Here is a 113,570-nt window from a genome sequence, read left to right on the forward strand (position 1 = left end):
CACCGGCAAGTCCGCCAGCTATGTCGTGAGCTGGGCCGAAAGGAAAATGGGGCGGAAGCTGAGCCCGGCGATGGTTGAAGTGAGCCAACAGACAACGACAACGACGGAAGTCCGGCAGACATCGCCCGAGTTCGAAAAATACAAGCAGGCGATCACGGCTATGGTGAGTTCCGTTCAGAATGCGCTGTGAGCCAGCATCCCGCTCTATCTATTTGTTTTAGCCGCATTTCTGCTACGCGTGGCGGTAATAGCGCGCTCTTGCCTTCTCCCCTTGTGGGAGAAGGTGGATTGGCGCGCAGCGCCAAGACGGTTGAGGGGTGTTGGCCGGAGTGCTGTCGGTGCCAAGCTGGAACACCCCTCATCCGGCCGCTTCGCGGCCACCTTCTCCCACAAGGGGAGAAGGGGGAGCCAAATCGCTTACGTCGGCGACCGGAGTTTGCAACCGTAGCGGTAATAGCGCGCTCTTGCCTTCTCCCCCTGTGGAAGAAGGTGGATTGGCGCGCAGCGCCAAGACGGTCGAGGGGTGTTGGCCGGAGTGCTGTCGAAAGTGATTCCATTTGACTGCAAAATGGTCCAGCGCACCCGCTCCAGCTACTCGGTCCTTATCCGCATTTCCACCCGGCGGTTTACCGGATCGAATGGATTGGGGTTGCGCGGGCTCGCTTCGCCCAGGCCTGTCGCTTTGATGCGGGCAGGATCGATGCCGTTGGAGGTGAGGAAGGTTGTTACCGATCTGGCCCTGCGTTCCGACAGCCCCTCGTTGTAGCGCTCCGAGCCGGTTGCATCTGTGTGACCCTCGACAACGAAGTTCAAAGTGCTCAGTCGGCGGTCCTTCAGTGCCTTGGCGAACTCGTCCAGTTCAGCGCGGGCAGTCGCATCGAGTTCCGCAGAATCAAGGCCGAAATTGATCAGCATGTCGAGGCTGGTTTTTTCGGCAGGCGCTGCCTTGTTCTTGCTGTTGCACTCTTCTTCGGTGCCGACGCAAATTCCACGCGGCGGGCCGAGCTCGCTCGCCGCGTCAAAAAACTTCACGATGTCTTCTGATTTCTGAAGTGGATCAGCAAAAGCGTGGGTCGAATAAAACGCGACCGTAAACACGAAGGCTAAACTGCCCAACCGCATAACGGTTACTCCTGTCTTGAGCATCGATTTCATCGACTGCGGACAATACCAAATTGCGAAGCGGTTGTCTGTCAATAAACGTCAAGCATACGAGTGATGGAGGGCAGTCGCATCTTGCCAGGGACTGGAGACTTGACCCGCCCGGTCCAGGGCTTCAGTGTCGATTGTTCCCTGGGGAAAGCGTGGCGCCATGGCCAATGAGCTTCGATTCAAAACGGCACGGGACCTTTTCATGGCCTGCCCCGCTGTTTCCAGGGACATGGTGGCACTTCCGACCGAACAGCCTTCAATCGAATTTTGCCGCGCCCTGCTGGCCGGGCGGGTGCCAGAGGAGGCGATTACGTTCTGTGCCTATCTGCTTCCCGAACGGGCTGCGGTGTGGTGGGCACATGAATGCCTGAGCCACCTCACCGTTCTGCTCGACAGCAGGGATCAGGAATTGCTCGCGGTTGTTCGTGACTGGGTCAGCGAACCGGAGAGCCCTCACCATCGCCCGGAAGTGGACAAGGCTGCGGCAATGCCGCCAACAACGCCGGCCGCCTGGATTGCCCTGGCTGCAGGACGGCATGGCAACGGTTCAGCCATGGAGGCGCCAGCGCTATCGGCCTTGCCGCCAGCCGCGCGCGCGGTGAGTGCGGGGGTTCTGGCCGGACTGGCACGCGTTGCACTGGAGGATCGCTTTTCAGTTCTTTCCGCGTTTGTCGAAATGGGCATCCAGTTGGCGGAGACAGAGGCGCTGCGCCAGTCAGCGGATGCGAGTTAGACCGTCGCCCGGATCCGCGAGCGGGATACGTTCAAATTGAGCTGAGCATCCAGATCTATCTGTTTGATTTAGCCGCATTTCTGCGACGCCAAGTGACTCCACTTGGCCGTAAATGCTCTAATTGGCTTACTTGCAGCAGCCATTCAACGCTATCCTCCTCCCCAGCCGCCTCCTCCTCCGCTGCTCCCGCCACTCCCGCCACTCCCCCCACTCCGGCCAGTTCCGCCACCACCTCCCGAAGTCGGAATGATTACGGGAGCAGCCGGCTCGTCCGCGACCGGTTTAAACGCTTTCCTGGCGGCTACCGGTTTGGGAGCCGGGTTGACGACCTTCCGCGGCGCCGGGGCTCTGCGAACGACCTTCGGCGCCGGTGCTGGCGTCGCCACCAGCGGCGTCGGTTGAAGGGGTGGCCAGGATGTGCAGCCCGTGACCCCCGCCAAGGCGATGGACAGAGTTATCCCGATTGTTGCCTGCTTCCGATTTCTGCCCACCATTGCCTCCTTGTTGATCAGAACAAATCCCGACGCGGATTGGCTTGTTCCCAGACCGCCCTCGCCACTTTGACCAGTTGCTTGTCGACAGAACCGCTCAACGGAATCTTCGACTTGAGTTCCCCACGCAGCTGCTTCAACGCCGCCGCTTTCGGCTTGGCCCCGAATTTCGCCAACGTCGCGCGGGCGTCAGGCAATTCATTGCGAAAATCGAGCGCTACTGTGAATGCCAGGAAACGCACGGCGACGGCCTGGTCGGCCTGGTCGCCCTTTTGCATCTCGAGAGCCGCGCGATCATAGGCGCCGGACTGGTCACCGCGCGAGGTTGCCAGTTCAAACAGGCGTTGGGCTTCATCAAGGTTCTGCTCGACGCCAACGCCATCACGGTACATGCGCGCAAGACTGGCCGGCGCATAGGGCTGGCCGAGGTCGATGGCCTTCTGAAAAAGCTCCAGCGCAGCCTTCGGATCCTTCTCGACGCCTCGACCGCTGAGGTAATTGCGACCGAGCAAGTTCATCGAATACATGTCCTGGCGCTGGACGCCGGCCTTCAGGAAGGCAACGGCACGGGCCTGGTCGGCGGGCACGCCGTTGCGGCCTTCGGTGAAGATCGCGCCGAGATCGTTCATGGCATAGGTGTGCCCCATCGATGCCGCCTTGAGCAGCAGATCCAGCCCCTTGGCGGTGTCGCGCTCGACGCCGTTTCCATGGAACAGGGCACGACCCCATGCCGTCATGCCGTAGGGGTCACCCTTGTCGGATGCCACCGCGTAGAAGGTGTTGGCCTGCTTGCGGTCGACAGCCTGGCCCGTTCCCGTCGCATGGAGGTAGCCGAGCTCGAACACCGCGCGCACGTGCCCCCTGTCGGCGGCCTGCTGGATCGCTTTCCTGGCCTGGTCCACCTTGCCGGCTGCAAGCAGCGCGCGCCCCAGTTCATAACGGAAGCGGGCGACATCGGGATACGCCTTCACCGCAGCCTCGCACAGCTTCACCGCGTCGGCGCCGATTTCATTTGGCAGCAGGCCGGGGACCACGCCCTGAAGGTCGAGAGGTTCGCCGGCAGCCAGGTCGCATGGATCGACGCTCGGCGACAGTTTCATCTTGGCGGGTTTGGCTGCGCCGCTGTCCGCCCGAATTTCGAAGGCGATCTCGACCGGTGCACTGGCTCCGATCTGGGGTTCATAGCGCAGCCCCTCGACTTCGCCGACCGTCAAGCTCGATTCGGGCGACAGGGTCCGATCCGGCAGGGAGAGCGTCCCCGTTGCCGGATAGTTTGTGACTTTCAGGCTGACCGCCGCATCGTCTGTCGGGACGTCGAGGTTCAGGGCAACGGCGCCGACGCCGACCGGAACGTCGACGTCCCGGTTCTCGATCGCCTCGGCCGCACCGGTGACATGAATGCCGCGCTGCAGCACCTGCTGCTTCTGCTCGGCTTCGAGCGAGGCCATCACCTGTTCGCCCTCGGCTCCTTCGCCGCTCTTGACCCGGAACACCAGCATGCCCTTGGCTTCGCCGCCCCAACTGTCGCGTGCGGCGTAGGCCAGCATATCCATCTCTTCCGGCTCGCCAGTTCCCTTGGGGACATCCAACTGCAAACGCGGCAAATCCTTGCCCTGGATCAGTTCTCCCGCCTCGACGACCTTGCCGTCCAGCATCAGGCGTCCCAAGGCGGGTAGTCTTTCGATGCTGACGGTTATTGTCCCGCCGTCGACCTGGACCGGTTCCGGGAGGTCCAGATCGATGGGGCCGGCCCCGGACAGCACGACCTTCTCCAATACCGGCGGCAGCGATGGGCGGCTGGTGCGACGCATCAGGACGACTTCGTCAATCAGCGAAGAGTTCTCCCAGGGAACCTGCAGGCCCTTGGTCGCCTCAACCACATCCCGGCGGACGGCCGACATGACCGTGCGGATCTCCTGGTTCGGGGCGAGCGCGCGACGAGAAAACGCCAATGAAAAAGGGCTGAGGTCGCCGGCGCCGTCATAGGCGACCGCGCCGGGTTCGGTGGCGAAAGCAATCAGTGTGTTCAACGAGCTTCTTACTTGCGCAAGTCCGGTGCCGCTGGCGGTAAGAAGCTGGTCTCTGAGCCAATAGTCCTTGCGAGGGAATGGATTGTTGCGGCAGGCATCGAGGATGATCACCTGGATCTTCGATTTCGAACGCATCTGCTGCAGCACATCGTTCAGCTTGATTGCCTGGACCTCGACGTCCGCCGCATCTTTCAACGAGGCATCGACAGGGATCAGGAAATTTTCGCCGCCGATCTGAAAGCCGTGGCCGGAATAGTAGACGACAGCCACATCCGCGCCGTCCACGGCGGCAAGATAGTTGCGGAACTGATCTTCAAATTGCAGCTTTGTAAGATTGCTGGCGACGAAAACATCAAACCCAGCCGCTCGAAACGTGTTGGACACGTCCACCACATCTTTGGCCGGGTTCTTGAGGGCCGAGATTTCCTGGTAATCGGAGTTGCCGATTACAAAGGCGACCCTTCGTTCGACTGCAGAAGCGTCGAAAGTCGTGACGCTTGCGAGCATCAAGGCCGCAACGAAGCCGCAACGTCGGAGCATGGCAAATCCCTTAACCGTCGTTACCTGGCGACCACAAGAACACAGCTTGCAGTGCCAAGGTCCGTTAGAGAGCATGCTATCTGCCGAGACAGAAAAGAGAGAAAAGCCGTCGCGACAGCGGTATATTCCTCACTTGATCGATCCCTAAATTACATCAGAGCCCGAGTGTCCGCAATGAGCGTCAAACGGATTCTCAACCTGGCTATTTGCTCGTGGTCGATACGGTCCCCTCGGGCCACGCGGCTGGCATACCCTTGGCTTCGCACACGCATCACGCGTCAGGGCGCCTGAGGTTTTCCACTGCTAATGTCGGCCTGCCCCTGATTTTTACTAGCCACCATTTCCGCGACTCAATTAGCGTCTGCTTATGGAGCATCGGCACGCCATTCGACGGATCAAGGAAGGGCTTTGGGAGGTCTATGACATAGACGACAATAGGGTTGTCTTCGCAGACGGGGTGGCTCTGACAAATTTGCAGGATGAGGAGGCACTCGACGCCCTGGAGTTGCTAAAAAGTGGATTCCTGGTTCCGAGCAGCGCTCCCGCGAGATGGGGCACTGAAGGCGGATAGCCGGCACGCAAAAGCGCCGCCGCTTGGCGGGCTCCTGGATGCGTTCGCTCATCGAGATCTGCCACCTATTTCGGGCACGTCGCAGCCGCGATGCAGAAGCTGTGGATCAAGTCGCGAGGCTCAGCGCGCCGCAGCGTGGCAAAACGAAAAATTCTCCTTCGTTTGGTTGATGCCGGAACAGTGCTCCGTCCGTAAGTTCGTGCTATATATTAGCAGGAGCTGTTATGAGGTTTTTGCCCGTTCAGGAACCGACCAACACATGGGCCGTGTTCGATACGACCGTGGATGTGCCTGCGTACTTCGCTGGTATTTGCCTTATCGGCTTGCCGCGGGAGCGGGCAGAGTGGCTTGCAGCAAGGGCCAATCAAGATGCGTTGGCAAGAAGCAGCAGGATCGGCCGGCTTTCGTCTCTGGAGACTGAGCACGCCGTGCTTCCCATGCGCAAATGCCAGAAATCGCTTACATCAGCAGCAGGGATTTCAACGACGGAGGAAGAGGCCGCTGCGTTGGCAGCCAGGCATCAGCAGCCACAGTAAGTCCGACATCACCAGCAAACCGACACAGCGATTGGTTGCCGGCGTCGGGCGAGGCCATCCAGCTTGTCGCCAATGCGCTCCCCCGGTTTGTAGCTCTGCCAGGGATCGCGGTTATTGCTGATCCGGCATCTCGGTATTCTCTTGGGGGTTCTTCTCGACGCCCGCGGCAGGCGAGGTGTCGGCCGGGGCGTTCCCGCCCTGGTTTTGCTCCTGGGCTCTTTTGAGTGGCGAGGTGCGCCAGCCCATATCGGCATACAAAAAGCCAATGAGAAAGCCGACGATAATGATCGCTGCTATCACAAGCGAAAGTATAGCGTTACGTCGCTCCATGTCCGGCTCCTTCCTGCGAGCCGAACAGCCAGTATCGAAAATGGTTCCCATCTACCATGGATGCGCGGGATCAATGCCTTGCCGCATAAATTGCACACCGAAGGAGACTCCTGAAGCCGCAGGTCGTGGAACTTCGCACCGTGCCGGCGGTTGAAACGTAGGCGCTGTGAGCAACGAACGAACCCATCCGTTGTTTCCGTCGCAGCAGGAAGGAGACACCATGGCCAACAAGAATACCACATCGAAGCCGGCAATCCGGCAGGCAAATGCCGCCGGCTTGCGACGTCCAAGGCGGGACGCTGACGATCCGGATACCGGAGCGAGGCCGCCGACGCCGAAAACCGCGGGAACATCGAAGCCCTCGACCGCTCCGCTGGACAATCCGGTGGCGAACCGCAACGCCGGCCGGCCGCGCCAGCAAGGCACCACGCCGCGGCCGACCGAAAGGCCGCTGGACTGAAGGGCGATGCCAGCGGCTGCTGAAACGAGCTAGGACGTCGGGACCAATTCAGCCAAGGCTTTGAGAATGGCAGCCTGATCTGCCGGCTTGCGAACAAACTTGAAATTGGCGAACGCGGATGGAACATCGCGCGGCCCAAATCCGGTCAGGCAGGCAAACGGAATGTGGCGGGTTTGTAATTCCTCTGCGATCGCCAGGCTCGTTTCGCCATGCAGTTGAACATCCAGCAGCGCCACGTCGACAGGCTTTTCGCCGATAAGGCGAAGCGCCGCCGCCACCGAAGGGGCGGGGCCGATCACCTGATGTCCCGAAGCGCGCAGACAAGCAGCGATGTCCTCGGCGATGAGCCATTCGTCCTCGACCACCAGGACGCGCAGCGGGTCGCTCACGGCGCCTCCTTGCGCATCATCGGGAATGTGATCTGGACCTCAAGACCGTCACGATTGAAGGTGGTCTCGACGTTTCCGCCAAGCCGGTAGCCGATCTCGCCCTGCAACAGCGAAAGCCCGAAGCCGTTGATTTCGGGCTTTCTGACCGGCGGCCCACCTCTCTCGCGCCAGGCAAGCCTGAAAATGTCGCCATCTGCCGACCACGTCAGCGCCACCCTGCCCTCGGGCTTCGACAGCGCGCCATATTTTGCGGCGTTGGTCGCCAGTTCATGAATGGCCATGCTAAGGGAAAGGCCCTGTTGCGGGCTAAGCTTCACTTCAGCGCCGTCAAGCTCGAACCGGTCAATGCTGAAAGGTTCGAGCTCCTGATGCAGCAGTTCGTTGATCGAAGCTTCTTTCCAGCGTTCCTTCGACAGCAGACCGTAAGCCCGCGACATGGCGTGCAGGCGACCGATCAGCGCTTCGGCGAACTCTTCCTTCGATTCCGAACTTTCACGGGTGCGGTTGGCGATGCTGGCGACCACCGCCAGCATGTTCTTGACGCGGTGGTTGAGCTCCGAAATGAGCACCCGGTTTTGCTCTTCCGTCTCGGCCAGGGTGGTGACGTCGACCAGTGTGACCACGACGCCCTGGATCCTGTTATCCTTGTCGCGATACGGATTGATGCGAACCATATAAAACCGGCCCTGGTTGTCGCGCGCCAGATGATGGTTCAGGGTCTCTCCGGTTTCGAAGACGGCATCGATATGCGGTTTCAGCTCGGGATAGTCGAGCTGGCTCGAAAGCTCGGTCAGCGGCCGGCCGACGTCGGAGGGACGCAGGCTGAAGAAAGACGAGGCCGCCGGCGTAAAGGTCCGCACCACCAGATTGCGGTCGAGGAAGATGGTTGCGATCTGCGTGCTCTCGAACAGATTGCGCAAATCGCTGTTGGCGCGGTCGAGCTCTTCTATCTTGCTGGTCAGCTCCGAATTTATCGTGTTGAGCTCCTCGTTGAGCGACTGCATCTCCTCCTTCGAGGCCTCAAGCTCCTCATTGGTCGACTGCGCCTCCTCGTTGACGGAGACGAGTTCCTCGTTCGACGATTTCAGCTCTTCCAGCGCCGTTTCGTACTCCTCGATCGTCGACTGCAGTCGCTCGCGGGTTTCGCGCAGCTCCCGCTCGAGATCAGCAGCGCCTTCGCTGCTACGGTTTTCGGGCCCAACATCGGACCGCGCCTGCACCGGCCCCGTCGGTTCGAACAGGAGGAGATAAAGCCGTTCGCCCTTGCCGCGTTCCGCCAGGGGCTCGACAGTGAGTTTGATCGACTGGGCCTGTTCGTCGTCCTCGTCGATGACGACATTTTCCCGCACGATGGTGCGGCGCGTCGAGGCGGCGTCCCGCAACGCCGCGCGCAGGTCGAGCCTTAGCCCGGAGCGGGCCAAAGTTAGCACCTGCCGGCTCGGAATGCCTTGCGGCGCTTCGAGATATCTGCCGGTCCGCGCCGAATAGTACACGACGTCACCATCACCATTCACCACAACATGCGGCGGTGCAAAACGCTCCAGCACCTGTGCCTCGACCGCCTGCCGAAGCGGATAGCTGGCGGTTCGCTTGTTCGGCCCCGTTCCTTCAGGCAGGAAGGCGCCTGAACGGCCATCGCCGATCAGCATCGGCAGCCTAATGTGTGGCGGGGCATGCTCGCGCGCCTGAAAAATGCGCTGCTTCTTGTCGACGGTGGCGAACAGGTCGTCGTGCTGGCCGACGCTTTCGGACGTGCCGAGGAAAAGATAACCGCCCGGCTTCAACGCGTAGTGGAAGATCGGAATGACCCGGTTCTGGATGTCCGAGCCGAAATAGATCAGCAGGTTGCGGCATGAAACCATGTCCATGCGTGAAAAAGGCGGGTCGCGGACGATGCTGTGAGGGGAAAAGACGCACAGCTCCCGGACCTCGTTCGCAAGCACGTAGCTCTCGCCGGCGCTGCTGAAAAAACGCTGCCTGCGCTCGGGCGAGACGCCCTGCAGCAATGCCGCCGGGTAACGCGCCGCGCGCGCCACCGCAAGCGCGGGCTCATCGATGTCGGTCGCAAATATCTGGACGCGTGGCACAACCGAAAGCGTCTCCATGTGTTCGCGCAACAGCATGCCGATGGAGAACACCTCCTCGCCGGTGGCGCAGCCAGGCACCCAGATCCTGACGGCGTCGCTGGCGGTCTTGCCCTCGAACAGCTGCGGTACGACCTTGTCCTCGAGCAGCTTGAACGCGTCGGGATCACGGAAAAAATCGGTGACGTTGATCAAAAGGTCACGAAAAAGGTTCGCCACCTCGCGAGGGTCCTTCTTCAGCCATTCAACATACTCTTCAATGGAATCAAGCTGTCCGATCTGCATGCGCCGCTTGATGCGCCGCAAGAATGTCTTGGTCTTGTAGCCTGAGAAATCGTGGCCGGATTGGCCCTGCAGAATGCCGTAGATCTCGTCGCGGAGCCGACCCAGTTCTGCCGTCTCGTGCTCGCCGCCTCCGGCAACCCCGTTCAGCATGTCGAAGCTGCGGGCGAACCCCTCGAGCTTCGCGCCGATCTCCTCCGCCGGCGCCGCAATGTCGATCAGCCCGCTGGAGATCGCACTTTTCGGCATGTCCGGATTGCGCGGACCGTAGCCGTCGGGAGCCTGGGCGACCGTCAGTCCGCCACGCTCCTTGATCGCCTTGGCGCCAAGCGTGCCGTCGGAATCGCCGCCCGACAAAATGACCGCAACCGCATATTCGCCCTGATCCTCGGCCAACGCGCTAAAGAATATATCGATCGGCTTGCGCTCGCGGCTGAGCACGTTGGATGGCCGCAGGTGCAGCACTCCCCGCTCGATCGTGAGAACGACGTTTTGCGGCATCACATAGACGTGGTCGGACAGCACAGTGGTGCCGTCCTCGACGACAACAACCGGCAGTTGCGTGTAACGTCCGACGACCTCATGAAGCAGGCTTTCGCGCTCGGGGCTGAGATGGGTGACGATGACGAACGCCATGCCGGGCTGGCCGGTGATGCCTTTGAACAGGCCTTCCATTGCTGGAATGCCGCCGGCTGAGGCGCCGACGCCCACAATGGGAAATCTCTTCATCTGGGATGTCACCGCAAGCCCTCGGTTGAACAGTCTGGACGACAAGGCCGCCAAATCGACCCAAAACCCACGACCGGGCTGAACGCAACATTCAGCATATAACGTGCAAGAGGGCCGGAACAAGTCCGTGCAGACGGCGTTAAAGTCGGGATTGTTGTGGAACTCCAATGACAAAGCGCACACCTGACCTGAAGCCGACAAGACGAGCGTCGTTGCGCTTCGAGGATTTGCTGAGTTTGCCGGGAAACGAATCCATTCCGCCCCGCATGCTGGTTTTGGCGAAACGATTGCAGGCAGCCTTGCAGGAGCATTCAGAACAAGCCCGTGCGGACAATTGGAAATCCCGCTCGAAGAAAGGACGATGAGGTGCGCGATCTCAGAGGGGTGCGCATACTGATCGTTGAAGACGATTGGGTATTGGCCGGCGATCTTGCACGATATTTCGGCAATATGGGCGCGGTCGTCCTCGGCCCTGCGGCGACGGTCGAACACGCCTCCATGCATACCGAGATGGCTGAGGCGGCGATCCTCGACGTCAATCTCAACGGCCGGCGGGTGTTTCCGATCGCAGACGAACTGATGCGCCGCGGCGTTCCCTTCGTCTTTTTCAGCGGTGACGAGGACACCGTCATTCCCGAACGTCTCCGCCACGCCAGCAATCTTCGAAAGTCGTCGGACAGCTACGCCGTCTTCGACGCCTTGTTCCCTCCGGAAAAATCCGCCCTTGCCGGTCGCCCTGCCGTGAACCTGTCGGACAATGTGTTTTCACTTCTGCCGAAGCTCAGGCTCGCGGCGCGGCTGCTTCTGGGCGACGTCGGTGCTTCCGATCGGCTGGTCGAACGAACACTGGAGCGCGCCATCGGCGAGATCGACAGGCGGCGGCCCGGTGTATCGACCGAAGACTGGCTGAACGGCATCATGCGAAACATTGCCGGATCGGGCGGAACCAGCCTGCTGCACTGAGATTGGTTTTCTAACGGTCTGAAAAGTAGGCGAAAACAGCGATCTATAGTTAAGTCCTCTATCAGAACGCGAGGCGCGCCTAAGAGCTACCCGACAGCGCTGAGTTAGCAGCTTCCTCAGCCGTTCTTGCGGTCGATGAATTTGTTGAACCGGCTGTTTTTTCCAGAGCCGGTTTCGTCCTGGTAAAGGAAAGTCAGATCGTTCTCGTCGAAAATCCGGAAGAACTCATCCCATTCGATGGGTTCGAGCTTCTCCTCGGGCTCGCCAAAATCGATCCGCAAGATGCCGCCCTCGCCCCTGGTTCGTACAACTGCCGGTCGGCCACCACGATCTTCGGCCCATTGGCGGATCTCGTCATGATTGGTGGTTGTCTTCGATTCAGACATTGGAACCTCCTTTGATCCAGACCTTGCAGGCGTGTGGCCTCCTGGCTTGCGCCCACGGGCCGCCCACGGACCGGATGAGCGCCCCTAACACCAAAGAAGCTGCAATGTTCCAGCGCATCGCCCAAGGCTCGTTCGCCATGCGTTCACCTCAGGTTGCAGCCTCGCCAAAACCATCTTTGTTGAAGCAGAGGGAACAAACCTTTTGCCAAACAGTTCGGGGCGCCAAGGCCAACTACGTAAGGAGTTGTCGTGAAACGCATACTGGTTACAGGAGGGTGCGGTTTCATCGGCCGCCACGTCGTCCAGGAACTCGTTGAACATGGTTATGCCGTCTGCATTCTCGATGCGCTGCTGGAACAGGTGCACGGCAGCGAGGCGATCAGCCTGCCGGCAGGAGCCGAACTGATCAAAGGTGACGTTCGCGATCGCGCCGCCGTCGCCGAGGCGCTGCAGGGCGTCGACGCCACCGTTCATCTCGCCGCCGAGGTCGGCGTCGGCCAGTCCATGTACGAGATCGCCCGCTATGTCGGCGCCAACGACCTCGGCACCGCCACCCTGCTCGAGGCACTGATCAAACATCCGGTCGAGCGGATCGTCGTCGCTTCGTCGATGAGCGTCTACGGCGAGGGTCTCTATGCCACGCCAGGCGGCCGGCGCGTCGACAATGCACGGCGGCAGGCCGGCGACGTCAAGAGCGGCCAATGGAATCCGCTGTCGGCGGCGGATGAAAGCCTGTCGCCCCTGCCGACTGACGAGGAAAAGCCGGTCGACCTCGCCTCGATCTATGCGCTGACGAAATATGCCCAGGAGCGCGCCGTGCTGATCTTCGGCGATGCCTATGGCGTCGATGCGGTGGCGCTGCGCCTGTTCAACGTCTTCGGCGCCGGACAGGCGCTGTCAAACCCTTACACCGGCGTCCTGGCGAATTTCGCTTCCCGCCTCGCCAACGGACAGCGGCCGATGATTTTCGAAGATGGCGAGCAGAAACGCGACTTCGTGCATGTGCGCGACGTCGCCCGCGCGTTCCGCCTGGCGCTGGAACAACGCCAGGCGCGCGGCCACGTCATCAACATCGGCAGCGGACGGGCCTATGCGATCAGCGAGGTCGCCCGGCTGCTCGCCGACGCCATGGGTGTGCCGGACCATCGGCCTGAAATTCTCGGCAAGGCGCGCGCCGGCGATATCCGCAATTGCTTCGCCGACATCTCGAAGGCGCGCGAACTGCTCGGTTTCGAGCCGCAGCACCGGCTGGAGGATTCACTCGACGAGTTCGTCGCATGGGTGCGCAACACGGTCGCCATCGACCGCGGCGCCGACATGAAACGGGAACTCGAAGAGCGGGGACTGGTATCATGAGGCCGGACGGTTTTCGTGAAGCGCCGGTTGCCATCGTCGGCGGCAGCGGCTTCATCGGCTCGAACCTCGCCGACAGCCTGTTGTCGGATGGGGTGCCGGTGCTGGTCATCGACAATCTCAGCCGCCCGGGCGTCGACCAGAACCTGGCTTGGCTGGCGCAGAAGCACGGCAATCAACTTGCCGTGGAAACCGCTGATGTCCGGGACGAAGACGTGCTGGCGCCGCTTTTGGCGCATGCCAGGGCGATATTCCATCTCGCTGCGCAGACCGCCGTCACCACGAGCCTCGTCCAGCCAAGCGAAGATTTCGACATCAATCTTCGCGGAACCTTCAACGTTTTGGAAGCGGCTCGCCGCAGCGGCAGACCCATTCCCGTGATCTTCGCCAGCACCAACAAGGTCTATGGCGGCCTGCCCGACGTCACAGTGCGCGAAGAGGACGATCGGTGCGTGCCCTGCGATGCCGGCATCCGCGCCAACGGCATAGACGAGACCTGCGGTCTGGAATTCTGCACCCCCTATGGCTGCTCCAAAGGCGCGGCCGACCAATATGTGCTCGATTATGCCAAGTCGTACGATCTGCCGACCGCGGTCCTACGCATGAGCTGCATCTACGGGCCGCGCCAGTTCGGCACGGAGGACCAGGGCTGGGTCGCCCATTTTCTGCTCAGCGCGCTTTCCGGCCGGCCGATCACGATCTACGGCAACGGCAAACAGGTGCGCGATATCCTTCATGTCAGCGACGCCGTTGCGGCCTATCGCGGGGTACTTGCCCGGATCGACGACATCAAGGGCCAGGCATTCAATCTCGGTGGCGGACCGGGCAACGCCGTCAGCCTGCGCATGCTGATCGAGGAGATCGGCGAGCTGACCGGGCGGAACCTCGCGATCCGCTACGACCGGGAACGCACCGGCGACCAACCTTTCTTTGTCGCCGATACCCGCAAGTTAGAAGCGACGCTCGACTGGAAAGCGCATGTCTGCTGGCGCGACGGCGTCCGCGATCTCGCCGACTGGCTCCGGCGTCATCGCCTCGAGCCTGAACCAGCGAGGTACGTGGCATGAAAGTCGCCCTGGTCAATCCGTTCTGGACCTATCAGGACAGCATCTATTTCGGCTGCCGCCAGCCACATCTGCCGCTGGAACTGGGCTATTCGAAAGCCTTGCTGGAGGCAGACGGCCATCAGGCGCTGATGCTGGACGGGCAAATCCAGAAGCTGGACAACGCAGCACTTGCCGATCGCGTCGCCGCTTTTGCACCAGCCATGACCGTCGTCAGCACGGCGCCGACCTATTTGTTCTGGCGCTGCGCGCCGCCCGAGCTGCGTGTGCCGGCCGACTTCCTCAACCGCCTCGCCGGGCGCGGCGGCCGTACAGTGGCTGTCGGGCCGCACGGCTCGGCGACGCCGGCGCCGACGCTGCGCAAGCTGGGCGTCGATGTCGTCGTGCGTGGCGAATGCGAAGAGGTCGTCGCCGAACTCGCCCGCAGTGACGATTGGAGCGCCGTGCCCCACACCGCTCATCTCGACCAGGGAAAACTTGTCGGCAATGGCGGCGTTCACGCCAGTTCGTTTGTCGATCATCCGCCGCTCAGTTGGCCGTCCGATTGGGTTGCCGCGCATTCGCACCATCACCACCGGTTCGACGACGATCAGCTGGGTTTAGGAGCGGAGGTCGAGGCGTCTCGCGGCTGCCCCTACAATTGCAGCTTCTGCGCCAAGATCGATTTCCGCGACGCCTACCGCCGCAGGAACCACGATGCGATCATCGCTGAAATCGATCTGCTGATCGGGCAAGGCGTCGGCTACATCTATTTTATCGACGAGATCTTCCTGCCACAGAAGGCGCTGCTGGAGGCACTGGTCGATCGCGACGTCAAGTTTGGCGTGCAGACCCGCATCGATCTTTGGAAGCCGGAGCTCCTCGAACTGCTGGGTGCCGCCGGCTGCGTTTCGATCGAAGCCGGCCTCGAAAGCCTGACGGTGGAAGGCCGGGCCATGCTGGCAAAGCGTTGCCGGCTGGGCACCGAGGAACTGGCCGCCTTGCTGGTCAATGCACGACGTCACGTCCCGTTCGTCCAAGCCAATCTGATCGGCGTCGTCGAGGACGATCCGGCTCTGGTCGATCATTGGCGCAAGCACCTCATTGACCGCGGCGTGTGGGCCAACGAGCCGGTGCCGCTCTATCCCTACCCCAGTTCGCCCAGCTATCGCGAGCTTTGGGGCGAGCCCGACGATCTCGCCTGGGAGCGCGCCCACGAGCATTACCTGGCCTCGTTCCGGACGTTCAGCGACATCCAGGAGAAGCGCCCGCGAGCGCTGGCCGAGTTGGAGGCGACATGTTGCAGTCACTGATCCGCCGCCCGCGGCGAATCCTGATGACCGTCGATGCCGTCGGCGGCGTCTGGCGCTACGCGCTCGATCTGGCGCGGGAGTTGGCTCATGGCGGCGACAGCATCGTGCTCGCCGGGCTAGGCCCGGAACCGTCCGAAGAGCAGGCGAAGGAGGCACAGGCTTTCGCTGATTTGGCGTGGCTCAAGACACCGCCGGACTGGATGACCCGCAATGAGAACGATCTGGAAATGTTGCCGCAGGAACTGCGCGCGCTTGTTGGCGATCACGCGATCGACCTCGTCCATCTCAATGCGCCGACACAGGCCGTTGGACTTGATCTGCCCTGCCCGGTCGTGACGGTCTCGCACTCATGCGTCGTGACTTGGCTCCACGCCGTCAGGGGACAGGCTGTGGACGGCGAATGGGCCTGGCAGAAGGACCGCAACAGACGCGGTTTCGATTGGGCCAATGCGGTAATCGCGCCCAGCCGCAGCCATGCCGACATGCTCGAGGCCTGCTACGGGCCGATCGCCCGCCTGAGCGTTGTCAGCAACGGCACACGGCCGGGTCCAAAGGCAGAGAGACGCGAACCAGTGGTTCTCGCCGCCGCGCGCTGGTGGGACGAAGGGAAGAATGCAGCTACGCTGGACCAGGCAGCATCGCTGACGAAATGGCCGGTCTTTGCTGCCGGGCCGATCGAGGGCGGCGATGGCCAACGCGCCAATTTCAGCAATGTCGTTCCTCTGGGTTCTGTCTGCCACGATGAGGTGCGTCGCTTGATGGCGCGGGCCGGCATCTTCGTATCGCCGTCCGTCTATGAACCCTTTGGCCTTGCCGCACTGGAGGCAGCGACGTCCGCGACACCTTTGGTGCTTGCCGACATCCCGACCTATCGCGAATTGTGGAATGGCGCGGCTATGTTCTACGACGTCCATGATCCACGCGATCTCGCCAGATGTGTCGAATGTCTCTCTGACGACGCCCAGTACAGGCGCCGGCTCGGCGACGCCGCCGCACGCCGAGCGCGCAAGTTTTCACCGGCAAGACAAGCGGCGGCCATGCACGACATCTACGATCGGGCCGCCCTGGCCGTTGCGGAACGCTGACAATGCGGTTCCTGTTCTATACCCATTCGGTCGTTTCCGATTGGAACCACGGCAACGCACATTTCCTGCGTGGCATCATGCGGGAGCTCGTTGCACGCGGGCACCAGGCGATCGCGCTGGAGCCGGCAGACGGCTGGAGCCGTTCGAACCTGCTGGCAGAGAAAGGGTCCTTCGCGGTCGAGCGCTTCAGAAAGGATTTTCCGGAGCTGATGTCGGTGACCTACGACGCCTCCTTCGACCATGAAGGCTGGATTGCCGGCGCCGATGTGGTCATTGTCCACGAATGGACTGATCCGGAGGTTGTCGAGCGCATCGGCAGGACCAGGGCGAATGGAGGGGGCTTTACGCTTCTGTTCCATGACACCCACCACCGCGCCGTCTCGGCGACCCAGGCGATCTCGGCCCTGCGGCTGGAGCATTATGACGGCGTGCTCGCCTTCGGCGAGGCGTTGCGGGAAAGCTACCTTCGCGCCGGCTGGGGCAAACGTGCCTTCACCTGGCACGAGGCGGCGGATGAGCGCCTGTTCAAGCCGCACCCGGAGATCGACCCGACTGCCGATCTGATCTGGATCGGCAACTGGGGTGATGACGAGCGCAGTGCCGAAATCAAGGAATTCCTGATCGATCCGGTGGAAGAACTTGGCCTGGCTGGCAGTGTTCATGGCGTGCGCTATCCACGCGAAGCGCTCGCCGACCTTGCCGCCGCCGGCCTCGGTTACGAAGGCTGGATTGCCAATGCCGAGGTGCCCAAGGCGTTCGCGGCACACCGCGTTACCGTCCACATTCCGCGGCGCCCCTATCGGGAGAACCTGCCCGGCATCCCGACGATCCGCATGTTCGAGGGGCTCGCCTGTGGCATCCCGCTCGTGTCGGCGCCCTGGGCCGATGTCGAACAACTCTTCAGGCCAGGCATCGACTTTCTTTTCGCGCGCGACGGATCGCAGATGTGCCGTCATCTTCGCGACGTGCTGGACGATGCTGATCTAGCCGCCTCTCTGGTGAGATCCGGCCTCGAAACCATCCGGACGCGACACACTTGCCGGCACCGGGCGGACGAGCTGTTCGACGTGCTCGCCGAATGCGGCAACCGCCAAGCCATCGATCGCATCGTCATAGAGGAGACAGTCGCATGAAGATTGCATTTTATGGATCGAGCCTCCTGTCGTCCTACTGGAACGGCGCGGCGACTTATTATCGCGGATTGCTCAAGGCGCTTTCTCAGCTCGGCTACGAGATCACTTTCTATGAGCCGGACGTCTACGACCGGCAGAAGAACCGCGATATCGAGGCACCGGACTGGTGCAACGTCGTCATCTACGAGGCGACCCCGCATGCGCTGATGCAGGTGGCAGCAAGCGCAGGCGAAGCTGATATCGTGGTCAAGGCCAGCGGAGTAGGCTTCGAAGACGAGGCGCTGCTGCGCGCCGTACTCGACCACGCCCGGACGGATGCGCTGACAGTGTTCTGGGATGTCGACGCACCGGCCACTCTGGGCCAATTGCGCGACGAGCCGGATCATCCCCTGCACCGCGCGTTGCGGGAGATCGACCTTGTCCTCACCTATGGCGGCGGCGATCCGGTCGTCTGGGCCTATCGTGCGCTGGGGGCTGCCGAATGCGTGCCGATCTACAATGCGCTCGATCCCGAAACGCACCATCCGGTCGCGAAGGACAAGCGTTTCGCCTGCGACCTTGCCTTTCTCGGCAACCGCTTGCCGGACCGTGAAGCACGCGTCGAAGCTTTCTTCCTCGATCCGGCCAGCCGTTCGGGCGATCAGCGTTTCCTGCTCGGCGGATCGGGTTGGGGTGACAAGCAGCTACCAGCAAATGTCGCATGGCTCGGCCACGTCGGGACGCGGGACCACAATGCGTTCAATGTCACCCCCAAGGCGGTGCTGAACATCAGCCGCGACAGCATGGCCGCCAACGGCTTTTCGCCTGCCACGCGCGTCTTCGAGGCTGCGGGTGCCGGCGCATGCCTCATCACCGACGCCTGGCTCGGCGTCGAACTGTTTCTGGCCCCCGGGGAGGAGATCCTGGTGGCGCGCGATGGCAACGATGTCACCGAAATCATGCGCACCCTCACCCCCCAGCGGGCAAGGGCGATCGGCGAATCTGCGCTTCGGCGTGTTCTCGCCGAGCATACCTATGCGTTAAGGGCCGCTGTGGCCGACGCTGTCTTCAGGCGTCATTTCGAGCGCCCCACTGTGGAGGCAGCGGAATGACCAAGCGGCTCGACATCGTCTTTCTTGGCCTGTCTTTGTCCTCTTCATGGGGAAACGGCCATGCCACGACCTTTAGGGGGTTGCTGAAGGGCCTGCGCGAGCTCGGCCATCGCGTCACCTTCCTGGAGCGCGACGTGCCATGGTATGCGAACCATCGCGATCTGCGTGACCCAGATTTCTGCACGTTGGGCTACTACGAAACGACGAACGATCTTCGTCGGACCTATGCCGGCTGCCTGCAGCAAGCCGATGTCGTGGTGGTCGGGTCGTTCGTTCCGGAGGGGCGAGCCGTCACCGAGATCGTCGCGTCCCTGTGCACGGGCCAGTTCTGCTTCTACGACATCGACACGCCGGTCACGCTGGCAAAGCTCGACGCGGATGATTGCGACTACCTATGCCGACGGCAAATCCCGTATTTCGACGTCTATTTCTCGTTCACCGGCGGGCCAACGCTCGCCCGTTTGGCGGCGGACTTCGGTGCACGGCGCGCCGAGCCGCTCTACTGCTCCGTCGACCCGGAGCGGCATCGCCGAACGGCCGATCCAATCTGCTGGGACCTTGGCTATCTCGGCACTTACAGCTCGGACCGGCAGGCGACGCTGGATGCTCTCCTGCTCGAACCGGCAAGACGCATGCCGGGCCGTCGCTTCGTCGTGGCCGGCTCGCAATTCCCGTCCGAGACCGTCTGGCCAAGCAACGTCGATCGCATCGAGCACTTGCCGCCGGCGGATCATGCCTCGTTCTACAGCCGCCAGCGCTATACGTTGAACGTCACGCGCAGCTCCATGATAGCGGCTGGGTGGTCTCCCAGCGTACGCCTCTTCGAGGCGGCTGCCTGTGGCACCGCGATCATCAGCGATCGCTGGACCGGTCTGGATAGCTTCTTTCCGACGGCCACGATCAACACGGCCGGCCAAGCCGAAGACGTGATCGATATCCTGTCCAGCCAATCCGACCGCGTCAGGCTGGCTATGGCCAAGCGAGCGCGTGCAACGATCCTGGCGGCACATACAAGCGCCGCGAGAGCCCGCGAATTCGTTTCGCTGCTGGCGCGGCCAAGATCGGCACGTCCAGCTCTCGATCTGAACATCGAAAGTGCAGCATGACTGGCAGACAGGAGAAAATAGAGATGCGGCGATCAAGAAGGACGCAACGGACCAGAACGGCGCTTGTCGCCGGCGGCGCGGGTTTCCTCGGTTCGCATCTTTGCGAAACACTGCTTCAGGCCGGGTGCCGTGTGATCTGTGTCGACAATTTTCTTACCGGTCGGATGGAAAACATCGTCTCGATGATGGACCGTCCTCGGTTCCGGCTGATCGAGCAGGATATTTGTCGGCCATTGGACCTTGCTGAGCCGGTCGACCGCATTTTCAACCTGGCGTGCGCCGCATCGCCGCCGCGCTACCAGGCTGATCCGATCCACACCACGCGGACCTGCGTGATCGGAACCCTCAATCTGCTTGAGCTTGCCGCCCGAAACAATGCTCGCTTCCTGCAGGCATCGACAAGCGAAGTGTATGGCGATCCGGAACAGCACCCGCAAAGGGAAGACTATTTCGGTCACGTGAACTGCACCGGTCCTCGTGCCTGCTATGACGAGGGTAAGCGAACCGCCGAAACCTTGTGCTTCGACTATTTGAGAACCGAAATGGCCGATATCCGGGTCGCGCGCATCTTCAACACCTATGGTCCGAGGATGGATCCTGCCGACGGCCGGATCGTCTCGAATCTTGTGATGCAGGCGCTCGAGAAGAGACCGCTGACGATTTTCGGCGACGGGCTGCAGACCAGGTCGTTCTGCTACGTCTCCGATCTGGTCGACGGTCTGGTCCGCCTTATGGATGTCGATCCCAATCCGCGCCAGCCGGTCAATTTGGGCAATCCCGGGGAATTCACCGTCCTTCAACTGGCCGGATTGGTGAGGGATTTGACCCATAGCAACTCGGTCTTCAAATTCCTGCCACTGCCGCAAGACGACCCTCGCCGGCGGCAACCGGACATTTCCCGTGCAAAAACCCTTCTCGACTGGTCGCCAAAGGTGCCGCTCAAGCAAGGCCTGATGCAGACGATCAGCTATTTTACGGAACTCGAGGCCAGCCGTAACCAGGATCGAATTTCCCCAATTGCGACAAGCGTGAGATCCGCTTCAGGCCGACTGCAAAACCTGCCGGCCTGACGTCGGGGAGAGTGTGCCCGCGGGCATGGTCATGGTGAGGCCGGACCGTCCCGACAGGCGCTTCACTTTTTCTCATTGTGGGAACATCCGGTCGATCTCGCCGTTGGGCGAATATCGGCAGGGAGAACGGACGCGTGCATCGAAAACGATCCGCCAGGGACATCGAGCAAATGGCCGAAAGGGAAGCGGCTGCCTTTCTGAGACGTGCCTCGATCACCTACCTCGAATGCTGTGTAAGCCTGATGATGACGCATCTTGAGCGAGAGGAAGTGGCCACCATCCTGGAAAAAGAAGCGGATATGCTGCGAACGCTCGACTGAGGCTTGCCGTGCTGAGGTCGATCGGCCCAGGCCACGCAAAGCACCGGGCGCAGCTTTGCTCCGAATAGAGGTTGGTGATTTTTCCAGGTCGCAAGGAACATTCCTGGCAGCTGACAGTTCGGCGCGAGGAACTTACCTTCAACAGCGATGGCGGCAGTTTCGTGGGATCGAAAAAGGTACGGATTGGAATAGCCGGCGTCGGCAATTGCGCGTCTTCCCTTGTCCAGGGCCTCTCATATTATCGGGACGCCAGCGGCAATGAGCCGATACCGGGCCTGATGCATGCTGATCTCGGCGGCTATCATGTCGGTGACATCGAGGTGGTTTGTGCTTTCGACGTCGCCAAGGGCAAAGTTGGGCGCGATGTGGCGGAAGCGATATACAATGCGCCCAACAATACCTTCCGCTTTGCCGATGTTGCAGCAACCGGCGTTCGCGTCGAGCGCGGACCGACACTTGACGGTATCGGCAAATATCTGCGCGATGAGATCGAGGAGTCAGAAGAGCCGGTCGCGAATGTCAGCGCGCTGCTTCGGGAAAGCGGCGCAGACGTACTGGTCTCATATCTGCCGGTCGGCTCGGAAGAAGCTACGCGTTTTTATGCCGAGTGCGCGCTCGAGGCTGGTTGCGCTTTCGTCAACTGCATACCGGTCTTTATCGCATCGCGGCCGGAATGGCGCCGGCGCTTTGAACAGCGCGGTCTGCCGCTGGTCGGCGACGATATCAAAAGCCAGGTCGGCGCGACGATCGTGCATCGGTTGCTCGCCAATCTGTTCCGCGAGCGCGGCGTCCGCATCGACCGCACCTATCAGCTGAATTTCGGCGGCAACACCGATTTCCTCAACATGCTGGAGCGCGAGCGGCTGGAATCGAAGAAAATTTCCAAGACACAATCCGTAGCCAGCCAGTTCGACGTTCCCCTGGAGGCCGGCAACATCCATGTCGGCCCCAGCGACCATGTGCCCTGGCTTACCGATCGAAAATGGGCCTACATCCGCGTCGAAGGCACGACGTTCGGCGGCGTGCCGCTGAATGCAGAGCTGAAACTGGAAGTATGGGATTCGCCCAACTCGGCCGGAGTCGTTATCGACGCTGTCCGTTGCGCCAAACTGGCGCTTGACCGCGGCATCGCGGGGGCGCTGACCGGCCCTTGCAGCTATTTCATGAAGTCGCCGCCCGAGCAGTTCACCGATGCCGAGGCACGCCTGCGCACGCTGTCTTTCATCGCCGGGAGGGACGAGCCGATGCTTGATGCCGCGGAATGACGACGACGTTCTTCTTGATCCGCCATGCGGCGCACGACAATGTCGGCGACTATCTTGCCGGACGCATGGCTGGAGTTTGTCTTGGCGAAACCGGCAGGGCACAAGCCTCGCGCCTGGCCAGCCACATGGTGGCGCGGCCGCTGGCGGCCATCTGTTGCAGCCCGCGCGAACGAACACTGGAAACCGCAAAACCGATCGCAATCGCCTGCAATCGCGAGAAGATTACAATCCGCGAGGAACTCGATGAGATCGACTTCGGCGCGTGGTCGGGCAAGACCTTCGAAGAGTTGAGCCAGGACGCCGACTGGCTGACGTGGAACAGTCAACGCCAGCAGGCGAGGACGCCCGGCGGCGAGACAATGCTGGACGTCCAGCAACGTGTCGTCTCGCTGATGCAGCAGCTTCGCAAACGGTACCAGAACCAGTCCGTGGCACTGGTCAGCCATGCCGACGTGATCAAAGCCGCCGTCTGCAAGGTGCTCGGCTTGCCGCTGGGAGACTGTTTTCGCTTCGATATCGACCCCGCTTCGATCACCACGGTCGTGTCCGGTGACTGGGGCTCCAAGCTGATCCGACTGAACGAAGCCGCCTGACGAGGACTGCCGGATGCGTATGGTCATTTTCGGTCTCACCGTCACCTCCTCGTGGGGAAACGGACACGCGACGCTGTGGCGCGGGCTGATCCGTGCGCTCGGTCGCCTGGGCTGGTCGGTCAGCTTTTTCGAACGCAATACCCCGTACTATGCCGGCGCACGCGATCTTGACCATCTCGATGGCGGCAATGTCGTTCTCTATCCGGAGTGGGAGGACATTCGCCATGTCGCGGAACAGGCTATCGGGGAATCCGACGTCGTCATCGTCACGTCCTATTGCCCCGACGCCGTGGAGGCATCGCGCCTGGCGCAGCAGGCCTGTCGCGGGCTGAAGGTTTTCTACGATCTCGACACCCCCGTCACGCTCGCCCGGATAGAACAAGGTCTACGACCGGCCTATTACGGGCCCGAGGGCCTTCACGATTTCGACCTCGCCCTCAGTTATACGGGGGGAACCGCAATCGATGCGCTGAAAACGCTGCTGGGCGCCCGCCGAGTCTTGCCTCTCTACGGCCATGTCGATCCCGACCGACACCGGCCGGCCCAGCCCCGGGCTGAATTCGCCGGGGATTTGTCCTATCTCGGAACGTATGCGGCCGATCGCCAGGCCGGCGTCGAAAAGCTGCTGGTCCGCACGGCAGCGCGCCTGCCGGACCGCCGTTTCGTCATCGGCGGCGCCCAATATCCGCATGAATTTCCGTGGGGCGAAAACATCTTCTTTGTCAGGCACCTTCCGCCTGCGGATCATCCGGCCTTCTTCTGCTCATCGCGCCTGACGCTGAACGTGACGCGCGAGGCGATGGCCAAGAGGGGCTGGTGTCCTTCGGGCAGGCTGTTCGAGGCGGCAGCCTGCGGCGCGGCGATCGTGAGCGACACCTGGCCCGGGCTGAGCAGTTTTTTCCAGCCCGGCAGCGAGATCATCCTGGCGGACAGCACCGACGACGTGGTCGCGACAGTCGGCTTGCCTGACAGCGAAGTCGACGCCATCCGGCGCCGGGCGCGCGAGCGGGTGTTGGACGAACACACCTCTGCGCAGCGCGCCAGGGAACTGGACCGCCTCCTGTCCGATTCATTGCCGGGCTTGGGACAGGGCTTGGCGGCGGGCGAGCCGTTGAAGGAAGCAATCTGATGTTGGGCATCGTGCCCGCCGCCGGCCGCGGCAGCCGCATTCAACCGCTCGGCTTCTCGAAGGAGCTCCTGCCGGTCGGCAGCCGCATCGACGGCCAGACCGAGCGTCCTTGCGCGGTGAGCGAGTATCTGGTGCGTCGCATGGTGCGCAACGGTGTCGACAAGATCTGCTTCGTCATCGGATCGGGAAAATCGGACATTCTCGAATACTACGCCGCCGGCTACGGCGACGCCGCCGCATTGTTTGTCGTGCAGCCCAACCCCGTCGGTCTTTGCGACGCGATCTTCCGCGCCGCGCCGCTGGTCGCGCCGGACGAGACGGTTCTGGTCGGCCTGCCCGACACGATCTGGTTTCCCGAAGATGGCTTTTGCCGCCTGCCGGACGACCGGCTGTCGTTTTTGCTCTTCCCGGTGGATCACCCGGAACTCTTCGATGCCGTCGTTCTCGACGGGGATGACCGGGTGAAGGAGATCCAGGTCAAGCAACAAGGCGCTGCATCGAACTGGATCTGGGGGGCGTTCAAGATGCCGGGCCGCATACTTCACCAGCTTGCCGCGCTTTGGCGCGAGCGGGATCAAAGCGACGAATATGTCGGCACCCTTATCAACGCCTATCTGGCGGCCGGCGGTGAGGCTTGCGGTGTCAAGGCAGGCACCGCCTATGTCGACGTCGGCACGTTCAACGGCTACCGCACCGCACTTCGGCTGCTCGAGAACAACGATACTACGTTGGAGGACACGAAAAACCTCATGTTCGTGCTGCCGGGGCAAGCGCAGATACCAAGCCATCCAGGCGAAGGAGGCTAGCCATGCTGCATTCGAACGCCGAAATCCGCCGCCGCATCGATGCCCTTGGCCCGTGGTTCCACAACATGGAACTGGCGGGCGTCGAAACCGCCCCCGACCATTTCCTCGGCAATTATCCGCTGATCAAATGGCGCAAGTTCGCCGACGCCATTCCTGCCGATCTGTCCGGCAAGGCCGTGCTCGACATAGGCTGCAACGCCGGCTTCTACTCGATCGAAATGAAGCGACGCGGCGCCGGCCGCGTCCTCGGCATCGACTTCGATGAAGCCTATCTGGCGCAGGCGCGCTTCGCCGCCGAAATCGCTGACTGCGACATCGAATTCCAGCAGCTTTCGGTCTACGACGTTGGCGCCCTGCGGGAGAAATTCGACATCGTCCTGTTCATGGGCGTGCTTTATCACCTGCGCCACCCGCTGCTCGCTCTCGATCTGATCCGGGAGCACGTTGCCGGCGACCTGATGATCTTCCAGTCCATGCAGCGCGGCAGCATCGAACTGCCTGCACTCGATGAGAATTATCCTTTCTGGACCCACGATCTGTTCGACCGGCCGGAGTTTCCGAAGCTGCATTTCGTCGAGCATCGCTATGCCGACGACCCGACCAACTGGTGGATTCCCAATCGCGCCTGCACAGAGGCGATGCTGCGCAGCGCCGGCTTCGAGATCGTGCTGCACCCGGAGCAAGAGGTTTATTTCTGCCGCGCCGCCGGTGAGCCGGCCTGCGGCGGCGCCGTCTACCCGTCGAAAGGACCACTTCATGATTGAAGCCGCGATGATCTGGAACGAGCCGAACAACAAATCCCATTGGGATCCCGAACTCGACCCCGACTGGAGCCGCTTCGCCAACATGGCAATACTGGCTGCCGATGCGATCGCATCGGCAAACCCGGCCGTGACCAGGATACTGGGCGGCATTTCGCCGATCGATGCCGATTTCATGGCGCTCATGAAGCAATACGGGGTGCTCGATCATGTCGATGCCGTCGGTGTGCATGGTTTCCCACTCGACTGGAATCTCTGGCAGATTCAGGAATGGCCGCAGAAGATCGGCGAGATTTCGACCGTTACCGATCTTCCCGTATGGGTCAGCGAAGTTGGCGTGTCGAGCTTCGGGGCGGAGGAGGTGCAGCTCTGGGGTTTGCGTCGGAGCGCCGAACTGCTGCTCGGCAATGCCTCGCGCGTGCAATGGTACAGCCTCTACGATCTTCCGCGCGAATGGGGGGCAACGACGCGTCATCGCGAGGCCGAAGGCTCCTCCTACTATCGCCACTTCTACATGGGCCTGCTCCGCGAAGATGGCACGCCCAAACCCGCGCTCGAAGAATTCCTGCGTTACCTACCCGGGATGGGGCTGGTGCAATGGTTCCACTTTGAAGATCCCCGGCTGGACGACGCCGTCGCCTGGATGAAACGGCTGGGCGTCACCAATCTGCGCACCGGGGTTTCCTGGGCCGACAGTTTCAGGCCGAATGCGCTGGATTGGTACGACCGGCAGATGGAAGCACTTGCCGATTTCGACGTGACCATCACCTTCTGCTTCACGCCGGAGCACCGCGGAGTGATGCCGCATCACACCAGTCCGCCGCTGGTGCCGGAGGAATTTGCGGAGTTTTGCGCGACGATGACCCGCCGCTATGCTCCCGCCATGGCTGCCTCGCCGGTCAGAGCGGTGCGGGCTTCGGCAGCATGAGTGTGTCATGCAACACGCAGCTGACAGGTCCGGACCGCTTGCCGAATTCGCGGCCTTGTTGCTAGGTGCTGCTCCGCACCGCTCAGACGGTGCTGAGATCATGATCGTTGTCGCGCATCCGGACGACGAAACCATCGGCATCGGCGGGCATCTTGCCGGCTTGCGCGGATCTCGCATCGTTCATGTCACCGATGGCGCGCCGAGAGACCTTGAAGACGCGCGAGCATACGGCTTCGAGACGTGGCAGGACTATGCCGAGGCCCGCCATCGGGAGTTGGAGGCGGTGCTGGCGGCAGCGGGATTGCCGTCGACGGCCCTGATCAGCCTCGGTTATCCCGACAAGCAGGCCGCCGGAAATCTTGGCTCGCTCGCACGGGGACTGACCGGCCTTTTGGCCGAGCGCGATGTCAGCTTCGTCTGCACGCATCCTTATGAAGGTGGTCACCCCGATCATGACGCGACCGCCTTTGCCGTCCATGCGGCCTGCCATTTGCTGCGCCGCGACGGACGCCAGGCACCGGCCATCGTCGAAATGGCGTTCTATTCGGCCGGGCCTGAGGGTGCGGTCCTTCAGGATTTCAACAGTCATTCCGGCAGCGAGCGCATCGAATTGCACCTTACGGAAGCGGCTTTCGAACGGAAGCAGTGCATGCTGGCCTGCCACCGGACACAGCAACGGACGCTGGCGCCGTTCACGGCGCGCATCGAACGTTTCCGGGTGGCGCCTGCCTATGATTTCCTGGCGCTGCCGAACAGCGGCAGGCTTTATTACGAGGCGCTGCCGCTCGGCTTCGAGCCGGCGGTTTGGCTTCACGCCGCGGCCGCTGCGCATGAGGAGCTTGGGCTCGACCGGCCATGACCCTCACCGTCCTGAACGTCGCCTACCCTCTCGCGCCAGTCGGCCCGGATGCGGTTGGCGGTGCCGAGCAGGTGCTGTCGATGCTCGACCAGGCACTCGTGCGCGCGGGACACGCTTCCATCGTGATCGGTTGCCAGGGCTCGAAAGCGGCTGGCGTGCTCATCGAGACGCCTGCTGAACCAGGTGTGCTCGACGATGCGGCGAAGAAACGGGCACAGCGCTCTCACCGCACCGCGATAGAAGTCGCACGCGCCCGTTGGCCGATCGACGTGGTTCATCTGCACGGCATCGATTTTGATGCCTATCTGCCTGATGATGGCCCGACCCTGGTAAGCCTGCACCTGCCGCTCGACTGGTATCCCGCCGATGCCTTGCGCACGGTCCGCGACGATCTATGGCTTCACGCCGTCTCGATGGCCCAACAGAGGACCGCGCCGCCGGGTGCCAGGCTGCTGGCGCCCATTCCAAACGGCGTGGATATCGATGCGCTGAGCGGTCGGCAGTTCAAGCGCAACTTCGCGCTGGTGCTCAGCCGCATTTGCCCGGAAAAGGGCATCCACCTGGCACTGGACGCGGCCAAACAGGCTGGCGTGCGGCTGATCATCGGCGGCAAGGTCTACCCTTACGAAACGCACACGCTGTACTTTCGTGACGAAGTCCAGCCGCGCCTCGACCAGCGCCGCCGCTTCCTCGGTCCGCTCGGCTTCGTCGCGAAGCGGCACTTTCTCAACGCCGCCCGCTGCCTGGTCATTCCCAGCCTTGCCGCGGAAACCAGCTCGCTTGTCGCGATGGAGGCTCTCGCCTGCGGCACGCCGGTCGTCGCCTTTCCAAACGGTGCGCTGCCGGATGTGGTCGAACACGGCAAGACGGGCTTTCTGGTCAACGACATCCATGAGATGGCGGAGGCCATCGTCGCAGCCTCCGGCCTGAATGCCGAGACATGCCGGGCCGAGGCGCGGCGGCGCTTTTCGCTCGACCAAATGATTTCGTCTTACATGGACGCCTACCAGGCGCTGGCAGGGCTTGGTGCCGGCCGCAGGCGCCTGGCGGCGGTGCAGTGAGCGGCTTTCATGCTCCGCTCCGAGATCATCGACGATCCGGCCGCTTTTGAGGCGCTGGCGCCGCGCTGGCGGGAGCTGTGGGCGCACAGCCGGACAGCGACGCCGTTCCAAAGCCCCGCCTGGCTGGTGCCGTGGTGGCGCGCATTCGCGCCCGGAGAGTTGGCGACGATCGCCGTCTGGCGAGGCGACGATCTGGTGGGATTGGCACCGCTTTACCTGGAACACGCAACTTGCGGGTCGAGACTGCTTCCGGTTGGGATTTCGTTGAGCGACTACCTGGATGTCCTGTGTTGCCCCGGCATCGAAGCGGCTGTCGCCGCCGTCATCGCCGACCGGGTTCTGGCGATCAATTGGTCGCAATGGATCTTACCGGACCTGCCGGCCGGTGCTGCCGGTCTCACTATCGCGCACCCTGCGCTGGAGGCGGATCAACCCGTCGACCACGCCGCTTGTCCCGTGCTGCCGATCGCTGGCGACGATGCGCTCGCGGTCTGCATTCCGTCGCGGCGAAGACGCCAGTTGCGCCGCGCGCACAATGCCGCACGCCGGCGCGGCTGCGTCTCCATCATACCGGCGCAGGCCGATCGCAAAGCGTTTTTCGATCACCTGATCCGCCTTCACGGCGCGCGTTGGGCCGGGCGCGGCGACGGCGTCCTGGCCGATCCGGCTGCAGAAGAATTCCATCGGCAGGCGCTTCCCATGCTTGCCGCACAGGGTCTTGTCCGATGCTGGCTTGTTGCCATCGACGATGCGGTCGTCGGCGCCTATTACGGATTTCATCATCGCCACCGCGCCTACGCCTACCTTGGCGGTTTTGATCCGGCCTATGCCGAGGAAAGTCCCGGCGCAATCCTGATCGGTCACGCGATTGCCGAAGCGGCTCGTGAAGGGGCGCGGGAGTTCGATTTTCTGCGCGGCCAGGAGAGCTACAAGTATGGCTGGGGGGCCGTCGACCAATGGACAATGCGAAAGGTCTGGACGCGGAGCATGGCTCGATGAGCGCCACCGGACGAAAGCCATCGCCCCAGGCGGCATCGACCGCAAAAATGCTGATCGAGGAGTGCCTGGCCGACGGCGCCTGCGTCGACGCCATCATTGCCAGACTGGCGCTGCGCTTCGAGACCGGGGTCGATGCCGCAGAATTGGCCGATGTGGCGCTGGAGATGCGTTCAGCCGACCTGCGAAAACGCGACAGACTGGAGCGGATCGCCGATCTGCTTCGTCACAGGCCTGACATCTTCACCACGCTGCGCCAAACAGGTGCCGCCGTCCGCCACGAACGCGATGAATGGGAAACTGACGCCGCGGTCGTCAGGCGGCTGGCCGCCGGCTTTGATGCCGCGGCGACGATTTCCCAGGCGGCGAGCGTTCAACTGTCTTCGCTGGGAGACGAGGAGAAACTCACCGCCGCCACCGACGAGATCGTCGCATGGTTGCAGCGGCAAGGCTTCACCGGCCCCGACCAGGACATACTGGACATTGGTTGTGGCATCGGCCGCTTCGAAAGCGCGCTCTCGGATGCCGCGCACCGGATCGTCGGCATCGACATATCCCTGGAGATGATTTCGGTCGCTCGTCGGCGATGTGCCGGGCTGCGCAATGTGGATCTGCGGCCGACCTTTGGTCTCGATCTCGCCGATTTTACCAACGCAAGCTTCGATTGCGTGCTGGCTGTCGACAGCTTCCCCTACCTGGTGCTGGCTGGCCTGGCGGAGCGGTATTTCGAGGAAATTGCGCGTGTTCTGAAACCGTCAGGCGTGGCAGCACTTCTGAATTACTCCTATCGCGGATCGACGGCGCTGGATCGTGCCGATGTTCACCGCCTCGCCGAAGCCCATGGCATGCAGGTCGTGGCTGACGGCGCGAAGCCGTTCCGGCTGTGGGACGGCAATGCCTTTCTTCTTGTGGCATCCGAGGGAACATTACGGCGCAATGATTGTTCGGGCGTCAAAGAGACGAGGGCGTCAAAGAGACAGGCGCACCAAACAGACAGGCGCACCAAACAGACAGGGCACCTGTGAGTGCCGACAATCCGAAGGAGGACTAGAACGCATCCGGCGGCAAGATAGACATCACCTCTGCCGTCAAGATAAAGGCTCCGGCGGCCGGCGCGATGACCGATTTGGCCAAGGACAAGGTCAAGGAAACGCGGCTTTGCTTTGTCCAGCAGAGCCTGGGAAGCAGCACACCGAGCAACGCCGGCTCGATGGCAATCGGATCAACTCCGATCAGTATCACGCCGCAGATCGTCTCTCCCAAGACTGACTGCTGCAACCGCAAACGCCAATCATGACCAGTGGCCAGTCGAGGTCACGAGAGTCGAAATGTCGAGCGCACCCGGCAACAGCGCCGGGAGGACCCGAGGGGAAAGCATAGGCTTCCCCGACGAGACCAGCAGCTTCGATACACAATGCTGTGCAAGGGACGGGCTGTGCAAGGGACGGCGCTGACTGTGAGGACGCGCGAATCCTTGCAAACTCTGATTGCCGTCACCACACTGGTGAAGGGACTGATTCGTTAAGAGAACACTATGTCTCGCTCGAGCGACGATAGCATCAGCCCGAAACTCCGGCTGGCAATAGACCGGAAGATTGCATCTCTGCTGACTGCTATCGAGCAGGAAAAGGTCCCCGACCAGCTGACCGACCTTGCGGTTCAATTGCAGAATGCGCTTGTCGAGAAGCGTCGATGCAAAGCAAAGAAACAGGACTAGCTATCGGCGCCTGTCGACTGCGAAGTTTCCCTGTGCTGCTGACAGGTGATTGCGTCGTTCCACCAATGTCTGCAAGGAACTTTCGCCGAGGTATTCCAGCACGCTGGCACGCGCTCGGTTAAGGCGGCTTTTTACCGTTCCAACCGCGCAACCGCATATTTCGGCAGTTTCTTCATAGCTGACGCCAAGGACCCCGATCAGCATCAGGACCTCGCGCTGATGCTCCGGCAACCTCTGGACCGCGTTGGAGACTTCCTTGCTCTGAACGGACCACTCCTGCGTCGCTTCCGTAATCGGGATTGCGGAGGCGCAGTCAAGCAGGCCCGGCTTTTCCCTGTCGGCGGCCTTGATGCGCGTATAATAGCTATTGCGCATGATGGTGAAGAGCCATGACTTCATACGCGTTCCGGGCTCGAACTTGTCGATGTTGGCGAGCCCTTTGGTCAATGTCTCCTGGACCAGGTCGTCGGCATCGTCGGGAACCCGGCAGAAGGTGCGGGCGAAGGCGCGCAAGGCAGGTATCAGGTCAACGATGGAAACGTCATCCGTTTCCTGGTTGGCCAAGGGGTAGCCCCTGGAGGACAATGGTCCAGCTCCCAGCAAGAAAGAGTTGATGAACGCAGACCCTAGCTAAATGCATGAAGGTTTGGATCGTTCCGGACATCGAAATAAGGTGCTGGAAAATCTCGGATTGGGCGGGCGGCCGTCTATGACCGGTCGTTGTTCTTGGCCGCCTCTTCCCGCTGCTTTTTCAGGACTTCGTCAGTCCCGACCAGCTTTTTCGCCCCGCCGGATATCGCTGTGGACACCACCGCCGGCGGGTCGCTCGCGGGAAAAGAATCCTCAAGCCCGGCCTGCAACTGGTCTTCCAGGGTCTTCGGCTCTTCCGACCGACCAGGCGTCCTTCGGGCTTCTGCTCCCTCCAGCGGCTGTTTCATGTCAGGCGAACTACTGACCTCGCGAACGCAGGCGTAAAGCTGTTCGATGGCAAATTCCTTCATTGTCTCGAAATCGGCCCTCTCATCGCGCATTGCCTCGATCTTATCGACCATGGTCTTCTCGAACCGGTCAAGGCTATCGCGTCCGCAAGCCTGGCAAAGACGCAACAATGCTTCGTGGAGCACTTTCGGACCAAAATAAGCAGACGCCTCGAGCTTGAGCCGCTGCAGATGCTCTGGAGTCACCGCCTGAAGTTTTGACATATGCAGCCCCTTTCGCCTGCCGAGCATATCAACGGCGTTGGTCGGCAGATGTTCCAATCACCCGCGACCGGGCTCGCTAAACGGGTCGCTCGGCCACTCAACGCCATGCCGAACGCCAACGCCAACGATAGCGGGCTCTCTCACCTGACATCTGCGCAATGTCTTTGAACCCATTGGTCTTCTTGAAGATTCCGGTTCAAGCTAATTCAAGCCTGGCAATGGCCAGTCGGCCACGCCGGTTCAAGAATCCCGGACGGCAAGGCACTACCTGCATCTTGCGAGCGGAGCCTGGCGATCTTCGCCTGGGCTCCGCAAGCCGGTCACCACCAGGAATCAGGCGGCGGCTTGGAGGGCACGTTGGTTGACACCACCCTCGCCTAACCCGGTCAGCGCTTCGTCTGTCGCGACCTCTTCCTTGAGCGTTGCCTTGAGAAGGGCGGCGACATCGGCCTTTCCCATCTGTTCCGCCCAGGCGACAAGAGTGCCGTACCGGGCGATCTCGTAATGTTCGACGGCTTGCGCCGCTGCGACCAGTCCGGCATCGAGCGCAGGAGCACCGTCATAGTCTTCGAGGATCTCGGAGCCTTCTTCAATCATGCCGTCGATCGCCGGGCAGGTCTTGCCGCGTGCCGCCTTGCCAAATTTCTCGAACACCTCCTCGAGCCGGTCGACGTGAACTTCCGTCTCCATGCGATGTTTTTCGAAGGCAGCAGCCACTTTTTCCGACTCCGCGCTTTTGGCCATTTTCGGCAGCGCCCTCAGTATTTTCTTTTCGGCGTAGTAAAGATCTTTCAGCCCGTCGAGGAACAGGTCCTCAAGGCCCTTGGTTGTCGCTTTCGCAGCTTTTTTCGCAGTTGCCATGGTCGTCTCCCGCTGAGGTTTGGAGCTAGCCTCCCTAACTGGGAAGGCGACCGATAACCCCGCCGGCCGGCAACAAGTTCCCTGATGATTCGAGCCGCTGGAAATTTTTCGCCTCAGGCCGCGCAGGTGCTGCAAGGCTTACGCTGGCGAGACGGCGGTGCGAGCAAATGGCTTCGCCAGCAATCGGCTCAATCGATCCGCTTGATACGGCCCTTGTCGAGACGGAACACTCCATCCTGGCCGCCCTGCCTCTCAAAATCGGTAAGCAGATCGTCCCAAGTCCCGAGGAATTCGCCACAGTCGTCGCAAAAGATCCGGTCGTCAGGACCGGCGTCGGCCGGAATCCTCAGCCTTATCGTCAAGCAATAAGGGCATTCCAACTGGTGGTTAAGATACTGTGTGGTCATCGACGACAGCAAGAATGCACTGGAAACGTGGCCCCTGCAACCTGCTCGCGCCGGGGCAGGACGCTTGCATTGATTATATGCCGTCTTTGGTCGGAGGCCAGCCAGACTGGGCAGTCGGCGGAATGTTGTCGGAAGTCACCTCACCCCGCTTGAGTTTTCGAATGGCCTCATTGGCTTCGAGTTCATCGAGGCCGGAAAGCGGCATGCCGTCAACCACGACGGCTTCCTCGCTCTCGTCGTCATAGACTTCCCACAGGCCGTCCGAATTCTGTCGTTTGTTGTAGATGGTTGGCATGGCCGCTCCCCTCGATACCGCTATTGAACGCGTGCTACCCACTCCAGAGCCTGGGTCTTTTCGTCCGCCGGGAACACCCGCGCCTCGATCTGCGGGAACAGTGCGCCCGTCATTTCGGTAGCTGCCTTGATCCACTGTTTTTCGGACACCACTGCGGCACGCTGGAAGCGGTGGAGTTCGCCAAGTTTGCTCAAGCCGTACTGCAGATCGCGGCGCAACGCGTCGCCCGTCATGTCCTCCAGATCGGTAAGGTCGGCCAGGATGCCGATCTCTTCATGTTCGCTCAGTTTCTCTTCGATGGTCGGGATGATCTTGTCGTAGTCCTCCGCGGTCACGGTACCGGCAAACGCGAAATGCGGCGACATTCTCAGGAGCAGAAATAACCTCGATCACTTTTTCATCCTTCGGATTGGTTTTCGGGATCATGCCGAACAACTCAAGCCGCCGACGGATGTTCCCTGGTCCTTTAGACACTAACCCACCGCTTTCCTTGGCGGCTCCCGGGTCGCATTCGTGACGACGGTATAGCGCGTGATCGGACCCTCATCGGGGTCTTCTCCCTGAAAGTGAACGTCGGCGTTGTCAGGCAACCGGCTGGTATTGCCGAACGTCTTGACCGCGGACGCACGCACCAGTTGGATGTCCGGGTCCTGCTTCATGATCTTTATTGCCGCAAGCTCGGCCGTGCTGCTGCCGCCAATGCGCCAGCTGGCCTCGAGCACACCGGATCGCCAGATACCCGACGAATCGACACCCTGGCCGATATCGTAGTTGCGCCGCGAGGCGAAAAATCCAGGATACTCAGCCATCGCCGCGTCATAGGCTCTCGCCTGCGCAATTGCCGAAGCCAGTGCGCGGGGAAGCTGAAGGTCTTCGAGAGCTTCCCATCCGCCGCGCACGACAATGAGGTCCGACCCGCCATAAACGGATTGTCCCGCATTATCGGTCGTCGTCGTTTGAGTGCCGTAGTAGGCGACCATGATTTCGTCGATCTCGGTTCTGCCAACACTCAAAGTGACGACGTCACGAAGGTCAGCTTCGAGCACCAGACCGTACTCGTCCAAGTCGGGGGAGCGGTATCGCTCGAGCAGTCTCTCGACGTCAGCGACCGTGCGAACGATGTGCTGGTCCTGGCCTCGCGAGGCAAGCGGTGGCTTGAGCCGGGCCAGCCCATGCCTCAGCAGGCGTTGCGCTGCTCGCAGCGCATCGTGCCGCGAAAACACGGTGTAGCCAGGCAATACTGCGGCGGCGACAGTTCTGCCGAAGCCGGTTGACCATTCCTTCGGTCGCTCGGCCAGGTCGTCGACCAGTTCGTGGGTTATCGCCTTGGTGGTCGCGAATCGCCAAGGCACCACGCCGCCGAAGAGGTCTTGCGGCCCGTTGATACCCAGCCGTGCCGCATCGCTGGCAAGCAAGCTGTCGTCCGGCACGAAGTACAAGCGCCCGCCATTGCCGCTGCTGTGGCCTAGACCCTGCCGGAAGGCAAACCCCTTGAGCGTGGCAATGGTGCGGGCGACGGCAGCTATGGCTTCCCGCTCGTGAGCGTAGAGAGGCTCGCAGCCCGGCGCGGAGAATGCGATCACGGTGCCTTTTGGCTGGCTCGGCTGAGTGCCTCTGTGCTCGGTCATCTCGCTCGTTCCGGTGCTTCCTCGTTATGGCCATTGGGCGCCGATATTGCGGTCGCTACGCGCCCTGCCCCGGGAGAACGCAGCAGATGGCAGAAACGTTCAGCCCGGCTTGGCAGGCTCGCCGCCTGCTGCGTCTTTTCGAACGTGGGATCCATGCCGTTACCTTGGAGCGCTGCTGCGGTGCAGAACCTTTGATCGTGGAGGGACAGCGCCCCGTCTGTCCTGCCGGACATCTCCCCCACACGGGGGGAGATCGGGCCGTCATCTCCGCTTTCGCCATTCTCCAAAATTGAAAGAAAGGCAGGACGGCGAAGCTGCCGATCTCCCCCCGTGTGGGGGAGATGTCCGGCAGGACAGAGGGGCGCGCGAAGGATCGCTGCGGAGCGCTTTTATTCTGAGCCGCTGCATTCTTCGGCTGATTGCCACTGGAACGGCAACAGCCGGATGACCCGCGTTTTAATCATTCGCGTTGAATATCCCGGCTGACCGTTCGCCGCCGTCGGCTTGCAAGGATGGCGGAAAGGGTGACCGGGCGGAAATCCCAGCTGTCGACGCCGGCGTCGTACTGGCGTGTGACCGGGCTCAGCCTGCCGTGGGAATGGCCATGCAGATTGATCGATTTCTTGCCGATCTGATTCCAGGTGCGAAAAGGATAGTGGCAAAGGATCAGCAACCTGCCGTCTATCGTCAGCTCCTTGTAATGCTGTGTGCTGGCCCAACCCGCGGCCTCTATGGTCGCCGTGCCATCGTTGTTGCCGATGATCAGATGCTTCTCGCCATGGAGAGACGACAGCAGCGACGCAACGAATTCGGCCGATCCCCTGGCAAAGTCGCCGAGATGCCAGATCTCGTCATCCGGGCCGACGGTTTCGTTCCAGAGCGAAATCAACGCTCGATCGTGTTCGGCCAGCGAGCCGAATGGGCGGCGATCGATGCGCAGAATGCGGGGATCGCTGAAATGTGTGTCGGCCGTGAAATAGATCATGGTCGTTCACAGCCTTTGCGGACGTTGTCCGAACCTCGCCTTCCCGCAATTAACATTTGAGGTGGCCAACAAGATCAGACGCGGCTAACATACTCCTCGCTTTGGAGAGTGTCGTGCGCACGAGACAGTTTCAGAAAGCCAATTGTCGTTCAACCCGGTCGGATCGATCGTGACAGGGTCGTCTTGTCTGTCTCCGATGCGGCTGAAGTGCTGCTGAAGGACTGGCCGACGCCAGCGTCCAAGACGCGACTGGCTGCAATCGCAGCCTGCCTTGCTGTTATCCGCGGCGAAAAGCCGCCAAGGGTCGCACGCCAGGCGTTCATCGTCGCGGCCAAGGACGCGAGGATCCTGCTCGGCGAACAAATCTAGTCCCGTCAGGCAGAGCCTCGTTCAGGCAACTCGATCTCTTCCTTGACCTGCTCTTGCAGATCGTCACGCGCTTCGCCTTGCCAGGTGCTGAGGTCGAGTTGCTCAGACAATCGCTCGATCCCAACCGCCATAGTGCTGGTCACTGCGCGTGCCGCGCGGCAGGCTGAGCACGATCAGCGCCAGACCGATCGCAACGTCCGCCACGATCGCCGGGGTTTCACCGCCGGCAAGCACGAAGGGGGACACCGCGACCCATGCGCCAAGCACGACATTGAGGAAGCGCAGCGGCCGGACCACTTCGGCCATGGCCGTGACTGCGACCATGATAATGAGACAGCCGACGACGTGATCGCTGAAGTAAAGCGGTGGCTGCGTGCCGAAGATCAATGGCGTGGTCATCAGCAAGGCGCCGAGCAGCGTGCTTGCTGCCAGCGTCCACGGGAAGTTGACGCCGCCGGTGACAAATTCTTTCAGCACCTCGAAAACCGGACGGTCGAGGTCGGCGCCGGGCGTCTGGTTCTCCGACAGCGCCGGTCCGCCCATCCAGAAGGTACGCCAGAACGGCTCGCCTGCCCTCGTCGCGCCCCAGAGATACTGGATGGTCGCCAGCACCTCGTCGACGGAGTAAGGGATCAGCACCACCGTGACGGCGGCCTGGAGAATGCAGAGCGTGCACAGCGCGCCAATCAGCGGTGGCTGGATGATGATGAAGGACACACTGACCACGCCAAGCGGAACGATCAGTAGGCCGAACAGGAGCACCATCCACGGCATGGTGCGCCAGCGCCGTCGGTCGCCGATCGCGCCGGCGAGGATATCGAGGCAATAGGCGAAGGCGCCGAGCCCGGCATCGGCGATTGGAAAACCCTTCGAGACCCATGACGTCACCACCGCCTCGCTGCCGTTGCGCACCGGCGCGCCACCGGGGCCGAAAAACGGATCCCACAGCCCATCCGCGTGGCCCATCTGGAAGGCGGCGAGATAGCGCGAGACGAACAGGCCGACGAAGGCCAGCGCCACGATCGGTATCCGCTGCGTGAAGGTCGATGGCGAATAGGTCCAGCCCAGCGGAATGTCGTCGTCGGCCGCCAGCGCGCGGCCGCTGATGCCAGGGGTCGGCGGGATCATCACCGCAAAGGCGACGATCAGCATGCCGACGAGCGTGTCGATGGCACAGGCGGCGGCGCTGGTCGTCCAGAACAGCAACGGCGCCAGCATCACCCAAACGCCGAGCGACGCCGTGATCCACTGCACCCAGCGCCAGCGTCGGGACATGCCGATCAACGCAAAGACCGTCACCAGCAGGCCGGAAACGATCTCGCTGACGCCGAGGCCTGCGTTGCGCAATTGCGGCTCCGCGACAGCGTGCCCCAGAGCGGGTGGCATTGCGGCTGTGACGGGATCGAACAGGCCAATTGTCGTTGGCGAGGTGACCAGCCACAGTCCGAGCGCAGCGTTGGTCATCGGCGCCCAGAGCGTCCTCGACCGATGCCGTTTTATCGCCGCTTCGACGTCTTCCTTGCTTCGCTCGAGCGGTCCCTTGAGGCGCCTTTCGGCCTGCTCGATCTCGGGGTCCGAAGCCGCGACAACGGGCGGATCGAGCTTGTTGGCCGCATACCAGTCCGTGGGGTCCTGCTTCAGCCGGCGGATCATCTCCGGCAGAGTGTCCAGCAGATTGTGTCTGGGCGCCCAGCCCAGCAGGGTTTTGGCCCGCGAAATGTCGATCTCGTAATGATCGTCCGAGTTCTCGATCATCCACGGTTTGATGTCGGTGTCCTGGTCGAGCACCTCCGTCTGCACCCAGGCGCCCAGCTTCGTCAGTTGCTTCGGCAGCGCCAGGGTACGCCAGTCCTCGCCATGGATGAGCCGGCCGATGCGCTTCTGCATCTCCTCGTATGACGGTGTGTCTTCTTCGCCGATCAGAAGCACGGTCTCGGCCGGAAGTTCGGCGCGCCGGTCGACGGTGCGCACCACCGCATCGACGAGATCGTCCTTGTGCAGATAGGGCTGGCCGGCGGTGATATCGCCGGCGAACAGATACGCGGTCGGCAAGCGCTCGAAGATGCGGGCGATCTGCTGGGCAATAAAGGCCGCCCGGCAGTCTTCGTCATAGACGCCGGCGAGCCGCAGGATCACCGTCTTGATCTGGCCGCCCTCCCGCGAAATCAGCGCCTCGGTTTCGGCTTTCGATCTTGGGTAGGCCCAGGCCGGGTCAAGCGGCGAGTCCTCATTGATTTTCGCGCCCTTCTCCGGGCTTGGCGCATGGACGAGAAGCGTGCTGGAGAACACGAACTGTTCGCTCTCGACCGCCGTCAGCGCCTTCAGGAGCCGGCGCGTGCCCTGCACGGTGACGGCGTCATATTTCGGGTTGTCCTCGCCGGTCGTGTCATAATAGGCGGCAAGATGGACGACCGAAGCGATGCGGCCGCCGCTGCGCTCCCGTGCCGCCTGCACAGCCCTGCTCACGCCCTCATCGGAGGTGAGATCGATCTCGATCGTCTCCATGCCGGCGGGGGCATGCTTCGGTTTTGCGACGTCGAGGCCGATGACGCGATAGCGATCGATCAAGCCTCGCGCGATCGCCTGCCCCAGGAAGCCGCTGCTGCCGGTGACAAGAACCGTCGGAAGGGTCGTGCCGTGATTTGCCACGGCTCAGGCCTGTTCGCCAAGCCGTCTGGACTTCAGCCCGGCAACCTGCCGGTCCGGATCACGGTTAGCCGCAGTTCCATTCAGCCGGATGTGGCGCAATGTCTTGTCGAAGCTCATCATTGCCTCAAAGAAGGGGGCGCCCCGCGCCCCACTCAGTGAGTAACACCGGCATGGCCGAAATGTTTCCGCGTCAGGTCGGGAAATTGTTGCTATCCATCCGGAGAGACGGATCTGTTCCGCCCGCCTATTCGGGGTTCCATTCCGCCTTGCGTGCCCGCGCTTCCTCGAAGATCAGCTTGAACTCCCGCATCATCGCGCTCTCAATGGCGAATGCACGGCTTGGCACGGCGCCGGGGTCTTCCTGATTGTTCTGGAATTGAAAACGGGCCTCCAGTTCGGCCCATATTCGCTCGGAGGTCTTGTCGGGGCCGGCAAGCAGCGCGACGACCAGCGCCAGAGTCTCTCGCTGGGCATTGAGCCGACCCTCGATCTCTTCATTCGTCAACTCGGACATGTGGGATCGCTTCCGGTTTCAGGCGAAACGGCAAAATCGCATCCTTGTTCCGGAATTCAGCTCGTCGGCTCGCAGAGAGAGCCTACTGCTCCCTGAAAGCTCGCTGGATCTGATCCGCCAAAGGTTTCACGAGATAGGACAGCATGGTACGGTTGCCGGTCGAAAAGAACACCTCGACAGGCATGCCTGGCGCCAGGGCCACGCCCTTGAGCCGGCTAAGCTCTGTGCGCGGTAAAGCAACATGCACGGTGTAAAAGCCGGTGCCTGTTTTCTCATCGACATTGAGGTCGGCGGAAATCTTGCTGACCGCACCATTCAGTTCCGGCGTCGTTTGCTGATTGAATGCCGACAGCCGCAGGGTCGCGCCTTGCCCTGGCGTCAACTGATCGATGTCTTGCGGAGCCACGCGCGCCTCGACGGTCAGGTCGTCCGTCACCGGGACAATCAGCATGATGAGCTCGCCTGGAGATATAACGCCACCGACCGTGTGCACGCCGAGCTGATGAACGACACCGTTCTGCGGACTGCGTATGTCGATGCGTTTGAGCTGATCTTCGGCCGAAATTTTGCGCTCGACGGACTCGGAGATCTTTGCCTGGACGTCTCGCAGTTCGCTTGCCACTTCGCTGCGCAAATCCTGGTCGATCTGGATGATCTGCAAACGGATTTCGGAGGTACGACCCTTCGATTGCGCTATGGCCGCAGTCAGTTGCCCGTGCTCGCCTTTAAGCCGCACGGCATCGCGTTCAAGCGCAGTAATACGATCGATCGAAACCAGCTTGCGTTGCCAAAGTCTGCGCATGCCTTCGAGCTCAAAGCCGATCAACTTGATTTCCTGGCTCTTGGCATCTCTTTGCTCGGTCAAGCCGGAAACCTCTTCGGCAAGCTGCGCAATGCGCTCCTGCAACTGAGCCTTCTGACCGGCGCGTGCCTGTCGGCGAAATTCGAACAGCGATTGCTCGCCGGCCATCGCCCGACCAATCTCGGGGGCATCCTGGCGTGACTCAAGCGAAGCTGGAAAGACGATGCTTGCCTTGCCGTCGCGCTCGGCCTCAAGGCGAGCCAGCCGCGCCTCGAATTCGTCCAGGCTCTTGGTGACGATCGCCAAATTGGCCCGGGTGATGGTCTCATCGAGGCGGATCAAGACCTTGCCCGATTGCACGGCATCGCCGTCCCGGACGAAGATTTGACCGACAACGCCACCCGTCGGATGCTGCACCTTCTTGACGCTGGAATCGACAACCAGCTTTCCCGAAGCGATGACGGCTCCGGAAATCTCGGTGACGGCGGCCAAACTCCCCGCCCCGCCAACCAGCAGGATGCAGGTTGCGACACCGCCAAGCAGATAGCGTCGAATGGTGCGATCGGCTGCGAATATCGTGCGTTGCGCCATCAGGATGCCGTCTCTTCAAGTCCGGAAACGACTTTCAAGGGAACGCCCGCTGGGCGGGTTATCTTGTTCAAGATCTCATTCTTCGGGCCAAAGGCCTGAATACGGCCGTTCGCCATCACAAGAACCTGATCCAGGCTGGCCAGCGCGCTCGGCCGATGTGCGACCACGATGGCAATACCGCCTCGAGCGCGAACAGCTTGAATCGCCACCGTCAACGCGGCCTCGCCTTCCGCATCGAGGTTGGAGTTAGGCTCGTCGAGAACAACCAGAAACGGGTCACCGTAGAGAGCCCGGGCAAGCGCTACCCGCTGCCTCTGGCCAGCCGAAAGCGCCGAACCGGCCTCGCCGATGCGTGTCTCGTAGCCTTCCGCCAGGTGGATGACGAGTTCATGAACGCCGGCCGCGCGCGCAGCCGCCAATATCTTGTCGGAAGGCGCTTGCGGCTCGAAGCGCGCGATGTTCTCGGCAATGGTGCCGTCGAACAGTTGCACATCCTGCGGCAGATAGCCGACATGCTTGCCCAGTTCTTCCGGCGACCATTGGTCGAGTGTTGCGCCATCCAGCCTGACGGTGCCGCGAACCGGGAGCCATATGCCGGCAATCGCGCGCACGAGCGATGACTTGCCCGAAGCGCTCGGCCCGACGATGCCGAGGCCGACGCCCTGTCCCAGTGCAAAGGTGGCGTCCTGCACGACCATCCGGCGCTCACCCGGCGGTGCGACACTGATACTTTCGACCGAAAGAGCAGATCTCGGAGCAGGCAGCGAGACACTTGTCGCAGTTTCGGGAAGCAGGACCAAAAGCTGGGTCAAGCGGGCCCAGGCCTGGCGGGCGGTGACGAAGCCCTTCCAGTGGGCGATAGCCAGTTCGATCGGTGCGAGCGCCCGGCTCATCATGATCGAACTGGCGATCATGATGCCGCCGGTCGCTTCCTGATGGATGACCAGATAAGCGCCGATCGCCAGAATGCCCGATTGCAGCATCATGCGCAGGATCTTCGCGATCGTTGCGAGCGTCCCGGCAAGGTCGCTGGCCGTTGCATTGGTGTCCAGATAGCCGGCATTGATCCCTGACCAGCGCTCGGCGATGCGCGAGCCAAAGCCCATGGCCTGCAGAACCTCGGCATTGCGACGTGTCGCTTCGGCAAGTGTATTGCGCGCTGCCGCTTGACTGTTTGCCTTTCTGGCGGGCTCTCGCGTGCGTATTTCGGCAAGCAATGCCAGGCTGAACAGAATAACCACGCCGGCCAGCGCCGTCATGCCGATCCAGAAGTGGAACAGGAAGCAGATCAAGAGGTAGAGCGGCATCCACGGCAGGTCGAAAAGCGCGGTCGGGCCTGCGCTCGACATGAACGATCGCACCTGGTCAAGATCCCGCAAGGATTGAAGGCCGTCGCCTGCGAGCTTGGTGCGCAGCGGCAGACGCATGAGGGCGGCATAGACCTGTCCGCTCAAGCGCGCGTCCAGCGCCATCCCGATGCGCACCAGCAAACGCGACCGGATGAGTTCGAGAACGCCCTGAAAAACGAAAAGTGTGCCGGCAAACACGGCGAGCCCGACGAGCGTCGGCACGCTGCGGCCGGGTATGACGCGATCATAGACCTGCAGCATGAAGAACGAGCCGGTCAGCGCCAGGACATTGACGACGCCGCTCATCAACGCAATTCCGGCCAACGCACGACGGAAAGAAGCGAGAACCGCCGCGAGTGTCGTTCGCGGCGGCTCGGGTGGAATGGGATGCGACGTCGGCTTCACATCAGTTCCAGTTCGGTCTCAGGCGGCAATGGCCGCGCCCGAAATGATGACGAACGTGTCGGTGCCGAGTCCATCTGTCAAATGTCAGATAACCCAGTCTTGCAACGCATAGGCATGGATGTAGTCGATCTGCATTTCGGCAGGCGTCGCAAGCTCGTCGGCGGGCTCTCCCGCCTGGCCACCAATCCCCATATTCACCAGCATATACATCGGGTCATGCATGTCGGCAGGCGTTGCGGCACGAGCGACTTCGACGTCGTCGAAATACCAGACGAGTTCCTCTTCTGTCCAAAGCACACCATACGTGTGGAACCCTTCGGTATCCGCGGCATAGGCCGTCGTGCCTACTGTTGTATGTGTTCCCGTCGCGTTCGAGTGGCCTGTCAGGATGAGCTTGTTTGGATCTTTACCGAACATCTCGATGACGTCCAGTTCCGGTGGCCAGGAGCCGTCCGCCGGGAGAAGCCAGAAGGCCGGCCAAGCACCTTGTGTTTCGGGCATGTCGGCTCGAATTTCAAAATAGCCGTAGGTCTGCGCGAAGGATTCGTAGGTCGTCAGCAACCCTGACGTGTATTCGTAGTTATTTATGTAGGGACGGATCGCTTCAGGAGCCCGGGCGGCGGTAATGGTGAGAACGCCGTCCTCGATGCTGAACGGATTGACGGAGCGTGTCGGGGCGTAGTCGGTATCGATGTACCATTGAAGATCATTGTTGCTCGTGAGCGTGCTGCCGTTCGCGGCCCCCCACCAGTAATTCGAATCCCAGGTGCCGCTCGAGCCGTTCCACAGGTCCAGCGTATCGAACTCGTCCGAAAAGGTCAGTTCCAGGGCCGACCTGTCCACGGCCAGCTTGAACTGGCTTGCGGTGAAATCGCCGATGGTCTTGTTGGCGAAGACGAGAAACTCGCCGTCGGACAGATTTAGCCGGACGTTGGCTCCCGACTGGACCATGTTGGCGCGCACCTCTTCGAAGGAGGTGAAGCCGTAGCTCCCGACGCGAACCGTATCCGTCGCGCCAAGGTCCAGGATCAGATCACTGCCGTTGCCGGGGTTGACGACGAAAATGTCCGCCCCGGATCCGCCCTTGAGCACGTCATCGCCCTGCAAGCCGTCGAGCGTCTGTTGGCCGGAGCTGCCGGTAACGATGTTGTTCAGCTCGTTGCCGAAAGCATAGCGTTTGTCGCCGGTGACCGTCAGGTTCTCGAAATTGGCTGGGAGCTTGTAGCTCATCCAGGTCGAGATGGTGTCCACGCCCTCGCCGGACAGCTCGACCGCCTTGTTTTTCGCGGCATACAGATAATAGATGTCGTCGCCCTTGCCGCCACGCATTGTGACGGTGACGGCAGCGTCGCCATACATCGAGTCGTTGTATGTGCTGCCATAAAGGGTCGGGCCGGAATTCGTCGCCGAATACCACCTTGCGGAGGAGCCGCTGTAGGCAAGTGGAACGCCCTTGGCGTTCAGAACCGTGGCCATCCCGGTGTTTTCTCCTTTGTCTCGCTCGATAGCAGCCCTAACATCTATCGAGGGCAAAAGGAGCCACTAATCTTCGGTTTTCGAGTTCGCGGGGTTAGCAAACGGTTAACATGCGCGACCACTTGCCTGGGATGGACCGTCAGTAGACCTTGAAAGCGCCCGCATCGGCTCGTGCATCGACATCGGTGATCAGCATGTGCCCCGGAGATACCGTGATCGAGGTCGCCAGCTCGGCACGAGCAAGCGCATCCTGCGCGGTGATGCTGCTGGCCCAGAATACAGCGACCTCCCCGTCCATGATTTTAACCGCATCGCCCCAGTCGGGAGCCATCAAGTCGGCTATTCCGATGACCGTGGGATCTCCGACATGGATGGGAGAGCCGTGGGCATGCGGGAAGCGTGCGGTGACGGCGCGAACCCTGTCGACATCGCAACGGCTTATCGGACGCATCGAGACGACCATTTCGCCACCAAACGGTCCGACGCGGCACGTCTGGATCCTGGTTCGGAACTTGGGTGAGGCCTTTCCGCAGCCGATGCGGCTCAGTTTCTTTTCGGCAAGTGCAGCTTCGACGGTCAGCGAACTGCCGAGCGCGAAAGCGGCAAAATCATCCTGCCACAGGTCGATGATGTCCGTCCTCCGACGGGTCAGCTCGCCGAAATGATAGATGTTGTACTGGGGCGCATCGGTGCGGATGTCGATGTCGCCCAGCGCTGGGATCAATGGGCTGCCGGCGCGATTAACGCCGACCAATGGACAGGGTTTCGGGTTGCGGATGCAGAACTGGTGGAAATCGCTGGCAAAGCTGCGCGGCACAATCACAACATTGGCCTGGAGCTTGCCGTGCGCCAGCCCCTCTGTATGCCCCTCATAGGCGCCCGTTCTGACAAGCCTGCGCAGCCTGTCCGCATCGACCAGTCGCAGGTCCTCGAAGATCGGTGAAGTGGTCAGGCGAGCCATGGCTTCCGGTTCAGAGACAAATCGGGAGGGCGTAAGATGGTTGGCGGCTCGGCTGCTTGTCAAATTGTCAGAATCTTTCCTCAACGATAAATTGTATTTATTGGCCGGCCAACGATTGCTTCATCTTGCGACCGACGCTTGCGCAAACCTTCCTGTTGTCGCAAACCTTCCTGTTCTCGCAAATCTTCCTGCTATCATTGACAGCCGCGGCAGCCGATCGCTTCTATCTGTCGGCCTGCCTCGTGCAGAAAGCCAAGGTCCCGCTCCATGTAGAAGAGCAGGAAAGCAGAATAGAGGACAAAGACGAGGCTAAACACCAGCGTCTTCACGATCAGCGAAAGCGCAAAAACATTGAGGTGCGGCGAGGCGCGCGCCAAAAAGGCCAGCACAAGGTCAGACAACAGCATGCTGATGATGAGCGGGAAAACCAGGGTCAATGCCATCATCAGAATGCGGTTCAAGAGATCGAGGAAGATGCCGGCAGCATCCTTGCTGAACACCGGCAGAAGCTGGTCGATCGGCCACAGGCCATAGCTGTCGTAGAGGCTGGTCAGGGAAAGCTCGAGGCCGCCGGCAGCCAGGTAGACCGTCACCATGATGACGGCGAGCAAGGTGCCGGTGGCGCTCGTCTCATGGGTCATCATCGGATCGATCAGCGTCCCCATCGTCGAGCCGCGCTGCAGGTCCAGGATATCGCCGGCAGCCTCGGCCGCCCAGAACGGAATGCCCATCGCCAGCCCGAGCGTTACCCCGACGACGACCTCCTTGAGCATGTAGGCGACGATCATCGTCGTCGCGATGTCGGTGTTTGTCAGCTTGTCGACAATCATCGGAAAGACCGGAACCGCCAGCGCCAGGGCAACGCCGTTGCGCAGAAGGCCCGACAGCGGCACGCGCGAAAAGAGCGGCATCAGCAGCATGAACCCGGTCATGCGGGCGAGCGCGAAAGCTCCCGCCAGAAGAAACAACTGAAGCTCCTTGACCGACGCGAAGAAGGGTTCGACCGGCATCTGCGTGCCTCAACGCGTGACGACGGGGAATTCGTCCAGCGCCGTCGAGGCCTGCTCGGCGATCTGCTGGCCAAGCAGCGGACCGAAGACGATGATGACCAGCAGGATCACGACAAGCTTGATCGTCTGCGGCAGGGACTGGTCCTGAATTTGCGTCAGCGCCTGGGCCAGTCCGACCAGGATGCCGACGGCCAGCGCCGCGACGATCGCCGGGCCTGACGCGAACAGCACCGTCAAGAGCGCGCCCTGGACCTTCGCCAGGATGAAGTCATTGCTCATGCAAACCTCCCAGCGGCGTCAGACGTAACTCAGGATCAGGCCGTGCATCAGCCGCGACCAGCCATCTATGGCGACGAAAAGGAACAGTTTCAGCGGGACCGAAATGAGGACCGGCGAGACCATGATCATGCCGAGCGTCATCAGGATGTTGGCAACGACGATGTCGATGATGAGGAAGGGAAGATAAAGCAGAAAGCCGATTTCAAATGCCCGCGTGAGCTCTGACGCGACAAAGGCAGGAACAAGTATCGAAAGATCGTCGTCCTTCAGATCTTGTCGTGCCTGTTCCGGCCACAGGCGGTTCGTTCCGTCGAGAAAGAACTGCCGCTCTTCCGGCTGGGTGAACTTGATCAGGTGCTGCTGCAATGGTTCCCTCACCAGTTGCGTCGCCCTGGCGAGGTCGTCGGTCGTCTGGAACTGAACCTGCCCTTCCTGGAGCCGTCCCGACATCTCGCTCAGCAACGGCGTCGTGACATAGACCGTGAGCACGAGCGCTATGCCGTAGAGCACCAGATTGGGCGGCATCTGCTGGACGCCGAGCGCATTGCGGATGAGGAACAGCACGACCGAGATCTTCAGGAAACCGGTCATGGTGACGACTGCCAGCGGCAGCAGACCGACAAAGCCGACGGCAATCAGGATCCCAAGCAGGTTGGGCGAATTGTCAAGCATTGTCGAACATACGGGCGATCCGCACGCCCAGGCTCTCCCCAATCCGGACGATCTCGCCACGGCCGACGCGTTTGCCATTGGCGATGATGTCGACCGTCTCCTTCGTCACATTGGCGAGCGGAACGATGGCGCCGGGCGCAAGCTGCCTTACCTCGCCGAGAGGCATCGCCGTGCGGCCGAGTTCGAAGGCAAGCGCAACCGGCAGCTCGTCCAGAGTTGCCTCCTCCAACGCCTGATCGGCGTGCGGCGGCGTGTCTTGGTTCATGGTCCACTCCCATTTCGATCCAGCGATTGCAGTCGGCGCGGCAAGCAGTTGCGGCCCGCTGGCAGTCAGCACCGCCGGGGCATAAAGCCGCTCGGCAATGACCAATGCCGCCTCTTCCTCTTCGTCATCGAAAAGCACCACATCGCCAGGTTGCAGGCTTTGAAGATCACCGTGGCTGATTGTAAGCGCGTTGCGCCAGAGGCAGACCGGCAACGGGAATTCGGCAGGAACCGGAGGTCTTGCTTTGCCGATCGCGTCGAGAAAGCGCCCGGCCCGCACCGCCAGACCGACGCTGTCGGTGTGCAAGGCGCAACCTATGGTTTCGTCCTTGCCGGCCAAGACGAAAGCCAACGCGGTTTGGTCCAGAACGCTGTCTTCTTGTTCGATCGACGTAATGGTGATCGTCTCGCCCAGCTTGCTCTCTATCCATTCGAGATCCTTTTCGAATTCGGACTCCAGCAGCAGTGCCGCGTGAGCGGGCGCCAGTCGTTTCAGGTCGATCAGCTCGTCAGCCTTGGCAAGACCTCGTTCGACAACAGATAACGGCAGGCGCAACTTGCCCGCCATGTCTCCGAGAGTGAACGCAATCGTGCATATTGGCTGGTCCACAGGGTTCGGTGCCGGCCAGACGGCCGCGAGCGCCATGGTTTTCCCGGCAATCGTGATCTGCGCGGGAGCACGACGGCGGTAGAAGGCGTTCAATGCCTCAACCTCCACAGCCGCAACAGAATCCAATGCCAGCGGCTCGCCAACGCTCGAGCGTGTGCGTCTCGCCGGCTCTGCGCGCGCTTTCTTTTTTTCCGACGCCAAGGCCTGAGGCATCACACTTCCATATTCACGATCACGGATTGGACTATCGTTCTGTGGGCAAGCGCAGTGGACCGCGCTCGTCTTCCTCGGAAAGCTCGGCAAGCGCCAGGCTGCGACGCGCAGTGCGTTTGGTCAGATGCTGCAACAGCCCGTCCAGCTTCGTCACCGCCTTCATGCTGGCGCCATGATCGTTGCGGGCGGCCGATAACTCGGTCTTGCGTCGTTGCTCGGTGACGCCGGCCATCTTCTCGTTTTCCCGGAGCTGCTCGGTTTGCCTGGCGGCGTTCTCGAACTGTCCCTGAAGCCGGTAAAGGCTGGCGGCCTTCACCGGTTGCCCGACAAGCGAAGCGAATGCTGCATCCTCAGCGTCGGCTGTGCGCTGCAGGTGTTCGCTGACCGCGGCGGCTGCCTCCCGAACCGCCCGGGCGGCCCGCTGCGCAGCGGCGTATCGCCTTATGACCGCTTCGTTTGCGCGCTGTTCACCGTGGCGCCTGAGGTCGCGCAATCGTCCGATCATGTCACGATCTTTCATTGACGATCCCCCGCATGCGTTCGCGTGTCTGCTCGATGGTCTCGTGGGTGGCGGAAGGCTGTCGCAAGAAGGCGTTGATGGTGTCGATCTTCGCCACCGCCTCGTCCGCCACCGCATCGCTGCCCTTTTCGTATTCGCCGACGCGCAGCAGCAATTCGACGTCGGCGTAGCGGGCGAGCAACTCCCGTAAGCGGCCGGCGTCCGACCGATGCTCAGCCGGCACCACCGTGTCCATGAGGCGGCTGCGGCTGCGCAGCACGTCGATGGCCGGGAAATGGTTGCGCTGCGCAAGCTCGTTCGACAGAAAGACGTGGCCGTCGAGAAGCGCCTGGATTTCTTCGGCAACCGGGTCCAGCGTGCCATCGCCCTCGAGAAGAACGCTGTAGAGGCTTGTAATGGAGCCGACGCGGCCAGGCCCTGAGCGCTCGAGCAATCGGGGCAGAACTGCAAAAAGCGAAGACGGGAAACCGCGACGCGTCGGCGGCTCGCCTGAAGCGAGGCCAATCTCGCGCTGCGCACGGGCAAACCGCGTGATGTTGTCCATTGCCAGCAGCACATGCTTGCCCTGGTCGCGAAAATATTCGGCAATGCTGGTTGCCACATAAGCAGCCTTGACGCGCTCGATCGCCGGCCGATCGGACGTCGCGACGACGATGACTGCGCGCGCCAGCCCTTCCGGCCCAAGCTGATGCTCGATGAATTCGCGCACTTCACGTCCGCGTTCGCCGACAAGCGCAACCACGGCAACATCTGCGTCGGTGCCGCTGACGATATCGGAAAGCAGGATCGACTTGCCGACGCCAGGCTCGCCGAAGATGCCGACGCGCTGCCCACGCGCGCAGGTGAGAAGCCCATCAAGGGCGCGGATTCCGAGCTGGATAGGCTCGGAAATCAAACTGCGCTCCAGCGGCGACGGCGGATAGGCGTTGACCGGATAGCTGCCGGTAATGCCATCCGGCGCAAGCGGCTTGCCATCCAATGGCTCGCCGAACGCGCTGATCACCCGACCAAGCAGGCCGGGCCCGACAGGCACCGTCTGGGTCTTTCCAGTCGCAATGACCTCGGTGAGGCTTGAAAGGCCGGTGAGATCGCCAAGCGGAACAAGGATCGCCATCTCGTCCATGAGCCCGACGACTTCCGCCTTGGTCGCCGTGCCGGTCCTGGGATCGAGGAGTTCGCAGATCTCGCCGATCCGAACCTCCTCCACGGTCGCGTGAATGACCGTGCCGGTGACCCGCCGTACACGCCCTTTCCTCGGCCGGCTGGCATCTTCACGCAGGCCGGAACGCAGGTTCGGAACGATCGATGCGAGGCGGCTCTCGAGCTTGGTGGCGGGACTTGTCATGCCGCCGCCTCGGCCTTTGATGAAATCGCAGCGGCAATGGCGTTGAGCTGTGCCTCGATGCTGGCGTCGATGACGGCAATGTCGGTCGAGAGGATGCAGGCGCCCGTCGCCAGCGTATCGTCGGCATCGATCTCGACCGTCATGCCCAGGTCACTCTCGCGCAGGACCGCGTTCAGTTCGTCGCGGACCCTGTTAACGGAAGCAGGATGAAGTCGGACTTTTAGATATTTGGCGCGGCGAATTTCAGTGACTGCCTGCGCGGCCGCCTTGGCGACCAGCATGCTCGCGTCGAATTCTCCCAGCACTCGCCTGACCACATCGAGAGCCAGATTGATGATTTCGGCTTCCAGCCCACCGAGATAGCGATCTACCTTGACCGCGGTCTCGCTCACCAGACGCGCGGCATCCTCGTCGCCTCGCGCCTTGCCGTCTTCATAACCCTGCGCATATTCGGCCGCATAGGCTCGCCGAGCGGCGTCACGCAACTGCTGCGCATCACGCCTGGCTTCGTCGAGAAAAGCGTGCCCATCCTGCCAGGCGCGTGCCTCGGCGGCGCGCAGGATGCGGGCGACGGGGCGCCTCGGCACGGTAGTGGTCGCTTTGCCCGGTTCGACCATCTCGCCTAACCCATCGCCCGTCGAACAATCGCCGGACCAGCTTCGGCAAACGGTTCGGCTGCCGGCTGGTCGACAAGCGCATGCGGCATCAGCTTGAGGCGGACCCGCATGCTCGTTTCGCCCGGCATCGCCTGACACCAGGCGCCAAGGCAACGCAGGCCGTCGGCATGGACACGACGATCAATGTCATCCAGGGGCTCCAACGGCTGCATTGGACCGGCCAGATCGCGGTTGGCGACTGCGAAAGCGCAGATTTCCGCGCCGAGCGCTGCCTGCAACGCGGCGGCTTGGCGTCCATCAATGACGGCGGCCAGACTGCCGGCCCAGTAGATCGCGCCGGCGCGAAGCGCAAGGTCCTCCAACTCCTCACCCGACGACAAGGCAATCGCCAGGTCTGTCTCATCGGCTGGTTGGTTGGAGACGGCGCCGCTGAGGCCGTAACGCTCGAGCAGAAGCACTGACAATCGCTCATGCAGGCGCTGCGACCGCAACATACGCTCGCAGGCAGCCTCGCCGATCGTGCCGTCAAAGCATTGCGCCAGCCGGGCCGCATCCGCATAGCCTGCGGGATTGGACATGAATGTCTGCCATTCCGGGCTGCTGGCAGTTCGCTTCGAGCCGGTCTGGATCATGTCTTCTTCACCGGCATTGCCGAAGCGTCGAGCGCATAAACGCCGGGTCGTCGATACCACTGGACGTAAGCCAGGCGGGCAGCCAGCGCCGCTATAGCCGCCATCATGCCGTAAAACAGCCACATCGCGGCGGCGACGCTGTCGCGATGCAGCCAGAGGCCGAGGAACGTCGTGAAACCTGGCTCGCCGGTTGCGTGCTCGGGAACTGCCGCGGTCACCGGAATGAGCGTGACGGATACATTGTCATAAGTCAGCCCGGCGATGCCTTTGGCCACCAGCATCTTGACCTGAGGGATCAGCTCATTCATCGGAACGGATGCGCGATGCCGGATGAAAACGGAGGCGGACGATGGCACCAGCCGCTGTCTCAGCGGATCGTTTTCGGGCAGGACGAGATGAACGCGCGCGGAAAGCACGCCGTCGATGTCCGAAATCGTCTGCGACAGTTCCTGGCTCAGGCCATAAATCATCGTCGCACGCTCTTCGACCGGCGAGGATACAAGCCCGTCTCGCTTGAACACGTCGCCGAGCGTCTGGAATTCCTGTTTGGGCAACCCGCTTTCGTCGAGAATCGCCATGGCTTCGGCGAAACGGTCCTTCTGTACGGAAACCGTCATTTTGCCGTCCTTGCCCGCCTCGCGTTGGGCCGGGATGCCATGACGCATCAGCGTGGCCACGATCTCGTTGGCCTGCCGCTGGTTGAGGTCGGAATACAGCTCAACCGAGCACGCCTGGAGCACAAGCATGCTCACCACAACGAGCGCGACGCGGCACCGGACGCCGCATCGATTCAATAGTGTCGACCGCCGCGGCAAGGTTATCGTGTGCACGAACACTCCGTAGGCTTACTGTTGCTTGATCAGCGTGCTGGTGGACGACGTAACGGCCGTTACGCTGCTCGTGACCACTTCGAGATTGGCGGCTGCCCACATCACCGAAATGGATCGTTCGAGCAATTGCTCGGCATTTTTTGCGGTGGCGTTTTCGTCTTCCTTGCCTGACGGGGCCTTGCCTGACGGGGCGGTCTTGCCGGCGCCATCCTGCATGGCGGCCGTTTCAGCACTCACAGGGGCGTTTGCTTGGCCAAGGGCCTTCTGGACCTGCTGCAGGGTCCCTTCCAGCGACTGAACCGCAGAACCGAACAATGCAGACGGATCCGTGAGCGCCCCGCCCCCAGCCTTCTCCACCTCGGCCAGATAGTCGAACAGCTTGTGTTCGGCGATCGGCTCGGTCTTTTCCAGTTTGGACGATTGTCCGGCCATCGCCGGATTGGCTCCCGAAGACGACTGCGCCACCTGCTGGCCTGCCCGCGCGGGGATATCACCGCGTTCAGGCATACTGACCATCGCGGCATCATGTTTTTCCTGATTGGCACCCACCATCCGGTTACCCGGCTGCGCTGTGGTGCCGGCGGTGATCTGCTGCTGCGAAGCCATGCTGGTGGTCAAGTTCGCCAGTGTGGCTTCCAGGGCTCCAATCGGCGCGATTTGCATGAACCTGCCCTCCTGCTTGCTTAGTTCGGTTTGCCGGAGGGAACATTCTGCGCCTCCGCCTGCCTGCCGCGGAAAACGCGGACCGGAACAACTTTGCCAACATCCTGCTTCGTGCTCGGCGCCGCAGGAACTCCCAGTGTTTTCCTGACAAGTTCAACATAGGACGGCGGCCCCGATACCGAGACAACATCGTCTTGCCTGGACACCTTGATCGGAAACTTCGGGTCGATGACCCCCAGCCGCGAAAGCCGATCTTCCGCACCGGCAGCCGTGTTGGCATCAAGCGCGATCATTTCCGTCCGGACCTCAGCTTCGGTTGCGACGTTCATGACGATGCCATCGAAATGCCAGACCAAGCCGTATCGATCGCAGATCTCCTGCAGGAACTCGCGGGCCGTTCCAACCGGCATGCCGGCGCTTAAACGCCCCTTTACGAGTTTGCTGACTCGCATGGGCACCCGCATGTTGCGGCCTAGCTCGACCAGCGCGTCGGCCACCGACTGATCGACGGTGATGTATTTGTACGGGCCGGCAGGCCAGCGCGGTTCGGCGGCGTTGGCCTGCGACGAGGCAAGGCCGAACGCCAGGATCATCGCAAGACCGCAGGCGACAAAAGCAGCCCTGGCTCCCGAGAACCGATCCGCATGGCAGGTGTCGCGTCCCGTCAACGTTGGTCCTATCGCAAAGGGACGCACGAGCGATGGCCCGCGTCGCTGGTTTCATGATTTACCCGCCGATTCACTCTATCGTGCACATTGCAGAATTGGAAGTCCAATTGGATTGCGCACGAGAATTTGGTGCCAAATGTTGCGAACCGCCTGCGAAGCGATATGGTGCGCGCTGGAATCAGGTGATCGTCAGCTGGACGCCTGGATGCAGAAGAGATCGGTCTTGGCGGCAATCATGATCCTGCTTGCGAACCTGCCTGTTCCCGTCAAGGTTGCGGGACGCAAAGTCCGGGTCGCCCCGCGCCTTAACCAGAGGTTGCGTGCATTTCTGATCGCTGCCCTATCGATTGCCGCGATGGCGCCGGCGCAGGCCCAATCGAATAGCGGTTATGACCCACGAAGCTGGACTTACGATCCGGCAAGAAATGTGCTGGTCTCCCCTTCCGCACCCGACCAGACTTCCGATGGAGAAACCCGGAGCGACTGGTCAGCAACCCCCAGAGAGATCGTGCATTTCAGTGAGGCTCAACCGAAGGGATCGATCGTTATCAGCACCACGGAGCGGCGGCTTTACTACATTTTGGGCAACGGAAGGGCGCTGCGATACGCGGTGGGCGTTGGAAAGGAGGGCTTGGAGTGGGCCGGCCGCGACACGATTTCGAGCAAGAAGACCTGGCCGGACTGGCGGCCGCCGGCCGAAATGCGATCCAGGGAAGCGTCAAATGGCCGCTTCCTGCCTGCCCATGTCGAGGGAGGACCGAACAATCCATTGGGCGCGCGCGCATTGTATATCGGCAACACGCTTTATCGCGTCCACGGCACCAACCAGCCATGGACCGTCGGACAGGCCAACTCCTCCGGTTGCATTCGCATGACCAATGACGACGTCATCGATCTTTATGACCGCGTGAAGATCGGCAGCCAGATCATTGTGCGGCATTGATGGCCGTTCCCGAAAGCCGCAAATGAGTGATTCCCAGTCGTGATACCTTTCAATATCAAGCAGCTCGAAACCTTTCTCCTGGTGGCGACGTTCGGAAGCTTTCGCAGGGCGGCTGAACGCCTGAACACCACGCAGCCGGCGGTGTCCACCCGAATTGCTGGGCTGGAGGAAGCGCTTGGCGCCAAGCTGTTCGAGCGACAGAGCAGCACGGTCAGGCTGACCGCCGAGGGACAACGGCTGCTGCCGCCTGCCCAACGGGTTCTGCGTGTCGCAGAGCGGCTGCAACTGATGGCCAGCTCTCTTTCAGAGACTTCAGAGACGACGAGGGTGCTGAGGCTTGGGGTCGCCGAAACGATCGTGCACACCTGGCTGCCGGATTTCCTCACGGCACTGAAGGCAAACTTTCCGCTTGTCGATACCGATATCGTCGTCGATGCGACGACGACCCTTCGCAACGAACTCATGTCACACCGGCTCGATCTTGCGGTGCTGATGGGCCCTGTCCTGGAGTACAGCATCGAGAATATCGAGATGCCGTCCTTTCCGCTTGTCTGGGTCTGCTCGCCGCAGCTGGAATTGCCTCACCGGCGCATGGTGACGCTGAACGACCTGATGCAGTTTCCCATCATCAGCTACGCGCGCACCACGCGACCCTATAGCGAACTCTACCGCAAGCTCACCGGCGAATTCGAGGAGACGCCGCGCATCTTTCCGGCCAACTCGCTGGCCGCTTCCATCACCATGACGCTCAACGGAATCGGCATAGCCTCGCTGCCCGAGGGAGTCGTCCAGGACTATCTCGCAAGCGGAAAACTGCGCATCGTCGAATGCGAATGGCACCCGTCCGACCTGCAGTTCACCGCCTCCTACTCTTCCGAACCCTCCAATCCGATAGCGGAGCGGGCGGCAAAGCTGGCCGGCTGCGTTGCGCATGCCTATGCTGCGAGAACCGACAAGCTCAGGCCCGCGGTTTCTCAGCCGACCAAGGTGGCCGGCAGGTAGATGCGGTCGCCTGAGAAGATCACATCCGGGCTCATTATATGATCCATGTTGAGCACCACCGTCTCGGCCACATCCGCAGAATGGGTCCTGGCGATCAGGCGAATGCTGTCGCCGTTCTTGACCTCGACCCACTGGTAGCCGTCTTGCTCCAGCGTTGGATTGGTGCGGCCCGCAGGGTTGCTGCTGCCGTCGGCATGCGCCTCGACATGATCGCCGGAAACCCAGCCACTATGCATTTCGCCGTCCGGCCCGAAACCTTCGACCGGTATCCAAGCCTCCCCTGACTCGTCTGCCGAAGGCGCGGCGGTCTGCTCGACGAAGCTCCCGGGTTGCAGAACCGTCACCACAATCGAATCCCCGTCAGGCTGGGTCCGCAAGTTCAGGCCGTCATCGGCCAGCACGGCGAGTTGCGGGAAGTCCTGCGGCGGGGTTTGCGTCCCGGGATCAGGCTGCTCGGTCTGTTCGTCCGGCGGCGCGCCCTCGACACCGGAAGGATCGTTACCCGGCGCGGTCTGTTCGTCCGGTAGCGCGCCATCGACGCCGGAAGGTGCGTCGCCCGGCGCGGTCGGGTCGGTCGGCGGCGTCTTGCCGGTGTTCCATGGCTGGTCGTCCAGCGTATCCCAGGCAAACAGCAGCATGCCGACGCCGAAGGTCACGCCAAGCGCGATGCGATCGGCGATCCCCCAGCGCGCGTCGGACTTTGCCCGGGCGTCGATCTGCTCTGGCGTCCTCGGCACGGCCCGGCGGTTGAGCAGATCGGTGCGCGCGGCCGACACCCAGAACTCGGCGCTGCCGACGGTGAACAAGGCGCCCGCCGTCGCGGCCAGCGGCGAGTGCAGGTTCTGTGCCGTGTAGAGAAGGGAGCCGAAGACATAACCAGGACCGGCCAGATGCTCGGCCACGTTCCGCAACACCGGCCGTCCGGCGATCGACTGCAGCGCGGATTTCGTGCCGTAGATCACATTGCCCAGCGAGAAGGAGCCGTTCAACCAGACATTGTCGCCGCGCAGCAGCCCGGCGGCCGAGCCTGGAGACGAGAAGATGAACGACGCCCCGCTCGCGGCATTGAGGGCGCGTCCCAGCGGCTTGTGATTTGCCGTGGCGTTCGGAAAGAGCGATTGCGCGCTGAAGACGATGCCGCGCACGCCGAACGCAACGCCCGCAGCCGTCGCGGCCCAATGCGGTGGCAGTATCTGCCATACCGTGTAGGAGGAGCCGGCCATTGGACCAAAGGTCGCGACCAACTGCGCGTTCTCCTTGATGCGGGCGAGGGTCAGCGCCTGATCGACGGCCGCAGTTTGATCCGGCGTCATGATCTTCTTGTGGGTCGCCCGATAAGTAGTCATCTGCAGCACCGAAAGCGCGTTCGTTTGCTCCGTCGACATCCAAGTAAATTGCCTGGGCGTGAACTTGCGCAACTGGCCGGGGCTCAACTCGCCAAGCTGCTTCGGCGTCAGCGCCGCTATCTGCTGTTTCGTCAGCGCCTCGATCTGATGAATGGTCACAGCGTCAAGCTGCTCCCGCGTCAGTGCCGAGACGTGGCGTGGAGACAGCTTTGCCATTGTCGCAGGATTGCGTGCCGCGACGAGAGCTGGGTCCAGCGCCGCAAACTGGGTGGCATTGAGATGGCTGAATTGGGCAGGCCGCATGGCGGCGACCTGTTCCGACGTAAGGGCGTTGCGCTGCTCGTCACTGAGCTTGGCGATCTGATCGGGCGTCAGCTTGCGCACCTGGTCGATGGTCAATCCGGCGAGTTGCTCTTGCGAGAAGGCCGCGACCTGATCCGGCCGCAAGCCGGTGATCCGGCCAGGGGCAACAGCCTGCAATTTGCTTGGCCTGATCGCCTGGAGCTGTTCGCCACCCAGCGCCCGCAACTGCTTCGGCGGAAGCGCGGCAAGCTGATCGAACGTCAACTGCCGGATCTGCTCGGGGCTCAGCGCAGCCACCTGCTCAGGCGCCAGCTTGGCGATGTTCTCCGGCTTGATGGCGTGCAATTGCGGACCGGTCAGCCCGGCAATCTTATCGGCTGCAAGCGCTCTGACCTCCGGCCCGGTCGGTGCCCGCACAGGTTCGGCAAATCCCGGCTCCGCGGCGAAACTCGCCGGAAGCTCAAGGCTGATGATGTTTCCGCTGGCAGGATCAAAAACCGCCCTACCCCGGTCAGGCGCCGGCGGCCATGTCGCGGCCGGCGTTTCGGCAGCACTATTCTCTGTCGGCGGCGTTTCGTCAGTCACGGCCGGCGCTTCGTTGCCGACCACCTCGGCCACCGGCGGCGGCGGCGCTTCGGCCTGCGCTGGCGCATCCCAGAACTCGTCGGCCGGCCGCAAGATCACCTGCGGGCGTTTTTGTGTCGATCCGCCAGGTGCGACGGCATCCTCATTGCGCGTGAACTCACTGACGAAATTCCCGTCCGGATCCATCATCCGCCAGCCATGGACCTCGTTCCATGGTATGCTGCCGTCGATTGCGGTCTCGTCGACGCGGGCCATGCTGTCGCTGACCGGCCGGCCCATCGCCTCGAACTCGGTCGGGACGTGGAGGCGCGGCCTGCTCGGATTGAGCGTGTAGAGATAGGTATAGCCCCGCTGCCGTGCGGCCCGTGACTCTTCCGAAACGAAAGCCTTGGCGCCCGAGATCGACTGGCTGGTGCCAACGAAACGGCCATGGGTATTGCCCAGCACATAGTTGCTCAGGACGATGCCTTGCGGATTGTCCACCCAGATTCCGGTCGGCGGCGGCGGCGAGAAGCCGCCGGCGTCCCTGATCTCGCTCGGCGCGCGTGTATCGGCGCGGAAAACATAGGGGCCGACATTGCCGCGCAAGGGTCTTGCGGGGTCGCCGGCGCCGTCGACGGGCAGATTGCCTTCCTCGGGATGCCCAAGGCTCCCCGGCACATGGTCATCGGAAGCCCCACGTATCCAGGGCAGCACCACCGGCTCCCCGGTTTCCGGATCGCGATGCAGAATATGCGACTTGTGAGCCAAGGTCGGGTCGTCGCCGCGGAGTTGCGGACCATCCGCAGGCGGCACGTATACGTTCTCCGCGCCCTTGGGCGGCGTCCCGAGATACCTCACGGTGGCCGTTTCGCCATTCTCGTCCACGATCCGAACCGTTTTTTCCGACGACCCCGGGCCTAGTGCCGGCGGGGTGCCATCCGACGGCCCCGGGCCCAGTGGCGGCGGGGTGCCATCCGGCCGTCCCGAGCCCTGTGCCGGCGGGGTCGGCGGCGAATTGTGCAGCACGTCCTGCTCGAGCAGCCGGTTGAGGTAATGTGCCTGCGTGGGCGTCAGTTCGCTGCGGGCCTGCTGGTCCAGCTGTTGCCGCAACGCTTTCCATGCTGGCCGGCTCATGCCGTCTGGCCGTCCGCCGGCGAGCTGGTCCGGATATGGCGCCACGCCCAGTTCCGGGAACACATCCAACACGCGCTGACCAGCGAACCTCAAATCGCCGTGCGGCGATGCCGCAACCTCGGCGAGATAGGCGTCGAGATGCTGCAGGACGTCCGGCGTCAGTCGCCCCCCCGAAGTCTCCAGCGCGGAGAAAACCTTTTGCGCGCCTTCGGAGGATCCGGGATGCGCGCGGGCGGTACGGGCATGCGGGACAACATCCTTCCTCACCGAGCCGAGTTCCACCGTCGTTAGCGGCAATGGCCCATAGTTCAGGGCGAGACCGGCGCCGTGGTCCTTGCGGTCCAGGCGGTTGAGCGGCCCGGCGCCCGTCTCGCGCGGAACGCCCTCGAAGGCGGGGGTGCCGCGCCAGGGTTCCTTGCCGCCTCCGAAGGGCGCCATGACGTTATAGTTGCGGTAGAGGAGACGATCCTCGAAACCAGGCACCTTGCCTTCGGAGCTATAGTGGCTGGCGCCACCTCTCGCCGCCTCCTCCCAGAAAGAGGCTGCCCGTTGGCTGAGCGGGCCAGGCTCCCTGTGCGTATATCCCGGCCGGCCGCCTTCGCCGCCGAGATAGCGCAGCGTGCGATTGACGTAGGTCCCACTCAGAGAGAAGCCAAAGATGGATAGTGAAACGCCAGCGGCTTTTTCGTTCTGGAACGTGTTCTTCGACAGCATCGGCGCCGATGCGACCCACTGGGCGGAGGGAGCCGCCGCCTCGTCATAAGCGAAATTCGGCCGGTATCCATTGACGAAAAGCTTCTGGCCCTTCGCGTCGTTGGGATGGACCGGGAGCAGGAAGCCGGTGCCGCCGTCCGGGATCGGGCCGTTGTTCTTCAGGCTGAGCTCGCCATAGACCTGCCGGCTGGGCAGCGGCACTTTGAGGCCGATGCCGAGCATCGATCCGCCGAGCGTGATCGTGCGGCCGTCGGGGCCAAGGATCCACCCGGCCGCCAGGAGGGCGCCGTTTGTCGCCTTGTCGTTCAGCCAGGGACCGCCCAGGACATTGGCTTCGTGCTCCTGCAGGAACCAGGAAACAGTGGCGCGGTCGGACCGCCAGACCCCTTGTGCATCGGTGAAGAATGTCGGGGCGCGCCACGAACTCGCCTTGTCGGCATCCAGCAACCGCTCCAGCAGGACGGGCACCTCGCTGTTGATCTCGGTCCCGGCCCTGGGCTTGCTTGCGGGCAGCGCGTTCTCCAGCGCGTGCGCGAGCGACTGGACCGCGGGGTCCGCGGATTTCGTCTGGTTGGCGGCGTAACCGCGCATCTCTCGCCACAGATACGGCGTCCAAGTGTCGTGGCCGGACAGAACCTTCTCATTGTAGCGGCCTTCCGGCGAAAGCTCGCCGGCCGGTTTGAACGAAGTCTCCGGCTGGAGCTTCGGACCGTAGACCCACGTGCTGCCGCTGTCGGCCTGCAGGACCTGCATGAGCGCATCCTGCTGCGCGGTGGTCACCGCCTTGCCGGGCCTGGTGGCGCGCCCCTTGAAATACGGCGAAGCGGCATTTGCCGCGGCGGCGAGGTCCGGGTCGGTGGAGCGTGACGCAGTTTTGAGGTAATCGCCGACGATGCCGCGGCCGGCGTCGGTCCAGCCGGCTTCTCCCGGCAGCGCCCCGGCGGTAAGGAACTGCTCGCCGCCGGTCAGCCTGGCGTCGGACGACAGGCCGAGTTGGTCGATCACTTCTCCCGGCGACAGATGCGGCAGCTTGCCCTGTGCGCTGAACACCTGGAGGGTCGTCAAGCCGTTCTTCGAAAGCTGGCCGGCCGGATTGGAGCCGGTGAGCGGGCTGTTGCGGTCGGCGTTGAGCATTTCGCCAAGCGCATGATGCTGAGCCGGCGTCATCTCCGTGCCGGACTGAGGCAGGCTCCTGCCGCCGAGCTGCACCCTGGTCATGGTCACGGCATCGCGGACGACAGGATCGCTGGAACGTTCGAGGGAATTGAGGTAGTCGCCGACGAGTTCCAGCTGCTCGGGCGTCCATGTCGGCGCGGGCGTCGCCGCATCGTCGGGAAGCGCCGGCAAGGTGGTGGCCAGGGTCTCGCCGAGCGCCGAGCGATGGCTGACTTCCGGATTTTTGGCCGGATCGAACGCATGGACTTCCCGTGCCGGGGTGTTGACCCTGAGCTGGCCGTTCGGCGTGGTTATCGAACCGCGCTTGGCGCGTTCGACAGTCGGGCCGGAACCCAAATAGCCGGCCTCCGTGGCATGCTCGCCCAATGGGACGATGTCGGGGACGATGTCGCGGGTCATGCTCGCCTGCGGGCCGGCGACGACGACCTTGGCCGGCAGGTATTTGCCGTCGGCCTCGACATAGATGTCCTGTCCGGCGGTGACGCCGTCCTGCGCAACCGGCCGGTGGTAGATGCTGTCGACCAGTTCGCCGAGCTTCGGATAATCATAGCGGGGTTCGGTATTCAGGTAACGCGTGCCGATGCGCCGCAGGCCGGCTTTGACTGCAGTGAACGTCTGGCCGAAGCTGTACGGGTTTGACGAGAAATTGTTGATGACCGGCGTGCCGTCGGGGCGAACCGGGCTCGGGTGCCCGGTGTCCGTCACGGCCGGTGGCTCGGTGCGGGCATTCGGATCGGCTGTCCAGCGGCCGTCGGCGCCGAGATAAAGCACCGGCAAGGAATGGTCGAGCTCGACAGGAGCCGGCACCGGCTCCGGCGCGGCCGTGATCGCCTTGGCTTCGGGTATGGCGACAACCCTCTGCCCTTCCGGCAGGTTGAAATCGACGAGCATCTCGCCGGTATGGCGGTTGCCGACAGTGTAGCGCATCAGCGGGCGGGTGCCTTCCGCCCCGCGTGTTTCCGTTTCGGATTGGAGCAGGACCTCGTCCGGGGTGGCCAGCACGGCCGGGTCGGAAGGGCGTGCGCCGTCGAGGTAGCCCGTCTGCTGCGGATCCTTGCCGCTGGTGTAGACGTATTCCGCGGGATTGGGGCTTGGCATGCCGGTGAACGTCTTGGTCGCCGGGTCCCAGACGAGCCGCAAGCCGCTCTCGGCCGGGCGCGTCGTTCCATCGCCGCGGACCGGCGGAACGACAATCGGATCGCCGTCGGCGGGGACGGGCACATTCTGCTCACGCGCTCCTTGGGCGTCTCGGTCGCTAGCATTCTCGGGATCGCCGCGCTCGCCCGGGGCGCTCGGCCCTTCATCGTGGACGTTGATAACCGTCCCCTCGACGACGGGGTGGCTGGGATCGTGGAGGACCAGCTTGTCGGTCGGGCGATAGACGCCGTCGGTGCCTTGCTCATGCACCACCATCGGCCTCGACGATTGTCCGTCGCCTGATGGATCACCCTTGCCGCCCGTGGGTGGCGGTGGATTCGGACCATCGGACACGCCCGCCGGCAGCGCCCGTGGACCGGTTGGCCGGTTAGCCGCACCCGCGTTGTCAAAACCGTCCCGGGCGCTGAAACCGGCTCCCTGCTGGCCGGATGTTTCGCCGGCCACATCGCCGTCGATGATGATCTCATCCGGGTCCGGCATGACCTGCTCGCCGGTCGGCCTGTAGACACCGTCAGCGCCCATCTCGTAGACGGCCCGCGGTTGCGGCCCCGAATCCGGAAAAGTTCCGCTCCGAGTACCGCCCGTTCCAGGCATGTTGGACAACAGCGAACGGCCGCCCAGCCCCGTGCCGACAGTGCCGACGCCTATGCCCACGACTGCGTTGGCGAGCTCGAGCAGGGACATCTCGCCGCCATGCGCCGCCAGATCTTCCACCGATTTGCCGAGCAACGGAACACCGGTAACCACGGCGCCGGCATCGAGGATCCACGCAGCGTTGGTCAGCCTGTTGCCGCTTTGCATGAACTCCGAAACCTTACCAGCATAAGAGGCCTCCTCTACGTTCACCTGGAATCTGCCGATCCCCCAGTTGGCATCCTTCATGCGGGTCATCCCGAAGCCGCCCGCGAAAGCCTGGGATCTGGACAGGCTTGTCTTTGCCAAGCCGAATGTGCGCAGGGCACCCGCGCCCACGGGCAGGAACGCAGTTACGCCGGTGGCGATATTCCAACCCGACTGGCTGTCGAAGTCGCCGCCCTGCAGGAGGTGATCACCCTCTTTGATCAGAGCCTTGCCGCCAAGGATTGAACCGGAGCCGATCGCGATGGGAATCGCCCATTGGCCGCCCGGCACGAACGAGACGATGGTGGAGACACCGGCGACGATGCCAAGACCAATGTCGGTAGCTTTGTCCCAGAAATCCACTTTGCGTGCGTCGGCCACTTCCAGTTCGTCGAGCGAAAAACCACCCTTGCCGAGCGACATGTCGCCGCCCTTGGCCATGACCAGATTGCCCTTCTCGCTGAAGATGCGATTCTCGTGCTGGAATTCATCGAAGGTGCGGTAATATTTGCCCAAGCTGTCGACATAGCCGATTTCGTCGCCGCCGCTCTTGATCGCGAACAAAGCCGTCGTCGATTCCTTCCCGCCGTCGAGGGAGAAGATCGGCACGATCTTGACCTCGGCGTCGTCGCCGCCGCGGTCGGTGATTTCTTCGGTGACCTTTTGGACGTCTGCCTCGGGCCCGAGGGTCTGACCAACGGCAGTGCTGAGTTGGTCCGGCGTATATGTCTCGTATTCGCCGGTGAAGCCGGCCTCGTAGAGGTTCTCCAACTGGACCTGATATCCAGCCAGCGCCTGGTCCTTGTGTTCTTCAAAATACTCGTACTTGACTTTCGCCTCATGATCGGCGGAACCGTATTCGAGAAGTTTGGGGTGGCTTGCGGAAAAAGCGTACCAGTCGCGCCCCGCCACCATCGCCGGCCGCACGTTTTCTTCCCAGTCCTCCAATTGGTTCTTTTCGGTCTCCGCCTGGCCTCGATCGATTTCCGCGGCCGCTACTTCGGGGTGCACCCACAGCTTCTGGCCGTCCATCTCGATCTGGACCCATTTGCCGCTGTCGCCGATCGCACCCGGCCCCTGCTCTTCGTAGGCCGCGGCAACCTCCGGCGCGACCCACAGGGCGCGGTCGTTCACCGTGATCTTCACCGCCGTTTCGCCTGGCTTGAGCGTGCCAGCGGGCGCCTCTACGGTTCCCGGCCCGTAGTCGGTGATCGCCTGGTCGCGTGCCGCGGTCGCGTCGACGAGCCCCGTCTTCGCATCTCTCAGCCCGGCATCAAGCTGGTCGACCTGCACGCCGACAATCTTCGACCTGGCCGCGTCCAGCGCCGATTGCGATCCGTTTGCATTGGCTGTGCATACCGGCGCCGATAGGTCCTGCGTCGAGGCCAGCATCTCCTGCCACTGCTTGTTGAGCGGATCGTTGCGGAAATCTTCCCTGATACCCTCGTCGTTGAGGTCATATGTCAGGGCAGATTTATGTATGTTGGTGTCATCACCGTTCTCGTCGGTGAAAGTGGCGTTCTCATATTCGGTAACGACATAGAGCTGACCGTTCTCCTCAATGATGTCCTGCGATTTTATCTTGCCGGTAAAGTCACCATGTCCATTGGTATAGCCTTCCCAATCGAAATGGTGCGGGTTTCTTTCCTGCGCCTGCGCAAGCAGTTGCTGCTTGAGAGGCTCCATGGTTACGGCAAGATCCGCCGCCTCTGCCTGTGCAACCCCATACTCCTGATATGCCTCGGCCAGGGTCACCTGATTGGCCGCTGCCCCCTGGAGCGTTTGCAGACCTTCAAGCCGCTCTTCGATGGCCGTGTATTCTGGGCTTCCAGGCTTGGCATCGGTAAGCTTCAGCTCCAGCTCGGTCGAGCTGATCATTTGATCGATCGTGGCCTTGTTGCCGTTTGCGGTGTGTAGCGAAACGTTTGTAAAGAGCTCGGCGACCTCCGCGTGCGCGGCCTTTCCTTGTTGGTTGGTTTCCTCGGCACTGGGGCCATCCGGGTTGCTGACAGCCGTCTGGTTGGGATCGCTGAGCGTCGGCAGGTCTACCTGTTTGTCGATCGCTTCGAGAAGTGACTTCTGGCCCTGCTCGTATTCGACCCGGGCGGTGCTGGCGCTTTCAAGGGCGTTGTTGGCGAGGGTCAACCGGCTTTGCGCATCTGCCAGCGTGCCCTTCGGCTCGGGCGGCTTCCAATCCAGTCCATAAGGCGCCAACGCCGCGTCGAGCGTTGACTCGGCACCGTCCATGGCGTTCTTGAATTCAGGGTCCAGCGCATAGACGTCGAGCTGTGCCGCGCTCTGCGCAGCCTTTGCTTCTGCCTCACCGAAGTTCGCAATCGCCACGTTCTCGGCTGCGATCGCCTTGGCCACCTCCGGGTCGAACCATTTCCAGCTCCCGTCGACCAGCAATGGCACCCACTTCCCGCCCGAAGGAGCCGTGGGTGACGGTGGGTTGCCGTAGGGACCAACCGACGTGGGGCCACCGTCGAGAGTCGCGCCGGTTGCGTCTTGTCCCGGACCATACAATTCCATTGCAGCGACCACGGCCTGCTGCTTTTCAAGCGCCTCCGTGGTCAGCTCTGGCGTCGCTCCGCCGAATATGCCGTCCAGCATCGTCTTGAGTATCTGGTCTTCCTTGGCCTGTTGCGGGTCACTGCTGTTCGGGTTGATGTCCAGCAGCAGCTCGGCGAGCGCCTGTTGCGCGGTGCCGGCCGCGATATCGGTGACGGCGCCGGTCGTTGCGTTGGTCAGCGCGATCTTGCCGTCCGGCGACGTGGTCATTGTATAGCCGTTGAACGTCACCTCGACGGTAGTGTTGGTACCGCCCTCGATCACCACGGTTTCCCCGGGATGAATAAGGTCGGGATCGCGCGGAGAGGTGAACAGCTCCGGATTGCTCTCGGCGAGATTCTCCAGCGTCACACCATGCGCCTCGGCGATGTCGCTCAGATTGTCACCGGGTTGGACCTCGTAATCGATCGGCTCGCCATCCCCCAGCGTCTCGACAATGGTCTCGGTGCGCCGGCCGTCCTTGTCGACGACGATCGTCGTTTCGGTGTTGTTCTTAGGGTCGACGATGGTGGTGGTCTGCTCGCCGGTCTCGGTGTTGCGCTCGGTGTGGCTGGTCCTGCCATTGCCGTCGACCGTATCGGTCGTCTCGGTATTCCCCTCGATGGTCGTCACCGAAGTCGAACCGTGTTGGTAGTCGTTGTTGTAGGTGACCGTCTTGCCGGTCTCCGGATCCGTGACGACGATCTGCAGGGTTTCGCCCGGGTCGCCGCCCTGCGTCACCTCGAGGCCGGCGGCGTTCAGCTCGGCGATCACCTGCTCGGGCGTGAGATCGCTCGCCTCGGCGATCTCCTCGATGCTCATGCCCTCGGCAAGCTGCTCCTGGATCGACGCCGCGCCCGAGCCGTCGGCGGTCTGGGTCTGCGCCAGGATTACTTCGTCGCCATCCGGCCCCGTGACCGTGGTTACCGGCAAGGCGACGCTGTTGTTGGGCGTTACCGTCTCAACCTTTGCGCCGTTCGGCAGGGCCTTCTCCACCGTGACGGTGCCGTCGGCAGCCGTGTGGGTGGTGGTGGTGATGCCGGTCTGCGGGTTCGACGTGCGTTCGGTGACCGCGCCGTCGCCGAGATCGTCCACGAGCGTCGTCGTGATCGCGCCGGTCTGCGCGTCGACACTGGTGGTTTCCTTGCGGCCGAGATCGTCACGGATCGGCGATGAAGTCGCCTGCATGTCGGGGCCGGTCTCTTCGGTGTAGTAGCCGCCGTGATGATAATCCTGGTTTTCGGTGATCGTGCGGTCTCCAACGGTGATCACCACCGTGCGGGTGTCGCCGTTGGCGTGCTCGGTCGCTACCGCCGTCATGCCGCCGGCATTCAGAGCCGCCACCACATCCTCGGGAGCCATGTGCTGCTCGGCGGCGATGTTGTCGATGCTTTTGCCGCCCTCGATCGCCTTGAGGATGTCGTTCGCCTTGGCGTTCGGCGCCTCGACTTTCGGCGCCTTGACTTCCAGCGCTTTGACTTCCGGCGCCTTGACTTCCGGCGAAACAACGAGGTTTGGCGCGCCGCCGAGATCCTGCGTGAAAAGCGCCGGCGCGGCGGTGGCGCCGCCATTGCCGTTTGCCGTGGTGACCGCGGCAGGCAGCTCCGGTCCTGGCTGCGCCGGGGCGGTCGACTGTGGCGACGGGGCAGTCGGCTGCGCCGTCGTCAGATCCGCATTGACCTGCGTCAGCCGCTGGCGGGCGCCCGCGGCCGCGTCGGCCTCGCCCATCTTGTTGGCGAGCCGGATTTCATTTTGCAATTTCGTGGCTTCCGCCTGCAGCCGCGTAATCTGCTCGGCATTGGCCTTTGGATCGACCCTGGGCGGCGGCGGCGGCTTGACGGTGTTAATCGGGCGGATCATCAAACAACCTCCGGAGCCGGTCCAGTCCTGGTTCAGGCAGTCTGCCTGCCGTCAACGCCCCCGCGCCCGACAGTGGAAGCCCCGGAAGCTTACCGGGGCGGCTTCCAATAAATGCCGAAAGCAGCGAGTTGCTCTTCCGACTGTCTTACTCGTTCTGCAGCATTCACTTCAGACTGCGCAGCCGTCAGCGCCGCCAGCAACTCGACGGCGGCGAACGCCGGCGCCATGCTGCGAAAGAACGACTGCGAATTTGCCGTAACGATGATGGTCTCCCGCGCGATCCGGGCCAGCGGCGACACGCTGCTATCGGTGATTGCCACCACGCCGACACCCTGCCTGGCCGACTGGCGCGCCACGTCGATCGTCGTGCGTTCATAAGGCGACATGCCCACTGCAAGGAGCACGTCGCCGCGTCCCGCGCCCTGCAAGGCATCCAGACCATGTCCGCCGATCTCGCCGACAAGCGTCACCTTGCGGTCGCCGTCGGCCAGAAACGACATGATGTGAACGAAGTGGCTGGCGACCGGATAACCGGAGCGCGAGCCGAGGCCAAACAGATTGCGTGATCGTGCAAGGAGGTCGGCGGCGGCGATGAATTGCGAGGCATTGCCGTACTCACCCAGACTTGAAACCTGCGCCGCGAGCGTGTCGGCGACAACCCCTGCAGTCGAATATCCGGGAACGCCACCCTCGTCGGCACCGCGTCGCGCCGGCTCACCGGCGCCTGTCTCACGCAGCGCGCGCGCATAAAGGCTGCGCATATCCTCGTAGCCTTCAAGGCCAAGCCATCGCGCCAACCGCATCATCGTGCTGTGCGAAACGCCGGCCTGATGCGCCTGCTCGCGCATCGACATCAGTGCGACATCCTTAGGATGGTCCAGCACGAAACGCGCGGCGACCCGCAGCTGCGGCGGCATATTCTCGAACCGTTCGACCAACAGCTCCGCCAAAGGACCTTGTTCCATTCTGCCATACCCCATTTACCCCGATGGCAGGTTACTCCTCCAATGGTGGCAATGCAACAGTTGGAACCGAACTGGTTCATATATTCCAAGTGGACTTTCATTTTCGATCACGCTGCCTTAAGCTGCTTTCGCAACCTGCCGGATCGCGTCGACGTGATTCCGGAGTTTGTAACTTGAATGGTCCCTCAAGGAGACAATGATGGCTACCCCTCCCATTACGTCCGGCGCTGCCGGGTCGCCGGAACAGAACCTGGACAAGATGATCAAGCATCAGGAGCGCATGTTTAGCCTCGAGATCACAAAAGAGATCGCGAAGTCCCAACATGACATGCTGATGAGCACCGCGAGGACGCTCGGCCAGTCGGCTGAAAAGGCCTAAGCCGGGATTCTCGAACCATGCGCCGCCGCAAGCACCCGGCGGCGCACGTCCACGGCACGAACGTTTCGATGCCGTTGTCAGGCTGCATCTGAATTGTCATCAGCGGGAGATGAAGTGGCATGACCGCTCATTCTATCGGCATCGCCAGCACCCCGGCATCGCGACATTCCGTTGCGCTCAGCGTGACGCACGGATTTCACGCGGGCGCCCAACTCAGCCTGGTCGAGCCTCTGTATACGGTCGGCTCGAGCACGGAGTCCGAAATAGTCCTCAGGGACGCCGGCATCGCGCCGGTCCACGCAAGATTGCGGCGCAAGGGCAGCCAGATTGAAATCGAAGCCGTCGGCGGCGATGTCACGCTCGCCAGCGGCGAGACCATCCGTGAAGGCCAAGGCCGCCGCTGCAAGCTGCCGCTGTCGATAAGCCTCGGCGATGCCCATATCCGACTGGTCAACCCGGAGCGCCCGCCGAATCGCTGGTCTGTTTCCAATCGCCCCCTGCTGGTTGCGGGCAGCGTTCTCTTTGCCGTTTTCGCTGTTTCCGTCGCCGCCAATGGGTTCTCCTTCGCCGAGCCGGACATTGGCAAAAAGCTATCCGCTCAAGCCGATAAACCGATCACGTTGGCCTTCGCTGGCGAGGCCGGGCAGAGTGTTCTGGACGATCCATCGCCGACACCCAGCGCCGCCGACGCGGAACGCCAGCTCAAGCTGCGCCTCGAGCAATCCGGCATCAGCACATTGACCGTTCAGCAATCATCTGGACGGCTCGTGGTCTCGGGCATGATCGCCAATGACAAGAATGCTGCCTGGACCGAAACGCAATCCTGGTTCGACCAGGCGTTCGGCGCGCACATCACCCTCGCCTCCAATGTCATGGTCGGCAACGCCGAGCAGGCTCCGCGCCTGAGGCTGCAGGCGATCTGGTATGGCGAGCGGCCCTATGTCATCGCCACCGACGGCGCACGCTATCATGAAGGCGCATTCACCAATGACGGCTGGACCGTCAAGCGCATTGGCGAGACGGAACTTCTCCTGACGAAGGGCGGCGCCACGGTCGCGCTGAAATATCCGTGAACCGCCGGCTTGAAGGGCCGCGATTCGATACGGCAAGGATGGACACAACCGGCCGCGAGGTGCGGCAGGCGGAAGGCGTGCGCGGTCAGGCAATCAACCGTCGGCGGATGAATGGCGTCGACAAGGCCGCAAGCCGGGCCCCGGGGACGACATCGGCCGCTGGTACGGAAAAGCCAGGAACCGCGGAATTCCAGTCCTCTCGGGGTACGGCGGGCGAATCGCTCGACGAGGCGCTCATCAACTTCGTCATGCCGAATATTCCCGAGCCTGCAATCCTGCGTCGCTCGGTACCCATTCTCCAGCATTTTGTAACGCATCTGGTTCCCGATCTTGAGGGTGGCGAGCAACTCAAGACACTTGCCAGAACGCTGATGGAGGATGAAATCGAGCGTCATCGCGATCTGCTTGGCCGGATACAAAAAGGAATCTAAACCTGACTGATCCGCATGAAACAGTGCATCTGCTGCATGTCCTGGGCTATCTCTACGGGTGTCACGGACAGGCAAAGCGGGGCGCGGCCTACCTGCTAATCGCGACGCAGCTGTCGCCGGGAAATGCCGGCGTTCTGCGCACGCTGGCGCATCTGCTGATACTCGATGGCGAAGCGGACAAGGCGCTTGCCACCATTGCCAGGCTGGAGACGCTCGAGGGAATGGACCACCCGACGCTGGCGTTGCTGAAGAGCCGCGCGTTGATTGTGGCCGGCCGCAAGGCCGAGGCGCACAATGCCTTGCGGAGCTTCCTGTCGCATCGAGCCGCCGAATGACGGTATCGGAACGCCTTCTGGACTTCCTTGCCAAGCTGTCACGCCGCAGCGATCTGGTCATTGCCATCCTGATGCTCGTTGCAGTGGTGATGATGCTCATTCCATTGCCGACCTTCCTCGTCGACATTCTCATCACCGCCAATATCGCCGTCAGCGTGCTTATCCTGCTGGCTTCGTTTTATGTTTCTCATCCGCTCCAGTTCTCGTCGCTGCCATCGGTCATCCTCATCGCCACCTTGTTCCGGCTGGCGATCACGATCACGACCACGCGACTGATCCTGCTCCAAGCCGACGCAGGCGAGATCGTTTCGGCCTTCGGTAGTTTCGTCGTCGGCGGCAGTATTGCCGTGGGCCTGGTGATCTTCCTGATCATCACCGTTGCGCAGTTCATCGTGGTTGCGCGGGGTGCGGAACGCGTTGCCGAAGTTGCGGCCCGTTTCACGCTCGATGCGCTGCCGGGCAAGCAGATGAGCATCGATGCGGAGTTGCGCAACGGAGACATCGATCAGGCGGAGGCACGCCGGCTGCGCCAGCAGCTTGAGCGTGAGAGCCAGCTGTTCGGCGCGATGGATGGCGCCATGAAATTCGTCAAAGGCGACGTCATCGCCGGCATTGTCATCATTCTGGTCAACCTGATCGGCGGTTTCGCGATCGGGACGCTGCAGCACGATATGTCGCTGGGCGACGCCGCCGTGACCTACTCACTGCTCACGGTGGGTGACGGGTTGATCGCGCAGATACCGGCACTGCTCGTCGCCGTGGCCGCCGGCACGATGGTGACACGCGTCGGCAGCTCGGACGGCACGAGCGACCTTGGCAAGCAAATAACCAGCCAGCTGCTACGCGACCCCCGTGCGCTCGCACTCGCCGCGGTGATCATGGTCGGCCTTGCCGTGGTGCCGGGCTTTCCGTCCCTTGTGTTCCTGATCCTTGGTGCCTGCTTCGGCGCCGGCGCCTATGCGATCAACCGCCGTACCGCGGGGGAATCCGAGCTCATCGACATCGGCCAGGCCGCCATGGCCGAACAAGCTGGAAAACCGGCGTCGCTTTCATCAACGGCCGTCGGGACACTGGCTTCTTCATCCCGCATCGTCGTACGCTTCGGAACCGAACTCGGACGCTCGGTCCCGGAACCCGAATTCGCCACGCTCGCTGATGGCGTGCGCCGCGAGCTTTTCGGCGATCTCGGTGTCGACGTTCCGGCTATCGGCCTGCAGGTCGACGAGAAGCTTTCAGCGAGAAGCATGCGCATCGATCTGGAGGGCGCACCCATCCTGGATGCTGAAATCCCCGACGGCCGCGTTCTTGTCGAAGCGGACCCAACGCATCTCGATCTGCTCGATGTGACTTACGAAAAGGGTTCTCCGGTTGCCGGCCAGCGCAAATTCATGTGGGTCGATGATCGCCACCTTTCGGCGTTGAAGGAAGCCGGCTTCGTCTTCTCCACGCCGGCGCAAACAGCGGCCAAATGGACCGGAAATGCACTTCGGCTCTATGCCGGCCATTTCGTCGGGATCCAGGAGACGCGCAGGCTGCTGTCGGACATGGAGCCGGACTATGCGGATCTGGTCAGACAGGCGCAGGAGATCGTGCCGCTGCAGAAAATCGCCGAGATGCTTCGGCGACTTGTCGGCGAAAACGTGCCGATCCGCAACCTGCGCCTGATCCTCGAAGCGCTGATCGAATGGGGCCAACGCGAACAGGACGTCGTTTTGCTTACGGAATATATCCGCACGTCCTTGAAACGCCAGATCAGCTTCCGCTTCGCTGGCCGTAACAACATCATCGCAGCCTATGTTCTGCAGCGCTCGGCCGAGGATATCCTGCGAAACGCGGTGCAAAGCACATCGACCGGCACGTTCCTGAACCTTTCGGATGACGATGCACAGGCATTGATCGCCGAAATCGAACGAACCTTGTCGCAGAACGCCACCGATGTCTCACCGGTCGTCCTCGCGGCGATGGATGTACGCCGTCATATGCGAAGCCTGCTGACGCACAATGCCATCGATCTTCCGGTTCTGTCCTTCGGGGAAATCGCACAGGAATTCAACGTCCAGCCATTGGCCACGATAGCCGGCCGCTCGGGCGTGGCACGCAACGTCTCTCGCTCGCTGCCATCGGCTGAGGCGAAAGCCGGACAAGAGGCATCCTCATGATGCCAGCCGGGCGAATTGGGACAATTGGGGGAACTACATGCTCAAGAGGGGAACGGCATGACAATTCACGATACCGCAGCAGGCGTTCGATCCGCCACTTTCGCCGGGCGGATGCGCTGGCTCGCTATCGCGACGGTTGCCGTCTTGCTGGCGTTTTTGTTCACACATGCCGACGCTATGGCACAGGATGTGTCGCCATTGCCGAGCCGGCCAACGGTCGACCTGCCGGTCGGGCAAGGACGCCTGCTGCGCTTCAATGAACCCGTCGAATCGGTCCTGATCGCCGACACCACGATCGCCGACCTTCAGGTCGTGTCGCCGGGGATGGTCTATGTCTTCGGCCTGAAGCCCGGCCTGACCAACCTCATTGCAATCACGGCCGATGAGCGGGTCGAGGCAACGGCCCAGTTCCGCGTCACCCCCGATGTCACGCCTGCCAACGAAGCGAAAGACGCGATGCAGCCGAACTCGGCGACAAATCTCTCGATTTTCGGGACCCGCATTGTTGCGACCGGCGAGGCAGGAGGCGTCGAGGAGGCAACGGATGTCGACAATATCGCCCGCACGTTCTCGCCGCCGGAACAGCCGCCGCTGAACAACATGACCGTGCAGGGGTCGCAGCAGGTCAATATCCGGGTCCGTTTCGCCGAAGTCTCGCGCACTGAGTTGCAGTCCTACGGCGTCGACTGGTCTGTCGGATACAGGAGCGGCGGCTTTGAATTCAACATGTTCCAGGACAATGGCGTGCCCTCCGGCACCGGCAATCTTGGTTTGAGCATGGACCAGGCGCAGGGCATCAACTTCGACATTCTCATCGAAGCGCTGCAACGCAACGGCGTCGTCAAGATACTGGCCGAACCGAACCTGACAGCGATGACTGGTCAGACCGCGAGCTTTCTTGCCGGCGGCGAAATCCCGGTTCCGATTCCGCAGGGAACGGACGTCGTTACCGTTCAATACAAGTCGTTCGGCGTTTCCCTCGGCTTCACCCCGACGCTGATCGGCCGCGATCGCATTGCGCTCCATGTTCAGCCGGAAGTCAGTTCCTTGTCGGAAGCAGGCTCGGTCAGCGCCAATGGCTTTGCCATGCCGAGTTTCGTCGTGCGCAGGGCTGACACCACGGTCGAAGTGGCGAGCGGCCAGACCTTTGCGATCGCGGGTCTTTTCCAGCAGCGGACCTCGCGTAATCTGGAAAAGTTTCCGGTTCTCGGCGATGTGCCGGTGCTTGGCCCGCTTTTTCAGTCACAGCGCTTCCAGCGCGAAGAGACGGAACTGGTGATCCTGATCACGCCCTATCTGGTCGAGCCGGTGCGCGACAGCCTCGCCACGCCGCTCGATCGTCCGGCGGCCAAGCGCCACAGGAAGCGCGCCAATGACGCATCGGCGATGGGCCTGATCATCAAGTAGCGGGGAACCGGACATGACATTTCGCATCGCATTGTGCTCTGTTCTTCCAGTGCTGCTTCTGGTCGGCTGCGCGAACAACCGGCAACAGCCGCAGGAATATTCTCCCGGCTACAGCTATGTTTCGACCGACACCGGCGGCTCGCAGAAGGGCGTCGGCGGCTCCATCCTTGCTCCCAATGCATGTCTGAACGAACCGGCCGATGACGACCGTTCTGCCGCTGCGACCAATCTGACGATCGTCACCGGCATCGGCTCCCACCTGCCGCCCGGCTGCGCCAACGCCTACAATCTTCAACGCATGGCCGAAAGCCAGCGGGACCTCGTCGAGGGCCGGCGCATGGGGGCGGCGGCGGCCGCGCCGACGGCAAATGCCGCCCGGCGTTACCTCAATGGCGAAGAGGCGCCGATCGGTGGAGCCAACAGCGGGCCGGCGACGCCGCAAACAACGCTCCCAGTCGAGTGAGCCGATGCGGCCTTGCCCACCCTCCGGGCAGGCCCGAGGGCACGCTTTTGCGCGACATGCATAACTTGTCCGGTTGTTTGCGCGTCGGCCTCGACCCTTTCCGGACCGATGCTCTAGAGCGGTTCATCGTTTCACGGAAACGCCGAACCGCTCTATCTCCTTGTTTTTGCGCAATTCCCCAGGGAAAGCGCTATGCGCTTTTCCCGGGAAAACCGTTTCACACTTTTCCTGGAATTGCGCTAGCCGACGATAGAGCCGAGCGCTTTCGCCCTTGCCTGTGTGCTGCCCTTCGACCGGATGGTTCTGGCACGCGCAAGCAAGGTATTCACCTCCTTGGTCGCCAGGCCGATCGGTGGCGAGGCCCTGACCTGATCGGCCTGGCCAAGAAGTCCGTAGACCACCACGACGTTGCGCTTGTGATGCAACTGCGCATTGGGTGCGGCGGAGATCTTCTGGACCAGCGGCAGTGCCGTGGCGGAATTGCCTTCGAGCGCCGCGGCCAACGCCATGTTGCTCTCGACGTCGAGATCCCCCGGCGCAAGTTTCAACGCCTGAGCAAAAGTGGTCTGCGCCTGCCCCGTCTGACCGGCGAATGTCTGCGCCACGCCCAGCCTGATATAGGCGCTGCTGGTATTGACCAGCGGCGCGGCCTGCGCGAGCGCGCGCATGCCGGCATCGATATCGCCCGTCTCCATCATCGCCGAGCCAAGCCCGAGCATTGCCCCTCCGTCATTGGGCGCTTTTGCCAGCGCGGCCTGATAGGCTTTAGCCGCCTCGGCGGGGTAGCCGGCTCGCATATAGGCCTCGCCCGCCTTGACGAAGGCGCTCGACTTGGCATCCGGCATCGCTGCCGCGCGCTGGTAGAGCGCGATAGCGGTGCCACTGTCTCCCTGCGCATGGATATCGTCCGCAAGCTTGATCAGACGCTCCGATTGCGACGACGGGCCCTGTGCCTTTGCCTGCTCGGTGCCGGTTTTGGTCGTCTGACAACCGGCCGCCGCCAGCATGGCGACAACGGGCAAGAACACGACGTGCAGCCGCATATTCACCTCTCCGTATTCAAGCCCGCCGCACCTTACACACGGCCTTGGCCGACTGGAACCACAACAGTGCGATAAGATTGCAACATGGCCGAAGAAGCTGAGGAAAAGAAACTACCGGCGTCCGACAAGAAGCTTCGCGACGCTCGCCGCAAAGGCCAGGTTTCGCAGAGCCGCGACCTGGCCTCCGGCTTCACGCTTTTCGCAGCGCTTGGCTATCTTTATTTCGCCTGGCCGATGCTCTTGGGGCACCTTTCGGAACTCGTGCAGACCGTGACCACCCCCGGCGATTCGTTCGTTGAAGTCAGTCTGCGGGCCATCCGCCATTCTTTGTCATTGCTGATGCTTGCCACATTACCGCTCGTCGGAATCGTTGTCGTTCTCGCCGTGGTCTTCGGCATGCTGGGAACGTTCGGGCCGGTCTTCTCGTTTGAGCCGCTCAAGCCGCAATTCGATCACATAAACCCGGCGAAGGGTCTTCAGAAGATCCTGTCGCTGCGCAACGTCGTCGAGTTCACCAAAGGCCTGGCCAAGGTGGTGTTGCTGGCCGGCCTGTTCGCATTCCTTTTGATCGCATGGCTGCAGCCGCTCTTCGATGCTCCGGGATGCGCTCCGTCATGCCTGGAGCCAATTATCAAAGCGGTGCTGACACCACTTGGAATTGCCGCCGCCCTGGCCTTTGTCGTCATCGGCGTGATCGATGTTCCTATTCAGCGCTGGCTGTTCCTGCGCGACATGCGCATGACGACAACCGAATACAAGCGCGAACACAAGGACCTCGAAGGCGATCCGTTGATTCGACATGAACAGCAGCGACAGCGGCGTGAGGCCGTGATGCAACCGGCGAAGCTGGGCGTGAAAAACGCGGTCATCGTTTTCGTGTCCGGTGACCACGCAGTGGCATTGCGTTACGTCAGGGGTGAAACGCCGGTGCCGACGGTCGTCGGCAAGGGCCAGGGCCGAGCGGCTGACGAGATGACGGCTCAAGCACGCCAGGCAGGTATTCCGGTGATCGAGGATGCGGCCGTCGCCGGCCCACTCTTCGAAAATACGAACACCGGAGCTTACATCGGTCAGGAGATGTTCTCACCGATCGTACGCCATCTTGTCCGGCTCGGGCTCACTTGAGCCATGCGCGAACCGACCTTGCCGCAATGCCTGAGCAGCGCGGCAAGGTCAGCAGCGACAGCCGACTACTTGGCTGAACCCAACAGGACGTCGAGATCGACCGCGTCTGCCATTGCCTTGTATCCCGCGTCGTTGGGATGGAGGTTATCGCCGCAGTCGTAGTCGTCGCGCAGATACCCCGGCTTGGCCGGGTCTTCCATCACCTTGTCGAAGTCGACCACGCCATCGAAGCCGCCGCCGGTGCGGATCCATTCGTTCACCGCGACGCGTATCTTTTCCTTCTCGGGCGTGTAGTAACCCTCGGTGGGAAGTCCTTTGAAGGTTTCGGCGAAGGGGGTCAACGTCGCGCCTACTATGCGTATGCCATGGGCGTGCGCGCGATGGATGAGTTGTTTGTATCCGGTGATGATGTCTTGCGCCGTCGGTTCCTTGTCGTCCGGCGTGATTGCATTTTCGCCGGGCCAGCCGATATCGTTGATGCCCATCATAAGGACGACGGTCGAGACTTTGGGATGGCTCAGTACATCAGAATCGAAACGTCCCAAGGCATTGACACCCATACCGTCGGTCAACACGCGATTGCCCGAAAAGGCTTCGTTGACCACCGCGACCTTGCGGTTGGCCTCCTGCAATCGCTTGGCGATATGGTCCGGCCAGCGATTGTTGGCGTCAGGGGTCGAGCAATTCCCATCCGTGATGGAATCCCCGAAAAACACGATCGCCTCGGATTCCGGCACGGCGTCAACCCATATGTCGCTCAGAAACAGGCGCGATTTGAGTGTGCTGTCAGCCTTGAACGCAGCCTCGTTTGTGAAATTGCCCGGGCCGGAGATGTAGGCGGTTTGCACGCCATCCCAATGCACCGACGACAACGCCGTCTTCTTCGGCAGGAAAATGCTGACCGAGATTTCGGAAAGCGCTTCTGCCGAGAGAGCGATGGGGTCGCTGAGGATCGGAGCTCCCGGCGGAACGACCACAGAACTATTGCCGCCCCAGGTCAGAGGCTTCAAGGTCGCCTGATCGACGTTGCCGCCCTTGCCTGCTATTGCGACGCTGCCGGCACCGATGGTCAGCGGCTTTTCGCCGAAAGCATTCGACAGCACGACCCGCACGCTATTGCCGCCAACGCTGATGCGGGCGACCTGGCGGACGGTCTGGTTCTCCAATACCTCCGGCACTCCGAAAGGCGCAGGAAGATCATCCGACCAGCGCGGAGCAGGTGTGGCAGCCCAAGTGGTGATCCAGGCTCCCTCTTCGGCGCCTTGTGCCCCGAAACTAGCGATCGCAGAACCGGCCGCCACAGCTGCACAGATCAGGATAGTCTGACGTCGACGCCGCTTCCTCCCTGCTGCGGCAGAAACCACCGATGAAACCTTATCCGTGAAAACCAAAGGCCAGTTGAGCCGCATTTTTATCTCCTCCTCAAGACATGCTGGTAATGCCGCCGCCGGCCTTATTATGACGGGCTGTCCAGGGAATGAAATTCAACTTCCGTGGCAATCTTGGACCAGCGTCAGGGGCAAGGATTGCCAGCGTGGAACTGGTGCTGCCCTATAGTCAAAACTCGCGTGCTGAAACGTCCGCAGCGCCCTCGCCGGATTCACTGGCGGACATCGATCCTGGGCCCCAATGTCTGGGTCATAACCCGCCGCACGACCTTGCCATCCGCGACATCGAGGCAGACGGTATCGACCAGGTATCGATACGCGACGATGTCGCGAGGCTCCAGCGCCTCAAAAGTGCGGTGCAGGAACGGCATGGAATAATGATGGTGTGGATAGAAGTTGTAACCGACCGCAACAGCCGAGTTCGCCAGGTTCGCGGCGCGATTGTGCTGTCCAAGAATAAACGACGCCGGGCGGGCCGCATCGTAGTCAGGCGGCGTGATTGGCAGTTCGACTGGATAGGCGCACTCTTTGGTAAGCTTCATGACCTCATAGTTGGACGAGGCAACGTCCGACGACTTCGGCCGCACCTTCCTGATCCCGATCTGGCCCCAAGCTGAGGTCGGAACGTGGCCGGATTCACGACGATATTCCTGATAGCCGAAGTGACGGGCATAGAGCAGATAGGAAGCGTCGCGGAAAAAGCTCGGTGCGACCCGCACCCAGTCACCTTCTTTCGTCAGCGCCTCGAAATGTGCTTGCCGGATTTGCCTTGAATCGTACCAGCCGAGCCGCGCGTTATAAAAGACCGCGTCGCCGAATATGGTGACAACAATCCCGGTTACGATGGCAGTCGTGGAAAACGAGCTTTCCTTCATTCTCGTCAGAACCGCGACGATCAGACTGTTCAAGATGATCCAGTGCAGAAAAAGGGCGCCGCTCAGAAGGAATATCCCGATATGCATGATATCGAAGAACGCGGTCAGCCCGATGAGCCACCGCCTGCGCAAAAAAGCGAGAAAGCATAGAAGCTGCGCAGCAAGGATAACGACATTCATCGGAATCTGGACCGCCCTGACCGCTTCATAAGCATGAGCGAGCAGCGATTCGGAAAAGCCCAGCGGGGCCGCGCCCAACCCGTACCCGGCCAGCATAATGGAACTGGTCGGGTTCTCCAGGATCCAGCTCAACGGCCCTCCGTCAAGCGTGACCTTGGCCATCCCGGACATGAAGTAGTTGCCAAAATGGGCGCCGATTCCGGCAAGCAGCAATATGCCGGCAGCCTGGGCCGCGAACTCCCTGGTTCCGAGTTCGTCAGGGTTGGGCAGGTACCTGGTGAAGGGCTTCAGCCGGCTCAAGCTCTGCAGCAGGCCAAGGCCCAACAGGCCACAGGCCAGGAAGAGACCGACCTCAATCAACGGCGCATAGTCGTTGCGGCCCAGTTCCACAGCATCGGAAACTGCCCGCGTGACGTTCTTGTGGAAGGTGAAATAGACCATCGGAAAAATGGCGAAGGATGGCCGCAGGATCGAAAAAAGCGCCGCCACAAGCGCGATCAGGCGAGAATAGACGAGTACATTGCCCAACGCGTCGGCGCGAGCTGCGTCGGCAATGCCGAGTTCGTCTCCAAGCCCGAAGCTGAAGAGGCCCAGCGTTATCGCCAGTCCGACGACGATAATTCGCGCAGCCCGCGCCTCGGCGGGATAGCGCACGAATGCAAAAAGGCAGCAAAGCAGGGCCAACCCGATGGCGCTGACCGTGGCGAGGGCAGGATCGTGCCACGCCACGCGGGACGCCGCCTTCTCGTACAACAGGATCGGAACGACCCCGCACAGGAACGGGAAAAAAAGAAGGGCTGCAAGGACATAACGCTCAACGGGTGAACGCTCGATGCCGACTGACGGCCAACGCCGGGCGCTGCCCGCTCCGATGCTCATCCCATGCTTCTCCCGTCTTCCGGAATTTTCGCCTCACCTCTTCGGTGCTCGGTGCTCACCTTCCGGGGGACCGGATGAGCCCTCACGCAGCCACACGTTGCCGCCGGATATTGCTGCACTGCAACAGGATGCGTACTACAACCTAAACGCACAGGCAACGACGAAAGTTCAAGCCGCCCCTGGCTCAATGCGCGCGCGCAATTTGTGCCAATTACCGATAAATGCCCGCGTTAAATTGCCGACCTGTCGCAATTTGGTACAACAACAGCAACAGCGGTCGCCGCCCGCGTCACCGTGCCCGGTGTCGAGCCAGGGTATTTCAGGCTCAAAAAAATGTTGCCAATCTACCCAAAGTAGTGGCAAATATTATGCTGCAGTGCCTAAGAGTGCGATGCAACATTGAATTTGTCTCGCTGACCTGCAGAAAACCGATCGCATCGGCGTCAGGTGCAGGTCAGTGGCTGAGAGGCCATGGACAATGGTACTCGACACCCGGGTCAAACAGGTCGCCGACGAGCACCACGGTATCGTCGTGATCGGCGTTGGCTTCGATTCAGGCTTTTTCCTGCACCAGTTCGTCGGACGGAGGAAAGCTCGTGTTCTCGTCCCCGAATGGGGACGCCACAATACGGATGATTGGCAGCTCGAACGCCGCGCAAACAGCAATATCCGGGACGAGGACGCCGGCAGATCGTGGACTCACACGATCGGCCTGGTCGGTCATGCCCGTGAGCAGCTTTGCCAGGGGGAGAAAATGCTATGACGGTGTTCCATGATAGCAGCCGTCCGGACGCTTTCATCGGCGGTGCCGGTTCGGACGCAGTCACTTACGGCGCTTCGTCCCGTGGAGTCATCGCCGATTTGGCTTCCGGCCATGCCTACAAGTTGCTGTCGATACTGCCGCTGGGCGATTCCATTACCTATGGCGTGATCGCGAGTTCTTCCGATACCGAAAGCGGCGGATATCGGAAGTTCATGCTGGAACAGTTGGCGGCACTCAATGTGAAGATCGACTTCGTCGGTTCCTCGTCCAACGGACCCGCCAGCATGGGCGATCGGGATCACGAGGGTCACCGCAACTGGACGCTCAATCAACTCAACGGCATCGACAACGATGTTGTGGCAGCTACGAAACCCGACGCCGTGCTGCTGATCGCCGGAACAAATGACAGCTCGACCGACAGCGTGCCAACGATGCTGCAGGATTTGCGCAGCCTTTTGCTCAGCCTGACCTCCAGCCATCCCGCCTTGACCGTCTTCGTCGGATCCTTGCCTCCCGTTCGCGTCGGCCAACAGTCGCAAGCGCGTGCAGACCGTGTCGATGCGTATAATGATGCAATGCCCGGTCTGATCTCTGAACTGGCCGCCCAGGGGCACAAGATCGCCTTTGTCGACATGCGTGATCTGACACCGGATGACATCACCGCGCCGCCGCTTGACAGCGGGCTGCATCCGACTGCCGGGGGCTATGCAAAAATCGCCTCACATTGGATGGCCGCCCTGGAACAACATCTCGGCCTGGACGGGACCGGTATCGGAAGCGACCGCGACACCTTCACCAGCATCGAAAATCTTACAGGCTCTTCCTTTGCCGACCAACTCGGCGGAAACGAGGGAGCCAATGTGCTGGATGGGCTGGCTGGCGATGATTTGCTGGAGGGCCGCGGCGGCTCCGACCAACTCATCGGCGGGGTCGGCGCCGACACGCTTGTCGGCGGCACGGGTAATGACGGCTACTATGTCGACAATGCCGGTGACAAAACCATCGAGGCGATCAATGGCGGCGTCGACGAGACGCATGCTTATACAAACTGGACCCTGGCCGACAACGTCGAAAACCTCTTCCTGAGGTCGGCTGCCAATCTGGCGGCAAAAGGCAACGGGCTCGCCAACACCATGGTCGGCAACGGCGCAGCGAACACGCTCGAAGGCCTCGGCGGCGACGATCGGCTGGATGGCCGGGGCGGGTCGGACCGGCTCGTCGGTGGCCTTGGCGCCGACATCCTCATCGGTGGAACGGGAAACGACAGCTTCGTCTTCGCCGCCGGCCATGGCCACGACACCGTCACCGACTTCGACCTTTCCGGCGATGATCTCCTGGAGATTTCGGGCTACCAAAGATATAGCGAACTCCGGCAGGTCGGGAGCGACACGCTGGTCGTCTTCTCCGACAGTGACACTGTTCTCCTGAAAGGCGTGACCAGCGCCTCCTTGAGCAGTTCGGATTTCGTCTGGATCGATCCACTCGACGAGCCGCCGCCGGGGTCAATCGTAGGCGACGACGGCAACAATACGCTTACCGGCGGTTCCAGTGCGGACGTCATTTATGGAATGGGCGGCAGCGATATCTTGAACGGAAAAGCGGGCGCCGACACGCTTGTCGGCGGCGCGGGTGATGACGTCTTCCATGTCGACAATGCCGGTGACAAAACCATCGAGGCGAACAATGGCGGCTTCGACGAGACGCACGCCTATGTAAACTGGACGCTGGCCGACAACGTCGAAAACCTCTTCCTGAGGTCGGCTGCCAATCTGGCGGGAAAAGGCAACGAACTCGCCAACACCATGGTGGGCAACGGCGCAGCCAACACGCTCGAAGGCCTCGGCGGCGCAGATCGGCTGGACGGCCGCGGCGGGTCGGACCGGCTCGTCGGTGGTCTTGGCAGCGATATCCTCACCGGCGGAACGGGAAACGACAGCTTCGTCTTCGCCGCCGGCCATGGCCACGACACCATCACCGACTTCGACCTTTCCGGCGATGATCTCCTGGAGATTTCAGGATACCAAAGATATAGCGAACTCCGGCAGGTCGGGAGCGACACGCTGGTCGTCTTCTCCGACAGTGACACGCTTTCACTAAACGGTGTCCTCGTCGCAAGCGTCTCGAACAGCGATTTTCTCTTCGTGTAGAGCGGCATCTCGCTGACATGCGGTCTCTTCGCGCAAATTGCCCTTCGTCCTTGCCTCGACCTCTTTGCTCTATTCGCCCGTTTCGGTCTCGATCAAGACAAGGCGGCCGGTACCGGACTCCGCACCCCATACCTCGCCGGAGCGCCCGTTGAGCTGGCGCACGTTGGCGTTGTCGCGGTCGGACGGGAAGCTCGCGAAGGTCTGCGTTGCCGGGTCGAAGCGGACGATGGCGTTCGCGCTGAAATCGTTGAGCCAGACCGTGTCGCGTTCATCGACATAGACGGCATAGGCCTGGGGCTCGTCTCCGGGCAGCTTCCAGCTGCGCCAATCATTTGCGGCCGGATCGAAGACGCTAACCTGGCCGGCGTTCCATTCGCTGACCCAGATGCGGCCTTTGGAATCCGACCAGACGCGGCGGGCGCCCTGATCCGCGGTCGGCGGGTCGATCGGGGAAGCCTCGCCGGTCGAAACATCGATCCTGGCGATATGGTTGCCGGCGAGCGAGGCGTAGTAGACCTCACCGGACGGCGTGGTCGTGATCCCGTAGGGGCCGCGACCGCGCGGGGCGTTCCAGACCTCGACCTTGCCGCTCGCCGGATCGAGCCTGCCGTAGATGCCCTCCTGCCCGGTGAACCAGAGCCTCCCGTGTTTGTCGAAGGAACCGGTGTTGAGGTTCGCGTAGCCGTGCCCCTCAGGGAGCGGAAACGCCTTCACCGCTTCCGTTTCGGCATCAACGCGCACGATGGCGTTGAGGCCGCCGTCGGTCACCCAGGCGGCGCCGTCGGGACCGACGATCACGCCGTGCGGCGCCGAGCCGTCGCCAAGGGTGATGTGCTTGACGGCGCCTGTATCAGGATCGAGCCGCCCAAGCGCGCCCTGTCCCTGGGCGGTGTACCATACGGAGCCGTCCGGCGCCGGAGCGACATCGTGCGGGCCGGCGCCCTCTGGAACGGGATAGTAGCGGACCTCCTCCGAGGCGGCACGCGCGGCCACCGAGCAGAGCAGCGCGGCGAACAGCGCCGACGCAATCGTACGAAACATGGCGAACTCCTCACATCGCGCGTTTCAACTTGCACAGCGAGCGATCCACGTATCCTTTTCGCGCCACTGCGGCGGCCGAGCCGCAGATGGCGAGCTCGCCGTGTCGCTTGCCGATAAAGTCAGGAGCTAGTGCAGCCCCTGCCCTCGCCTAGGCCTGCAAGCCCAGAATCGTCGATAGGCAGCAGCATCGTGGGAAAACCTGCGTTACGACGACGGATCGCGGCCAGAGCCAGACTTTTCGTGCGGAAGCCGTCAGCTTTGCTCCAAAAGTTCCCGCGCCAACTCTTGCCATTCCTCATCAAGCGTCAACGTCGACGGCGCGGCGTCGCAGCGACGATACCAATACTCCGCATTGGATTGATCGCCTTCCTTGCGATGCAGGTAGGCATGCACGCGCATACCGGCCATATCGTCGCGCAGTTGCGCACGCTCGTGCGCCTTTTCCCAATCGCCCTTTGCATCCCACCACAGCGCCTGCAGGGCAGGACTCAAGCCGGCGGGCGGCTGTGATTTCGCAATCGAATCTCTGAAGGCTTGCGTATCCATTTTTCCACCGACGTGATGTACAGGGGCGGCGATCACCCGCGATCTGATGCATGTCGCGCAAAAGTGTGCAGCGGTTTTGCGATAACGACATGCATAAACAACAAACTAAAGCGCGTCGCATGAGGCCGGTCAAACACGACGCGCTTTTAGGACATACAGATATAGCGGCATGGCATCGGATCTCCAGGGCCGCCGTCGATATCGACCAGACGCAACGCCAAAATTACCTCCGGTCGCCGTGGGCCACCCGCAACTGGAAACGATGACGGGCGTTGCTGTGACGAACAGGATATAAGCGTATCTGGCAGCAAGCCTGGTTGAAGAAAGCCCGACGGTCATGAAGCCAATGAACGAAGAGCACCTCGCAGTGCTGCGCAGGCACATGGTCGAGATGATTGCAATCCATACCGACCTTACAAGCGAGGAACTCGGCAAGGCGGCGCTCGATGAACGGGTGATGGCAGCGATGCAGCGGGTGCCGCGCCATCTCTTCGTGCCGAGCTCGGTCGCGCCTTATGCCTACCAGGACATGCCATTGCCGATCGGCTTCGACAAAACCGTCTCGCAGCCGTTCATCGTCGCGCTCATGACCGATCTCCTTGCGCTCCAACCGCACGAGGCGGTGCTCGAGATCGGCACCGGCCTGGGCTACCAGACCGCAATCCTGGCGGAACTCGCCGGGCACGTTTGGAGCGTCGAAATCATCGAGGAATTCGCAAGCCATGCCGAGGCTCTGCTGCAGGACCTCGGTCTGTCCAATGTCAGCATTCGTGTCGGGGACGGGTCTCGCGGCTGGCCAGAGCACGCCCCATTCGACAAGATCCTGGTCAGCGTCGCGGCGGGGCGGGCGCCGCCGGCTTTGCTCGAGCAGCTCAAGCCGGGGGGCCGTCTGGTTATGCCTGTAGGCCCTGAACAAGGGCAGTTGCTGACGGTCATCGACAAGGATTCGGCAGGACAACTGAAGACCCGCAAAATCATCCCGGTTCGGTTCAGCCGGCTGGAAACGGTCTAACGAGGGGTGCGGACAACAGGCACGCAGGGAGCGCCGGGCGCCTCATCCTTATGGGATTTCGCCGTCTCACGGCTGCTTCGCGTCGGCTCGTTTGAGCATCGCAAATGCGCGATTGATCCGTTGCAGCGCTGTCGCGTTGGCCACGAGTGCGTACAGCGCGAACCCGCCCGTCAGAATCCAGGGCGAAGCGGCGCCCATGGCGGTCGCCAAGCCGTCGGCGACCAACAGCACGCAAATGAACACCAGGCGTTCCATCCGTTCGAAGAAATCCGGCCACGCCTGGTTTTCTATGGGGATTTCGATCGCCGTCCGCGCCTTGGCGTAGCTGGTGAGGAGTCCGCCGGCGAACGCGAGCATGGCGATCGCCCACAGGTCGGCGACCCAGCCTATTGCCGCAAACACGGCGAATTCCTGATAACGGTCGGCCATGGCGTCGAAATAGCCACCCGCCTTGGTGCTCATATGTCTGCGACGGGCAACCGCCCCGTCGAGCGCGTCGAAGGTGAAGGCAAACGCCAGGCAAATGCCAAAGGCAAGGCTTGACTGGTTGTACAGATAGGCGGCGCACGACAGGGCGACGAGCACCAGCCCGCCTGACGTAACCTGGTTCGGGGTCATGCCGATCCCGATCAGCGGAGAGGCGGCGTGCTCCCATAGCGGGTCGATACGGCGTTTCATGAGACCGGCGATCATGATGACTTGGCTCCTCTGACGATGTCGACGTTTAACCGGCAAATTGAGGGTTCGTTCCAGCCCGTCGGCGCCGATCGAGGTGGTCAGCGCAATGTCCGTCTGTGTCCGCTGTCGCAAATCGAGTGGCGGTCTAAAGCGTCGCGGCTGAATGGATTCATGCGAGGCGCTTTAAGTTCTTGTTTTTACGCACGTCGTTGTCGCAAAACCGCTGCGCACTATCGGGTTGGGCCCTGGGTCGGGCCCGAGGGCATGCTTTTGCGCGACCTGCGTTAGCGGAAGTAACCGGAAGACTGATACAACGCATATTCGCAATTCACCCTGTCGGCCGTGCGAAACGCCATGCGTAAATTTCTGCCCAGGCTTGCTTACCTGCTCGCGACCTCTGCCGGCGCGGGATTATCTCCGGTATGGCCAGGCACCGCCGGCGCGGGCGTCGGAGTGGCTGTTGCCGCGGTCCTGATACCTGCATCGCCTTGGCTGATCGTGCTCGCCTATATAGGCTTATTCGCCGTGGGAGTATGGGCGTCGTCGCATGTCGTCGCCCATACCAGGACGGAGGATCCGCAGATCGTCGTCATTGACGAGACCTTCGGCACCGCCGCAACGCTTTCCATGCTGCCGCTCGACCCGGTCTGGTGGGCAGCAGGTTTCCTTGCTTTCCGGTTTTTCGACGTCGTCAAGCCTTGGCCCATCGGCGTCGTGCATGACAAGGTAAGGGGTGGACTCGGCATCATGCTGGACGACGCGGCTGCGGCCGTGTTCGCCGGCGCGTCGCTGCTTTTGCTGAACGATTTGATTCACCGTTTGCCGTAAGGAGGACATCTCAGTCTTCACCTGCCACCCAGCGCGAAAAGAGACCTCTTCACTAAAATCTGCCGGAGCAGCGCTAGACCGCAGCGTCGCGCGGCCGCGCCAAATCGTTCGTCCCCTCCGGATCCGGCGCCTGGCCATAGCTCATCTTCTTCATCTGCTCGATCACCCGCGCCATCTCCTCGTCGGAAAGGACCGGCGGCTCGCCAAGGCTAAGCGCCTGGACATACATGCGCGACAGGGTTTCGACCTCGTTCGCCAGCCACAACGCGGCCTCCATGGTCTTGCCGAGCGAAATCTGGCCGTGCTGGCCGAGCAGGCAGGCGAGGCGATCTTTGAGTGCAACCAAGGCATTGTCGGACAAGGCCTGCGTGCCAAAGGTTGCGTATTCCGCGCAGCGGATGGTGGTGCCGCCCGCCACTCCCGTCATATAGTGGAAGCTCGGGATCGTCTTGTGATGGCAGGCCAGCGTCGTGGCGTAGAGCGAGTGGCAATGCAGCACGACGTCGATCTCCTGCCGCTCCCTCAAAATGTCACGGTGGAAGCGCCACTCCGAGGAGGGCCGTCGGCCGACATAGGTGCCGTCAAAGCCCATCTCGACGATGTCTTCGGGCGTCATCGTTTCGTAGGGCAGCGACGAGGGCGTGATCAGGAAACCGTCGCTAGAGCGCACCGACAAATTGCCGGCATTGCCCTGGTTGATGCCGCTTGAGTTCATCCGGCGGCAAGCATCCACCATCTCGCGGCGCAGAGCGCTGTCATCAGTCATCGATCGTTCCTTTTGCTGGTCTTGGCCCGTTGCAGGTTGTTTCGCTTCGCCAGGTCGCGCCACCGCTGTGCATAGGCTGCGAGCGTCTCACGATCGCCGGCAAAGGCAGTCGGCAGGCTGAGCGCGATCGGAGCCGGCGTGTCACGCGTTTCGTGTTCGCCAAGTAGCGCCGCACCCGAGGCGGTGCCATAGGAGTCGAGGTTGTAGACCGTTTCGGCGTTTGGCCGCAGCGCCGCAACCAGCGTGGCGTAGAGCGGGTCTTGCAGGAAGGTGCCATCCAATGCAACCAGCCCGGTTTCGTTCAGCGCATCGATACATTCTACCGTCAGCAGCGCGGCGTAGAGCACCGCGAGCGCCTTGCGCTCTGCAGGGGGTTCTGCAGGCGGCCCTTCAAACCGGCCGAGCCCAGCGCTGCCTGGAAACAGGCCGTCATCGTCGCCGAACGACGGCAATGCGAAAGTGCCGCGCTCAATCAGCAAGCTGACCAGCGCAGCGTCGGCCGCAGTTCCTTCTTGCCCCTGCCCTGCCACATGACTGAACTCACGTCCGCCCATGGTCAAAACGCCGCCGACCGGGCGTCCTGTCACGTCGCTGTTCAGCACCATTCCGCGATTTTCATCGAGTTGGTCGAGAGGTGTCGCCGCGCACATTCCGACAATCCAGGTTCCGGTAGAGATCACGCAGGCGTCGCGCATGCCTGCCGCCTGGTAGCGGTAGAGGTTCAGGCTGCTGTCGTGGCCGCCTGTCAGGACAGACAGCTCTTCCGGTATGCCGTGCCGGCGCGCCAGATCGTGCCGGATTGGCCCCAGCCTCTCCCAGGCCGGATGGAATGGTGGCATGAGGCGCTGCCATCCCTGCCCCGCCACAATGGGCGACCACTGCTTGCGCACATTGTTCCACAGATGGGATTGTGCCGAGAGGATCGTCGTTTCGGCCGATGGCACGCCTGACAGCCGCCAGGCCCAATATTGAGGCAAGCCCAGATACCAACGAGCCTGAGCGACGCGCTCCGGATCAACCTGCTGCATCCAGTACAGCTGGCGCGCCTGGTGGGCAGCCTTCAGCATGATCGCGCTGCCGCGATCGAAGAAATCGCCCGAAAGCGGCGCGTAGCCCTCGCGAATTGCAGGCGGCAGATCCTGCTCGTAGTCAATCATCGGCAGGGCACAAGTCTCGTCGGGATCTGCGTTCACCAAGACCCCTGCGGAGCCATGTCCGGTGCCGACCACCTTTTCCAGCGGATGGTGTCGGCACAAAGTGGCGAGCGAGCCGAACAGCCAGTCGGTAATGCCGTTGAGATCGTGCTGCCGCCAAGGTGGACCGGGCCGCACTTCGTTGTGGACAGAGAGGCTCTCCACGAGCACGCCGTCGAGCGTCATTGCGGAGAGCTTTATGTTGGTCTTGCCGACATCGAAGACGGCGATCCTTGCGCCGTCCGCCTTCTGCCCGTCACCCATCGTCTCAGATCAGACCGTATTGGCGAGCCTTGTTGCGCAGGAACGGCAAGCCATTGCCCATCACTTCGGCCTCGTCCTTCGCAACCGGCCGCCAGACCGAGAGGCCGTGGGAGACTTCCGGCGGCATGTTGATGAAGCTTTCCATGGCCAGTCCGCCTTTGAAACCGATCGCCGCCAGCGTCGCGTAAATCTCGTCCCAGGGGCAGTTGCCGGTGCCAGGTGTGCCGCGATCGCTTTCAGACAAGTGGATGTACTTCAGGTGATCGCGGGCGGCCAGAATGCCGTTGGCGGCCCCTTTCTCCTCGATGTTCATGTGGTAGGTGTCGAGATGAACAAAGATGTTGTCGGCCCCGACTTTCTCGACCATCCAGACGGCCTGCGCGCCGGTATTGATCAAATGGTTCTCGTAGCGGTTCACCGCCTCGATTCCGAGCTCGATGCCGCGCTTCTTGGCGTGCTTGGCGGCGACGGTCAGCACGTGGGCGATATTGTCGTATTCCTTTTCGGTCGGTGGCAGGCCGGTGCGTTCGCCGATACCGCCGAAAATCACGCCGGAAAGCGCCAGCGCGCCCATTTCCGCAGTCTTGTCGATCGCCACTTCGAGATGTTCGATGGCAGCATCCGGACGCACCGAGGCCCAGGCGCGCTCCGGCAGGCCAAGCGAGCAAACGGCAGGAAGATTGTGCTTTTCGAGCAAGGCGCGTGTGTGCGCGGCATCGACCGCCGGCGCGTTCAGAAGCGCGATCTCGATAAAGTCCATCCCGTATTTGACGGAAGCCGCGATCGCCTTCTCCGCGCCGGCCCGGTCCCAGTTCATCGTCCACATCGAGGTGTGGACCCCAAAACCATGCATCTAACTCACCCTCTGTTTGTGTTCAGGAATTTGAGGCGCCCGGCAAGCCAGCGCAGGATCATCACCGTGATCATCAGGATGCCCCAGACTGCCGTCGCAAGGTGCTGGCTTGCGCCCATCAGATTGAGTCCCGAGGACAGAAGCTGGAGCACGACGAGCGCAACGAAGACCGGGATCACCCGACCGAAGCCGCCGAACGGATTGACCCCGCCAAGGAAGCAGGCAAGCACGGTGATCAGCAGGTAAGACTCGCCGTGGCCGACACGCACCGAATTGAAGCGCGCCAGCATGATGATGCCGGCGACCGCGCACATCGCGCCGGACAATGTGTAGACGAGAACCTGCACCTTGCGCGTATTGATACCGGAATAGCGCGTGGCCTCGATATTGGAGCCTATCATATAGGTGTTGAAGCCTAGCTTCATGCGCGTCAGCAAGACGTGCCAGATCAGCACGCAAGCGATGAAGATGATCAACGGCACCGGGATGCCAATAATCAAACCGTAGCCGATCGGCGCCACGAAGCCGGGAATGCCGGACACGTCGCCGCCGCGCGTCAGGAATTCGCCGAGACCGCGCAGGAAGATCATCATCGACAGCGAGACCAGGATCGGGTGAGCCTTGGTGTAGGCGATGACGAGCCCCATGATCAGCCCGCTCAGTGCGCCGACCGCGATGGCAAGGGCCGAGCCAAGGAGGAAGGCGCCGATGCCCGCGTCGACGCCTCCCTGGCTTTGCAGTACCCAAGCCAGCGTCAGGCCGGCCATGTTGGCCGTGAAGGTGATGGCCAGGTTCAGGCCGCCGGTCAGGATCGGCAGCAGCATGGCGAGTGTGAGGAGGCCGAGTTCCGGCAGCTGGAAGGCAACGGATCCAAAGGTAGCGCGGGAAAGAAAGTTCGGCGCCGCAAAACCAAACACGATCATGACAGCTACGAACGCGGCAAACGGACCTGCAAGTTCGGGGCCGAGCGCGTTGCGGACGCGTTCAATCAAAACCGTCATGAAGGCACCCGTCGGCTTTTCAGGAACGGCAGCAGGCGTTCGATGCTGGTGTTCGACAGGGTGATGGCGGCAAGAATGATGGCGCCGACGATCATCTTGAACGCGAAAGGCGACACGCCCATCAAATTGAGTCCGTTCTGGGTAATCGAGACCAACAGAACGCCCAGAATGCAGCCGAGCACGCTGCCCTTGCCGCCGCCGAGCCGCGCACCGCCAAGGACTACGGCTGCCAGGACGTCGAGTTCGCGCCCATAAAGGGCATTCGGCACAACCTCCTGCGCGTAATGCGCTTGGACGAGACCGGCGATACCCGCCATCAGGCCAAGCCAGCCGAAGGCGATAAATTGCATGGCACCGATATTGATGCCGAAGCGGCGCGCGCCCTCCGGATTGTCGCCAAATGCGTAGAGTTGGCGGCCGGTGGTGGTGCGCGTGATCAACGCCCAGGTAGCGAACACGCATATGGCCATAATGAGCACAGGAAGGGTGATCTCCGCCCAGGTCCCGTCAGCCATCTCTCGCTCGAACAGCACGACGCGGGTGGTGAGCCAGTCCGGCAGGTTGTAGATCGACACGCCGCCCGTGAAAAACATCAGCAAGCCGAAGAAAATGTTGAAAGTCGAAATCGTGGCGACGATCGAGATGATCCTGAACCCATGGATCAGGAAGGCGTTGATGCAGCCCAACGCGACGCCCAATGCGCCAGCGATGATGAAGCCGACAATCCAATTCCCACCGCCGATCCAGCCGAGGACGGTCGCGGTCAGATATTGCACAACGGAGGCAGCAACCGCGAAGGAGATGTCAATGCCGCCGGCGATCAGCACGACCAGCAGGCCAACGGCGAAGATGATGTTGACCGAGCTGGTGTTCAGAAGGTCAAACGCGTTGCCGAGGGTGAAGAACCGGTCCGTCGCGAACGAAAGGAAGACGCAGATGACTGCGATAACGGCGAGCAAAGCCAGTTCCGTTGCGTGGGAGCGGACAAACCTACGCATAGACCGCCTCCTCCATCGCCTGGAGGGTCGTAGCGCCCGGCGTAAATTCGCCGACAATGCGCCCCTGAGCCATGTGCAGCACACGGTCCGCGTTGAAATAGACTTCAGGCACCTCGTCCGAGATCAGGATAATGGCCAGGCCGCTGTCCGCCAGCTTGGAAACGATGTCGAAAATGCCGGCGCGCGCGCCGACATCGACGCCGACGGTCGGTGCGTCGAGGATAAGCAGCTTCGGGTCGGTCGCCAGCCATTTTGCAATGGCGACACGTTGCTGATTTCCCCCTGACAGGGTCGAGATCGCGTCGTCCTGCTTTCCGATCCTGACCCCGAGGTCCCTTATCCAGCGATTGACCAGAGATCGCTTGCGATCGCTCGAAATGAAACCGCCTGAAAGGATCTTGTCCAGCGAAGCGATGACCATGTTGTCGGCGATTGCCTGGGGCTGAATGAGACCGAGCGACAGCCGGTCTTCCGAAAGATAGGCGACGCCGGCGGCGATCGCGTCACGGTTGGAACCGAAGCGAACGGGTTTGCCATCCAGGGCGACAGAGCCCGATTTCGGCTTGCGCATGCCAAACAATGTCAGCGCCAATTCGGTGCGCCCTGCCCCGAGCAACCCGGTGATGCCGAGCGTCTCGCCGCGCCGGACTGTCAAGGACACGTCGTCGAATTCGCCGGGCCGCGACAGTCCCTTGACCTCAAGCATGACCGGGCTCCTGCTCAAATCCCGATGCAGGACGGAATAGTCGAAGGTCTTGCCCGTCATCAACTCGGTGATGCGCGACTGGGTCAGGCCTTTGGTTGGATAGACGCCAACCAGGGCGCCGTCGCGCAGCACGGTGACGCGGGTGGAGATTTCAAGAACCTCCGCCAGGCGATGACTAACGAACACAACGGCGACGCCCGACGCCGACAGATTGCGCACAACGTCCAGCAGATAGTCGGTTTCGGATTGGGTGAGCGACGCCGTCGGCTCGTCCATGAAGACGAGCTTGGCCTCACCGACGAGGGCGCGGGCGATTGCTACGATCTGCCGCTGTGCGATGGGAAAGTGGTGGAGTGCTAGATCGACATCGAAGGTAACACCAAGACGTTGCAAGGCGTTGATCGCGACACGACGCATCTCGGCATAGTTCACCAGCCGCGGCCAGCGGCCGATGACGGTCTGGAACGCGATATTCTCGGCGACAGTCATCTCGGGAAACAGGGCGAGGTCCTGCCAGATCACCTGAATTCCGCTGGCCTGCGCCGTAACCGGCGACATATGGGAGTAGCTCTGGCCATCATAATCGATTTCGGCGCCCGCCTCGGGCTTGTACACGCCTGTAATGACCTTGATCAGCGTGCTCTTGCCGGAGCCGTTCTCGCCGGCAAGACAATGCACCTCGCCCGGCAACACCTCAAAGCTGACATTCTTCAGCGCCTTCACGCCGCCGAACGTCATGTTGACGTTGCGGAGCGACAGCAGCGGCCGTGGTGCGGCGCCATCGAGTGCCTGATCAGCCATCGAGTCGAAACCTGGATCCAATCGCGTTTGCAATCCTGCAGCCGGGCCGGTTCGAGGCCGGGCCCGACTGCCATTAGCCTTGGGAGGCTTTACAGGCCCATCGCCGCGAGATCGTCGACAGTATCCTTGTTGATGGGGACGAGTTGATCGACGATGATGTTACGGTTTTCGAAGTCGGGCTTAACTGTCCCAAGCCCTTCGATCGTATCGCCATCCTTGATCTCTTTGCCCTTCATGAGATGGTCGGCCAGCGTGACGAAAACCTCGCCCGCCTGCTTCGGATTCCACATGAAGCCGCCGGAGATCGCGTCGCTTTTGATGAGCTTCCGGCCTTGGCCTGGCGAGAATGGTCCGAGCACGAAAATTTCGCCCACCTTCCGGCGCTCTTCGATTGCGCGGCCAGCGCCGATCGGGCCTTGGCTGCCGAAGGCGAGGAAGCCCTTCAGGCCGGGATTTGCGGAAATCAGGTCAAGCGCAGTGCTGCGGCTCTTGTCTACATCCTCGGCGACGCCATAACGTTCGCCGACGAGTTTCATGTCGGGATTATTCTTCTTCAGATACTCGATTGCCGCATCGGCCCAGGCATTGTGCAGCGGCACCGTCAACGAGCCGACGAACACTGCATACTCACCCTTGCCGCCCATCTTCTCCGCCAGGAGCTTGGCGTGAGCCTCGCCGAAGCCGGTGGCGGACGCGAGTTCGAAATCCCAGTCGGCGCCCTTCTGGCCAGGCGATTCATGTGTGATGACGATGATGCCGGCGTCCTTGGCCTTCTGCAGGACCGGTTCAAGCACTTTCGCATCATTCGGCACGACGCCGATGACCTTGACGCCCTGCGCGATCAGATCCTCGATGGCGCGAACTTGCAGTGCTGGATCAGCGCTGGTCGGGCCGACCATGAATGCGTCGATCCCGAGCTTCTCGCCGCGCTCCTTGATACCCGCCTCCATTGCGTTGAACCACGGAATGCCGCCGATCTTGACGACGACGCCGACCTTGCCGGCCTGCTGTGCCATCGCAGCGAATGATCCGCCAATCATAAGGGTCGCGGCAAGCGCCGCGATCAAGAGCTTTTTCATCTGTACTCCTCCCATAACGTTCCTAGTGGGAACACACTCGAGCCGTCGAACGACGGCGGCCGTTAGAAACCTCCCCGAAAGAGACGGGGCACTTCCCCATCGATCATCCACCGGTTTTCGCTTGCACAATCGATGGTGCAGAAACTATTGTGCATCGAGAAGCTCTCGTCAAGCGGGATATTGCTCTAAATAGACGCGCCGGAGGCGCCAGATGGATCAGCGGGTCAAGAAGAAGGCGACGATCTATGACCTGTCCGTGCTGTCGGGCAGTTCGCCGTCGACCGTGAGTGCCGTCCTGAACGGCACTTGGCGCAAGCGCCGCATCAAGGAAAGTACGGCGCAAACAATTCTCGGTCTCGCCGAACTCCACCAATACACCACCAATCTGCAAGCGCGAGGCTTGCGACGCTCGCGATCGGGCCTGGTCGGCCTGATGCTGCCCGTCCACGACAATCGCTACTTCTCCTCCATGGCGCAGACGTTTGAGGGGCATGTGCGCAGCCGCGGCCAATGCCCGGTCGTGGTTAGCGCCAGCCGCGACCCCGAAGAGGAACGGCGGACCGCGGAGACGCTGATCTCCTATTCAATCGACCAGCTCTTCATCGTCGGCGCCACCGATCCCGATGGCGTGCACGAGGTCTGCGAACTGGCGGGGCTGAGGCATATCAACATCGACCTGCCGGGAGCGAAGGCGCATTCGGTGATCAGCGACAATTATCAGGGCGCGCGGATGCTGACGGAAGCAATCATCCGCCACTTCGCCAACGACGATCCTCTGCGGCCGGACGAGCTGTTTCTGTTTGGCGGCCGCAACGACCACGCCAGCCGCGAACGCATCGCCGCTTTCCATGCGACCAAGAAGGCGCTGCTGGGCGCCGACCCTAACGATGGTGTGCAGTCCTCCGGGTATTCGCCTGATATAACTTTGCGTGCCTTCGAGGCGTTTTACCAATGCCGTGGCAAGCTGCCGCGCGCGCTGTTCATCAATTCGTCGATCAATATGGAAGGTCTGCTGCGTTTCATGGCCGGCCGGCCGGCGGAAATGTTCAGCGAACTCGTCGTCGGTTGCTACGACTATGACCCCTTCGGCTCCTTCCTGCCCTTCCCCGTAATCATGGTGCGGCAGAATGTTGAGGCGATGATCACGAAGGCATTCGAGCTGATCGATGAACCGCCGACGGCACCGCAGACCTTCCTGATCGCGCCAGAGTTGATCCAGCCCAGGTCTGCATTGAAAGGGCCGCTGGACACGCTGAAGGATATAGCCTGAGGGTGACCCGGCGCTATAGGGCGACACCGCCTTGAGATTTTCAGTGGTTCATCGTGCCGACTCTCACGGGAGTGTCGCCGTCCTCAGCACGAACCAACTGGGTGGGTGCGTAGGCGCCTGTAAAAAGGTCTACAGCACCGAGCGTTAGAAGCGATAACGGATTCCAAGGGCGTTCGCATTGGAACCCTCTGTCATATCTCCAAACGTACCATCGGCGCCGGATCTATGGTGGAGTTGGTAGACGAGTTCGACGTTGGGAGCCTGCCTCACTCTGAACGAAAGCTCCGCACCAACGAAGCCGAGGAATGATGCATCGCCATCGTGGACGATTTCGCGTTCGCGCTCGATCTCGGTAGGGCCGGTAACGGCACTGAATCCAGCAGTCAGTGCGGGCGCAATCGCCAAATCACCAATGACCAGGCCGTGGTGGCGCAGTCGCGCTCCGGCCCAAAGTTCGCCAGTCGTATCATCGTCCTCGCCAAATCTTATAGCCGCGCCGGCGACGCCACCAAGAACGAAGCCAGCGCCGATATCGACGAAATCGCGACCGTATGCAGCTCCGATTATATAGTTGTCCGTGTAGTCGGCACCCAAAACATTGATCGCGTCCCCGAAGGCCCCGTGCGCAAAGACGCCACCAAAGACATAAACATCATTCTTGGTCGGCAAACCGTCTGCGAAAGGGTCCTGGGTCGCAAAATAGATAAAGGGAGAATTGTCATCGGCGAGTCCAGAACTGACTGAAATGCCCAAGATCACCGCAGCCAGGGCAACTTGCAGTCCACGCATAGACAAGCTCCGAATCAATCCATTTCCATGGTTCGCATTTGCACAGGGAAAAACAAGGTACGAATAGGTTTATCGCCAGAATACTGGATGCGGGTGGCTCGACCCATTCTTCAGGCTTTGCCGGGCGCGCGCAGGTGACCTTCGCCACAGGCCGTAACGGCGCAGTCTTCGTCCGCCGGCCTGACAGTAATGGCATCTGCCTATACCAATTCACGTCCGTTGCTGCGTTCGACTGCCCCGATCATCTGCTGAAGTTCCAAAGAAACCACGATTGAAGACCGTAGATCTCGGAACTTTTTCGCGCCGGCGCGGGTTGTCGATGGAGATGCATCGAACGCATGGGACGCCGGTGAAATGGCCATTCTTTCGGGAAAACCGGGAAGCTGTTGGGTGGCGGCAGCCACCGCTACGAACTATCCCCCGCTCGAGGGCTCGATCCATGCCGATGCCGTTGTCGTGGGTGCCGGGATTGTCGGGCTCACGACGGCGCTTCGCCTTTGCGAGGCCGGTCGGTCGGTGATCGTCATCGAAGGCCTGCGGACAGGCGGCCAGGTGACCGGCCGCTCGACGGCCAAGATCACGACGCAGCACGCGCTGATCTATCGCCATCTCATCGACACGTTCGGGCGGGACCTGGCGCAGACCTATGCCGATGCGAATTCCGCCGGCGCCATCCAGATCCGGGAATGGGTTCGCGACCACGCCATCGCCTGCGATCTCGAGGCCAAGGACGCCTATACCTACACCTGCGATGCAAGCCGGCGCGCGGAGATCGTGGCCGAGGCGGAGGCCGCGCGCCAGGTTGGGCTGGACGCCGATGTTTTGGAGCGCGCGCCGCTGCCTTTCGAAACGGCCGCCGCTCTGCGTTTTTCCGACCAGGCGCAGTTCAATCCGGCGATGTATCTGGTTGGCCTGGCTCAAGCAGTGACGGCCCGTGGCGGACGGATTTTCGAAAACAGCCGCGCGATCTCGATCGGCGAGGCAAGCCGCTGGCGCGTCGTTACCGACAGCGGCACCGTTCACGCCGAGCATGTGGTCGTCGCCACCAACATGACGGTGAAGAGCCCCGTCGGCATGGCGAACCGGACCCAGCCGCGCTGCCACACTGCCATGGCGTTTCGGATCGATTACCCTCTTGCTGTCGACGGCATGTTCATCGGCATCGACGATCCGACGCATTCCATCCGCACCGGCCGCGACGCCGAAGGCCCGCTGCTGGTCGCGCTCGGCCCCAAGTTTGACACGGGCCAGGACGGCGACGTGGCGAAACGGTTTGTCGAGCTGGAACAATGGGTAAGAATGAGCCTTCCAGTTGGGGACGTTGCGTGGCGCTGGTGTAATGAGGACTATGATACGGCCGATAGGGTTCCGTATGCCGGCGAGCCCGATCCGGACAAAGCCTCCGGGTTTCATATTGCCACGGGTTTCAACGCCTGGGGCATCACCAATGGAACGGCCGCAGGCATGATGATCGCGGATTTGATCTGCGCGCGGCCGAGCCCATGGCAAAAGCTCTATGATCCGGCGCGGCCTTATCCCGAGGACTTTCACAGGAATGGCCGCAGCCAATCGATTGTCTCAAGCCTTGACGACATCGTGCCCGGCATGGGCGGTGTGATCGTCAGGGGTGACGAAAAGATCGCGGCGTGGCGAGACGCTGAAGGGGTGCTCCACCCGGTTTCGGCGACATGCACCCACAAGGGCTGCACGGTGACCTGGAACAATGCGGACAACACCTGGGATTGTCCTTGCCATGGCTCGATTTTCGCCGCCGACGGTTCGGTCATTCATGGCCCGGCTCGAAAGCCGCTTGCGCCGGCCGCGCTATAAGAGGCAGCGACTGGCGCGGCCCGGTGTTACCGTGCGTAGGTTCCGACCAGCTCAGTCTGCTCCAGCGCATGCTTCTGGGCTTCCTTCCAGACGAACTGCACGCCCGCCTGTCCCGGCACACTGAGGCTCGGCACGTCGAGCGCGGCCAGCCGGAAATGATAATGATGGACGCCATGTCCCACCGGTGGCTGCGGGCCGTCGTAATAGGCATTGCCGAAATCGTTGGTGCCTTGCCTGAGTGCCGACGGGCCTGGCTTGCCATCCTGCGCCTCGGCGAGTTCGCTCGCATCGGGCGGGATATTGAACACTGCCCAGTGCCCGAAAATCCCGCTCGACGCGTCGGGATCCTGCACGACAAGAACAAGGCTCTTGGTACCGTTCGGAACACCGGACCATTTTAGCGGTGGTGAGACGTTCTCGCCGTCGCGGGTATACCTTTCAGGGATTTTCCCGGCCGCCGGGAACGCCGGGCTGATAAGGGTGAGTGGCATTTCCATCTCCCCAAGAACAAGCGCTACAGCCAGCTATATCTAGCGCTATTTCACGCCGCTTGCTGAGCTTCCGCGACGCGCCTGATTTCTGCTGGCAAGGATTCCCAAACCTTGATCATCTGTCCCTCTCCCACATGGTGAGCGAGAACCTGGGATACGACCCTGAATGCATCCTTGGAATCGACCGGTCGGGTGAATTCCAGCTCCGCCTTGATTTTGGCCAGGAACTCGTCGAGCGACCGCAACTTCTCGGGAGTCTTGGAGGGCTGATATTGGTCGTAGTAGGCGCCGCGCACGAGGATCGGCAGCTGCGAGCCCAGGTGGGCGGCAAGATCCGGCTGCATGCGGTCTCGCAGGGCGTGGAGCACCGCTCCAAGCACATGCCATGCGACCTGCCGATCCGGTCCAATCTCGGTCATGATCTCGTCGAGCCAGATGTTTGTTGTCTGCAGCGTCTTGTCGAATACTTCGAGTCCGGTGGCGCTCATCGAAGCCTCCTTTCAACAGGTTGAATGACTCATTGGACGAAACGGCCTTGGTCGGCTGTTGTTCCGTCCCTAAAGGCCGCCTCTCGCGAAGGCGGGTGATCTATTCGGCCAAGTTTACGTTCGCCAAACTTAACGCGTTCCCGTCAAGAGTTGGCCCGTCAAGATTTGGCCCGTCAAGATTTGGCCGTGGCCACGGCAACGAAAAGAGATTGCCCTTGCCTGCTGATGCGGAACAACATCGGCTTGTTCAGCTGGCGGGATTTCGCCCACTCCTCTTGGATGTCCGACGGCTGTGTCACATCCCGGTTGTTGGCCGAGACGATCACATCGCCAGGCTGAACGCCGTTTTCGGCGGCGAGGCTGTTTGGAGCCACTTCCTGGACGAACACGCCTGTAGTATCCGGCTGGAGTCCGAGCTGCTGGCGTGCCTCATCCGGGATTGGGCTGAGCGACAATCCAAGACGCGTGTCGGCCGTTTCCGACTTCGGAACGGCGCTGGTCTGTTGCTCCTCATCGTTGCGTTGTCCGATGGTCAGAGCTATTTCCTGTTGGCTGCCTCCGCGGTTCCGTGTCAGCGTCGTTTTTGTTCCCGGCTTTTGGCTCGCAGCCGCGAGCGTCAGATCATGGACGCTCTGGATGTCCTTGCCGTTAAAGCGTGTAATCACGTCTCCCGCCTGTATACCTGCCTGCTCTGCCGGACTGCCGGGTTCGACCGAGGCGACCAGCGCTCCCTTGCTGCCGGGTATTCCAAGCGCCTCAGCAATCGACGGGGTGATCTCCTGGAGACGCACCCCGATGAAACCGCGCTCGATCCGGCCAGTGCGGATCAACTGGTCGACGACGTTCCGGGCGGTGCGGGATGGTACCGCAAAGCCAATCCCTATGCTGCCACCTGTGGGAGATACGATGGCCGTATTGACCCCGATCACTTCGCCGCGCGCATTGAACAGGGGGCCGCCGGAATTGCCGCGATTGATTGAGGCGTCGGTCTGGAGAAAATCGTCGTAAGGACCGGCATTGGTGTCGCGCGAACGGGCCGAAAGCACGCCGACGGTGACGGTCCCACCGAGCCCGAACGGACTGCCGATAGCGATCGTCCATGCGCCGGGTTGTACTGCATCGGAGTCACCCCAGGCGGTCGTTGTCATGTTGGACCGCGGGTCGATCTTCAGCACCGCGAGGTCGGTTGCCGGATCGCGGCCGACGAGCTGCGCAGGCAACGTCTCCTTGTCGGAGAATACGACATGAATTTCGCTTGCATCGGCAACGACATGGTTGTTGGTGACGATGAACCCCTCGGGGCTGATCACAAAGCCGGAACCAAGGGCCTCTCGCACCTGCGGTTGCGCCGGTCCGAGGCCGGGACTGCCGAAAGGACTAAGAAAGTCGCCCAGCGTCGCCTGGTCCTGGATGATCTGTTTGGTCGTTATTGCGACCACGGCTGGAATTTTCTCGCGCACGATCGCCGTGAAGTCGTTTGGGATTTCCTGAGCTGCGAGCGGAGCAAAGCCGCCGGCCGAGAGCATCAGAGTTCCGGCGATCAGGCCGGCGCAAAGTCTTTTGTTCAATACCGGTAACATGGCCTGCGACGCCTCCAGCCTTCAGTGATCAAGCATGCGGCCGCTCCGGCATGAGCCAGCGGTTCACCAGCGGATTACGACAACCCTGTCGTTCCCGTTGGCGAGTTCGACAGCTTCGGTGCCGTCCGGTTTCCGGCTTTCGATCCGGGCACCTTCTACCGTTTCTATGCCGGCAATGTTGGCCGCAAAGGCCTCGTCAATCTCGGCGGCACAGACGAGGGTATCCGGGGGCAGATCCTTCACTTGGTCCATCAACTCGCGAAGCTTCATGGCGAACCTCCTTGGCACAGGCCCGGATTCTTTCAGCCGCACATTCCAACCATGTGCCTCCAGAAAAGTTCCCAGACGAGATTGCGGGAATGTCACGGGATGAACTCTGCGCAAGGTCTCTCGTAGAGCCCGAGCGAACGGTCTTTGAATGGTACGACCCGACCCCGGAAATTCATCGGAACTTCCAGCCGGCAATCCGGTTAGGTGGGGAAGGCTTTGAAGCGGATTGAGTGAAGGATGATGTGCCCGGTGGTTGGTGAATGCGGCGCAGCTTGCAACGATCAGCCGCCTCATTGATGCCGGCAAGGTAACTCCGTTCGTGCAGGCGACTTATCCTCTGGAGGAGGTCGCTGAGGCCGAGGAACGGCTGGAGAGCGAGCATACCCGCGGCAAGATCGTGCTTCAGGTGGCCGCCTGAGCCGGATGCTCGAAGTTCCCCGGAATGTTCAAGTTCAAAGTGAACCAATTCTGCGGACAAGCCGTGCCGACGGGCAACTGACTGCGGACCGTATTCAGCCATTACGAACCTGCTTGGCGCTGATTCATCCGTAAGTGCCGATTAATTCCGCCTCACCCAACATGTTTTCACGGGCAGCCTGCCACACGACCAGAGCATCGGGTTCCGGGCCGATGGGAAGATTGGCAATGCCAAGGGCTGCGAGCCTGAAGCGGTAGGTGTGTGGCTTGCTGCCCGGATGCTGGTCGGGTCCATCGTAGTGAAGATTACCGAAATCGTTGAAGCCATGAGGCAGGTCCTCGGTTCGCGCTTTGGAACTCCGCCCTTCGGCCAAATGACGCCGGTCTCCGCCGATGTCGTAGACGATCCAGTGCCGGGACGCCTGTGACGGTGCATCCGTATCTTCCATGACGAGCACGTAGCTCTGAGTGCCCGGCGGCGGATCGCTCCATGCCAGAAACGGAGAGAGATTATCGCCGCGCCGGGCATGACGATCCGGAATCGGCTGGCCGTTCTGAAAGGCGGGACTGGTCAAAGTGAACGCCATCACTTGCTTCCTTGCTCGGCTAGACTCGTCGAAATAGAGGCGCTGGGCGCTCTCGTCGCGGCCTTCTTCGATCGGACGATCCCAACAAGCACAACCGGCTATTATTCCTCCGAGAGCGATGCACATGTGGGATTGTATGAGCGCGGCCCGTGTTCACATGAAGTCGAGCTTCATCCTGGTCACCCTCTAGATGGCGTCGCTCGAATTTGTGCTCGCCGACAATGAGCCCCGACCGGGCGAGCATGAGGTCTTCACCCGGCCGCTCTGAAAGCACGGCATCGGCTCCACGATCCACTCCGGCAATGCCACCAGCATCTGCCGGCCAGCCGCTAACGAGAACGATCAAGACCTGTCGTCACCGTTCTGGGCTGGCATCAATGCACAAACCTTGCCCTCAGCCAGGCCAGAAGTCTGTTCCCGGTAATCGTCCGGCGGACTCTGGCCGCAGCCCATCGCGCTTGCATCGTAGCACCCACGTGGCAGTGACAGACGATGTTGTGCAACTGCCAGTCACTTAGCTCGAAGAAGCGCTTTGCCTCACCATAGGTATCATCTTTCAGACCCATGGCGCGCAGCACCGGATCCTCATAGGCAACGGTGATCGGCGACCCCGCGCCACGCGCTACGTCACGAGCTTCAGGACTGAGATATTCGGTGCCTGAAAGGGCTCCGAGGCAACGCCGTGGATTTTGTTCGAGAAGCTCTGCCCAACGCTCGATCCGCTGCGCCCGAGTCATGGTCGGGTATGTCGCCGAGGGCTCAACTTTCGCAACTGTCTGCAGTTGGTCGAGTGTTTGGTGTTTCATGGTCGGCTCCTTTCAACAGGTGGAAGTGCCCACGCCCTAACAGAAGATTATTGCGCTGCGACGCGCCGACAAGGCCGGAATTGACAATGTCAGGAGTTTGCCCCTCGCCCGGTTCGGATCAGGAACCTTCCCGGGGGCCTGCTTGTTTTGGCTAGTGAAAGGAGACGGTCATGAGCACAAAACCACCACCCGTTCCGGCAGAGAACCAGAGCCCAAAGGGTCCGGGCGATAACAAGTCGGTTCCTGTCGACCAAACGCAGCACAGCCATTCCGCCCCAAATCCCGACAAACAGGGCCAGCAGGGCAACACGAAGGTCAATACGACCCATCAAGGCCACCAGCAGGACCGTTAGGTGATTTCATGTCCACGTCGAAGAAGACCCGCGCCAGTATTCGCCATGGCGGTCCTGGCGCATCGCACGAAAACGCCAAGGAGCCGCTGGTGATAGAAAAGCCGCCAGCCGATTCCGATCTGCGCAGCCGCAGCAAGATCTCAGGCGGCGGAGGCGAACGCGACAGCCACCATACTCATGACCCCGAAAAGAAGGGCGGTGGCACCCGGCCGGCAAACAAAGGAAGGTGAATTGTATTCACGTCCCCTGCGAAGCGTGCGGCGTGGAGGTGCCAAGCATCATCCGGCCGTCGACTGTGAGCACCGCCAGTGGCTGTGGCCTTCTTTGGCCTACCGCCGCAACTTCCGACTGCGTCAGGCATTTTTGCTGTGATCGCCGTTCCTCCAGGCGGTCCGAGGCTGAGAAAGCCTGTCGCCCGCGGGCTCCCGGCCGGCGGGCTGTCTCGTCAGCCTACCGGCTTTTCCCGCTAGACGAGCGACAGCGATGCTACTTCCGGTGGAACAGGAAGCCCCCTCTGGGAGTTCATACCGTCATCAACAGGCGCATGGACGTGCCCTTGTACGGCGCGGCAGCGCACGAATGGGAGAACCACCATGAGCCTCGGAACCATACTCATCATCATTTTGATCCTTATCTTGCTTGGCGGGTTCAGCGGTTTGGGTGGTGGACCGTTCTACGGCACCGGCTATTATGGTGGCGGTGGCCTCGGTCTCGTGCTGCTGATCGTTATTATCCTGGTCCTTCTCGGGCGCATTTAGTACACGATTAGGCGGACAATTTGGCGATGATCCTGTGTGGGCCTGATGCCTTGCCCAGGAATGTCGCCGCGACTGCGGGCAAAGGGGGCCGCACGTGATGTCCGGACGGAACCGAAACCGCTCAAGGGCATTATAGCCGCTCAGAAATCCACGAGAATGGCGCCATAAGTGAACTTCGTTGAACAAGCCGATGTCGGCCTCGGAGTTCCGGGCATTCCCACTGCCGATCTGATGCAGGCACTGCCGGTCGCCATCTACACCGTCGACGGGCAGGGACACATCACCTTCTTCAACGAAGCCGCAGCTGAGCTCTGGGGCCATCGTCCTGTTATCGGTCGGGACCTATGGTGCGGCTCGTGGAAGCTTCGTCATCTGGACGGTCGGGATATGGCGCATGGCGAGTGTCCGATGGCCGTGGCGCTGCGCGAAGGGCGGGATGTCTCCTGGGACCAGGCGATTGCGGAGCGGCCGGATGGCGAACTGGTCCCATTCAGGGCTCACCCACGCCTGCTTCGCGACGAAGCGGGCAATGTAGTCGGTGCCATCAACACGCTGCTCGACCTGCGCACGCAGACGCTGGGCGATGAAGCCCGCATGCGTCTTGCCGCCATTGTCGAGTCGTCGATGGACGCCATCGTCTCGAAGGACATGAATGGCATCATCACCAGCTGGAACGATGCTGCAGAACGCCTGTTCGGCTACACGCCTGCCGAGGCGATCGGCCGGCCGGTGACGATGCTCATTCCGCCTGACCGTCTCGACGAGGAAGTCTCGATCATCAGTCGCATCCGCGCCGGCGAACGCGTCCCCTCCTATGAGACGATGCGCCTGCGCAAGGACGGCACGCTCGTTTCGGTCTCGCTCACCGTCTCACCGATCCGCGACGGGATCGGGCGGGTCGTCGGCGCCTCCAAGATCGCGCGCGACATCAGTTCCCACAAGGAGAACGAACGGCGCATCCGACTGCTCATGCGCGAGGTCAACCATCGGGTGAAGAACCAATATTCGGTCATCATCTCGATGATCCGCGAGACAAGCAAGCTGACGAGCACACCTGAGGCTTTCCTCGGACAAGTTCGAGAGCGCATCATGGCGCTTTCGGAATCCCATGATCTCCTGGTCAATGCCGAATGGCGCGGCGCGACGGTCGGCGAGCTCATCCAGGCACAGCTCAAAGCCTTCGCAGCGCAGTCCCGCGTGTCGATGGCCGGGCCACTGGTGGTACTGCAGCCGAACGCCGTCCAGTATCTCGGCATAGCCTTTCACGAGCTCGCCACCAATTCGGCAAAACATGGAGGGCTGTCGTGCAACGGCGGACGCGTCGAGATCGATTGGCACGTGGTCCCTGCGGGCGACGGCGCTGAGACCTTTCGACTGGTCTGGCGTGAGTTGGACGGGCCAATCCTGGACGCTGTCAGGGGGCGCGGTTTCGGACTGGTCGTGCTCGAGCGAGTGGCGCCGCAGGCTCTCAGCGGCAGCGGGCGGCTGGAGTTCCACGCCCGAGGCATCACCTGGACGCTCGAGGCGCCGCTGCATTTCGTCCAGACATCACTGGCCGAAATCGCGGCCGATTGAAGGAATTTCGCCGCGCTCGTGACGTAAAGCTGAGCCCTTCCTCGCGACCGACTGTGTTCGGCCAGACCTATTGCGTTTGGTCCGGCGGGCGAAAATAATGCGAAACAGCCCTGTCCTCCAGAACATCGACGTCGCCTCTTCCAGGCAGGGCATCGCAGCCAAGCGAGTGCCGATCGACGTTACCTGGTTCAAACACGGTCAGGCTGTCGAATTCCATGGCCGCCCCGTAGAACTGGGCGGCTTGCAACACCAGGCATTCGACGTCTTCAAGCGCAACGTTTTCTGCGAGGTTTCGCAGCCGCACAGCCTCGGCCACCGCAGTGACATTGAGTATCCCCTTATCCCGGGCGGCTGCCCAAACCTGGAGGTTGACGTCTTGAAACAAATGAGCCGAGTAACCGAAGCGCATGGAAAACCCCCTTTTCAGGAGCGGTTTGTCCCTCGTGATCAGCATGTGCCCTATCGATCCGAATAGCAAGCTGAATTAGTAAAATTACCCACACAATCAATGATTTAGCGTATGACAAAGACTGCATAATCGACGCCTTGCCGTAGCTGTTAGCCGTTCACACCAATGGCTAATCAACCGGTCTTGACGACCACTGAGGCGTTTCCTAATTCTTAGGCAAATACTAATTTTGAGCGACTGGAGGGTAGAAATGGCCGAACTGGAAAGACCCGAACGACTGCAGATCATGCTAACCTCGGAGGAATTGGCTGCTTTGGAAAACTGGCGCTTCGAAAGGCGCATGCCAAGCCGGTCGGCGGCCGTGAGAGAGTTGCTGCGGCGCGGTCTCCACGCGGACGGATTTTTGACGGCTGCACAAGGTGCCAAGTCGCAGGATTTTGGAATTCTGCCCAATTCCGGCATTGTCGATGGAGCGTCCCGCGACCAGGGCGGCAGCAAGCTGTAAGGCTGCCCTCGCGGCGCTGGAGATGTTTCGGCGCCGGAGCCTTGCCCATTCTGTGGAACTTCAGGCAATCGTCGCGCGTTCGGTGAGGCATGTTGTGGACCGGAACAAGGCCGGTTGCAGCATCACACAGGCCAGCAAGGATCGAGGCAGTGAGCTTCCTTTACCGCGCGGCAAAAATCGCCGAACAAGCTCATGCGGGGCAGACGGACAAGACCGGACGGCCCTATATCGAGCATTGCCGCCGGGTCGTTGATGCCGTCGAAACGCTCGACCAGAAGGCCGTTGCCTACCTACACGACGTTGTTGAGAAAAGCGACGATTGGGATCGCGAGCGGCTCGAGGCGGCAGGTTTCGGAACATCCATCGTATCGGCCGTCGATGCGATGACACGCAGGCCGGACGAGGACGACCTCGCTTTCGTGCGCAGAGCAGCAGCCAACCCATTGGCGCTGCCGGTCAAGCGCGCCGATCTTACCGACAATTTATGGCAGGCACAGCAGATTGGCGCGTCGACATCGAAATATGAAGACGGACTGCGGATCCTCGACGAAGAATTCTCCGAATGACTAAAGGATTGTCGCCGGTGGCGTGATCGGCCGATGTGCGACCTTCATGCGAGGCTCTATTCGGGGATGTGAGGCGTATGTCGCTTGTCCTCGGCAGGATCGGCATCGATCCGCGCCTTGCTGGGATCGAAGGCGCCATGGCGGGCGATGGCCAATGCCGGCGTGTCGGGCGTCTCGTAGGCCCACATGAAGTCGTCGGCCGCTCCGCCGACCGCGTGGACCCGCCAGTAACTGGCCGTGCCCTTCAGCGGGGAGTGGGTTGTGGTGTTGGTCTTCTCCAGAAGGTCGAAATAGATATCCTCGAACGGGATATATAAGACCGGATCTTGCCCCTCTTCATGGAGCACTTTTGCCCGCTCTGTCGAGGCAATGATCGCGTCGGAGAACCTGACCGTCACGGTTCCTTTGAATGGGGTAATCGTCAGCGCGCCGGGACGGCTGGTGGAATTTACGGCTAAGGGCTGCATTCGACTTCTCCGTTGGCTGCCGATCTCCTGGAACGTCGTATCGCCCGTCAGGGTTCCAACCGCGTGAGGCTCATTGGAGCCGCGACATCGGGGGCCGACGACAGATGAAAAACCTCCCGCGGGGCATTCAGATTCAAGGGAACGTTACCGCCGAAGAGTTCGTTTCCTAGATTGACACCGGAACCGGCGGCAGGGCTTCGCAAGTTAAGGGAGATTGCCATGAAGGTCGGCAACTGCATGACGAGGAATGTACAGGTCGCTAACCCCGAACAGTCGATCCGCGAAGTGGCTGAGATGATGGGCAGGCTTGACGCCGGAGTGATGCCCGTGGGCGACCACGACCGGCTGGTCGGGATGATCACCGATCGAGATATCGCGATCCGCGGCGTAGCATTGGGCAAGGGACCTGACACGAAGGTGCGTGATGTCATGAGCCCGGAGGTCAAATATTGCTTCGATGACGAAGACGTCGAGCATGTGCTTGAAAACATGGGCGACCTGCAGGTACGTCGGCTCCCGGTTCTGAACCGCGACAAGAGGCTCGTCGGCATCATCTCGCTTGGCGATCTGGCGACGAATGGCGAAGCCGCAGAAGCGGGAGAAGCTTTAAGCGACATCTCGAAGCCGGGCGGCGAGCATTCGCAGACTGCTCACTGACTAACGCGGCGACATGTCGGCGCAAGGTCAACATCACTTGTTTCGCGGTGCGTCGGCTAACGCCGGCGCCCCGCCGGAGCCTTCTGCATTTGCGATGTTTTTCGGCAAAGGTTCAGGAGCATCCATGACAACGATCCGAAGCACCGTGTCCTTCATCGCCGAAAAAAGCGCGGCAGGGCGAAATCATCGTGCAGGCGCGGACGCGTCAGATCACGCGCCGAGACGTTCACCCGGATGTCGTGTCGTGATAAGCTGTTCTTGCGACGGGACCGCGCGACACCGAGGCGGGCATCTCGCGGCCGGGCAGCCCTTAGTCGCAGACGATGAGCTTGATCACCTGATGTTCTCGAACGATTGCAAGCGTCCTGCCAAACCCTGTTGCCAAGGTGGGGCCTCTTGCGAAGGTCGGGCCTCTCGGAGTGGACGGATTTGGGTTGGTCGCTGAACCTCGGGACGATCGCCGGCACCACCGTGCGCGTTCACTTTACCTTCCTGCTTCTGCTCGTCTGGATCTGGCTGACGCATTATCAGATCGGCGGCACGCCAGCGGCCTGGCAAGGCGTTGCCTTCATCATTGCGGTTTTTGCCTGCGTGGTCCTGCATGAGTTCGGCCACATCGCCGCTGCGCGGTATTTCGGCATCAACACGCCGGACATTACGCTTTTCCCGATCGGCGGCGTCGCCAGGCTCGAACGCATGCCTGAAGAGCCGGGGCAGGAGTTCGTGATCGCGGTCGCGGGGCCGCTGGTCAATGTCGCGATCGCCGCGCTGATCTTCGTCCTGCTCGGCGGGTCGGCGGGCGTCGAACAGATGGCCGGGATCGAGGATCCGCGTATGAGTTTTCTCGCCAGGCTTGCCGGGGTCAATGTCTTCCTGGTCATCTTCAATATGATCCCAGCCTTCCCGATGGATGGCGGCCGTATCCTGCGCGCCGCACTCGCCGCCCGCCTGTCGTGGTCGCGCGCAACCCAGATCGCAGCCATGATCGGGCAAGGATTGGCCTTCGTCTTCGGTTTTGTTGGGCTGTTCTACAATCCGCTACTGATCTTCATCGGCATCTTCGTCTATCTCGCCGCGGCAGCGGAAGCGCAAAACGCACAGATCCGGGAGGTAGCGACAAGCGTCCTTGTCGCGGATGTGATGATCACCGAGTTCGCCCGGCTGGACCGGTCGGCGACGCTCGACCAGGCAATCGAGATGCTGCTCGCGACCACGCAGCACGAATTCCCTGTCATCGACTCCGCTGGCCATCTCGAAGGATTGGTGACACGCAACGACATGATCCGGACATTGAAGGAAAAGGGACCCGCCGCACCGGTCGCGAGCGCAATGCGGCACGATATCCCGAAAATACATTACCGCAAAAGTCTCGAGGAAAGCCTGCGGCTGATGCAGCAGGCAGATGTGCCTGCTGTAGCCGTCGTCGACAGTTCCGACCGGCTGGTCGGGCTCATGACACACGAAACCATAGGCGAGATGCTCATGATCCGCTCAGCCGTGTCGGATGCCTTCCGTTTTGGTCGTTTGCGTGGGGCCAAGCCGCGATTCACACGGATCTGAGCACAAGGGTTCTTTTCACTGCCGGATCGGGTGAGTGCGCTCTAAATCGTAGCGGAGCGATAAGCAGAAATCGGCTGGAACGAAGGTCGTCCCGGCCCTTTTTTCTGTGTCTCAAGCGCCCCCGACATGAGGCAGAAGTTCAAGCGCACCGCGATAGATCATGTCGCCAGCGACGTAGAGGATGACCACCAGGCCGACATAGGCAATCCAACGGTGCTTCTGAAGCAGATTGGCAATGAGGTTTGCAGCGATGCCCATCAGGGCTACGGAGAGGACAAGGCCGAAGATCAGCACGTTCGGATGTTCGCGCGCAGCACCGGCTACCGCCAGAACATTGTCGAGTGACATGGAGACGTCGGCGATGATGATCTGCCAGGTTGCCTGGGCCAGGGTCTTGCGCGGAGCCTTGCCAGCTACGACGCCATCGTAGTCGACATCGCTTTCCGAAAGCGCTTCGATCGCCTGTGCTTCCTGCGCATGGTTTTGCCGGAGTTCGCGCCACATCTTCCAGCAGACCCACAACAGCAAAAGACCGCCGGCGAACAGCAGCCCGACGATCTGCAGGAGCTGGGTTGTCGCGGCCGCAAAGCCGATGCGCAGAACGGCCGCTGCGATTATGCCAACGACGATTGCGTTTCTGCGCTGCTCTTTGGGTAGTCCGGCCGCGGCAAGGCCGATAACGATGGCATTGTCGCCGGCCAGCACCAGGTCGATCATGATGACCTGCATGAGAGCGGTCATTGCTTCGGGACTGAAAAAATCTGTCATACGGCACCCTTGCGTTCAGCTAGGGGTGACGCGGCTTGCGAGTATAACCGTAGAGCAACGCGGACACCGCGTATGACAAGAGAAATGCCGCTACAGCTGAAGAAAACTCAAAGCCAGGCCACCCGGATTGGAATTCCAGTCCGACATCGCAGTCCTGATGGACTGCCAGAGGGGCCCGGCCTGGTAGCACCTAGCTATTGCCCCAAGCGCAAAAACTCAAGGCTTAATTGTGATCCGCATATGCGGCATCGAGCTCGGCAAGCTGGTTAAGCCAGGTCGATCGGCCACGCGACCATTGAACGAGCCGGCAGCCGCAAGTAGACTGATACAGTGGGCTTCGGTCAATTTCTCCAACACCCGATCTGCGACCGTCGATGGCGATGAAGGGAATTCCGTCTTGGCTGCTCATCGGCGACCGATCGGCCAATATCTGTTCCCAATCGGCTCCTTGGGCTTGGCCGCGCTCATTCATTTCGGCGCCGCGTCGATCGAGCATTCGCCGCTCTCGATCAAGATCCTTGCGTTGATCGTCGTCGCTATCTTCATCTTCGCGACAGTGTTTGTGGTTTTGCATCATGCAGAAGCCGTCGCACTGCGGCTCGGTGAACCATATGGCACGCTGCTGTTGACATTTTCGGTGACGGCCATCGAAGCATCGGTCATCGTTTCGATGATGCTGCACGGCGAGAACAACCCGACGCTGGCACGCGAATCTGTGTTTTCGACGGTCATGATCGTTTGCGCTGGCGTCGTCGGGGTCTGCCTCACCCTGGGTGGGCTGAAGCATCGATATCAGGACATCAAACGACAGGGCACCAACGCCTCGCTTGCCGTCATTATGGCGCTGACGGTTCTTACGCTGATCCTTCCAAACTACACGCTTGCAACAAGCCCCGGTACGTTCTCCGCCTCGCAGCTCGCTTTTGTGAGCGTTCTTTCAACCCTCCTCTATGGTGCCTTCGTCTTTGCCCAGATGGTGCGCCATCGGGGCGATTTTATCGAAGACCTGACGTCCAGCGCGGAACATGACAAGCATGTATCTGAGGGCGAGAAAGTGACCACCAATGTGCTCCTCTTATTTGTCGGACTGGCAGGGATCGTTCTTCTGACCGAGCAGGTGGCCGGCAGCATCGAGAATGGGCTCAAGTTTCTTCAAGTTACCCAGGCGGACGCCATCGTGGGCTTCTTCGTCGCTGCGCTTGTGCTTATGCCGGAGGCGGTATCGGCGGTTCGGGCAGCACTCAATAATGAACTTCAGCGAGGGCTGAATGTCGCCCTCGGCTCGGCCTGCGCCACAATCGGCCTGACAATCCCGGCGATCGGTGCGGCGAGCCTGCTCACCGGACGAAGCCTGACTCTTGGTCTGGGCCCGGGGGATACCGTGCTTCTCCTCCTCGCGCTTGCCATCAGCATCGTGAGCTTTGGGACGGGCCGAACAACGATGCTGACGGGGCTCGTTCATCTCGTCGTATTTGTCGCCTATCTGTTCCTTATCTTCGTGCCGTAGGATGCGGGCCGGTGCTTCTTCACAATGACGTCGCCGCGATTGCGATGCGTCTTCGTAGCTCCCGCGACGCCGCCTTCGTTGCGCACTTCGCAATCTGACTGAGCATTGCGGCTGATCGCGTATTAGACAAATGTCATGACGGCGATCGCACCGACAACGATCAGGACGAGCCCGCCGATCAGCATAGGAAGCAACGTGTCGTCCAGGTCGATGCCAGACTCGAACTGGCTGGTTGGTAGAAAATAAATCACATGGGATGCTCGGTCGCGGCCTCGTTCAGGCCGGCGTTGCGGGAAGGAAACGCCCGCCGAGGAAGTCCTGGGGCATCAGGGCGACGTCGGCCAGCGTGTAGCGGTCAAGGGTGCTCTGGAAGGAAGCCAGTGCTTCGCCAAACATCCCTGAAAGCTTGCAGCAGCCGGTGAGCACGCATTGGTTTCCGGTGGCGAAGCACTCGACAAGTGCGAAATCCGGCTCCGTCAGCCGTATGACATCGCCGATCCGGATCATCTCGGGCCGGCGTCCAAGGGCAAGCCCACCCGAACGGCCGCGGATCGCTTTCAGGTAGCCGCTGCGCGTCAAAGTGTTGGCGACCTTGTTGAGGTGCGTCTTGGACACGTTGAAGGTGCGTGCGACCTCCTCGATCGTGATCAGGCGGTCACCGGCGGAGGCTGCATACATCAGCATCCTCAAGGCATAGTCCGAGAAGCTGGTCAGCCGCACGAATGGTTCCTCCGGTGAATCACGACGCCTCACAGGGGCCACTGACAGGCCACCCCGGCATCACAGGTCCTTCTCAGCGATCGGTTCTACGCTCATCGTGGTCT

General features: G+C 61.7%; 112 protein-coding genes (1 of these 112 running past the window's edge). 52 read left to right on the forward strand and 60 right to left on the reverse strand.

The genetic code is table 11. The features are described 5' to 3' along the window. On the forward strand, nt 1–190 hold a 190-nt coding region (locus M727_RS36510; protein ID WP_036262359.1), incomplete at its 5' end, for a hypothetical protein. 401 nt (nt 191–591) lie between these two features. Here M727_RS36510 and M727_RS0115805 read toward each other — a convergent pair. Beyond that, the gene (locus M727_RS0115805) at nt 592–1,122 is read right to left on the reverse strand and encodes an OmpA family protein (protein WP_027153493.1); all 531 of its coding nucleotides are present in this window, start codon (nt 1,120–1,122) and stop codon (nt 592–594) included. Nucleotides 1,123–1,312: 190 nt separating this feature from the next. On the opposite strand from M727_RS0115805, the gene M727_RS0115810 reads away from it, so the two are divergent. Continuing rightward, nucleotides 1,313–1,885, forward strand: coding sequence for a hypothetical protein (locus M727_RS0115810; RefSeq protein WP_027153494.1), 573 nt, complete (start codon nt 1,313–1,315; stop codon nt 1,883–1,885). A 508-nt stretch (nt 1,886–2,393) separates the two neighbouring features. On the opposite strand, the gene M727_RS0115815 is transcribed toward M727_RS0115810, so the two are convergent. Both M727_RS0115815 and M727_RS0115830 read right to left on the reverse strand, forming a co-directional pair. Next, nucleotides 2,394–4,946 carry a caspase family protein gene (locus tag M727_RS0115815; RefSeq protein WP_027153495.1) on the reverse strand — a complete coding sequence of 851 codons (2,553 nt, stop codon included), beginning with the start codon at nt 4,944–4,946 and terminating at the stop codon, nt 2,394–2,396. 1,218 nt (nt 4,947–6,164) lie between these two features. Next, nucleotides 6,165–6,383 carry a hypothetical protein gene (locus tag M727_RS0115830; RefSeq protein WP_027153497.1) on the reverse strand — a complete coding sequence of 73 codons (219 nt, stop codon included), beginning with the start codon at nt 6,381–6,383 and terminating at the stop codon, nt 6,165–6,167. A 220-nt stretch (nt 6,384–6,603) separates the two neighbouring features. Between M727_RS0115830 and M727_RS0115835 the strand changes: the two genes are divergently transcribed. Further along, nucleotides 6,604–6,843: a hypothetical protein gene (locus M727_RS0115835; protein ID WP_036262362.1), complete on the forward strand. Its 240-nt coding sequence runs from the start codon at nt 6,604–6,606 to the stop codon at nt 6,841–6,843. A 29-nt stretch (nt 6,844–6,872) separates the two neighbouring features. Here M727_RS0115835 and M727_RS0115840 read toward each other — a convergent pair whose 3' ends face one another. Then, on the reverse strand, nt 6,873–7,232 hold the full coding sequence (locus M727_RS0115840; protein WP_027153499.1) for a response regulator: 360 nt from the start codon (nt 7,230–7,232) through the stop codon (nt 6,873–6,875). Further along, nucleotides 7,229–10,327 (reverse strand): CheR family methyltransferase, encoded by a 3,099-nt coding sequence (locus M727_RS0115845; protein ID WP_051505624.1) that lies wholly within the window; start codon nt 10,325–10,327, stop codon nt 7,229–7,231. The genes M727_RS0115840 and M727_RS0115845 overlap by 4 nt, the downstream gene beginning before the upstream one ends. A gap of 167 nt (nt 10,328–10,494) precedes the next feature. Between M727_RS0115845 and M727_RS41525 the strand changes: the two genes are divergently transcribed. Further along, on the forward strand, nt 10,495–10,692 hold the full coding sequence (locus M727_RS41525) for a hypothetical protein (RefSeq protein ID WP_156941545.1): 198 nt from the start codon (nt 10,495–10,497) through the stop codon (nt 10,690–10,692). Between the two features lies 1 nt (nt 10,693). Continuing rightward, the gene (locus M727_RS0115850; protein WP_036262365.1) at nt 10,694–11,290 is read left to right on the forward strand and encodes a response regulator; all 597 of its coding nucleotides are present in this window, start codon (nt 10,694–10,696) and stop codon (nt 11,288–11,290) included. 116 nt (nt 11,291–11,406) lie between these two features. Here the strand turns inward: M727_RS0115850 and M727_RS0115855 are convergent, their stop codons facing one another. After that, complete coding sequence (locus M727_RS0115855; protein ID WP_027153502.1) at nt 11,407–11,676, reverse strand: hypothetical protein; 270 nt, start codon at nt 11,674–11,676, stop codon at nt 11,407–11,409. A gap of 249 nt (nt 11,677–11,925) precedes the next feature. Here M727_RS0115855 and M727_RS0115860 point away from each other — a divergent pair, with 249 nt between their 5' ends. The 19 genes from M727_RS0115860 to M727_RS36530 all read left to right on the forward strand — a co-directional run bounded on the left by M727_RS0115860 (nt 11,926) and on the right by M727_RS36530 (nt 30,613). Further along, nucleotides 11,926–13,032, forward strand: a complete 1,107-nt coding sequence (locus tag M727_RS0115860) for an SDR family NAD(P)-dependent oxidoreductase (RefSeq protein WP_027153503.1) — start codon at nt 11,926–11,928, stop codon at nt 13,030–13,032. Then, complete coding sequence (locus tag M727_RS0115865; RefSeq protein WP_027153504.1) at nt 13,029–14,096, forward strand: NAD-dependent epimerase/dehydratase family protein; 1,068 nt, start codon at nt 13,029–13,031, stop codon at nt 14,094–14,096. The genes M727_RS0115860 and M727_RS0115865 overlap by 4 nt, the downstream gene beginning before the upstream one ends. After that, nucleotides 14,093–15,385: a TIGR04295 family B12-binding domain-containing radical SAM protein gene (locus tag M727_RS0115870; RefSeq protein ID WP_027153505.1), complete on the forward strand. Its 1,293-nt coding sequence runs from the start codon at nt 14,093–14,095 to the stop codon at nt 15,383–15,385. Before M727_RS0115865 ends, M727_RS0115870 begins: the two co-directional genes overlap by 4 nt. Next, nucleotides 15,370–16,470: a glycosyltransferase family 4 protein gene (locus M727_RS0115875; protein ID WP_027153506.1), complete on the forward strand. Its 1,101-nt coding sequence runs from the start codon at nt 15,370–15,372 to the stop codon at nt 16,468–16,470. Before M727_RS0115870 ends, M727_RS0115875 begins: the two co-directional genes overlap by 16 nt. A 2-nt stretch (nt 16,471–16,472) precedes the next feature. Further along, on the forward strand, nt 16,473–17,603 hold the full coding sequence (locus M727_RS0115880; protein ID WP_027153507.1) for a glycosyltransferase: 1,131 nt from the start codon (nt 16,473–16,475) through the stop codon (nt 17,601–17,603). Then, nucleotides 17,600–18,694 carry a glycosyltransferase gene (locus M727_RS0115885; protein ID WP_027153508.1) on the forward strand — a complete coding sequence of 365 codons (1,095 nt, stop codon included), beginning with the start codon at nt 17,600–17,602 and terminating at the stop codon, nt 18,692–18,694. Before M727_RS0115880 ends, M727_RS0115885 begins: the two co-directional genes overlap by 4 nt. Beyond that, nucleotides 18,691–19,800 carry a glycosyltransferase gene (locus M727_RS0115890; RefSeq protein WP_027153509.1) on the forward strand — a complete coding sequence of 370 codons (1,110 nt, stop codon included), beginning with the start codon at nt 18,691–18,693 and terminating at the stop codon, nt 19,798–19,800. Before M727_RS0115885 ends, M727_RS0115890 begins: the two co-directional genes overlap by 4 nt. A 23-nt stretch (nt 19,801–19,823) precedes the next feature. Then, a complete protein-coding gene (locus M727_RS0115895; protein WP_027153510.1) occupies nt 19,824–20,870 on the forward strand; it encodes a UDP-glucuronic acid decarboxylase family protein in 1,047 nt (348 codons plus the stop codon). A 170-nt stretch (nt 20,871–21,040) separates the two neighbouring features. Beyond that, a complete protein-coding gene (locus M727_RS40005) occupies nt 21,041–21,190 on the forward strand; it encodes a hypothetical protein (protein WP_084646751.1) in 150 nt (49 codons plus the stop codon). 161 nt (nt 21,191–21,351) lie between these two features. Next, nucleotides 21,352–22,455 carry an inositol-3-phosphate synthase gene (locus M727_RS0115905; protein ID WP_027153511.1) on the forward strand — a complete coding sequence of 368 codons (1,104 nt, stop codon included), beginning with the start codon at nt 21,352–21,354 and terminating at the stop codon, nt 22,453–22,455. After that, a complete protein-coding gene (locus M727_RS0115910; protein WP_027153512.1) occupies nt 22,452–23,048 on the forward strand; it encodes a histidine phosphatase family protein in 597 nt (198 codons plus the stop codon). Before M727_RS0115905 ends, M727_RS0115910 begins: the two co-directional genes overlap by 4 nt. A 13-nt stretch (nt 23,049–23,061) precedes the next feature. Beyond that, the gene (locus M727_RS0115915; RefSeq protein ID WP_027153513.1) at nt 23,062–24,177 is read left to right on the forward strand and encodes a glycosyltransferase; all 1,116 of its coding nucleotides are present in this window, start codon (nt 23,062–23,064) and stop codon (nt 24,175–24,177) included. Next, nucleotides 24,177–24,983, forward strand: a complete 807-nt coding sequence (locus M727_RS0115920) for a sugar phosphate nucleotidyltransferase (RefSeq protein ID WP_027153514.1) — start codon at nt 24,177–24,179, stop codon at nt 24,981–24,983. Before M727_RS0115915 ends, M727_RS0115920 begins: the two co-directional genes overlap by 1 nt. Nucleotides 24,984–24,985: 2 nt before the next feature. Then, complete coding sequence (locus tag M727_RS0115925) at nt 24,986–25,747, forward strand: TIGR04290 family methyltransferase (RefSeq protein ID WP_027153515.1); 762 nt, start codon at nt 24,986–24,988, stop codon at nt 25,745–25,747. After that, complete coding sequence (locus M727_RS0115930; RefSeq protein WP_027153516.1) at nt 25,740–26,672, forward strand: beta-xylosidase; 933 nt, start codon at nt 25,740–25,742, stop codon at nt 26,670–26,672. Before M727_RS0115925 ends, M727_RS0115930 begins: the two co-directional genes overlap by 8 nt. Before the next feature lie 7 nt (nt 26,673–26,679). Then, nucleotides 26,680–27,531, forward strand: a complete 852-nt coding sequence (locus M727_RS0115935; protein ID WP_051505625.1) for a PIG-L domain-containing protein — start codon at nt 26,680–26,682, stop codon at nt 27,529–27,531. After that, nucleotides 27,528–28,592, forward strand: a complete 1,065-nt coding sequence (locus M727_RS36525; protein WP_036262374.1) for a glycosyltransferase — start codon at nt 27,528–27,530, stop codon at nt 28,590–28,592. Before M727_RS0115935 ends, M727_RS36525 begins: the two co-directional genes overlap by 4 nt. Nucleotides 28,593–28,601: 9 nt before the next feature. Then, complete coding sequence (locus tag M727_RS0115945; RefSeq protein ID WP_027153518.1) at nt 28,602–29,591, forward strand: GNAT family N-acetyltransferase; 990 nt, start codon at nt 28,602–28,604, stop codon at nt 29,589–29,591. After that, entirely contained in the window at nt 29,588–30,613 is a 1,026-nt protein-coding gene (locus M727_RS36530; protein ID WP_084646760.1) for a class I SAM-dependent methyltransferase, read from the forward strand. The genes M727_RS0115945 and M727_RS36530 overlap by 4 nt, the downstream gene beginning before the upstream one ends. A 22-nt stretch (nt 30,614–30,635) precedes the next feature. Here M727_RS36530 and M727_RS0115955 read toward each other — a convergent pair whose 3' ends face one another. Then, the gene (locus M727_RS0115955) at nt 30,636–30,851 is read right to left on the reverse strand and encodes a hypothetical protein (RefSeq protein WP_027153519.1); all 216 of its coding nucleotides are present in this window, start codon (nt 30,849–30,851) and stop codon (nt 30,636–30,638) included. Between the two features lie 271 nt (nt 30,852–31,122). Here M727_RS0115955 and M727_RS0115960 point away from each other — a divergent pair, with 271 nt between their 5' ends. After that, nucleotides 31,123–31,305, forward strand: coding sequence for a hypothetical protein (locus tag M727_RS0115960; RefSeq protein ID WP_023801247.1), 183 nt, complete (start codon nt 31,123–31,125; stop codon nt 31,303–31,305). On the opposite strand, the gene M727_RS0115965 is transcribed toward M727_RS0115960, so the two are convergent. The 8 genes from M727_RS0115965 to M727_RS0116000 form a co-directional block, all read right to left on the reverse strand. Beyond that, on the reverse strand, nt 31,306–31,869 hold the full coding sequence (locus M727_RS0115965) for a sigma-70 family RNA polymerase sigma factor (RefSeq protein ID WP_027153520.1): 564 nt from the start codon (nt 31,867–31,869) through the stop codon (nt 31,306–31,308). It abuts the gene before it with no gap. Nucleotides 31,870–32,012: 143 nt separating this feature from the next. Next, entirely contained in the window at nt 32,013–32,564 is a 552-nt protein-coding gene (locus tag M727_RS0115970; protein WP_245268651.1) for a hypothetical protein, read from the reverse strand. 276 nt (nt 32,565–32,840) lie between these two features. After that, a complete protein-coding gene (locus tag M727_RS0115975; protein ID WP_027153522.1) occupies nt 32,841–33,368 on the reverse strand; it encodes a ferritin-like domain-containing protein in 528 nt (175 codons plus the stop codon). A 188-nt stretch (nt 33,369–33,556) separates the two neighbouring features. Next, the gene (locus M727_RS0115980; RefSeq protein WP_245268652.1) at nt 33,557–33,730 is read right to left on the reverse strand and encodes a hypothetical protein; all 174 of its coding nucleotides are present in this window, start codon (nt 33,728–33,730) and stop codon (nt 33,557–33,559) included. Nucleotides 33,731–33,848: 118 nt separating this feature from the next. Beyond that, nucleotides 33,849–34,070 (reverse strand): hypothetical protein, encoded by a 222-nt coding sequence (locus tag M727_RS0115985; RefSeq protein WP_023799490.1) that lies wholly within the window; start codon nt 34,068–34,070, stop codon nt 33,849–33,851. A gap of 20 nt (nt 34,071–34,090) precedes the next feature. Next, nucleotides 34,091–34,435 carry an STAS/SEC14 domain-containing protein gene (locus M727_RS0115990; RefSeq protein WP_027153524.1) on the reverse strand — a complete coding sequence of 115 codons (345 nt, stop codon included), beginning with the start codon at nt 34,433–34,435 and terminating at the stop codon, nt 34,091–34,093. Nucleotides 34,436–34,543: 108 nt separating this feature from the next. After that, nucleotides 34,544–35,653 carry a DUF3182 family protein gene (locus M727_RS0115995; protein ID WP_198032644.1) on the reverse strand — a complete coding sequence of 370 codons (1,110 nt, stop codon included), beginning with the start codon at nt 35,651–35,653 and terminating at the stop codon, nt 34,544–34,546. A 505-nt stretch (nt 35,654–36,158) separates the two neighbouring features. After that, nucleotides 36,159–36,683: a metallophosphoesterase family protein gene (locus M727_RS0116000; protein ID WP_027153526.1), complete on the reverse strand. Its 525-nt coding sequence runs from the start codon at nt 36,681–36,683 to the stop codon at nt 36,159–36,161. A gap of 108 nt (nt 36,684–36,791) precedes the next feature. On the opposite strand from M727_RS0116000, the gene M727_RS0116005 reads away from it, so the two are divergent. Further along, nucleotides 36,792–37,052, forward strand: coding sequence for a DUF982 domain-containing protein (locus M727_RS0116005; RefSeq protein WP_036262379.1), 261 nt, complete (start codon nt 36,792–36,794; stop codon nt 37,050–37,052). A gap of 102 nt (nt 37,053–37,154) precedes the next feature. Here the strand turns inward: M727_RS0116005 and M727_RS0116010 are convergent, their stop codons facing one another. The 17 genes from M727_RS0116010 to M727_RS0116090 form a co-directional block, all read right to left on the reverse strand. Continuing rightward, nucleotides 37,155–39,701, reverse strand: coding sequence for an NAD-dependent epimerase/dehydratase family protein (locus tag M727_RS0116010; protein WP_027153528.1), 2,547 nt, complete (start codon nt 39,699–39,701; stop codon nt 37,155–37,157). A gap of 244 nt (nt 39,702–39,945) precedes the next feature. Next, nucleotides 39,946–40,215 (reverse strand): hypothetical protein, encoded by a 270-nt coding sequence (locus tag M727_RS0116015; protein WP_036262381.1) that lies wholly within the window; start codon nt 40,213–40,215, stop codon nt 39,946–39,948. Nucleotides 40,216–40,297: 82 nt separating this feature from the next. Then, nucleotides 40,298–41,608, reverse strand: coding sequence for an HlyD family type I secretion periplasmic adaptor subunit (locus M727_RS0116020; RefSeq protein WP_027153530.1), 1,311 nt, complete (start codon nt 41,606–41,608; stop codon nt 40,298–40,300). After that, nucleotides 41,608–43,362 (reverse strand): type I secretion system permease/ATPase, encoded by a 1,755-nt coding sequence (locus M727_RS0116025; protein ID WP_084646752.1) that lies wholly within the window; start codon nt 43,360–43,362, stop codon nt 41,608–41,610. Before M727_RS0116025 ends, M727_RS0116020 begins: the two co-directional genes overlap by 1 nt. A gap of 84 nt (nt 43,363–43,446) precedes the next feature. Beyond that, nucleotides 43,447–44,838 (reverse strand): family 16 glycosylhydrolase, encoded by a 1,392-nt coding sequence (locus tag M727_RS0116030; protein WP_027153532.1) that lies wholly within the window; start codon nt 44,836–44,838, stop codon nt 43,447–43,449. A gap of 139 nt (nt 44,839–44,977) precedes the next feature. Further along, nucleotides 44,978–45,799, reverse strand: coding sequence for a DUF1445 domain-containing protein (locus M727_RS0116035; RefSeq protein WP_027153533.1), 822 nt, complete (start codon nt 45,797–45,799; stop codon nt 44,978–44,980). Nucleotides 45,800–45,993: 194 nt separating this feature from the next. Further along, a complete protein-coding gene (sctT, locus tag M727_RS0116040) occupies nt 45,994–46,809 on the reverse strand; it encodes a type III secretion system export apparatus subunit SctT (protein WP_027153534.1) in 816 nt (271 codons plus the stop codon). Between the two features lie 9 nt (nt 46,810–46,818). Continuing rightward, nucleotides 46,819–47,088: a flagellar biosynthetic protein FliQ gene (locus M727_RS0116045; protein ID WP_023799503.1), complete on the reverse strand. Its 270-nt coding sequence runs from the start codon at nt 47,086–47,088 to the stop codon at nt 46,819–46,821. 18 nt (nt 47,089–47,106) lie between these two features. Further along, entirely contained in the window at nt 47,107–47,760 is a 654-nt protein-coding gene (gene sctR, locus M727_RS0116050; protein WP_023799504.1) for a type III secretion system export apparatus subunit SctR, read from the reverse strand. Then, on the reverse strand, nt 47,753–48,937 hold the full coding sequence (gene sctQ / locus M727_RS0116055) for a type III secretion system cytoplasmic ring protein SctQ (protein ID WP_156941547.1): 1,185 nt from the start codon (nt 48,935–48,937) through the stop codon (nt 47,753–47,755). The genes sctR and sctQ overlap by 8 nt, the downstream gene beginning before the upstream one ends. Beyond that, a complete protein-coding gene (locus M727_RS0116060; RefSeq protein WP_027153536.1) occupies nt 48,879–49,367 on the reverse strand; it encodes a hypothetical protein in 489 nt (162 codons plus the stop codon). Before M727_RS0116060 ends, sctQ begins: the two co-directional genes overlap by 59 nt. Then, nucleotides 49,354–50,712, reverse strand: a complete 1,359-nt coding sequence (locus M727_RS0116065) for a FliI/YscN family ATPase (RefSeq protein WP_027153537.1) — start codon at nt 50,710–50,712, stop codon at nt 49,354–49,356. The genes M727_RS0116060 and M727_RS0116065 overlap by 14 nt, the downstream gene beginning before the upstream one ends. Beyond that, the gene (gene sctL, locus M727_RS0116070; RefSeq protein WP_027153538.1) at nt 50,709–51,329 is read right to left on the reverse strand and encodes a type III secretion system stator protein SctL; all 621 of its coding nucleotides are present in this window, start codon (nt 51,327–51,329) and stop codon (nt 50,709–50,711) included. Before sctL ends, M727_RS0116065 begins: the two co-directional genes overlap by 4 nt. Nucleotides 51,330–51,334: 5 nt before the next feature. Then, nucleotides 51,335–51,907, reverse strand: a complete 573-nt coding sequence (locus tag M727_RS39160; protein WP_198032645.1) for a SctK family type III secretion system sorting platform protein — start codon at nt 51,905–51,907, stop codon at nt 51,335–51,337. 50 nt (nt 51,908–51,957) lie between these two features. Beyond that, nucleotides 51,958–52,797 carry a type III secretion inner membrane ring lipoprotein SctJ gene (gene sctJ, locus M727_RS0116080; protein WP_306454951.1) on the reverse strand — a complete coding sequence of 280 codons (840 nt, stop codon included), beginning with the start codon at nt 52,795–52,797 and terminating at the stop codon, nt 51,958–51,960. Between the two features lie 9 nt (nt 52,798–52,806). Continuing rightward, entirely contained in the window at nt 52,807–53,454 is a 648-nt protein-coding gene (locus M727_RS0116085) for a hypothetical protein (protein ID WP_027153540.1), read from the reverse strand. Nucleotides 53,455–53,474: 20 nt separating this feature from the next. After that, a complete protein-coding gene (locus tag M727_RS0116090; protein ID WP_245268654.1) occupies nt 53,475–54,122 on the reverse strand; it encodes a type III secretion protein in 648 nt (215 codons plus the stop codon). A gap of 235 nt (nt 54,123–54,357) precedes the next feature. On the opposite strand from M727_RS0116090, the gene M727_RS36540 reads away from it, so the two are divergent. Further along, complete coding sequence (locus M727_RS36540) at nt 54,358–55,065, forward strand: L,D-transpeptidase (RefSeq protein ID WP_245268657.1); 708 nt, start codon at nt 54,358–54,360, stop codon at nt 55,063–55,065. A 39-nt stretch (nt 55,066–55,104) separates the two neighbouring features. Then, nucleotides 55,105–56,067 carry a LysR family transcriptional regulator gene (locus M727_RS36545; protein ID WP_023799514.1) on the forward strand — a complete coding sequence of 321 codons (963 nt, stop codon included), beginning with the start codon at nt 55,105–55,107 and terminating at the stop codon, nt 56,065–56,067. On the opposite strand, the gene M727_RS0116105 is transcribed toward M727_RS36545, so the two are convergent. Together M727_RS0116105 and M727_RS0116110 are read right to left on the reverse strand one after the other, a co-directional pair. Next, nucleotides 56,040–67,715, reverse strand: a complete 11,676-nt coding sequence (locus tag M727_RS0116105; protein WP_027153542.1) for a LysM peptidoglycan-binding domain-containing protein — start codon at nt 67,713–67,715, stop codon at nt 56,040–56,042. The genes M727_RS36545 and M727_RS0116105 overlap by 28 nt on opposite strands. A gap of 89 nt (nt 67,716–67,804) precedes the next feature. Further along, the gene (locus M727_RS0116110) at nt 67,805–68,665 is read right to left on the reverse strand and encodes a MurR/RpiR family transcriptional regulator (RefSeq protein ID WP_084646761.1); all 861 of its coding nucleotides are present in this window, start codon (nt 68,663–68,665) and stop codon (nt 67,805–67,807) included. Nucleotides 68,666–68,879: 214 nt separating this feature from the next. Here M727_RS0116110 and M727_RS0116120 point away from each other — a divergent pair, with 214 nt between their 5' ends. From M727_RS0116120 to M727_RS36555, 7 genes are all read left to right on the forward strand, one after another. Next, a complete protein-coding gene (locus M727_RS0116120) occupies nt 68,880–69,059 on the forward strand; it encodes a hypothetical protein (RefSeq protein ID WP_023799517.1) in 180 nt (59 codons plus the stop codon). Between the two features lie 119 nt (nt 69,060–69,178). Further along, nucleotides 69,179–70,132, forward strand: a complete 954-nt coding sequence (locus M727_RS0116125; RefSeq protein ID WP_027153545.1) for an EscD/YscD/HrpQ family type III secretion system periplasmic domain-containing protein — start codon at nt 69,179–69,181, stop codon at nt 70,130–70,132. Nucleotides 70,133–70,170: 38 nt separating this feature from the next. After that, entirely contained in the window at nt 70,171–70,563 is a 393-nt protein-coding gene (locus M727_RS0116130) for a hypothetical protein (RefSeq protein ID WP_027153546.1), read from the forward strand. 23 nt (nt 70,564–70,586) lie between these two features. Beyond that, nucleotides 70,587–70,898, forward strand: a complete 312-nt coding sequence (locus M727_RS0116135; protein ID WP_245268659.1) for a hypothetical protein — start codon at nt 70,587–70,589, stop codon at nt 70,896–70,898. After that, entirely contained in the window at nt 70,895–73,057 is a 2,163-nt protein-coding gene (gene sctV / locus M727_RS0116140; RefSeq protein WP_027153548.1) for a type III secretion system export apparatus subunit SctV, read from the forward strand. The genes M727_RS0116135 and sctV overlap by 4 nt, the downstream gene beginning before the upstream one ends. A 57-nt stretch (nt 73,058–73,114) precedes the next feature. Next, nucleotides 73,115–74,464, forward strand: a complete 1,350-nt coding sequence (locus M727_RS36550) for a type II and III secretion system protein family protein (RefSeq protein WP_051505627.1) — start codon at nt 73,115–73,117, stop codon at nt 74,462–74,464. A 13-nt stretch (nt 74,465–74,477) separates the two neighbouring features. Continuing rightward, nucleotides 74,478–74,927, forward strand: a complete 450-nt coding sequence (locus M727_RS36555; RefSeq protein WP_023799523.1) for a hypothetical protein — start codon at nt 74,478–74,480, stop codon at nt 74,925–74,927. A gap of 239 nt (nt 74,928–75,166) precedes the next feature. On the opposite strand, the gene M727_RS0116155 is transcribed toward M727_RS36555, so the two are convergent. Further along, the gene (locus tag M727_RS0116155) at nt 75,167–75,970 is read right to left on the reverse strand and encodes a tetratricopeptide repeat protein (protein ID WP_023799524.1); all 804 of its coding nucleotides are present in this window, start codon (nt 75,968–75,970) and stop codon (nt 75,167–75,169) included. Between the two features lie 84 nt (nt 75,971–76,054). On the opposite strand from M727_RS0116155, the gene M727_RS0116160 reads away from it, so the two are divergent. Beyond that, on the forward strand, nt 76,055–77,095 hold the full coding sequence (locus M727_RS0116160) for an EscU/YscU/HrcU family type III secretion system export apparatus switch protein (protein ID WP_027153549.1): 1,041 nt from the start codon (nt 76,055–76,057) through the stop codon (nt 77,093–77,095). A 65-nt stretch (nt 77,096–77,160) separates the two neighbouring features. Here M727_RS0116160 and M727_RS0116165 read toward each other — a convergent pair whose 3' ends face one another. Continuing rightward, nucleotides 77,161–78,504, reverse strand: a complete 1,344-nt coding sequence (locus M727_RS0116165) for an SGNH/GDSL hydrolase family protein (RefSeq protein ID WP_084646753.1) — start codon at nt 78,502–78,504, stop codon at nt 77,161–77,163. A gap of 191 nt (nt 78,505–78,695) precedes the next feature. Continuing rightward, on the reverse strand, nt 78,696–80,417 hold the full coding sequence (locus tag M727_RS0116170) for a hypothetical protein (protein WP_027153551.1): 1,722 nt from the start codon (nt 80,415–80,417) through the stop codon (nt 78,696–78,698). Nucleotides 80,418–80,895: 478 nt separating this feature from the next. Between M727_RS0116170 and M727_RS0116175 the strand changes: the two genes are divergently transcribed. Continuing rightward, nucleotides 80,896–81,180, forward strand: coding sequence for a hypothetical protein (locus M727_RS0116175; protein WP_027153552.1), 285 nt, complete (start codon nt 80,896–80,898; stop codon nt 81,178–81,180). Next, entirely contained in the window at nt 81,177–83,327 is a 2,151-nt protein-coding gene (locus M727_RS0116180) for a GDSL-type esterase/lipase family protein (protein ID WP_027153553.1), read from the forward strand. The genes M727_RS0116175 and M727_RS0116180 overlap by 4 nt, the downstream gene beginning before the upstream one ends. A gap of 69 nt (nt 83,328–83,396) precedes the next feature. Here the strand turns inward: M727_RS0116180 and M727_RS36560 are convergent, their stop codons facing one another. Together M727_RS36560 and M727_RS0116190 are read right to left on the reverse strand one after the other, a co-directional pair. Further along, nucleotides 83,397–84,368 (reverse strand): SMP-30/gluconolactonase/LRE family protein, encoded by a 972-nt coding sequence (locus tag M727_RS36560; RefSeq protein ID WP_036262389.1) that lies wholly within the window; start codon nt 84,366–84,368, stop codon nt 83,397–83,399. Between the two features lie 252 nt (nt 84,369–84,620). Beyond that, the gene (locus M727_RS0116190) at nt 84,621–84,914 is read right to left on the reverse strand and encodes a hypothetical protein (RefSeq protein WP_023799531.1); all 294 of its coding nucleotides are present in this window, start codon (nt 84,912–84,914) and stop codon (nt 84,621–84,623) included. Nucleotides 84,915–85,251: 337 nt separating this feature from the next. Between M727_RS0116190 and M727_RS0116195 the strand changes: the two genes are divergently transcribed. Further along, nucleotides 85,252–85,926 (forward strand): protein-L-isoaspartate(D-aspartate) O-methyltransferase, encoded by a 675-nt coding sequence (locus M727_RS0116195; RefSeq protein ID WP_023799532.1) that lies wholly within the window; start codon nt 85,252–85,254, stop codon nt 85,924–85,926. Nucleotides 85,927–85,992: 66 nt separating this feature from the next. On the opposite strand, the gene M727_RS0116200 is transcribed toward M727_RS0116195, so the two are convergent. After that, nucleotides 85,993–86,619 carry a CDP-alcohol phosphatidyltransferase family protein gene (locus tag M727_RS0116200; protein ID WP_023799533.1) on the reverse strand — a complete coding sequence of 209 codons (627 nt, stop codon included), beginning with the start codon at nt 86,617–86,619 and terminating at the stop codon, nt 85,993–85,995. Nucleotides 86,620–86,958: 339 nt separating this feature from the next. Here M727_RS0116200 and M727_RS36565 point away from each other — a divergent pair, with 339 nt between their 5' ends. Next, entirely contained in the window at nt 86,959–87,432 is a 474-nt protein-coding gene (locus M727_RS36565; RefSeq protein WP_036262393.1) for a phosphatidylglycerophosphatase A, read from the forward strand. Between the two features lie 73 nt (nt 87,433–87,505). Here M727_RS36565 and M727_RS0116210 read toward each other — a convergent pair whose 3' ends face one another. The 7 genes from M727_RS0116210 to M727_RS0116240 form a co-directional block, all read right to left on the reverse strand. Next, nucleotides 87,506–88,198, reverse strand: coding sequence for a class II aldolase/adducin family protein (locus tag M727_RS0116210; protein ID WP_023799535.1), 693 nt, complete (start codon nt 88,196–88,198; stop codon nt 87,506–87,508). Further along, nucleotides 88,195–89,655: an FGGY family carbohydrate kinase gene (locus tag M727_RS0116215; protein ID WP_027153555.1), complete on the reverse strand. Its 1,461-nt coding sequence runs from the start codon at nt 89,653–89,655 to the stop codon at nt 88,195–88,197. The genes M727_RS0116210 and M727_RS0116215 overlap by 4 nt, the downstream gene beginning before the upstream one ends. A gap of 4 nt (nt 89,656–89,659) precedes the next feature. Further along, nucleotides 89,660–90,508 carry a sugar phosphate isomerase/epimerase family protein gene (locus M727_RS0116220; protein WP_027153556.1) on the reverse strand — a complete coding sequence of 283 codons (849 nt, stop codon included), beginning with the start codon at nt 90,506–90,508 and terminating at the stop codon, nt 89,660–89,662. 5 nt (nt 90,509–90,513) lie between these two features. Further along, nucleotides 90,514–91,509: an ABC transporter permease gene (locus M727_RS0116225; RefSeq protein WP_027153557.1), complete on the reverse strand. Its 996-nt coding sequence runs from the start codon at nt 91,507–91,509 to the stop codon at nt 90,514–90,516. Continuing rightward, complete coding sequence (locus M727_RS0116230; RefSeq protein WP_023799539.1) at nt 91,506–92,507, reverse strand: ABC transporter permease; 1,002 nt, start codon at nt 92,505–92,507, stop codon at nt 91,506–91,508. Before M727_RS0116230 ends, M727_RS0116225 begins: the two co-directional genes overlap by 4 nt. After that, complete coding sequence (locus tag M727_RS0116235) at nt 92,500–94,014, reverse strand: sugar ABC transporter ATP-binding protein (RefSeq protein WP_027153558.1); 1,515 nt, start codon at nt 94,012–94,014, stop codon at nt 92,500–92,502. Before M727_RS0116235 ends, M727_RS0116230 begins: the two co-directional genes overlap by 8 nt. A gap of 89 nt (nt 94,015–94,103) precedes the next feature. Beyond that, the gene (locus M727_RS0116240; RefSeq protein WP_027153559.1) at nt 94,104–95,093 is read right to left on the reverse strand and encodes an autoinducer 2 ABC transporter substrate-binding protein; all 990 of its coding nucleotides are present in this window, start codon (nt 95,091–95,093) and stop codon (nt 94,104–94,106) included. A 211-nt stretch (nt 95,094–95,304) separates the two neighbouring features. Here M727_RS0116240 and M727_RS0116245 point away from each other — a divergent pair, with 211 nt between their 5' ends. Continuing rightward, the gene (locus M727_RS0116245; RefSeq protein WP_027153560.1) at nt 95,305–96,363 is read left to right on the forward strand and encodes a LacI family DNA-binding transcriptional regulator; all 1,059 of its coding nucleotides are present in this window, start codon (nt 95,305–95,307) and stop codon (nt 96,361–96,363) included. 144 nt (nt 96,364–96,507) lie between these two features. Here M727_RS0116245 and M727_RS36570 read toward each other — a convergent pair whose 3' ends face one another. Continuing rightward, entirely contained in the window at nt 96,508–97,152 is a 645-nt protein-coding gene (locus tag M727_RS36570) for a hypothetical protein (RefSeq protein ID WP_023799543.1), read from the reverse strand. Between the two features lie 354 nt (nt 97,153–97,506). On the opposite strand from M727_RS36570, the gene M727_RS0116255 reads away from it, so the two are divergent. Then, nucleotides 97,507–98,982 (forward strand): FAD-dependent oxidoreductase, encoded by a 1,476-nt coding sequence (locus M727_RS0116255; protein ID WP_027153561.1) that lies wholly within the window; start codon nt 97,507–97,509, stop codon nt 98,980–98,982. 26 nt (nt 98,983–99,008) lie between these two features. Here M727_RS0116255 and M727_RS0116260 read toward each other — a convergent pair whose 3' ends face one another. The 4 genes from M727_RS0116260 to M727_RS0116275 form a co-directional block, all read right to left on the reverse strand. Then, nucleotides 99,009–99,473, reverse strand: coding sequence for a YbhB/YbcL family Raf kinase inhibitor-like protein (locus M727_RS0116260; protein ID WP_027153562.1), 465 nt, complete (start codon nt 99,471–99,473; stop codon nt 99,009–99,011). A gap of 50 nt (nt 99,474–99,523) precedes the next feature. Further along, nucleotides 99,524–99,961 (reverse strand): DUF2267 domain-containing protein, encoded by a 438-nt coding sequence (locus tag M727_RS0116265; RefSeq protein WP_027153563.1) that lies wholly within the window; start codon nt 99,959–99,961, stop codon nt 99,524–99,526. 173 nt (nt 99,962–100,134) lie between these two features. Next, nucleotides 100,135–101,541, reverse strand: coding sequence for a Do family serine endopeptidase (locus M727_RS0116270; RefSeq protein WP_027153564.1), 1,407 nt, complete (start codon nt 101,539–101,541; stop codon nt 100,135–100,137). A gap of 63 nt (nt 101,542–101,604) precedes the next feature. Then, a complete protein-coding gene (locus M727_RS0116275; RefSeq protein WP_023799550.1) occupies nt 101,605–101,811 on the reverse strand; it encodes a hypothetical protein in 207 nt (68 codons plus the stop codon). 256 nt (nt 101,812–102,067) lie between these two features. Here M727_RS0116275 and M727_RS40010 point away from each other — a divergent pair, with 256 nt between their 5' ends. Then, a complete protein-coding gene (locus tag M727_RS40010) occupies nt 102,068–102,229 on the forward strand; it encodes a zinc-binding dehydrogenase (RefSeq protein WP_245268686.1) in 162 nt (53 codons plus the stop codon). Between the two features lie 124 nt (nt 102,230–102,353). Here M727_RS40010 and M727_RS0116285 read toward each other — a convergent pair whose 3' ends face one another. Together M727_RS0116285 and M727_RS0116290 are read right to left on the reverse strand one after the other, a co-directional pair. Beyond that, complete coding sequence (locus M727_RS0116285; protein ID WP_027153565.1) at nt 102,354–102,815, reverse strand: YbhB/YbcL family Raf kinase inhibitor-like protein; 462 nt, start codon at nt 102,813–102,815, stop codon at nt 102,354–102,356. Between the two features lie 374 nt (nt 102,816–103,189). After that, nucleotides 103,190–103,621 carry a hypothetical protein gene (locus tag M727_RS0116290; protein WP_023799551.1) on the reverse strand — a complete coding sequence of 144 codons (432 nt, stop codon included), beginning with the start codon at nt 103,619–103,621 and terminating at the stop codon, nt 103,190–103,192. Nucleotides 103,622–103,791: 170 nt separating this feature from the next. On the opposite strand from M727_RS0116290, the gene M727_RS40015 reads away from it, so the two are divergent. The 4 genes from M727_RS40015 to M727_RS0116305 all read left to right on the forward strand — a co-directional run bounded on the left by M727_RS40015 (nt 103,792) and on the right by M727_RS0116305 (nt 106,307). Further along, nucleotides 103,792–103,974, forward strand: a complete 183-nt coding sequence (locus tag M727_RS40015) for a hypothetical protein (RefSeq protein ID WP_084646754.1) — start codon at nt 103,792–103,794, stop codon at nt 103,972–103,974. 8 nt (nt 103,975–103,982) lie between these two features. Then, nucleotides 103,983–104,204, forward strand: a complete 222-nt coding sequence (locus M727_RS0116295; protein WP_023799552.1) for a hypothetical protein — start codon at nt 103,983–103,985, stop codon at nt 104,202–104,204. Between the two features lie 363 nt (nt 104,205–104,567). Beyond that, entirely contained in the window at nt 104,568–104,732 is a 165-nt protein-coding gene (locus M727_RS40020) for a DUF3309 family protein (protein WP_023799553.1), read from the forward strand. A gap of 168 nt (nt 104,733–104,900) precedes the next feature. Next, nucleotides 104,901–106,307 carry a PAS domain S-box protein gene (locus tag M727_RS0116305; RefSeq protein ID WP_027153566.1) on the forward strand — a complete coding sequence of 469 codons (1,407 nt, stop codon included), beginning with the start codon at nt 104,901–104,903 and terminating at the stop codon, nt 106,305–106,307. 67 nt (nt 106,308–106,374) lie between these two features. Here M727_RS0116305 and M727_RS36575 read toward each other — a convergent pair whose 3' ends face one another. After that, a complete protein-coding gene (locus M727_RS36575) occupies nt 106,375–106,761 on the reverse strand; it encodes a hypothetical protein (RefSeq protein WP_348627166.1) in 387 nt (128 codons plus the stop codon). A gap of 205 nt (nt 106,762–106,966) precedes the next feature. Here M727_RS36575 and M727_RS0116315 point away from each other — a divergent pair, with 205 nt between their 5' ends. Together M727_RS0116315 and M727_RS0116320 are read left to right on the forward strand one after the other, a co-directional pair. Next, on the forward strand, nt 106,967–107,221 hold the full coding sequence (locus M727_RS0116315) for a hypothetical protein (protein WP_027153567.1): 255 nt from the start codon (nt 106,967–106,969) through the stop codon (nt 107,219–107,221). Between the two features lie 149 nt (nt 107,222–107,370). Continuing rightward, nucleotides 107,371–107,787: an HD domain-containing protein gene (locus M727_RS0116320; RefSeq protein ID WP_027153568.1), complete on the forward strand. Its 417-nt coding sequence runs from the start codon at nt 107,371–107,373 to the stop codon at nt 107,785–107,787. 56 nt (nt 107,788–107,843) lie between these two features. On the opposite strand, the gene M727_RS0116325 is transcribed toward M727_RS0116320, so the two are convergent. Further along, nucleotides 107,844–108,254 carry a DUF427 domain-containing protein gene (locus M727_RS0116325; RefSeq protein WP_051505628.1) on the reverse strand — a complete coding sequence of 137 codons (411 nt, stop codon included), beginning with the start codon at nt 108,252–108,254 and terminating at the stop codon, nt 107,844–107,846. 219 nt (nt 108,255–108,473) lie between these two features. Here M727_RS0116325 and M727_RS0116330 point away from each other — a divergent pair, with 219 nt between their 5' ends. Beyond that, the gene (locus tag M727_RS0116330) at nt 108,474–108,911 is read left to right on the forward strand and encodes a CBS domain-containing protein (RefSeq protein ID WP_027153570.1); all 438 of its coding nucleotides are present in this window, start codon (nt 108,474–108,476) and stop codon (nt 108,909–108,911) included. Between the two features lie 429 nt (nt 108,912–109,340). Beyond that, the gene (locus M727_RS0116340) at nt 109,341–110,471 is read left to right on the forward strand and encodes a site-2 protease family protein (protein WP_027153571.1); all 1,131 of its coding nucleotides are present in this window, start codon (nt 109,341–109,343) and stop codon (nt 110,469–110,471) included. 111 nt (nt 110,472–110,582) lie between these two features. Here M727_RS0116340 and M727_RS0116345 read toward each other — a convergent pair whose 3' ends face one another. Continuing rightward, nucleotides 110,583–111,239 (reverse strand): TerC family protein, encoded by a 657-nt coding sequence (locus M727_RS0116345; RefSeq protein WP_023799561.1) that lies wholly within the window; start codon nt 111,237–111,239, stop codon nt 110,583–110,585. 295 nt (nt 111,240–111,534) lie between these two features. On the opposite strand from M727_RS0116345, the gene M727_RS0116350 reads away from it, so the two are divergent. Next, complete coding sequence (locus M727_RS0116350; protein WP_245268662.1) at nt 111,535–112,746, forward strand: ionic transporter; 1,212 nt, start codon at nt 111,535–111,537, stop codon at nt 112,744–112,746. Between the two features lie 122 nt (nt 112,747–112,868). On the opposite strand, the gene M727_RS43785 is transcribed toward M727_RS0116350, so the two are convergent. The 3 genes in view from M727_RS43785 to M727_RS0116365 are tightly spaced (at most 60 nt apart) and all read right to left on the reverse strand, a layout consistent with a single transcriptional unit that may run on beyond the window. Then, the gene (locus M727_RS43785; protein ID WP_280944169.1) at nt 112,869–112,997 is read right to left on the reverse strand and encodes a hypothetical protein; all 129 of its coding nucleotides are present in this window, start codon (nt 112,995–112,997) and stop codon (nt 112,869–112,871) included. 25 nt (nt 112,998–113,022) lie between these two features. Next, the gene (locus M727_RS0116360) at nt 113,023–113,466 is read right to left on the reverse strand and encodes an Rrf2 family transcriptional regulator (RefSeq protein ID WP_027153573.1); all 444 of its coding nucleotides are present in this window, start codon (nt 113,464–113,466) and stop codon (nt 113,023–113,025) included. A 60-nt stretch (nt 113,467–113,526) separates the two neighbouring features. Next, a protein-coding gene (locus M727_RS0116365) for a group III truncated hemoglobin (protein WP_036262401.1) crosses the window boundary here: on the reverse strand, nt 113,527–113,570 show its 3' end. 421 nt of this gene lie beyond the right edge of the window; 44 of the gene's 465 nt are visible here — the last part of the coding sequence; its start codon lies beyond the right edge, outside the window — the gene reads right to left on this strand; the stop codon is at nt 113,527–113,529.

This window comes from Mesorhizobium sp. WSM2561, from assembly GCF_000513915.1.
Taxonomy (GTDB): Bacteria; Pseudomonadota; Alphaproteobacteria; order Rhizobiales; family Rhizobiaceae; genus Mesorhizobium; species Mesorhizobium muleiense.

Excerpts from the sequence above, each read along its gene's own strand:
- M727_RS0115805 (WP_027153493.1), bottom strand. The coding sequence starts at position 1,122 with ATGCGGTTGGGCAGTTTAGCCTTCGTGTTTACGGTCGCGTTTTATTCG.
- M727_RS0115810 (WP_027153494.1), top strand. The coding sequence starts at position 1,313 with ATGGCCAATGAGCTTCGATTCAAAACGGCACGGGACCTTTTCATGGCC.
- M727_RS0115815 (WP_027153495.1), bottom strand. The coding sequence starts at position 4,946 with ATGCTCCGACGTTGCGGCTTCGTTGCGGCCTTGATGCTCGCAAGCGTC.
- M727_RS0115830 (WP_027153497.1), bottom strand. The coding sequence starts at position 6,383 with ATGGAGCGACGTAACGCTATACTTTCGCTTGTGATAGCAGCGATCATT.
- M727_RS0115835 (WP_036262362.1), top strand. The coding sequence starts at position 6,604 with ATGGCCAACAAGAATACCACATCGAAGCCGGCAATCCGGCAGGCAAAT.
- M727_RS0115845 (WP_051505624.1), bottom strand. The coding sequence starts at position 10,327 with ATGAAGAGATTTCCCATTGTGGGCGTCGGCGCCTCAGCCGGCGGCATT.
- M727_RS41525 (WP_156941545.1), top strand. The coding sequence starts at position 10,495 with ATGACAAAGCGCACACCTGACCTGAAGCCGACAAGACGAGCGTCGTTG.
- M727_RS0115855 (WP_027153502.1), bottom strand. The coding sequence starts at position 11,676 with ATGTCTGAATCGAAGACAACCACCAATCATGACGAGATCCGCCAATGG.
- M727_RS0115865 (WP_027153504.1), top strand. The coding sequence starts at position 13,029 with ATGAGGCCGGACGGTTTTCGTGAAGCGCCGGTTGCCATCGTCGGCGGC.
- M727_RS0115870 (WP_027153505.1), top strand. The coding sequence starts at position 14,093 with ATGAAAGTCGCCCTGGTCAATCCGTTCTGGACCTATCAGGACAGCATC.
- M727_RS0115875 (WP_027153506.1), top strand. The coding sequence starts at position 15,370 with ATGTTGCAGTCACTGATCCGCCGCCCGCGGCGAATCCTGATGACCGTC.
- M727_RS0115880 (WP_027153507.1), top strand. The coding sequence starts at position 16,473 with ATGCGGTTCCTGTTCTATACCCATTCGGTCGTTTCCGATTGGAACCAC.
- M727_RS0115885 (WP_027153508.1), top strand. The coding sequence starts at position 17,600 with ATGAAGATTGCATTTTATGGATCGAGCCTCCTGTCGTCCTACTGGAAC.
- M727_RS0115890 (WP_027153509.1), top strand. The coding sequence starts at position 18,691 with ATGACCAAGCGGCTCGACATCGTCTTTCTTGGCCTGTCTTTGTCCTCT.
- M727_RS0115895 (WP_027153510.1), top strand. The coding sequence starts at position 19,824 with ATGCGGCGATCAAGAAGGACGCAACGGACCAGAACGGCGCTTGTCGCC.
- M727_RS40005 (WP_084646751.1), top strand. The coding sequence starts at position 21,041 with ATGGCCGAAAGGGAAGCGGCTGCCTTTCTGAGACGTGCCTCGATCACC.
- M727_RS0115910 (WP_027153512.1), top strand. The coding sequence starts at position 22,452 with ATGACGACGACGTTCTTCTTGATCCGCCATGCGGCGCACGACAATGTC.
- M727_RS0115915 (WP_027153513.1), top strand. The coding sequence starts at position 23,062 with ATGCGTATGGTCATTTTCGGTCTCACCGTCACCTCCTCGTGGGGAAAC.
- M727_RS0115920 (WP_027153514.1), top strand. The coding sequence starts at position 24,177 with ATGTTGGGCATCGTGCCCGCCGCCGGCCGCGGCAGCCGCATTCAACCG.
- M727_RS0115925 (WP_027153515.1), top strand. The coding sequence starts at position 24,986 with ATGCTGCATTCGAACGCCGAAATCCGCCGCCGCATCGATGCCCTTGGC.
- M727_RS0115930 (WP_027153516.1), top strand. The coding sequence starts at position 25,740 with ATGATTGAAGCCGCGATGATCTGGAACGAGCCGAACAACAAATCCCAT.
- M727_RS0115935 (WP_051505625.1), top strand. The coding sequence starts at position 26,680 with ATGCAACACGCAGCTGACAGGTCCGGACCGCTTGCCGAATTCGCGGCC.
- M727_RS36525 (WP_036262374.1), top strand. The coding sequence starts at position 27,528 with ATGACCCTCACCGTCCTGAACGTCGCCTACCCTCTCGCGCCAGTCGGC.
- M727_RS0115945 (WP_027153518.1), top strand. The coding sequence starts at position 28,602 with ATGCTCCGCTCCGAGATCATCGACGATCCGGCCGCTTTTGAGGCGCTG.
- M727_RS36530 (WP_084646760.1), top strand. The coding sequence starts at position 29,588 with ATGAGCGCCACCGGACGAAAGCCATCGCCCCAGGCGGCATCGACCGCA.
- M727_RS0115960 (WP_023801247.1), top strand. The coding sequence starts at position 31,123 with ATGTCTCGCTCGAGCGACGATAGCATCAGCCCGAAACTCCGGCTGGCA.
- M727_RS0115975 (WP_027153522.1), bottom strand. The coding sequence starts at position 33,368 with ATGGCAACTGCGAAAAAAGCTGCGAAAGCGACAACCAAGGGCCTTGAG.
- M727_RS0115985 (WP_023799490.1), bottom strand. The coding sequence starts at position 34,070 with ATGCCAACCATCTACAACAAACGACAGAATTCGGACGGCCTGTGGGAA.
- M727_RS0115990 (WP_027153524.1), bottom strand. The coding sequence starts at position 34,435 with ATGTCGCCGCATTTCGCGTTTGCCGGTACCGTGACCGCGGAGGACTAC.
- M727_RS0116000 (WP_027153526.1), bottom strand. The coding sequence starts at position 36,683 with ATGATCTATTTCACGGCCGACACACATTTCAGCGATCCCCGCATTCTG.
- M727_RS0116015 (WP_036262381.1), bottom strand. The coding sequence starts at position 40,215 with ATGTCCGAGTTGACGAATGAAGAGATCGAGGGTCGGCTCAATGCCCAG.
- M727_RS0116020 (WP_027153530.1), bottom strand. The coding sequence starts at position 41,608 with ATGGCGCAACGCACGATATTCGCAGCCGATCGCACCATTCGACGCTAT.
- M727_RS0116030 (WP_027153532.1), bottom strand. The coding sequence starts at position 44,838 with ATGGCCACGGTTCTGAACGCCAAGGGCGTTCCACTTGCCTACAGCGGC.
- M727_RS0116035 (WP_027153533.1), bottom strand. The coding sequence starts at position 45,799 with ATGGCTCGCCTGACCACTTCACCGATCTTCGAGGACCTGCGACTGGTC.
- sctT (WP_027153534.1), bottom strand. The coding sequence starts at position 46,809 with ATGCCGGTCGAACCCTTCTTCGCGTCGGTCAAGGAGCTTCAGTTGTTT.
- M727_RS0116045 (WP_023799503.1), bottom strand. The coding sequence starts at position 47,088 with ATGAGCAATGACTTCATCCTGGCGAAGGTCCAGGGCGCGCTCTTGACG.
- sctR (WP_023799504.1), bottom strand. The coding sequence starts at position 47,760 with ATGCTTGACAATTCGCCCAACCTGCTTGGGATCCTGATTGCCGTCGGC.
- M727_RS0116060 (WP_027153536.1), bottom strand. The coding sequence starts at position 49,367 with ATGAAAGATCGTGACATGATCGGACGATTGCGCGACCTCAGGCGCCAC.
- M727_RS0116065 (WP_027153537.1), bottom strand. The coding sequence starts at position 50,712 with ATGACAAGTCCCGCCACCAAGCTCGAGAGCCGCCTCGCATCGATCGTT.
- sctL (WP_027153538.1), bottom strand. The coding sequence starts at position 51,329 with ATGGTCGAACCGGGCAAAGCGACCACTACCGTGCCGAGGCGCCCCGTC.
- M727_RS39160 (WP_198032645.1), bottom strand. The coding sequence starts at position 51,907 with ATGTCCAATCCCGCAGGCTATGCGGATGCGGCCCGGCTGGCGCAATGC.
- M727_RS0116085 (WP_027153540.1), bottom strand. The coding sequence starts at position 53,454 with ATGCAAATCGCGCCGATTGGAGCCCTGGAAGCCACACTGGCGAACTTG.
- M727_RS36540 (WP_245268657.1), top strand. The coding sequence starts at position 54,358 with ATGATCCTGCTTGCGAACCTGCCTGTTCCCGTCAAGGTTGCGGGACGC.
- M727_RS0116105 (WP_027153542.1), bottom strand. The coding sequence starts at position 67,715 with ATGATCCGCCCGATTAACACCGTCAAGCCGCCGCCGCCGCCCAGGGTC.
- M727_RS0116120 (WP_023799517.1), top strand. The coding sequence starts at position 68,880 with ATGGCTACCCCTCCCATTACGTCCGGCGCTGCCGGGTCGCCGGAACAG.
- M727_RS0116125 (WP_027153545.1), top strand. The coding sequence starts at position 69,179 with ATGACCGCTCATTCTATCGGCATCGCCAGCACCCCGGCATCGCGACAT.
- M727_RS0116130 (WP_027153546.1), top strand. The coding sequence starts at position 70,171 with ATGGACACAACCGGCCGCGAGGTGCGGCAGGCGGAAGGCGTGCGCGGT.
- sctV (WP_027153548.1), top strand. The coding sequence starts at position 70,895 with ATGACGGTATCGGAACGCCTTCTGGACTTCCTTGCCAAGCTGTCACGC.
- M727_RS36550 (WP_051505627.1), top strand. The coding sequence starts at position 73,115 with ATGACAATTCACGATACCGCAGCAGGCGTTCGATCCGCCACTTTCGCC.
- M727_RS36555 (WP_023799523.1), top strand. The coding sequence starts at position 74,478 with ATGACATTTCGCATCGCATTGTGCTCTGTTCTTCCAGTGCTGCTTCTG.
- M727_RS0116155 (WP_023799524.1), bottom strand. The coding sequence starts at position 75,970 with ATGCGGCTGCACGTCGTGTTCTTGCCCGTTGTCGCCATGCTGGCGGCG.
- M727_RS0116160 (WP_027153549.1), top strand. The coding sequence starts at position 76,055 with ATGGCCGAAGAAGCTGAGGAAAAGAAACTACCGGCGTCCGACAAGAAG.
- M727_RS0116165 (WP_084646753.1), bottom strand. The coding sequence starts at position 78,504 with ATGCGGCTCAACTGGCCTTTGGTTTTCACGGATAAGGTTTCATCGGTG.
- M727_RS0116170 (WP_027153551.1), bottom strand. The coding sequence starts at position 80,417 with ATGAGCATCGGAGCGGGCAGCGCCCGGCGTTGGCCGTCAGTCGGCATC.
- M727_RS0116175 (WP_027153552.1), top strand. The coding sequence starts at position 80,896 with ATGGTACTCGACACCCGGGTCAAACAGGTCGCCGACGAGCACCACGGT.
- M727_RS0116180 (WP_027153553.1), top strand. The coding sequence starts at position 81,177 with ATGACGGTGTTCCATGATAGCAGCCGTCCGGACGCTTTCATCGGCGGT.
- M727_RS36560 (WP_036262389.1), bottom strand. The coding sequence starts at position 84,368 with ATGTTTCGTACGATTGCGTCGGCGCTGTTCGCCGCGCTGCTCTGCTCG.
- M727_RS0116190 (WP_023799531.1), bottom strand. The coding sequence starts at position 84,914 with ATGGATACGCAAGCCTTCAGAGATTCGATTGCGAAATCACAGCCGCCC.
- M727_RS0116195 (WP_023799532.1), top strand. The coding sequence starts at position 85,252 with ATGAAGCCAATGAACGAAGAGCACCTCGCAGTGCTGCGCAGGCACATG.
- M727_RS0116200 (WP_023799533.1), bottom strand. The coding sequence starts at position 86,619 with ATGATCGCCGGTCTCATGAAACGCCGTATCGACCCGCTATGGGAGCAC.
- M727_RS36565 (WP_036262393.1), top strand. The coding sequence starts at position 86,959 with ATGCGTAAATTTCTGCCCAGGCTTGCTTACCTGCTCGCGACCTCTGCC.
- M727_RS0116210 (WP_023799535.1), bottom strand. The coding sequence starts at position 88,198 with ATGACTGATGACAGCGCTCTGCGCCGCGAGATGGTGGATGCTTGCCGC.
- M727_RS0116215 (WP_027153555.1), bottom strand. The coding sequence starts at position 89,655 with ATGGGTGACGGGCAGAAGGCGGACGGCGCAAGGATCGCCGTCTTCGAT.
- M727_RS0116220 (WP_027153556.1), bottom strand. The coding sequence starts at position 90,508 with ATGCATGGTTTTGGGGTCCACACCTCGATGTGGACGATGAACTGGGAC.
- M727_RS0116225 (WP_027153557.1), bottom strand. The coding sequence starts at position 91,509 with ATGACGGTTTTGATTGAACGCGTCCGCAACGCGCTCGGCCCCGAACTT.
- M727_RS0116230 (WP_023799539.1), bottom strand. The coding sequence starts at position 92,507 with ATGCGTAGGTTTGTCCGCTCCCACGCAACGGAACTGGCTTTGCTCGCC.
- M727_RS0116235 (WP_027153558.1), bottom strand. The coding sequence starts at position 94,014 with ATGGCTGATCAGGCACTCGATGGCGCCGCACCACGGCCGCTGCTGTCG.
- M727_RS0116240 (WP_027153559.1), bottom strand. The coding sequence starts at position 95,093 with ATGAAAAAGCTCTTGATCGCGGCGCTTGCCGCGACCCTTATGATTGGC.
- M727_RS0116245 (WP_027153560.1), top strand. The coding sequence starts at position 95,305 with ATGGATCAGCGGGTCAAGAAGAAGGCGACGATCTATGACCTGTCCGTG.
- M727_RS36570 (WP_023799543.1), bottom strand. The coding sequence starts at position 97,152 with ATGCGTGGACTGCAAGTTGCCCTGGCTGCGGTGATCTTGGGCATTTCA.
- M727_RS0116255 (WP_027153561.1), top strand. The coding sequence starts at position 97,507 with ATGGCCATTCTTTCGGGAAAACCGGGAAGCTGTTGGGTGGCGGCAGCC.
- M727_RS0116260 (WP_027153562.1), bottom strand. The coding sequence starts at position 99,473 with ATGCCACTCACCCTTATCAGCCCGGCGTTCCCGGCGGCCGGGAAAATC.
- M727_RS0116265 (WP_027153563.1), bottom strand. The coding sequence starts at position 99,961 with ATGAGCGCCACCGGACTCGAAGTATTCGACAAGACGCTGCAGACAACA.
- M727_RS0116270 (WP_027153564.1), bottom strand. The coding sequence starts at position 101,541 with ATGTTACCGGTATTGAACAAAAGACTTTGCGCCGGCCTGATCGCCGGA.
- M727_RS0116275 (WP_023799550.1), bottom strand. The coding sequence starts at position 101,811 with ATGAAGCTTCGCGAGTTGATGGACCAAGTGAAGGATCTGCCCCCGGAT.
- M727_RS0116285 (WP_027153565.1), bottom strand. The coding sequence starts at position 102,815 with ATGGCGTTCACTTTGACCAGTCCCGCCTTTCAGAACGGCCAGCCGATT.
- M727_RS0116290 (WP_023799551.1), bottom strand. The coding sequence starts at position 103,621 with ATGAAACACCAAACACTCGACCAACTGCAGACAGTTGCGAAAGTTGAG.
- M727_RS40015 (WP_084646754.1), top strand. The coding sequence starts at position 103,792 with ATGAGCACAAAACCACCACCCGTTCCGGCAGAGAACCAGAGCCCAAAG.
- M727_RS0116295 (WP_023799552.1), top strand. The coding sequence starts at position 103,983 with ATGTCCACGTCGAAGAAGACCCGCGCCAGTATTCGCCATGGCGGTCCT.
- M727_RS40020 (WP_023799553.1), top strand. The coding sequence starts at position 104,568 with ATGAGCCTCGGAACCATACTCATCATCATTTTGATCCTTATCTTGCTT.
- M727_RS36575 (WP_348627166.1), bottom strand. The coding sequence starts at position 106,761 with ATGCTGATCACGAGGGACAAACCGCTCCTGAAAAGGGGGTTTTCCATG.
- M727_RS0116315 (WP_027153567.1), top strand. The coding sequence starts at position 106,967 with ATGGCCGAACTGGAAAGACCCGAACGACTGCAGATCATGCTAACCTCG.
- M727_RS0116325 (WP_051505628.1), bottom strand. The coding sequence starts at position 108,254 with ATGCAGCCCTTAGCCGTAAATTCCACCAGCCGTCCCGGCGCGCTGACG.
- M727_RS0116330 (WP_027153570.1), top strand. The coding sequence starts at position 108,474 with ATGAAGGTCGGCAACTGCATGACGAGGAATGTACAGGTCGCTAACCCC.
- M727_RS0116345 (WP_023799561.1), bottom strand. The coding sequence starts at position 111,239 with ATGACAGATTTTTTCAGTCCCGAAGCAATGACCGCTCTCATGCAGGTC.